The 114,844-nt window shown below is 73.8% G+C and carries 103 protein-coding genes and 1 tRNA gene (2 of these 104 running past the window's edge); 33 read left to right on the plus strand and 71 right to left on the minus strand.

Features of this window, described 5'->3' with window-relative positions; all coding sequences use genetic code 11:
* The 3 genes from ACZ5HG_RS13715 to ACZ5HG_RS13725 form a co-directional block, all read right to left on the minus strand.
* On the minus strand, positions 1–487 hold the 5' portion of the coding sequence (locus ACZ5HG_RS13715) for a carbohydrate ABC transporter permease (protein WP_464177189.1). 461 nt of this gene lie to the left of the window's left edge; only the first 487 of its 948 coding nucleotides appear in the window; the start codon lies at positions 485–487; the stop codon falls past the left edge of the window.
* Positions 488–569: 82 nt separating this feature from the next.
* Positions 570–1,883 carry an ABC transporter substrate-binding protein gene (locus ACZ5HG_RS13720; protein WP_464177191.1) on the minus strand — a complete coding sequence of 438 codons (1,314 nt, stop codon included), beginning with the start codon at positions 1,881–1,883 and terminating at the stop codon, positions 570–572.
* A gap of 83 nt (positions 1,884–1,966) precedes the next feature.
* Positions 1,967–3,001 carry a LacI family DNA-binding transcriptional regulator gene (locus tag ACZ5HG_RS13725; RefSeq protein WP_464182162.1) on the minus strand — a complete coding sequence of 345 codons (1,035 nt, stop codon included), beginning with the start codon at positions 2,999–3,001 and terminating at the stop codon, positions 1,967–1,969.
* Positions 3,002–3,336: 335 nt separating this feature from the next.
* On the opposite strand from ACZ5HG_RS13725, the gene ACZ5HG_RS13730 reads away from it, so the two are divergent.
* A complete protein-coding gene (locus ACZ5HG_RS13730) occupies positions 3,337–4,344 on the plus strand; it encodes a LacI family DNA-binding transcriptional regulator (protein WP_464177193.1) in 1,008 nt (335 codons plus the stop codon).
* 104 nt (positions 4,345–4,448) lie between these two features.
* Here the strand turns inward: ACZ5HG_RS13730 and ACZ5HG_RS13735 are convergent, their stop codons facing one another.
* The 27 genes from ACZ5HG_RS13735 to rpmE all read right to left on the minus strand — a co-directional run bounded on the left by ACZ5HG_RS13735 (position 4,449) and on the right by rpmE (position 34,911).
* Positions 4,449–6,386, minus strand: coding sequence for a hypothetical protein (locus ACZ5HG_RS13735; protein WP_464177196.1), 1,938 nt, complete (start codon positions 6,384–6,386; stop codon positions 4,449–4,451).
* Between the two features lie 32 nt (positions 6,387–6,418).
* Entirely contained in the window at positions 6,419–7,345 is a 927-nt protein-coding gene (locus ACZ5HG_RS13740) for a hypothetical protein (protein WP_464177198.1), read from the minus strand.
* Positions 7,346–7,596: 251 nt separating this feature from the next.
* Positions 7,597–9,570, minus strand: coding sequence for an SA1320 family protein (locus tag ACZ5HG_RS13745; RefSeq protein WP_464177201.1), 1,974 nt, complete (start codon positions 9,568–9,570; stop codon positions 7,597–7,599).
* Positions 9,567–10,628 carry a hypothetical protein gene (locus ACZ5HG_RS13750; RefSeq protein WP_464177203.1) on the minus strand — a complete coding sequence of 354 codons (1,062 nt, stop codon included), beginning with the start codon at positions 10,626–10,628 and terminating at the stop codon, positions 9,567–9,569. The genes ACZ5HG_RS13745 and ACZ5HG_RS13750 overlap by 4 nt, the downstream gene beginning before the upstream one ends.
* A gap of 62 nt (positions 10,629–10,690) precedes the next feature.
* Positions 10,691–10,984: a WXG100 family type VII secretion target gene (locus ACZ5HG_RS13755; protein ID WP_464177206.1), complete on the minus strand. Its 294-nt coding sequence runs from the start codon at positions 10,982–10,984 to the stop codon at positions 10,691–10,693.
* A 72-nt stretch (positions 10,985–11,056) separates the two neighbouring features.
* Positions 11,057–15,553, minus strand: a complete 4,497-nt coding sequence (gene essC, locus ACZ5HG_RS13760) for a type VII secretion protein EssC (RefSeq protein ID WP_464177208.1) — start codon at positions 15,551–15,553, stop codon at positions 11,057–11,059.
* Positions 15,550–16,782, minus strand: a complete 1,233-nt coding sequence (gene essB, locus ACZ5HG_RS13765) for a type VII secretion protein EssB (protein WP_464177210.1) — start codon at positions 16,780–16,782, stop codon at positions 15,550–15,552. The genes essC and essB overlap by 4 nt, the downstream gene beginning before the upstream one ends.
* The gene (locus tag ACZ5HG_RS13770; protein ID WP_464177213.1) at positions 16,779–17,033 is read right to left on the minus strand and encodes an EsaB/YukD family protein; all 255 of its coding nucleotides are present in this window, start codon (positions 17,031–17,033) and stop codon (positions 16,779–16,781) included. Before ACZ5HG_RS13770 ends, essB begins: the two co-directional genes overlap by 4 nt.
* Entirely contained in the window at positions 17,026–17,526 is a 501-nt protein-coding gene (locus ACZ5HG_RS13775) for a hypothetical protein (RefSeq protein ID WP_464177215.1), read from the minus strand. Before ACZ5HG_RS13775 ends, ACZ5HG_RS13770 begins: the two co-directional genes overlap by 8 nt.
* Positions 17,523–20,231, minus strand: a complete 2,709-nt coding sequence (esaA, locus tag ACZ5HG_RS13780) for a type VII secretion protein EsaA (protein ID WP_464177217.1) — start codon at positions 20,229–20,231, stop codon at positions 17,523–17,525. Before esaA ends, ACZ5HG_RS13775 begins: the two co-directional genes overlap by 4 nt.
* Positions 20,232–20,484: 253 nt before the next feature.
* On the minus strand, positions 20,485–21,768 hold the full coding sequence (locus ACZ5HG_RS13785; protein ID WP_464177219.1) for an N-acetylglucosamine-6-phosphate deacetylase: 1,284 nt from the start codon (positions 21,766–21,768) through the stop codon (positions 20,485–20,487).
* Positions 21,769–21,817: 49 nt separating this feature from the next.
* Positions 21,818–22,513, minus strand: a complete 696-nt coding sequence (gene nucS / locus ACZ5HG_RS13790; RefSeq protein ID WP_464177221.1) for an endonuclease NucS — start codon at positions 22,511–22,513, stop codon at positions 21,818–21,820.
* Positions 22,514–22,530: 17 nt separating this feature from the next.
* Positions 22,531–22,947: a DUF2550 domain-containing protein gene (locus ACZ5HG_RS13795; RefSeq protein WP_464177222.1), complete on the minus strand. Its 417-nt coding sequence runs from the start codon at positions 22,945–22,947 to the stop codon at positions 22,531–22,533.
* A gap of 12 nt (positions 22,948–22,959) precedes the next feature.
* On the minus strand, positions 22,960–23,241 hold the full coding sequence (locus ACZ5HG_RS13800; protein ID WP_464177224.1) for a F0F1 ATP synthase subunit epsilon: 282 nt from the start codon (positions 23,239–23,241) through the stop codon (positions 22,960–22,962).
* A gap of 48 nt (positions 23,242–23,289) precedes the next feature.
* Positions 23,290–24,771, minus strand: coding sequence for a F0F1 ATP synthase subunit beta (gene atpD, locus ACZ5HG_RS13805; RefSeq protein ID WP_464177226.1), 1,482 nt, complete (start codon positions 24,769–24,771; stop codon positions 23,290–23,292).
* A gap of 83 nt (positions 24,772–24,854) precedes the next feature.
* Positions 24,855–25,748 (minus strand): F0F1 ATP synthase subunit gamma, encoded by an 894-nt coding sequence (locus ACZ5HG_RS13810; RefSeq protein ID WP_464177229.1) that lies wholly within the window; start codon positions 25,746–25,748, stop codon positions 24,855–24,857.
* Between the two features lie 2 nt (positions 25,749–25,750).
* Complete coding sequence (gene atpA / locus ACZ5HG_RS13815; protein WP_464177231.1) at positions 25,751–27,379, minus strand: F0F1 ATP synthase subunit alpha; 1,629 nt, start codon at positions 27,377–27,379, stop codon at positions 25,751–25,753.
* A 71-nt stretch (positions 27,380–27,450) separates the two neighbouring features.
* Positions 27,451–28,263, minus strand: coding sequence for a F0F1 ATP synthase subunit delta (locus ACZ5HG_RS13820; RefSeq protein WP_464177233.1), 813 nt, complete (start codon positions 28,261–28,263; stop codon positions 27,451–27,453).
* The gene (locus tag ACZ5HG_RS13825; RefSeq protein WP_464177235.1) at positions 28,263–28,844 is read right to left on the minus strand and encodes a F0F1 ATP synthase subunit B; all 582 of its coding nucleotides are present in this window, start codon (positions 28,842–28,844) and stop codon (positions 28,263–28,265) included. The genes ACZ5HG_RS13820 and ACZ5HG_RS13825 overlap by 1 nt, the downstream gene beginning before the upstream one ends.
* Positions 28,841–29,086 (minus strand): ATP synthase F0 subunit C, encoded by a 246-nt coding sequence (atpE, locus tag ACZ5HG_RS13830; RefSeq protein WP_464182163.1) that lies wholly within the window; start codon positions 29,084–29,086, stop codon positions 28,841–28,843. Before atpE ends, ACZ5HG_RS13825 begins: the two co-directional genes overlap by 4 nt.
* A 109-nt stretch (positions 29,087–29,195) precedes the next feature.
* Complete coding sequence (gene atpB, locus ACZ5HG_RS13835) at positions 29,196–30,014, minus strand: F0F1 ATP synthase subunit A (protein ID WP_464182164.1); 819 nt, start codon at positions 30,012–30,014, stop codon at positions 29,196–29,198.
* A 95-nt stretch (positions 30,015–30,109) separates the two neighbouring features.
* A complete protein-coding gene (locus ACZ5HG_RS13840) occupies positions 30,110–30,640 on the minus strand; it encodes a hypothetical protein (RefSeq protein ID WP_464177237.1) in 531 nt (176 codons plus the stop codon).
* Positions 30,637–31,869 (minus strand): MraY family glycosyltransferase, encoded by a 1,233-nt coding sequence (locus tag ACZ5HG_RS13845; RefSeq protein ID WP_464177239.1) that lies wholly within the window; start codon positions 31,867–31,869, stop codon positions 30,637–30,639. Before ACZ5HG_RS13845 ends, ACZ5HG_RS13840 begins: the two co-directional genes overlap by 4 nt.
* Positions 31,866–32,546: an L-threonylcarbamoyladenylate synthase gene (locus ACZ5HG_RS13850; protein WP_464177241.1), complete on the minus strand. Its 681-nt coding sequence runs from the start codon at positions 32,544–32,546 to the stop codon at positions 31,866–31,868. Before ACZ5HG_RS13850 ends, ACZ5HG_RS13845 begins: the two co-directional genes overlap by 4 nt.
* A complete protein-coding gene (gene prmC, locus ACZ5HG_RS13855) occupies positions 32,543–33,433 on the minus strand; it encodes a peptide chain release factor N(5)-glutamine methyltransferase (protein WP_464182166.1) in 891 nt (296 codons plus the stop codon). Before prmC ends, ACZ5HG_RS13850 begins: the two co-directional genes overlap by 4 nt.
* Before the next feature lie 35 nt (positions 33,434–33,468).
* Positions 33,469–34,560, minus strand: coding sequence for a peptide chain release factor 1 (gene prfA, locus ACZ5HG_RS13860; RefSeq protein ID WP_464177243.1), 1,092 nt, complete (start codon positions 34,558–34,560; stop codon positions 33,469–33,471).
* 135 nt (positions 34,561–34,695) lie between these two features.
* Positions 34,696–34,911, minus strand: coding sequence for a 50S ribosomal protein L31 (rpmE, locus tag ACZ5HG_RS13865; RefSeq protein ID WP_464177246.1), 216 nt, complete (start codon positions 34,909–34,911; stop codon positions 34,696–34,698).
* Positions 34,912–35,083: 172 nt separating this feature from the next.
* On the opposite strand from rpmE, the gene ACZ5HG_RS13870 reads away from it, so the two are divergent.
* Both ACZ5HG_RS13870 and ACZ5HG_RS13875 read left to right on the plus strand, forming a co-directional pair.
* Positions 35,084–35,842 carry a hypothetical protein gene (locus ACZ5HG_RS13870; protein WP_464177249.1) on the plus strand — a complete coding sequence of 253 codons (759 nt, stop codon included), beginning with the start codon at positions 35,084–35,086 and terminating at the stop codon, positions 35,840–35,842.
* Positions 35,843–35,873: 31 nt separating this feature from the next.
* Entirely contained in the window at positions 35,874–37,022 is a 1,149-nt protein-coding gene (locus ACZ5HG_RS13875) for a glycosyltransferase family 4 protein (protein ID WP_464177251.1), read from the plus strand.
* Between the two features lie 156 nt (positions 37,023–37,178).
* On the opposite strand, the gene rho is transcribed toward ACZ5HG_RS13875, so the two are convergent.
* The 9 genes from rho to ACZ5HG_RS13920 all read right to left on the minus strand — a co-directional run bounded on the left by rho (position 37,179) and on the right by ACZ5HG_RS13920 (position 48,777).
* A complete protein-coding gene (gene rho, locus ACZ5HG_RS13880; RefSeq protein ID WP_464177253.1) occupies positions 37,179–39,326 on the minus strand; it encodes a transcription termination factor Rho in 2,148 nt (715 codons plus the stop codon).
* A 268-nt stretch (positions 39,327–39,594) separates the two neighbouring features.
* Entirely contained in the window at positions 39,595–40,566 is a 972-nt protein-coding gene (gene thrB, locus ACZ5HG_RS13885; protein WP_464177255.1) for a homoserine kinase, read from the minus strand.
* Positions 40,567–40,573: 7 nt separating this feature from the next.
* On the minus strand, positions 40,574–41,665 hold the full coding sequence (gene thrC / locus ACZ5HG_RS13890; protein ID WP_464177257.1) for a threonine synthase: 1,092 nt from the start codon (positions 41,663–41,665) through the stop codon (positions 40,574–40,576).
* Positions 41,665–43,023, minus strand: a complete 1,359-nt coding sequence (locus tag ACZ5HG_RS13895; protein ID WP_464177260.1) for a homoserine dehydrogenase — start codon at positions 43,021–43,023, stop codon at positions 41,665–41,667. Before ACZ5HG_RS13895 ends, thrC begins: the two co-directional genes overlap by 1 nt.
* Positions 43,024–43,166: 143 nt before the next feature.
* Positions 43,167–43,505 (minus strand): HepT-like ribonuclease domain-containing protein, encoded by a 339-nt coding sequence (locus ACZ5HG_RS13900; protein WP_464177262.1) that lies wholly within the window; start codon positions 43,503–43,505, stop codon positions 43,167–43,169.
* Positions 43,502–44,239, minus strand: a complete 738-nt coding sequence (locus tag ACZ5HG_RS13905; protein ID WP_464177264.1) for a nucleotidyltransferase family protein — start codon at positions 44,237–44,239, stop codon at positions 43,502–43,504. Before ACZ5HG_RS13905 ends, ACZ5HG_RS13900 begins: the two co-directional genes overlap by 4 nt.
* Before the next feature lie 137 nt (positions 44,240–44,376).
* Positions 44,377–45,741 (minus strand): diaminopimelate decarboxylase, encoded by a 1,365-nt coding sequence (gene lysA / locus ACZ5HG_RS13910; RefSeq protein ID WP_464177266.1) that lies wholly within the window; start codon positions 45,739–45,741, stop codon positions 44,377–44,379.
* On the minus strand, positions 45,738–47,420 hold the full coding sequence (gene argS, locus ACZ5HG_RS13915) for an arginine--tRNA ligase (RefSeq protein WP_464177269.1): 1,683 nt from the start codon (positions 47,418–47,420) through the stop codon (positions 45,738–45,740). Before argS ends, lysA begins: the two co-directional genes overlap by 4 nt.
* A gap of 64 nt (positions 47,421–47,484) precedes the next feature.
* Positions 47,485–48,777: a CynX/NimT family MFS transporter gene (locus ACZ5HG_RS13920; protein WP_464177271.1), complete on the minus strand. Its 1,293-nt coding sequence runs from the start codon at positions 48,775–48,777 to the stop codon at positions 47,485–47,487.
* Positions 48,778–48,872: 95 nt separating this feature from the next.
* On the opposite strand from ACZ5HG_RS13920, the gene ACZ5HG_RS13925 reads away from it, so the two are divergent.
* The 3 genes from ACZ5HG_RS13925 to ACZ5HG_RS13935 all read left to right on the plus strand — a co-directional run bounded on the left by ACZ5HG_RS13925 (position 48,873) and on the right by ACZ5HG_RS13935 (position 53,649).
* A complete protein-coding gene (locus ACZ5HG_RS13925; RefSeq protein ID WP_464177273.1) occupies positions 48,873–49,526 on the plus strand; it encodes a FadR/GntR family transcriptional regulator in 654 nt (217 codons plus the stop codon).
* Positions 49,527–49,577: 51 nt separating this feature from the next.
* Positions 49,578–49,650 (plus strand) — tRNA-Arg (locus tag ACZ5HG_RS13930).
* Positions 49,651–49,941: 291 nt separating this feature from the next.
* Entirely contained in the window at positions 49,942–53,649 is a 3,708-nt protein-coding gene (locus ACZ5HG_RS13935; RefSeq protein WP_464177275.1) for a YobI family P-loop NTPase, read from the plus strand.
* A gap of 241 nt (positions 53,650–53,890) precedes the next feature.
* Here ACZ5HG_RS13935 and ACZ5HG_RS13940 read toward each other — a convergent pair whose 3' ends face one another.
* The 7 genes from ACZ5HG_RS13940 to ACZ5HG_RS13970 are packed head-to-tail and all read right to left on the minus strand — an operon-like array spanning position 53,891 to position 60,057.
* Positions 53,891–54,781 (minus strand): sulfurtransferase, encoded by an 891-nt coding sequence (locus tag ACZ5HG_RS13940; RefSeq protein WP_464177278.1) that lies wholly within the window; start codon positions 54,779–54,781, stop codon positions 53,891–53,893.
* The gene (locus ACZ5HG_RS13945; RefSeq protein ID WP_464177280.1) at positions 54,778–55,791 is read right to left on the minus strand and encodes an LLM class flavin-dependent oxidoreductase; all 1,014 of its coding nucleotides are present in this window, start codon (positions 55,789–55,791) and stop codon (positions 54,778–54,780) included. Before ACZ5HG_RS13945 ends, ACZ5HG_RS13940 begins: the two co-directional genes overlap by 4 nt.
* Positions 55,788–56,705: an ABC transporter substrate-binding protein gene (locus ACZ5HG_RS13950; protein ID WP_464177282.1), complete on the minus strand. Its 918-nt coding sequence runs from the start codon at positions 56,703–56,705 to the stop codon at positions 55,788–55,790. Before ACZ5HG_RS13950 ends, ACZ5HG_RS13945 begins: the two co-directional genes overlap by 4 nt.
* Positions 56,702–57,523: an ABC transporter ATP-binding protein gene (locus ACZ5HG_RS13955; RefSeq protein WP_464177284.1), complete on the minus strand. Its 822-nt coding sequence runs from the start codon at positions 57,521–57,523 to the stop codon at positions 56,702–56,704. Before ACZ5HG_RS13955 ends, ACZ5HG_RS13950 begins: the two co-directional genes overlap by 4 nt.
* Entirely contained in the window at positions 57,513–58,331 is an 819-nt protein-coding gene (locus ACZ5HG_RS13960; protein WP_464177286.1) for an ABC transporter permease, read from the minus strand. Before ACZ5HG_RS13960 ends, ACZ5HG_RS13955 begins: the two co-directional genes overlap by 11 nt.
* Positions 58,328–59,347, minus strand: a complete 1,020-nt coding sequence (locus ACZ5HG_RS13965) for an ABC transporter substrate-binding protein (RefSeq protein WP_464177288.1) — start codon at positions 59,345–59,347, stop codon at positions 58,328–58,330. Before ACZ5HG_RS13965 ends, ACZ5HG_RS13960 begins: the two co-directional genes overlap by 4 nt.
* An 11-nt stretch (positions 59,348–59,358) precedes the next feature.
* Positions 59,359–60,057: a nucleoside/nucleotide kinase family protein gene (locus tag ACZ5HG_RS13970; protein ID WP_464177290.1), complete on the minus strand. Its 699-nt coding sequence runs from the start codon at positions 60,055–60,057 to the stop codon at positions 59,359–59,361.
* A gap of 272 nt (positions 60,058–60,329) precedes the next feature.
* Between ACZ5HG_RS13970 and ACZ5HG_RS13975 the strand changes: the two genes are divergently transcribed.
* On the plus strand, positions 60,330–60,986 hold the full coding sequence (locus ACZ5HG_RS13975) for a GntR family transcriptional regulator (protein WP_464177292.1): 657 nt from the start codon (positions 60,330–60,332) through the stop codon (positions 60,984–60,986).
* Positions 60,987–61,062: 76 nt separating this feature from the next.
* On the opposite strand, the gene ACZ5HG_RS13980 is transcribed toward ACZ5HG_RS13975, so the two are convergent.
* A complete protein-coding gene (locus ACZ5HG_RS13980) occupies positions 61,063–62,427 on the minus strand; it encodes a glycoside hydrolase family 30 protein (RefSeq protein ID WP_464177294.1) in 1,365 nt (454 codons plus the stop codon).
* A 110-nt stretch (positions 62,428–62,537) separates the two neighbouring features.
* Entirely contained in the window at positions 62,538–63,434 is an 897-nt protein-coding gene (locus ACZ5HG_RS13985) for a sulfurtransferase (protein ID WP_464177296.1), read from the minus strand.
* A gap of 142 nt (positions 63,435–63,576) precedes the next feature.
* On the opposite strand from ACZ5HG_RS13985, the gene ACZ5HG_RS13990 reads away from it, so the two are divergent.
* Positions 63,577–63,993, plus strand: coding sequence for a pyridoxamine 5'-phosphate oxidase family protein (locus ACZ5HG_RS13990; RefSeq protein ID WP_464177298.1), 417 nt, complete (start codon positions 63,577–63,579; stop codon positions 63,991–63,993).
* 28 nt (positions 63,994–64,021) lie between these two features.
* Here the strand turns inward: ACZ5HG_RS13990 and ACZ5HG_RS13995 are convergent, their stop codons facing one another.
* Complete coding sequence (locus tag ACZ5HG_RS13995; protein WP_464177300.1) at positions 64,022–64,432, minus strand: hypothetical protein; 411 nt, start codon at positions 64,430–64,432, stop codon at positions 64,022–64,024.
* Between the two features lie 177 nt (positions 64,433–64,609).
* Positions 64,610–64,807: a hypothetical protein gene (locus tag ACZ5HG_RS14000; RefSeq protein ID WP_464177302.1), complete on the minus strand. Its 198-nt coding sequence runs from the start codon at positions 64,805–64,807 to the stop codon at positions 64,610–64,612.
* A 105-nt stretch (positions 64,808–64,912) separates the two neighbouring features.
* Between ACZ5HG_RS14000 and ACZ5HG_RS14005 the strand changes: the two genes are divergently transcribed.
* Complete coding sequence (locus tag ACZ5HG_RS14005; protein ID WP_464177304.1) at positions 64,913–65,776, plus strand: CPBP family glutamic-type intramembrane protease; 864 nt, start codon at positions 64,913–64,915, stop codon at positions 65,774–65,776.
* Between the two features lie 9 nt (positions 65,777–65,785).
* Here the strand turns inward: ACZ5HG_RS14005 and ACZ5HG_RS14010 are convergent, their stop codons facing one another.
* Complete coding sequence (locus tag ACZ5HG_RS14010; protein ID WP_464177306.1) at positions 65,786–66,085, minus strand: hypothetical protein; 300 nt, start codon at positions 66,083–66,085, stop codon at positions 65,786–65,788.
* A gap of 153 nt (positions 66,086–66,238) precedes the next feature.
* Here ACZ5HG_RS14010 and ACZ5HG_RS14015 point away from each other — a divergent pair, with 153 nt between their 5' ends.
* On the plus strand, positions 66,239–66,640 hold the full coding sequence (locus ACZ5HG_RS14015) for a hypothetical protein (protein WP_464177308.1): 402 nt from the start codon (positions 66,239–66,241) through the stop codon (positions 66,638–66,640).
* A 13-nt stretch (positions 66,641–66,653) separates the two neighbouring features.
* Here the strand turns inward: ACZ5HG_RS14015 and ACZ5HG_RS14020 are convergent, their stop codons facing one another.
* Positions 66,654–67,268: a TetR/AcrR family transcriptional regulator gene (locus tag ACZ5HG_RS14020; RefSeq protein WP_464177310.1), complete on the minus strand. Its 615-nt coding sequence runs from the start codon at positions 67,266–67,268 to the stop codon at positions 66,654–66,656.
* 100 nt (positions 67,269–67,368) lie between these two features.
* Here ACZ5HG_RS14020 and ACZ5HG_RS14025 point away from each other — a divergent pair, with 100 nt between their 5' ends.
* Both ACZ5HG_RS14025 and ACZ5HG_RS14030 read left to right on the plus strand, forming a co-directional pair.
* Entirely contained in the window at positions 67,369–67,674 is a 306-nt protein-coding gene (locus ACZ5HG_RS14025) for a Gfo/Idh/MocA family oxidoreductase (RefSeq protein ID WP_464177312.1), read from the plus strand.
* Positions 67,671–68,579, plus strand: a complete 909-nt coding sequence (locus ACZ5HG_RS14030) for a TolB family protein (RefSeq protein WP_464177314.1) — start codon at positions 67,671–67,673, stop codon at positions 68,577–68,579. Before ACZ5HG_RS14025 ends, ACZ5HG_RS14030 begins: the two co-directional genes overlap by 4 nt.
* 50 nt (positions 68,580–68,629) lie before the next feature.
* On the opposite strand, the gene ACZ5HG_RS14035 is transcribed toward ACZ5HG_RS14030, so the two are convergent.
* Positions 68,630–69,376: an SDR family NAD(P)-dependent oxidoreductase gene (locus tag ACZ5HG_RS14035; protein ID WP_464177316.1), complete on the minus strand. Its 747-nt coding sequence runs from the start codon at positions 69,374–69,376 to the stop codon at positions 68,630–68,632.
* A 191-nt stretch (positions 69,377–69,567) separates the two neighbouring features.
* On the opposite strand from ACZ5HG_RS14035, the gene ACZ5HG_RS14040 reads away from it, so the two are divergent.
* The 4 genes from ACZ5HG_RS14040 to ACZ5HG_RS14055 all read left to right on the plus strand — a co-directional run bounded on the left by ACZ5HG_RS14040 (position 69,568) and on the right by ACZ5HG_RS14055 (position 74,873).
* A complete protein-coding gene (locus ACZ5HG_RS14040; RefSeq protein ID WP_464177318.1) occupies positions 69,568–70,170 on the plus strand; it encodes a TetR/AcrR family transcriptional regulator in 603 nt (200 codons plus the stop codon).
* A gap of 148 nt (positions 70,171–70,318) precedes the next feature.
* Positions 70,319–71,962 carry an FAD-binding protein gene (locus tag ACZ5HG_RS14045; RefSeq protein ID WP_464177320.1) on the plus strand — a complete coding sequence of 548 codons (1,644 nt, stop codon included), beginning with the start codon at positions 70,319–70,321 and terminating at the stop codon, positions 71,960–71,962.
* Positions 71,963–72,118: 156 nt separating this feature from the next.
* Positions 72,119–73,048: a helix-turn-helix transcriptional regulator gene (locus ACZ5HG_RS14050; RefSeq protein ID WP_464177322.1), complete on the plus strand. Its 930-nt coding sequence runs from the start codon at positions 72,119–72,121 to the stop codon at positions 73,046–73,048.
* A gap of 193 nt (positions 73,049–73,241) precedes the next feature.
* Complete coding sequence (locus ACZ5HG_RS14055) at positions 73,242–74,873, plus strand: methyl-accepting chemotaxis protein (protein ID WP_464177324.1); 1,632 nt, start codon at positions 73,242–73,244, stop codon at positions 74,871–74,873.
* A gap of 114 nt (positions 74,874–74,987) precedes the next feature.
* On the opposite strand, the gene ACZ5HG_RS14060 is transcribed toward ACZ5HG_RS14055, so the two are convergent.
* On the minus strand, positions 74,988–75,914 hold the full coding sequence (locus ACZ5HG_RS14060) for an SDR family oxidoreductase (protein WP_464177326.1): 927 nt from the start codon (positions 75,912–75,914) through the stop codon (positions 74,988–74,990).
* Positions 75,915–75,966: 52 nt separating this feature from the next.
* Between ACZ5HG_RS14060 and ACZ5HG_RS14065 the strand changes: the two genes are divergently transcribed.
* The 3 genes from ACZ5HG_RS14065 (at position 75,967) to ACZ5HG_RS14075 (ending at position 78,415) form a co-directional block, all read left to right on the plus strand.
* Positions 75,967–76,536, plus strand: a complete 570-nt coding sequence (locus tag ACZ5HG_RS14065) for a helix-turn-helix domain-containing protein (protein ID WP_464177328.1) — start codon at positions 75,967–75,969, stop codon at positions 76,534–76,536.
* Between the two features lie 228 nt (positions 76,537–76,764).
* Positions 76,765–77,394 (plus strand): TetR/AcrR family transcriptional regulator, encoded by a 630-nt coding sequence (locus ACZ5HG_RS14070; protein ID WP_464177330.1) that lies wholly within the window; start codon positions 76,765–76,767, stop codon positions 77,392–77,394.
* Between the two features lie 55 nt (positions 77,395–77,449).
* Complete coding sequence (locus ACZ5HG_RS14075; RefSeq protein ID WP_464177332.1) at positions 77,450–78,415, plus strand: DUF5692 family protein; 966 nt, start codon at positions 77,450–77,452, stop codon at positions 78,413–78,415.
* A 119-nt stretch (positions 78,416–78,534) separates the two neighbouring features.
* Here the strand turns inward: ACZ5HG_RS14075 and ACZ5HG_RS14080 are convergent, their stop codons facing one another.
* Entirely contained in the window at positions 78,535–78,987 is a 453-nt protein-coding gene (locus ACZ5HG_RS14080) for a hypothetical protein (RefSeq protein WP_464177334.1), read from the minus strand.
* Positions 78,984–79,478 (minus strand): MarR family winged helix-turn-helix transcriptional regulator, encoded by a 495-nt coding sequence (locus ACZ5HG_RS14085; RefSeq protein WP_464177335.1) that lies wholly within the window; start codon positions 79,476–79,478, stop codon positions 78,984–78,986. Before ACZ5HG_RS14085 ends, ACZ5HG_RS14080 begins: the two co-directional genes overlap by 4 nt.
* 49 nt (positions 79,479–79,527) lie before the next feature.
* Between ACZ5HG_RS14085 and ACZ5HG_RS14090 the strand changes: the two genes are divergently transcribed.
* Positions 79,528–79,764 carry a hypothetical protein gene (locus ACZ5HG_RS14090; protein WP_464177337.1) on the plus strand — a complete coding sequence of 79 codons (237 nt, stop codon included), beginning with the start codon at positions 79,528–79,530 and terminating at the stop codon, positions 79,762–79,764.
* Here the strand turns inward: ACZ5HG_RS14090 and ACZ5HG_RS14095 are convergent, their stop codons facing one another.
* From ACZ5HG_RS14095 to ACZ5HG_RS14135, 9 genes are all read right to left on the minus strand, one after another.
* Positions 79,765–81,000 (minus strand): LVIVD repeat-containing protein, encoded by a 1,236-nt coding sequence (locus ACZ5HG_RS14095; RefSeq protein ID WP_464177339.1) that lies wholly within the window; start codon positions 80,998–81,000, stop codon positions 79,765–79,767.
* A gap of 1 nt (position 81,001) precedes the next feature.
* Positions 81,002–82,042, minus strand: coding sequence for an ABC transporter permease (locus ACZ5HG_RS14100; protein WP_464177341.1), 1,041 nt, complete (start codon positions 82,040–82,042; stop codon positions 81,002–81,004).
* Entirely contained in the window at positions 82,039–83,595 is a 1,557-nt protein-coding gene (locus ACZ5HG_RS14105) for a sugar ABC transporter ATP-binding protein (RefSeq protein WP_464177344.1), read from the minus strand. Before ACZ5HG_RS14105 ends, ACZ5HG_RS14100 begins: the two co-directional genes overlap by 4 nt.
* Before the next feature lies 1 nt (position 83,596).
* Entirely contained in the window at positions 83,597–84,694 is a 1,098-nt protein-coding gene (locus ACZ5HG_RS14110) for a sugar ABC transporter substrate-binding protein (RefSeq protein WP_464177346.1), read from the minus strand.
* A gap of 603 nt (positions 84,695–85,297) precedes the next feature.
* Positions 85,298–85,744 (minus strand): GNAT family N-acetyltransferase, encoded by a 447-nt coding sequence (locus ACZ5HG_RS14115; protein WP_464177349.1) that lies wholly within the window; start codon positions 85,742–85,744, stop codon positions 85,298–85,300.
* A 114-nt stretch (positions 85,745–85,858) separates the two neighbouring features.
* Positions 85,859–87,547 carry an ABC transporter ATP-binding protein gene (locus ACZ5HG_RS14120; protein WP_464177351.1) on the minus strand — a complete coding sequence of 563 codons (1,689 nt, stop codon included), beginning with the start codon at positions 87,545–87,547 and terminating at the stop codon, positions 85,859–85,861.
* Entirely contained in the window at positions 87,544–88,401 is an 858-nt protein-coding gene (locus ACZ5HG_RS14125) for an ABC transporter permease (RefSeq protein WP_464177353.1), read from the minus strand. Before ACZ5HG_RS14125 ends, ACZ5HG_RS14120 begins: the two co-directional genes overlap by 4 nt.
* Positions 88,398–89,408, minus strand: coding sequence for an ABC transporter permease (locus tag ACZ5HG_RS14130; RefSeq protein ID WP_464182167.1), 1,011 nt, complete (start codon positions 89,406–89,408; stop codon positions 88,398–88,400). Before ACZ5HG_RS14130 ends, ACZ5HG_RS14125 begins: the two co-directional genes overlap by 4 nt.
* Before the next feature lie 56 nt (positions 89,409–89,464).
* A complete protein-coding gene (locus tag ACZ5HG_RS14135; RefSeq protein ID WP_464177355.1) occupies positions 89,465–91,108 on the minus strand; it encodes an ABC transporter substrate-binding protein in 1,644 nt (547 codons plus the stop codon).
* A gap of 150 nt (positions 91,109–91,258) precedes the next feature.
* Between ACZ5HG_RS14135 and ACZ5HG_RS14140 the strand changes: the two genes are divergently transcribed.
* Entirely contained in the window at positions 91,259–91,876 is a 618-nt protein-coding gene (locus ACZ5HG_RS14140; RefSeq protein WP_464177357.1) for a TetR family transcriptional regulator, read from the plus strand.
* Positions 91,877–91,914: 38 nt separating this feature from the next.
* Here ACZ5HG_RS14140 and ACZ5HG_RS14145 read toward each other — a convergent pair whose 3' ends face one another.
* Positions 91,915–94,017 (minus strand): SpoIIE family protein phosphatase, encoded by a 2,103-nt coding sequence (locus ACZ5HG_RS14145; RefSeq protein WP_464177360.1) that lies wholly within the window; start codon positions 94,015–94,017, stop codon positions 91,915–91,917.
* A 200-nt stretch (positions 94,018–94,217) separates the two neighbouring features.
* On the opposite strand from ACZ5HG_RS14145, the gene ACZ5HG_RS14150 reads away from it, so the two are divergent.
* Genes ACZ5HG_RS14150 through ACZ5HG_RS14160 form a run of 3 tightly spaced genes read left to right on the plus strand, consistent with a single transcriptional unit; the run spans position 94,218 to position 96,888 of the window.
* A complete protein-coding gene (locus tag ACZ5HG_RS14150; RefSeq protein ID WP_464177362.1) occupies positions 94,218–96,140 on the plus strand; it encodes a glycosyltransferase in 1,923 nt (640 codons plus the stop codon).
* Positions 96,141–96,479, plus strand: coding sequence for an STAS domain-containing protein (locus tag ACZ5HG_RS14155; RefSeq protein ID WP_464177364.1), 339 nt, complete (start codon positions 96,141–96,143; stop codon positions 96,477–96,479).
* Positions 96,466–96,888 (plus strand): ATP-binding protein, encoded by a 423-nt coding sequence (locus tag ACZ5HG_RS14160; protein ID WP_464177366.1) that lies wholly within the window; start codon positions 96,466–96,468, stop codon positions 96,886–96,888. The genes ACZ5HG_RS14155 and ACZ5HG_RS14160 overlap by 14 nt, the downstream gene beginning before the upstream one ends.
* An 18-nt stretch (positions 96,889–96,906) precedes the next feature.
* On the opposite strand, the gene ACZ5HG_RS14165 is transcribed toward ACZ5HG_RS14160, so the two are convergent.
* The gene (locus ACZ5HG_RS14165) at positions 96,907–98,091 is read right to left on the minus strand and encodes a PP2C family protein-serine/threonine phosphatase (RefSeq protein ID WP_464177368.1); all 1,185 of its coding nucleotides are present in this window, start codon (positions 98,089–98,091) and stop codon (positions 96,907–96,909) included.
* A 148-nt stretch (positions 98,092–98,239) separates the two neighbouring features.
* Between ACZ5HG_RS14165 and ACZ5HG_RS14170 the strand changes: the two genes are divergently transcribed.
* Positions 98,240–98,881 carry a DUF3105 domain-containing protein gene (locus tag ACZ5HG_RS14170; protein WP_464177370.1) on the plus strand — a complete coding sequence of 214 codons (642 nt, stop codon included), beginning with the start codon at positions 98,240–98,242 and terminating at the stop codon, positions 98,879–98,881.
* The gene (locus ACZ5HG_RS14175) at positions 98,878–99,642 is read left to right on the plus strand and encodes a DUF305 domain-containing protein (protein WP_464177372.1); all 765 of its coding nucleotides are present in this window, start codon (positions 98,878–98,880) and stop codon (positions 99,640–99,642) included. The genes ACZ5HG_RS14170 and ACZ5HG_RS14175 overlap by 4 nt, the downstream gene beginning before the upstream one ends.
* An 85-nt stretch (positions 99,643–99,727) precedes the next feature.
* Here ACZ5HG_RS14175 and ACZ5HG_RS14180 read toward each other — a convergent pair whose 3' ends face one another.
* A complete protein-coding gene (locus tag ACZ5HG_RS14180; protein WP_464177374.1) occupies positions 99,728–101,674 on the minus strand; it encodes a cation:proton antiporter in 1,947 nt (648 codons plus the stop codon).
* Between the two features lie 223 nt (positions 101,675–101,897).
* Between ACZ5HG_RS14180 and aztD the strand changes: the two genes are divergently transcribed.
* Positions 101,898–103,268, plus strand: a complete 1,371-nt coding sequence (gene aztD / locus ACZ5HG_RS14185; protein ID WP_464177376.1) for a zinc metallochaperone AztD — start codon at positions 101,898–101,900, stop codon at positions 103,266–103,268.
* A 109-nt stretch (positions 103,269–103,377) separates the two neighbouring features.
* Positions 103,378–104,304 carry a metal ABC transporter substrate-binding protein gene (locus tag ACZ5HG_RS14190; RefSeq protein ID WP_464177378.1) on the plus strand — a complete coding sequence of 309 codons (927 nt, stop codon included), beginning with the start codon at positions 103,378–103,380 and terminating at the stop codon, positions 104,302–104,304.
* Positions 104,305–104,341: 37 nt separating this feature from the next.
* On the opposite strand, the gene ACZ5HG_RS14195 is transcribed toward ACZ5HG_RS14190, so the two are convergent.
* From ACZ5HG_RS14195 to ACZ5HG_RS14205, 3 genes are all read right to left on the minus strand, one after another.
* On the minus strand, positions 104,342–104,818 hold the full coding sequence (locus ACZ5HG_RS14195; protein WP_464177380.1) for a heme-degrading domain-containing protein: 477 nt from the start codon (positions 104,816–104,818) through the stop codon (positions 104,342–104,344).
* A gap of 57 nt (positions 104,819–104,875) precedes the next feature.
* On the minus strand, positions 104,876–106,063 hold the full coding sequence (locus tag ACZ5HG_RS14200) for an SLC13 family permease (protein ID WP_464177382.1): 1,188 nt from the start codon (positions 106,061–106,063) through the stop codon (positions 104,876–104,878).
* A gap of 137 nt (positions 106,064–106,200) precedes the next feature.
* Positions 106,201–107,433: an AGE family epimerase/isomerase gene (locus ACZ5HG_RS14205; RefSeq protein WP_464177384.1), complete on the minus strand. Its 1,233-nt coding sequence runs from the start codon at positions 107,431–107,433 to the stop codon at positions 106,201–106,203.
* A gap of 212 nt (positions 107,434–107,645) precedes the next feature.
* On the opposite strand from ACZ5HG_RS14205, the gene ACZ5HG_RS14210 reads away from it, so the two are divergent.
* The 5 genes from ACZ5HG_RS14210 to adhE form a co-directional block, all read left to right on the plus strand.
* Complete coding sequence (locus ACZ5HG_RS14210) at positions 107,646–108,788, plus strand: LacI family DNA-binding transcriptional regulator (RefSeq protein ID WP_464177387.1); 1,143 nt, start codon at positions 107,646–107,648, stop codon at positions 108,786–108,788.
* A complete protein-coding gene (locus ACZ5HG_RS14215; protein WP_464177389.1) occupies positions 108,785–109,570 on the plus strand; it encodes an HAD family hydrolase in 786 nt (261 codons plus the stop codon). The genes ACZ5HG_RS14210 and ACZ5HG_RS14215 overlap by 4 nt, the downstream gene beginning before the upstream one ends.
* Positions 109,567–112,083 carry a glycoside hydrolase family 65 protein gene (locus ACZ5HG_RS14220; protein ID WP_464177391.1) on the plus strand — a complete coding sequence of 839 codons (2,517 nt, stop codon included), beginning with the start codon at positions 109,567–109,569 and terminating at the stop codon, positions 112,081–112,083. The genes ACZ5HG_RS14215 and ACZ5HG_RS14220 overlap by 4 nt, the downstream gene beginning before the upstream one ends.
* Positions 112,084–112,186: 103 nt before the next feature.
* Positions 112,187–113,827 (plus strand): Na+/H+ antiporter, encoded by a 1,641-nt coding sequence (locus tag ACZ5HG_RS14225; RefSeq protein WP_464177394.1) that lies wholly within the window; start codon positions 112,187–112,189, stop codon positions 113,825–113,827.
* A 219-nt stretch (positions 113,828–114,046) separates the two neighbouring features.
* Positions 114,047–114,844, plus strand: partial view of a bifunctional acetaldehyde-CoA/alcohol dehydrogenase gene (gene adhE, locus ACZ5HG_RS14230; protein WP_464182168.1) — the 5' end (the start) only. Its footprint extends 1,926 nt past the window's final position; 798 of the gene's 2,724 nt are visible here — the first part of the coding sequence; its start codon is at positions 114,047–114,049; its stop codon lies beyond the right edge, outside the window.

A 114,844-nucleotide genomic window follows, 5' to 3' on the forward strand; every position in this document is an offset into this window, starting at 1 on the left:
TCGTGACGCCCAGCTCGCGCAGGATCACGTTGATCGCGCCGGTCTGGGAGTTGAGGATCCAGTTCCACAGCACGCCGGCGACGGCGACCGGGAGGATCTGCGGCAGGTAGTACGTGGCGCGCAGCACGGAGGCCACGCGGGGGCCGAACCGCTTGCCCAGCACGTCGAACAGCACCGTGGCGAGGAGCAGGCCGAGCAGGGTCGGGACGACCACCATCGCGACGATCATCGACAGCGAGTTCTGGAACGAGGTCCAGAACTGCTCGTCCTTCATCAGGTCCGCGTAGTTGCCGAAGCCGTACCACCGCATCGGGGCGTTGCCGCCCTTCCACTTGTGCAGGCTGTAGTAGATGTTCATCCCGAACGGCACCAGGATGACGACGGTGAACGCGATCAGGCCGGGTGCCAGGTAGGGCAGGTACCCGAGCTTGTCGCGCGACCGGCGGCTCTTGCGCACCGGTTGCTGCGCTCGATCGACGGTGGTCATGCGGGGCTCTCCTCGTGGCTGGTGGGGGCGCCCGCCCGGCGGCCGCGAGTCGTCGCGACCGCCGGGCGGACCGGGGTGAGGGTCAGCCCTCGAGCAGGTCCTTCTTGCCGTCCACGTAGGCGGAGGACAGGCCGTCCAGCACCTCGGACGGGGTCTTGGACTGGTTGATCAGCGACTGGAGCTCGGACACGATCACGTCGTAGTAGCCCGGGACCGGCCAGTCGGGGTAGAACGCCAGACCGTCCTCGTCGAGGATCGTCTCGAAGTTCTCGGTCATCTCCTTGACCTTCGGGTCGGTGATCGCGGAGGAGTCACCGGCGACCGGCAGACCACCGGTCTGGCCGAGGATCTCCTGCACCTCGGGGCGCAGGGTGATGTCGATGAAGTCGTACGCGAGGTCCTTGTTCTTCGCGTTCTCCGGGACGACCCACAGGTTGCCGGAGGAGCCCGGGTGCATGTCGTTGCCCGGGAACAGGCCCTGGCCCCAGGTGAAGGGGATCTCCTCGGTCAGACGACCGAACCACCAGGAGCCCGAGACCATCAGGGGGTAGGTCCCGGCGATGAAGGAGGTGCCCATGTCCTCGGCGGTCAGCGCGGCGGAGTCCGAGGCGATGTAGCCGGCCTTGATCCACTCGTCGAGCTTCTCGGTGGCCTGGGTGAACGCGTCGTTGTGGAAGTCGACGTCGTTCGCGAACAGCTGGTAGTCGTCCACCAGGTCACGGTCGCCGTAGTGCAGGACGAGCTCGTACCAGAGCTGGCCCATCGGGTACTCGGAGCCGGCCTCGGCCAGCGGGGTGATCCCGGCGGCCTTGAAGGACGCCAGCGCCGCCTCGAACTCGTCGAAGGTGGTCGGGATCGCGATGCCCGCCGCGTCGAACATGTCCTGGTTGTAGTAGACGCCGACGAACTCGCCGTAGTTCGGCACCCCGTACCAGTCGCCGGAGCCCATCAGGCCCTGCTCGTCGTACTTCGCGGTGGTCTGGATCGACGCCGGCAGGGTGGTGTCCCAGCCGCGCGACTCCGCCTCGTCGGTGAGCGAGGAGATCAGGCCCTGCGCCGCGAGCTGGCCCGCGGTGGCGTTGCCCTTGTTGTACTCCATGACGTCCGGCACGTCGTCGCCGGTCAGGAAGATCTTCGCGTTCTTCTGGATCTGCTCGAACGTCTGGTCCTCGGTCTTGACCGTGACGTCCGGGTGCTCGTCCTCGAAGATCTCGATGGCCTTGGCCCACGCCTGGCCCATCGCCGACTCGTCGTTCTCGTAGTCCCAGATCGTCAGGGTCTGGCCGTCACCGCTGTCGTCCGAGCCGCCGCTGTCGCCCCCGCACGCCGCCAGGGCGAGCGGCAGGGCGAGGACCATGGCGCCGGCCATGATCCGGTTCCTGCGCTGATGTGCCATCACACGTCCTCCTCATCGAGCTACTGCTGTGTGGTCGCGGGGCGACGGTCGCCGTCCCGCGGGTCGGGTGGTTCTGGGTGGTGCTACGCGGTCAGGGCCATCGGGACCGGACCGGTGCTCCCGCTGTCGACCAGCCCGCAGGGCACGATCTCCCGTGGGGGGACCGTGGCCGTGCCGAGCAGGGCGAGCAGGGCGTCGACCCCGGCGGCACCGAGCCGTGCGCCGGGGGCGTGCATGGTGGACAGCGGCGGGACGGTCTGCTCGCACACCGCCGGGGTGGACACCACGGCGAGCACGGAGAGGTCGTCCGGCACGGCGATCCGGCGGGCGGCGAGCTCGGCCATCACGCCGAAGGTCGCGTCCTCGTTCATCACCATCACGGCGGTGGGGCGCGCGGCCCCGGCCGGCAGGTCCGCGCCGTCCAGCAGGTCCGCCGCGGCGCGACGGCCACCGGCCACCGACTCCTCGGCGAACACCTCGACCGGCACCAGCCCGCGCTCACGCATGGACAGCCCGTAGCCGGCGGAGGCCCGGACCGTGGGTCCGTGCCCCTCGGCCACGCGGTGCGCGGCGTGGTTGACGAAGGCGATGTCCCGGTGGCCGAGGCCGACCAGGTGCTCCACCGCCGACTCCAGGGTGGCGGCGAAGTCGATGTCGACCGCCGGGACGTCGAGGTCGCCGTCGGTGCGGCCGATCAGGGCCATCGGCACGCCGGCGGCGCGCAGCTCGCGCACCCGCGGGTCGGCCAGGTGGACCTCCATCAGCAGCACGCCGTCGGCCAGGCCGGTGCGCGCGACCTCGACGACGCCCGCGGCGTCCTCGATCGGCCCGGGGCAGAGCACGATGCGGTAGCCCCGGTCCTGCGCGACCTCGGCGGCGGCGAGCACGAACTCGGCGGAGGTGCGGCTCAGGCCCGCGGTGCCGATCGGGAAGGTCAGCGCGAGCACGTGGCTGCGCCGGCTGGCCAGGCCCCGGGCCATCGCGTTGGGGCGGTAGCCGAGCTCGTCCATGGCCGCCTCGACCCGGGCACGGGTGGCGGCGGAGACCGGGCGGGCACCGGTGAGGGTGGCCGAGACGGTGGAGAGGGCGACACCGGCGCGCTGCGCCACGTCCTGCATGGTGACCACCAGCAGCCCTCCTCATCGACGGCGGCTCATCGGTTCGTCCCGGTGAGTCGAAGCGCTTCGCGCCGTCGTTACTGTAACCGTCGAACTAATTCCGGTCCAGTCCCCGGACTCGAAATCTTCCGAGGTGATGGTCGAAGCGATTCGATCGTAGATCGGCGGGCCGCTCCGCAGGAAATCGGGGGTGCGCTGCGCTCATTACCGACCGTCTGGTCGGTATGTGATCGGATCGAGACATCCGATGAATCGAAGCGTTTGCACACGGTTTCGCCCCGCGCACGGGCCCTGCTGGCCCAGGACGCTCCCCCGGCGCCACTACGCTGTCCCGCATGGCGACGATCGGTGACGTGGCCCGCGCGGCGGGGGTGTCCGTGTCGACCGTCAGCTACGTGCTCAGCGGCAAGCGGACCATCTCCGCAGCCACCCAGGAACGGGTGCAGCAGGCCATCGCCGCGCTCGGCTACCGCCCGCACGCCGGAGCACGCGCGCTCGCCTCCAGCCGGTCCAACGTGATCGCCCTGATGGTGCCGTTCCGGCCCGGGATCAACGTGCAGATCATCATGCAGTTCGTCGGCGGGGTGGTCACCACCGCGCGCGAGCACGACCACGACGTGCTGATCCTCACCCAGGACGACCCCTCCGGCATGAGCCGGATCGCCGCCTCCTCCACCGCCGACGCGCTGATCGTGATGGACATCGAGGCCGACGACGCCCGGCTGCCCGCCCTGCGCGCGCTCTCGCTGCCCAGCATCCTGATCGGCGTGCCGGACGACACCAGCGGTCTGTCCTGCGTGGACCTCGACTTCGCCGCCGCCGGCCGCCTCGCCGTCCGCGAGCTCGCCCGGCACGGCCACCAGCACCTCGTGCTCGTCGGCGCCTCCCAGGACCGGATCGACCACCGCGCCAACTACGCGCTGCGCATGCGGCACGGCGTGCTCGACCAGGCCGCCACCAGCGGCGTCGAGGCGCACGTGGTCCCCGCCGAACCCACCTTCGCCGGCGGCGCGCACGCCCTGGACGAGGCGCTGGCCGCCCACCCCGGCACCACCGGGCTGGTCGTGCACAACGAGGCCGCCCTCGGCGGTCTGCTCGCCCGGGTGCGCGAGCGCGGGCTGCGCGTGCCGGAGGACCTGTCGGTGGTCGCCGTCAGCCCGCCGGACATCGCGGCCGCCGTGCCCGTGCCCGTGTCCACGATCGACGTGCCGGGGCACCGCATCGGGCGGATCGCGGTGGAGATGGTGATGGCGCGGCTCGCCGGGGACGACCTCGCCGAGACCCGCCTGGTCGCCCCGGCGTTCACCGACAACGGCAGCGTGGGCCCCGCCGCGCAGGGGTGAGCGCACACGTCCCCCGACGAGGTCGGTGGTTCGTGCACGACACGCCTGCGCGACACGCCGCGTTGGCCGCGGAACCACCGACCTCGTGGGGGTCGGTGGTGTGCTCACGCGACCATCGAGGTCAGCGAGTCGTCGAGCACCTCGAGGTCCGCCCGCACCTGCACCGCGCGGTCGGCCAGCGCGTCGATCGCACGAGCGGCGTGACCGCCGAGCTGGTGATCCACCTCGGCGAACGTGAGGCTGGACCGCTCCACCAACCGCTGACACTTGATCAGCGAGTCGTAGGCGGTCTCGATCGTGAGATCGGTGAAGAACGTCTCCTCCAGCTGCGGCCGGAACCGGGCGACCGCGTCCGGCAGCGCCGCCAACGCCCGTTCTGCCGCCGCGATGTCGTCCAGCCATCGCTCGGACCGCCGAGCGAAGTCGGCATCGATCTCCTCGACCTTCGCCACGAACCGCTCGATGTCGTCATCCACACCGAGCAGGTCGTCCAGCGGAGTCGCCGACAGCCAGCTCGCCCCCGCGTGCATGCTCGACGCCGCCGTGTGCACCAGCGCCGAGGTCGCCACCACGACACCGCCCAGGGCGCTGAGCAGCATGGTGAACTCCTGCAGCTCGAAGGAGAGGGTGGTCCCGATCCCCGACACCAGCGCGCCTGCCGCGGTCTGCCGCGCCTCGGTGAGCCACTGCACCATCTGCTTGCCGACGATGTCGTCGATCTCCTCCACCGTGCCGCCCGGCCACGGCTGCACCCGGACGTCGACCGCATCCGGCAGGCACGACCGGGAGGCGATGGCCGCAGCCGTCGCGTCGTCCGCCTCCTGCACGGCATCCGCCACCGCCGTGGTCGAGCTCGCGAGCACCTTCCATCTCGCCTGCACGACGTCCAGCCCGGACCCCAGCCGTGCGCACTGATCCGACAGCGCGAACGACACCGTCTGCGCCTCCTCGACGAAGGGCGCGCTGAGCACCCACCAGATCCCCTCGACCAGCGCGTGCGTCGCGACCTCGTCGACCTGCAACGCCGCCCTGCGCAGCTCCGCGAGGCCATCGGCGACCCCGTCGACCATCTCCGAGGCCACCCAGCGCACCGGTCCCGGGATCGGCAGACGCTCCACAGCGTCGTGCACGTGGTCCGCGTACTCCCGGTGCACCCGCTCCGTCACGTCCCGGATCTCCTCCCACACCTGCCGGACGAGCAGATGCAGCTCGCCCCGGACCAGCTCGGCACGCAGCCCTGCCTCGTCCCCGTGCCGCCGCAGCTCGTCCACCAACGGGGTGATCAGCTCCGTGCGCACCTCCGACAGGTCCTCGTTCTGCCGGCGCATCCCCTCGGCCACCCCCCGCAGCACCTCAGGTTCCAGATCGACACGCGACCCGAGCCCGCCCTCGCTCACGACGCGATTCGGTGCGAACAGCGAGAACGGGACACCCATGCTCGCGTCGAACGAGGATGTCTCCCGGTCGCTCCCCACGTGGTTCGCGCCCTGGAACCCGATGAACTCGCTCGTCCCGGCGAAGCCCACCGTGCGACCCGGGACCCGGTTCAGCATCCCGGCGGCAGCGAGCGCCCGGTTCAGCGGGTCGTTGGACGTCACGTAGTTCGTGATGTTCTTCGACATCGCACCCTGCATCGAGGCAGGGACAGGTGCCGGATTGACCGTCACCGACTCGATCCCGGGCCGGAGCAGGGCGACGTAGTTCGCGAGTCCACCACCGAGCGAGTTCCCGCACACCGACGACACCCGGCCGCGTCGTGCCTCGACGTCACGGACATAGCCCACCGCGACCTCGTACTGCGCGGGGGTCCGCGACGTGATCAGCTCGGCATCCGCCAGGACGTCGAGCCCGTCCGCCGTGCCCTGGAACGCGACGGTCAGCTCGTCGGTGTCCGGGTTCTGGAACACGTACGCGTCGAGGCCGGTCACCGGATCCTGATGGTGCTCGACCACGATGAACGCAGTTCCGTTGACGTCGACGATCGTCTCCTTGCCGGGGACCAGCACGATCGACTCGTACGCCCACCGCGAGGACAGGTCCATCAGATCGTCATGGTTCGTCGCCCCGGGCCGGGTCACGAGGTGGCTCCGCCCGTCGGCACCAAGATCGGAAAGCCCACGTTGCCGCCGTTCTCGAGGTAGGCCACGTTCCAGTCCTCCCGCTTGCGATCTGAGTCGACGAGGTACATCTGGCGGAAGCCGTAGCCGGAGCTGTCGTCCCGCCCCATGAGGGCCGAGACCGTGCTCACCCCCCAAGAGCCGAACCCGGAGAACAGCGGGTTCGTCCGCAGGTCCTCGGCGATCCGCACCGACATCTCCGAGGTGAGGTCCACCTGCGGGTCGGCCAGCTGGAGCGTCACCCCGATCGCCCGCTCACGGTCCCCGGTGACCTCCTCGAACAGCGCACGCCACTGCTCGTCCGACCGCACCGGCTGCTCCCGGTACGCGGCGTAGATCGCATCCAGCTCGGCCCGGATCGCCCGGTAGTCCTCCCCGAAGTGCGGGTTGTAGATCGAGGTCGAGACGACCGGGTCCACCAGGGCGTAGGCGCGGATGTACCCATCGGACATCGGGACGAACTGCGGGTAGGTCGCGGCCAGGTACTCCTTCCACGCCGTGACCCGGTCGCGGTAGGCCATCTGGTAGAGCCCCTCCACCGTGAGAGCCACGACATCAGTGTTGTCCTGGACACGCTCCACGCGGCTCGGCGACCCGTCCGCTCGCAGCCCGACGAACACCGCATGAGTCACGATCGGCTCGTCCGCCGTGACGAACTTGACCGTGACCGTGGACCCGGGGATGTGCGACATGATCGCCCCCATCTCGACGTCCCGACCGATATCCGCCTCCACCGACGGCTCGGCAGCCGCATAGATCTCCTCGCGGTGCGCCAGCGCCAGCTCCTGCAGATCCGAGTTCAGCATCCCCGACGGCACCTCGTACCCGATCGCGTCCTTCTCCGCCGCCGTCACCAGCACCACCGGCGCATTCTCATCACGCACGTTCAGCACGTCCCGCACCACCCCGCACCCACCCGTCCCCGCCATCAGCACCAACAACCCCGCGACCACCACCGCACCACGACGCCACCGCACCCGACCGCCCATCCGCCTGCCTCCTGTCTCCTGTCTCACCGATCTGTCTCACCGCCTGCCGCGGCGGGCAGGCGCGTACGTACGACACGCCTGCCCGACACACCGTGGGCGGCGCGGAATCACCGATCGCGTCTCGGGGTCGACGACCCGAGGGACGCTCAAGCGGTCACCGTGGCGAACGCGTCGGACACGGTGCTCAGGTCACGGCGAAGATCGTCGGCTCGCCCGCCGAGGGCATCGATCGCCCGAGCGGCGTGCTCGTCGAGCTGGTACCTGACCTCGCCGAACGTGACCTGCGAGCGATCGGCCAGGTTCCGGCACTTCAGGAGCGAGTCGTACGCCTCCTCGATCGTCGCGTCGGAGAAGAAGCTCTGCTCCAGGTAGTCGGACGCCGACCGGACCGCCTGGGGCGCACTCGACAGCGCACGACCGATCCTCATCAGCGCGATCTGCCACGAGTCACAGGACGATCGGAACGCGTCGCACAGCTCACCCACCCGCCGCTGGAACCGCGCGAGATCGTCAGAGGTGCCGGTGAGCAATGCTGCCGGGCTCAGGGAGGCCAGTGTGACCGCCGTGCGCAGGGCGCCCACCACGCCACCGAAAGCGCGCTCGATCACCTCCAGACGGAGCGTGCACGATGTCGCCGCCGCACCCGGGTCGCCCATCGCGGACGTCAGCCCGGCGATGACAGCACCGAGCACCTCGCCGACGATCTGCTGCCGCCGGTCGATCGCGGCCTGGCGGATCTGCATCGCCGTGTCGTCCACCAGCGGTGCCACGCTCCGGGCGGGCCATGGCAGCACGCCGACCGAGACGGCCCCCGGGGCACAGGTGCGGGCGGCGATCGCCGTGGCCGCCGCCTGATCCGCCGACCGGATGGCTCTGATCACCGCCTTGGTCCCCTGCCCGAACGCGATCCACTTGGAGTCGATCACCACGAGGTCCTCCTGCAGGACCTCGCACTGATCCGCCAACATCCGAGTGAACGCTGCCGACTCGGCGCTGAACAACCCGCCGATCCCGCTCCACGCCACCTCGACCGCGCTGCGGATCACGACGTCGGCGATCTCGTCCAGCGCGGCGAGCAGCTCATCGACCGCCCGCTCCACCTGATCCTGGACGGGGTTCCAGGCCAGACGGAGCGGCGGGGGCGCGCTCGGGAACGAGACCAGCGGCGACCGCAGGACTTGTTCCACCTCGTCCCGCAGGGAGTCGACGAGCCGGCGCACCGTCGCGTAGGCGGCCTCCAGCACCTCGGTGAGCCGTTCGACCACTGCATCCTCGCGGGCCTGCACCCGCGCGGCGTACCGCCGCAGGTCCTCTTCCAGGACCACGAGCTCGCTCGCCGTGACGTCGGCCAGGTCCTCCCGTTGCTGCGCGAGACCGTGCAGCATGATGCGCAGGTTCTCGACCGAGACGTCGACCAGACCACCGAACGAGCCGTCTGCGACCACGCGAGTGGCGTCGAACAGCGAGAACGCCACCGCCATGCTGCCGTCGTACGGGGTCGTGGCCGGGTCACCGCGATCGCTCCCGACGTGGTTCGCACCGATGAACGCCACGTTCATGCTGGTCCCGCGGAACATCACCTGGTGGCCGATGATCCGGTTCGCGAGCCCGCCGGCGAGCACCATCCGGTGCAGGACGTCGGCGTCCGAGATGTAGTTGTGCACGTTCGGCGCAGCCACGCCTGCGAGCGACTCCGGGACCGGTGCCGGGTTGACCGTGACCGCCGTGATCGCCGGGTTGCGCGCCGCGACATACGCCGCCAGGCCACCGCCGAGCGAGTTGCCGCACACCGACCCGACCGGACCGACATCACGCTCGACCTGCTGGACGTAGGCCTCCGCGGCCGCGTACTGCGCCGGGTCCCACTGCGTGATCAGCGTGGCGTCGGCGAGCCAGTCCTTGATGTCCACCGTGCCCTGGAAACCGATCGTGAGCTCGCCGGTGCTGGGGTTCTGAAAGGTGAAGGCGTCCAGCCCGGTGGCAGAGTCGTGGTGCTCGTGGACCACGGTGAACGTCGTGCCGTTGACTTCCACCGCCTGGTCGACGACCAAGACCTCATAGGACCATCGGCTGCCCAGGTCCATCAGGTCGTCGTGGCTGGTCGCCCCCGGGTGGCTCACGACACGCCCGCGCCGGTCGGGCTGGAGGTCGGCGCCGGGTCGGCCTCCTCGCTGCAAAAGCGGGGCGGGTTCCCGCCGTCCCGCCAGCAGTCCACGAGCCAGTCCGATCGCCCCGGCAGCAAGCGGAAGTCATAGCTCCGATGGAACAGATCGGAAATGTTCGAGTCGCGGAGCATCAGGTTGCTGTGCAAGCTGAACCTCAGCTGGCCGTAGCCCTCGAACAGGGGGTTCGACCGCAGATCGTCGGCGACCCGCCGTGACAGCTCCTGGGTCAGATCCTGCTCCGGGTCCGCCAGCATCAGGTCGACGATGAGTCCGACCCGGCGATCACCGAGCACCGCGTCGAACACCTCGCGCCACTCCGCGTCCGTCCGATCCGGGTCCCGCAGGTACTCCGTATAGATGGCGTTCACCTGCGAGCTGATCACCGACTGGGGGGTCGGCTCGTCGATCTGCCTATGCAGGTAGACGTCGACGATCGGATCGGCCCGGAGGGCGAGGGTCGAGTACCCCGACGGCAGCGCGGTGAACTCCGGGTAGGTCTCGGCCAGGTACTCCCGCATCCGATCGATCCGCTCCCGATACGCCATCAGATACAGACCGTCCGCCGTCATCGAGGCCACCGTGCTCCGGGTGATCTCCTCCACCGACCCCACCGAACCGTCCGAGCCCAGCCCGACATACGCCCGTCCCGTCACCACCGGCTCCTCCACCGTCCGGTAGACCACATCGATCGCCCCATAGGGGAACGGAGCACTGATCGGCCCGAGCTCTACTTCACGCCCCAGCTGCTCCTCCACGAACGGCTTGACCACGGCATAGATCTCCCGCCGATGCCCGATCGCCACCGCCTGAAGATCCGAGTTCCGCACCCCGACCGGATCCTCGTACCCCAGTTCCTCCTTCTCCGCCGCCGTCACCAGCACCGCATCACCCCCCGTCACCGCGTCCGCCACCTCCCCCGGCGTGCACCCACCCAGCACCATCACCGCCATCACCGCCAGCGCCACCCGCCGCCACGCGCTACCGACCCGACCCGATCCGTCGCTCACCCGCATGACCTCTCCCTCCCGTCTGCCGACGGCCGCCGGCGACCCGCGCACGGGTCGCCGGCGGCCGCTCACCGACGCAGCTGCGACGCGATGTCCGCGTCGGTCTGCTCGACGATCCCGGCGATGCTGCGCAGCTGCTCCCGGATGTCGTCCAGCAGATCGGCGAACTGCTGGATCTTGGGCGACAGCTCGGTGAACTGCTCGTCGAAGCTGTCGAACGCCGAGCCCTCCCAGTTGTCGCGGATGACGCCCTGCTCCCGGGTGAGGGTGCTCAGCACGTCCCGGACCTCGTCCGCCCCGGTGCCGTACTTCTCGGCGGACGTCCGCAGCTCCTCGGGGCTGAGGGTGATGCGACCACTCATGACCTTCTCCTTCGTGTTGTTCTCCTCGGTCCGCTCCCGGTCCGGGAACGCGTTCCATGGGCAGGCGCCGCGCTAACCGACGTCGGCTTCCTCCGGCAGCAGGACGCGCACCGCCGAGCCGTCCACGACGACGTAGGCCTCGAACGCCTGGAGCGGCGGTGCCTTGTAGGGCACGTTGCGCGCGGTGAGGATGCTCTGCTCGGGGATCGCGCCGCGCACGATGCCGGAGGTGCAGCGCTTGACCACCCTGGCGACGGCGTCGTGGCCCTTGCCCGCGAGCGCGAGCGGCACACCGATCACGACGGGCATGCCGTACTCGGGGCCGTCGGCGATCAGCCGGCCGAGATCGCCCACCCGGTCGTCGCCGATGAGTGAGCTGATCCTCGAGGCATCGGCGATCAGCACGAGCGCGGGCCGACTCGTGTTCGACCCGGCACCCAGGCCGCTCCGGGCGACCATCTGGCGTGCGGTGAGCTCCGCGAGCGCCACCTCCAGGGTCTCCGTCAGGCTCCTCGGTCCACCGGCGGCACCGTCTCCATCCGCGGCCGAGCCGAGCGTCCCGGCGGAGTCGTCGAAGACGAAGTGCTCGCCGTGCGCCGCGGCGGCCGACCGCACAGCACGCAGCGTCCGGCCCGCGGTCGCGATGTCGGGTGCCATGACCAGCACCCGGCGCAGCCGAACCAGGTCGAGTCCGACGCTCGTGACGGTCTCGACGTCGAGGCCCACGGGCACCGCTCCGGCCTCGACCAACCCACCGGCATCGGCGCGGCCCAGCAGGTCGGCGAGTGCGAGATGGTCCGGGACGACGGGGATCGGCTCCGGTCGGGCACCGGTCCACCGCACGTCCAGCTCGGACGACTCACGACGGACGGCCTCGATCACGTCGAGCATGTCGTCGCCGTCGGCGGGCAGGGCCGTCTGGAACACCTCGGCCCGGTCCAGCCGCACGAGACCGCGGCCGGGGAGGTCGTCTGCGAGGAAGTCCGAGCGGCCGACGACGGCTCGGGCGTCCCCGTCGCCATGGAGCCGCAGGGCGAGCTGGATCTTGACGTTCCCCGAGAGCGCCGGGCGCAGGCTCCCCGGCCGACCCGCCGACATCGCGAGGTGGAGGCCCAACGCCGCGCCCTCGCGCGCGATCGTGAGAAGGAGGTCGGAGACGATCACCTCGGCAGCGGTTCCCCGGAGCCCGTCGTAGCCGTCCAGCACGACCAGCGTGCTCGGGAGCGTCCGCCCCGAGGCACGCTCGTACATGTCGATCGTCGGAACGGATCGCTCGGCGAGGAGTCGCTTACGGCGATGCAGCTCGTGGTCCAGGCGCGCGACGAACTTGCGCGCCTTCGCCTCGTCCTCCGCCGTGATCGTGTCCGCGACGTGCGGCAGCCCGCGCAGGGGAAGCAGACCGTTGGTCCCGAAGTCGAGGAGGTACACGTGCAGGTGCTCCGGGCTGTGGGTCCGTGCGAGCCCCATCACCAGGGTCTGCAAGAAGGTCGACTTGCCGTAGCCCGGGCTGCCGAAGACCAGCAGGCGGCCGTCGGCGGCGAGGTCCAGCCGCAGGGTCTCCTGGCTCTGCCTGCTCGGGACGTCGACCTGGCCGATCACCGGGCGCAGCGGCTGCTTCGGACCCGACCAGCAGGTCGCGGGGTCCGCGTCGTCGAGGTCGCCGAGGTAGAGGCGTTCGGGCAGAGGCGGGAGCCAGGGTCGCGGGAGCGGCCGGATGCCGGCATGCCTGGCGACCCGGGCGATCTCGGCGATCACCACCTCGAGCTCGGTCGGCACCTGGGCGACCTGCTCGGCAGCGTCGAGGCCGGACAGATCGGGGTTGAGCACCCGGTACTGGCCCAGATCGGTGATGGCGTAGATCGTGCGGTCGTCCTGGTTCTGCTCCTCGGCGTCGGGCCGGTGGTCGGCGCCGCTCCAGGCGCTCTGGAACAGCTCGTAGACCTCGTTGTTCCCGACCTGGAGGTAGGCGCGGCCGGGCAGGGTGATCTCTGCCGCGTCAGGAGTCTTGATGATCTCCATCGAGTCGGAGCGGTCCGCGACCTTGAGCGCCAGCTTGAACCGCGAGTTCGACCAGATCTGGTCGTTGACCACGCCCGACGGCTTCTGGGTCGCCAGGATCAGGTGGATGCCGAGCGAGCGGCCGATGCGCGCCGTCGAGACCAGCTCGTCCATGAACTCGGGCTGCTCAGCCTTGAGCTCGGCGAACTCGTCGGAGATCAGGAACAGGTGCGGCATCGGCTCGGTGGCACCGCCGGCGGCGACCAGCTTCTGGTACTGGTTGATGTGGTTGACGTCAGATGCGGCGAACACCCGTTGGCGGCGCGTGAGCTCGGCGTTGATCGAGACCAGCGCGCGCATGCTCTGCGCGCCGTCGAGGTTGGTGATCGTGCCGAGCAGGTGCGGCAGGTCCGCGAAGAGGTTCGCCATGCCGCCGCCCTTGTAGTCGATCAGCAGGAACGCGACCTCGTGCGGGTGGAAGCAGACCGCCAGACTGAGGATGTAGCTCTGGATGATCTCGGACTTGCCGGAGCCGGTGGTCCCTGCGACGAGCCCGTGCGGGCCGTGCGCGCGCTCGTGCAGGTCGAGGAGCACCACGTCGCCCGGCCCGCGCAGACCGAGCGGGACGGCCAGGCTGCGGTGCGGTGCGTGGGACGCCCACCGGGCGGCGATGTCGAGCTCGGCCACATCCCGGACGCCGTACATCTCGAGGAAGGTCACCGCGTCCGGGATGCTGCTGGTGAGGTCCTGGCGGTGCTCGAGCGCACCGATCGTGCGCGGCAGCACCTCGAGGTCGAGGTCCGCGGGCAGGTGGTCCGGGACGAACCGGGCGTCGCGCAGCTCGCCCTGCTGGATGACCAGGACCCCGGTCTCCCGGTCCCGGATGTCCACCACGGTCGTCACGGACTCGTGCAACGAGGACATCGTCTCCTGCACGACGACGACGCTGCACCCGAGCGAGGCGGGATCGTCGCGGAGCAGCTCCATGATCACGTGGTCCGCGACGAGGACCTCGTCCAGCAGGACCACGACATAGTGCGGTCCGAAGGCGGGGGTCTGCCCACCGCGGGCCTCGTCCCGTGCGAGACGACGGGAGCGGAGCACCTGGTTGAGGTGCGCGAGCACCTGGTCCCGGGACCGCTGGTCGTGCACGAATCCCCGCAGGTTCACCTCCTGGAGAGCGGCGTGCCGGAACCAGCGCAGCCAGGACCAGTCGGCCTGCTCGCTCTCGGGGAACACGACGACCATCTGGACGTCGTGGTAGCTGTGGAAGACGGCGATCTGGTCGAGCAGCAGCTGGAGCTGCTCGACCACGAGCCGGCGCGGCCCCACGTAGCCGAGGGACCCGCCCCGCAGGTCGACCGTGACGGGCATCGCGTCGAGGTGCGCCGACCGCTCACGCAGCGCGCGGGCCTGGGTCGCGAGATCACCCTCCTGTCCGATCCGGTCGTCATCCGCGGTGGTCACCCGGAACGAGGCCGGAACGGTGCCCAGCCCGATCCGGCAGCGTAGGAAGTCCGTCTGCTGCGGCGTCTTCTCGAAGACGCGCGGGCTCCACGCACGGGCGAGCCGAGCCAGGTCCGCGACGGCGGGGTAGTGGTAGAGCGCACCACGGCGCTGCGCCGTCAGGGCGGCGTGGATCTCCCGCGCCCGCAGCGCGAGGTGCTCGCGGTACGCGGCCTCGATGGCGTCGCGACGGGCCGCGGCGACCCGTCGGTCACGGACGTAGCCGGTCACGGAGAAGACGACGGTCACGACGGTCGTCACCCCGGAGCCCAGGACGAACAGCAGGTTCTGCCGCAGCAGCGCCATCACGACGGTGACGGCCAGCATGGCCAGCGGCGGGATCAGGAGCTTGGCCAGCTGGCCGCGCGGCGTCTGCTCGGGGACCGGCGCCGCGGCGAGGCGGATCTCGTCCTCGGGCGGCCGGTGCACCAGCCGCGGCGAGCGGTGGTGGACGGGGTGCCCGGGCGGTGGGGTCGCGCGGGACCGGATCGCGCGCGGCACGCTCGCCGACTCCACGGCGGTCTCGTCCACGTGCAGCTCGTCCTCGAGGAGCACGGCGGTGCACGCACCCCAGCCGAGGTGGTCGCCGTGCTCGACCAGGTGCCTGCCGGGCGGGCGGCGCCGGCTGTTGACGAACAGGTCCGCACCGGTGGACGACACCTCCCAGCGGCCGTCTGCCCGGCGCATCCCCGTCAGGACCAGCCCGCCGGCGACCCGGACCGACGCCCCGGGCCACGGGCCGACCGTGAGGGTGTCCTGGCCCCGGAGGTCGAACACCGCACGCTCGCCGCTCGGCGCGAGCAGCACCCGCACCCGTGCGCCCTCGACCTCGAGATCGAGCGGCTCCGCCAGGTCGCGGCTGCTGACGGTGCAGTCCCCGGCGGTGACGCTCAGGACGTCTCCCGCCAGACGCACCGCGAGCGCGGGCGCCGTCACGGACGCGGGCAGGTGCACGGAGCAGTCGCCGGCTGTCCCGAGGGTCACGGTCTGCCCCTCACCGATGTGCGTGGTGAACCGTGCGTCGTCGACGACGACGGCGACCACGTGCTGCGTCCGGTCGCTCATCCCGCGTCCGCCGGGCCGGACGAGGCGGCGGTGGGCTGGTCCCCGAGCGCACCGGCGCGCTCCTCGAGGAAGCCGTCGTACTCCTCCTCCAGCTCCCGGAGTCGCGCCTGCCGCTGGGTGCCGGACAGCGTGGGGTCGGCGGAGACCTGCTCCTGGAGCAGGGTGAGCGCGTAGAGGACGAGATCGACGTCGCCGATCCCCTTCGCCGCGTCGAGTGCCTCGGACAGCTCGCCCCGGCCGGCCTGGATCCAGTACGCGAGCACGTCGGGATCGGCGCTCACCGACAGCGTGTTCGCGATCACTGTGCGCTGCTCGTGACTGAGGTCGGTCCGGTGCAGATAGCTGGTGGCGAGCTCGTAGCGCTGAGTCGCCGGCAGGTCGTCGACCGCGGTCGGACGCAGCGCCTCGATCACGCCGTCGTAGTCCCCCTGCACGAAGTGCGTGTCGGCGTCGAGCAGCCGCTCGGTGGCGGGTGCGCGCAGGAGCACCTGGTAGCCGCAGACCGCGCCGAGGGCGAGGACGAGCACGCCCAGCCAGACGGTCGCCTGCCGGAACAGCCGGGACGACCGTCGGCCCACCCGGACGGTGCGCGCGTCCTCCTCCTGCGCGGCTGCCTCGTCCATCTCGGTGAGGCGGGCGAGCAGGTCGTCGACGGTCCGGGCCTCGTGCACCGCACGCTCGAGGTCGCTCGACCGCCGAAGCTCCACGGCACCGTCGACCAGGTCGTCGAAGGACGCGGTGCGGTCGAAGGTGCACAGCACCAGCGCACGCAGCTGTCGCAGGAGCATGCCGTCCTCGTCCTGGGGCGGCATCGCCCCGGCCAGCCCCCGGTACGCGAGCGCTGGTCGCAGGTTGCGGTCGACCACGAGGTTCTCCGGGTGGAGCACGAGCGCGATCCCCTGGTCCGCCAGCGGGACGAGCACACCGAGGTTCGCCAGCGCGCGGAGGCGCTCGGTCCGGGGCAGGCGCACGACCTCGCCCCACGTCCGCAGCCGTTCAACCACCGTGACGTGCAGGGTGACCGCGTCCTCGCGCACGGTGACGGTGCAGGGCAGGAGCCCGTCGCGCGGGTGCGTCAGCAGGTCGAGCTCCGCGTCGTGCTGCACCCGGACCAGCGACCGGCCGAGCGTGACCGACCATGCGGTGCCGTCCCGTTCGACGGCGATGGGCACCCCGTCGAGCACGAGGGTGCCCGATGTCGGTGCCGGTGCGGAGACCTCGTCGTTCATGGTGCGTCCCTCCCGTCGTCGAGGACCAGGACGTCCCCGGTGACCACCGGGCCGTCGGCCAGGTGGTCCTCTTCCGTCAGCAGCAGCCCCGTGCCGCGGACCCGCAGCTGGTACCGGGCCAGCCCGGCACCGAGGCCGGGAACGATCGCAGCGAGCTCGGTCACGAGCCGGTGCACGGCGACCCGGGTGGGCACCCGGAGGTCGAGCCATCCCCCGGCGTGCACCAGCGTCACGTCGATGTGGTCAGTCATCGTCCGGCCCTCCTGCCCGGGCGAGACGCCGGGACGCGGCCGCACCAGCCCCGCCGAGCAGGACGAGCCCTGCGGCGACCGTCGCGAGGCCGGTGCCACCGCCGCCCTGGGCGGGCTCGGCGACGGCACCACCCGTGCGGGCGTCCTCGCTCGCGCGGTGCTCCGGGCCGAACAGTCCTGCCGTCGAGGGCGCCTGGGGCAGCACCGGTCCGGCGGACGAGAACAGGTCGGCGGTCATGTCCCGGGCCTGTCCGTCGCGTGCCGCGGCGAGCCGTGTGGTGTCCTGCGGGTCGAAGAGCATCGCGCTCGCGTCGTGGCCGACAGCCTGCGCGTCGGCCTGCTCGAGCCGGTCCACCCGCAGCTCGAGGTCGTTGGCGCCGGGTCCGGGTCGTCCCGCGTCATCGTCACCGCCTCCCGCGGCGGCGGACCACGGGATACCGAGGACGAGGACCCCGGTGAGGAAGCCGAGCACAGCGACCCGCCGCGCGCTCATGCGGGTACCGCCGCACGCGCGGAGCGCCGCCGCTCGGGCTGGGGGAGGTCGGTGCGCACGACGAGGCCGAGCGTCACGACGACGACCGTGCCGGCGGCGAGGGGCCACCACGTCGCGCCGGCCTGCCCCGCACCGAGCACAGCGGCCATCGCCGTCTCCAGGTGGCAGAGCGGGTCGACCCGGGCGACGGCGCTCTCGAACCCCGATCGCGCCCCGGCCCCGACGGCGTCGGAGACCAGCACGTAGCCGACCAGGAGCACGACGCAGAGCGCTGCGCCGACCGCCCTCCACCGACGGACCACCGTGGACGTGAGGAGGGTCAGCTCCACGCACCCGAGCACGACGCACAGCACCCAGTGCGGCAGCGAGCCCGGTGGGAGGTCCAACCCGACCGCGGTCGCCCAGGACGCACCGGCTCCGACGAGGAGCCCCGCCCCCGCCGCCCGCCCGAGGGCCCGGGACCCGATGCCGAGACGCGCGGCCCGATCGCTCGTCAGGACCGAGCCGCGGGTCTCCCAGCGGGTCGACGAGCCGAGCAGGTGACCGGCGACGAGGCAGAGCGCGAAGATGATCACCACCCACCCGAAGGGGCGGGTGACATCGGCGGTGGGGACGGGCTCCCGCGGCGTCGCGGTGACCGGCGAAGCCAGGAAGTCGACCAGCGTCTCGTTGAGGACACCGGCGACGTAGGCGTGCGGCAGGACCGCCGAGAACGAGTCGGCGAACACCTGGGCGGACTCGGTCTCGCCGGCGAGGATCGCGGCCATCGAGCCGGCGTCACCGTCGAGCGCGACCGACTGCGCGAGAAGCTCCTGGACGTCGCTCCGGACGTCCCCTGTCAGCGCGAGACCGGCGTCCGCCCGGTCCACCGCCGAGCGGCCGGCGGCGGCCAGGGCGTCGCTGGAGGCGAGCAGCCCGGCGCCCTCGACGGTGATCCGGTCGAGGTGGGTGCTGCGTTCCGCCTCGGAGGCCACGACCCGGTCTTGGACCGTGTGCAGGTCCGTCAGCGCCTCGCGCCGAGCGCGGAGCTGGTCGAGGTGGGCGGCGATCATCGTGCTCAGGTGCCGCGAGGTCGCCAGGAGCGCGTCAGAGGAGGCCCGGACTTCGGACGTCGCCGCATCGAGGCTGTCGAGGCCCACGCCGACGGCGCCGAGCGCGGCGCGTTCGGACGCCACCTGCTCCGCCACCGCCGCGAGGATCACCGCGTCGATCGCCGCGGAGGCATCCACATGCACCAGTTCGACCAGGAGCCTGGCGTGCCGGTAGGCCTGGGCCACCTGAGCGACCTGGCCGCCGTACCGTGTCGCGGCGGGCACCGCGAGATCCCCGGACGCCGCGGCGAGCGTAGCGGCAGCCTGCTCGAGGTCCGCACGTGTGGTGCCGTCGGGGTCCACCTCGACGTCGGCGTACCCGGTCCAGCCCTGGAGCACGCCGAGATCGACGGCGATCTGCGCGACGGCACCTCCGAGGGCGTCGTCCGCCGATGCGAAGACGCCCGCCCGGACCGCGGCGTCCAGCTCGGCCTCCGTGCGGTACGGCAGCAGTGCGATCTCGGCCTCGGCAGCACGCAGGAGGTCACCGCCAGCAGCCGGGGTGTCACCGCTCGGCGCGGTCACCTCGGCGACGCTGACCGTGCCGTCACCGTCCGTGTCGAGCACCGCGTAGACGGCAGCCCGATACGCCGCCAGCACCTGCTCATCGCCCTGGGCGCTCAGTGCGTCCTCGCGCCCCCGGGCCGCCGCCCTCGTGCCGTCCAGGACCGCCCCCAGCGTCACCAGCCGGTCTCCGAGGCTCGCGCCGCCGGCATCGGGCTCGAGCTGGGCGGCCAGGGTCGCGCCGATGTCGACCAGCGCGTCGTCGAGCTGCTGGACCTGCTCCCCCAGCACCTCGTGGTCCAGCGCCATCAGTGCCTCGACGAGCTCGGCCTGGGTCAGCGCACCGCGGTCACGCGCGGCGAGGAGCCCGGCCAGTGAGGCACCGTGCACCGCGCTCGCTGTCGCCTGGTCCGCCGTGGCGAGCGCGAGACCGCCGAGCGCGTCGACGCCGACCTCGTCGTCCACGACGGCGGCGCTCGCACGATCGACGAGGGTGGCCAACCCCGTGCTCAGCTCGGACTGCGCGGGCCGGAGCGTCGTCGTGAACGCGTCCCCGGTCGTGGCACGGGCGTCGACCAGCAGGCGTGCGTTGCTCTGCGCCTGGTGCAGGTTGCCGAGGACCGACGCCACGTACATGTCGACGAGCTGCGCGTCCAGACGGGCGACCAGCTCCTCGCCCTTGCCCGTCGCGAGCGCCTCGACCCGCGAGTTGCCCGCCCCGTTGACCTGGTACGTGATACCGACGGGGGCCGGGTCGGGGGTGTCGAGGTCGGCCAGCGCGCCGGAGAACCCGGTCGGGACGACCAGCATCAGGTCGTAGGCACCGCCGGCGAGGCCGTGCTCCGCCACGCTCCGACTGACCACCCACCAGCGCGCCGACGGGTCGCTCTCCAGCTGGGTCACGTACGACCGGCCGAGATTCACGTCGTCGCCGTCGATGACCGCGCCGGCATCCTCGTTCACGAGGGCGACGTCGAGCACCACGCGCTCAGCCGACTCCGCGCGTTCACCGAGGAGCCCGCGCTGGTGCGCCGACCCCAGCGGGAGCAGCACGAGCGCGGTCGCCGCGATCAGCAGCGCGCCACGGATCCGTGCTCTCGTCCCCCGCATGCGCCGTCCCCCGCCGGCTCGAGGATGCGACCGGGACGGGCAGGCGCCCGCGGGTCACACCCGTGGAGTCCCGGACCGTCGTCGCAGGCCACAGGGACACCGGAGAACGTATCCACGCGAATGCGGGCGGCTGTGGGCCGCGTGTGTGTTTCTACCTACGCGTGGGCGAATTGCGGTGATTCACTCCGGAGACACGCCGGCGCGACACGCCGTGCCGGGGCGAAACCACCGACCTCGTGGGGTGAGCGGCCCCTCAGACCACCAGCAGGCGGCCCGCGCGGTAGACGGCCACGCAGGACAGGTCGCCGTCGGTCACCACGACGTCGCCGCGACGGCCGGGCAGCAGGGCGCCGAGGTCGGCGCGGCCGAGCACCTCGGCGGGGGTGGTGGCGGCGGCGCGCACGGCGGGCACCAGGCCGATGCCGGCGTGCACCACGGCGCGCACCACGTCGAGCAGGTGGGCGGTGCCCCCGGCGATGGCACCGGCGGTGCCGTCCTCGGCGAGCAGCCGGGCCACGCCCTCGCCGACGCGGACCGCCATCGGACCGAGGCGGTAGTCGCCGTCGGCCATGCCCGCAGCGGCCATCGCGTCGGTGACCAGGGCGATCGAGCCGGGGCCGACCAGGTCGAAGACGGAGCGCACGGTGCCGTCGGCCAGGTGGGTGCCGTCGGCGACCAGCTCGACGACGAGCTCGCCGCGGGCGGCGGCGGCCAGGCAGGCGGCGATCGGGCCGGGGTCGCGGTGGTGCAGCGGGCGCATGCCGTTGAACAGGTGGGTGGCGGTGGGGCGCGGGGAGCGGCCGGCGCCGGGGCGGCCGCCGACGGCGGTGGCACGGGGTCCGCCGGCGAGCAGGGTGCGGGTGCGGTGCACGGCGGCGTCGACCTGCTCGGCGGCGGCGTCGGTGTGCCCGATCGACGGGACCGCCCCGGCGCGCACCAGGGCGGCCAGCACGTCGTCGGTGCCGGGCCCGCCGTCCGCGACGCCCGGCACCTCGGGGGCGACGGTCATGGTGACCAGGTGCCCGCGGGCGGCCCGGGCCAGCTCGGCGACCAGCCGGGGGTCGCCGGTGAGCATGTCGGCGGGGTTCTGCGCGCCGCAGCGGTGCTCGGACAGGAACGGCCCCTCGGCGTGGATGCCGGCCAGGTCGCCGGACTCCACCAGGTCGGCGAGCAGGGCGGCGCGCTCGAGCAGGACCTCGCGCGGAGCGGTCACCAGGGAGGCGACCAGGCTGGTGGTCCCGTGCTCCAGGTGCTCGCGGACGGCGACCAGCGCCTCCTCGCGGGTGGTCGCGTCCGGGAAGCTCGCGCCGCCGCCGCCGTGGTCGTGCAGGTCCACCAGGCCGGGCAGCAGCGTCGTGCCGGGGGCGGGCGCCGGCGGCAGGTCGTCCGCCCAGGCGCCGGGCAGCCGGTCCACCGGGCCGACCCAGGCGATCCGCCCCTCGGCCAGCGCGACGGCGCCGTCCGGGACGAGCTCGGTGGGGGTGACGACCTCCCCGCGCAGGACGACGGGATCGGGGCTGCGGTGCGCGCTGGTCACCGGACCATCATGGCGCACCGCGGCCGCTGCACGGCCCCGACCGTGCGTCTCAGAACAGCCGGGAGTCGACGTCGTCCACGCCGCGCATGGCGTCGTAGTCGAGCACCAGGCAGCCGATCCCCCGGTCGGTGGCCAGCACACGCGCCTGCGGCTTGATCTCCTGGGCGGCGAACACCCCGCGCACCGGCGCGAGCAGCGGGTCGCGGTTGAGCAGCTCGAGGTAGCGGGTGAGCTGCTCGACGCCGTCGATGTCGCCACGCCGCTTGATCTCCACGGCGACGGTGGCCCCCGCGGCGTCCCGGGCGAGGATGTCCACCGGGCCGATCGCGGTCGGGTACTCGCGGCGCACCAGGGTGTGCCCGGCGCCCAGCACCTCGATCTGCGCGGCCATCAGCTCCTGCAGGTGCGCCTCGACGCCGTCCTTGATCAGGCCGGGGTCCACGCCGAGCTCGTGCTCGGAGTCGTGCAGCACCTCGTGCACCTCGATCACCAGGCGGTCGTCGCTCTTGGTGTGCTGCACGGTCCACACCTGGGCCACGCCGCGCTCGGCGGCCTCGCCCTCGGCCGGGGAGGTGTGCAGGGTGCACGGCGGGCTCATCCAGTTCAGCGGCTTGTACGAGCCGCCGTCGGAGTGCAGCAGCACGCTGCCGTCGGCCTTCACCACGACGAGGCGGGTGGCGAGGGGCAGGTGGGCGTTGAGCCGTCCGCTGTACCGGGCGGAGCAGCGCGCGACGAGCAGGCGCATCAGGGTCCTTCGGGTGGTCAGATCACGGAGCGGGCCACCGGCGGGGCGGCCTCGAGCCAGGATGTCAGACCCGCGTAGGCCTCCGGCGACATGACGAGCTCCACGACGTCACCCGTCCCCACCCGGCAGCGGACCAGCAGCGGCCCGGTGAGCCCCTCGGAGCCGTCGGCGGCGTGCCGCTCCAGCACCTCGATCTCGCCGCGCGGCCACACGTGCTCCGGGCGCGGCGCCAGCGACCACAGCCGCCACCAGTAGAGGCTGCGCGCCCCGTAGTGCGCCACACCCTGCACCCAGCGCGAACGCAGGTGCAGGGTGCAGGAGAACGAGCCGACCCGCCGGGTCAGGGAGTGCCAGCGGGACAGGCCGAGACCGACCGGGACGAGCAGCAGGAGGACGACGAGCACCACGACCAGCGTGACGTGCAGCCCGTTCATCTCCAGCCGTCGTCAGCGGGTCGGGGCGTCCGAGGCGGCGGGCTCCACCGCGTCGACGACGACCGTGACCTGGTCCTCGTCGACGGACAGGAAGCCGCCCTCCACGGTCCAGCGGTGCACGGCACCGCCGTCCTCGATCACCCGCACCTCGCCGCGCCGCAGCACGGACAGCACCGGCGTGTGCCCGGCGAGGATGCCGATCTCACCGTCGGACGCCGGGGCGCTGACCTGACGGGCGCTGCCCGACCAGATGGTGCCGTCGGTGTCGACGAGGTCGACCTCGAGCTGGGCCATGGCACGTACCTTTCGAGGAGTTGCGGGGGAAGCGAGGATACAGCGACGTCAGACGCCGTACTCCTTCTGGAGGCGGGCCCAGTTGCGCTCGAGGTCCTCGAGGCCACCGATGTTGAAGAAGGCCTGCTCCGCGATGTGGTCGAACTCGCCGGCGGCGATCCGCTTGAACGCCTCGACGGTCTCGGAGACCGGCACGGTGGAGCCGACGACGCCGGTGAACTTCTCCGCCATGTAGGTGTTCTGCGAGAGGAACTGCTGGATGCGGCGCGCCCGCGCCACGACCGTCTTGTCCTCCTCCGACAGCTCGTCGACACCGAGGATCGCGATGATGTCCTGGAGCTCCTTGTTGCGCTGCAGGATCGACTTCACCTGCGTCGCGACGTCGTAGTGCTCCTGGCCCACGTAGCGCGGGTCGAGGATGCGGCTGGTCGACGACAACGGGTCCACCGCGGGGTACAGACCGCGCGAGGCGATCTCACGGCTGAGCTCGGTGGTCGCGTCGAGGTGCGCGAACGTCGTGGCCGGCGCCGGGTCGGTGTAGTCGTCCGCCGGCACGTAGATCGCCTGCAGCGAGGTGATCGAGTGGCCGCGGGTCGAGGTGATCCGCTCCTGGAGCTGACCCATCTCGTCGGCGAGGTTCGGCTGGTAGCCCACCGCGGACGGCATGCGGCCGAGCAGCGTCGACACCTCGGAGCCGGCCTGGGTGAACCGGAAGATGTTGTCGATGAACAGCAGCACGTCCTGCTTCTGCACGTCGCGGAAGTACTCCGCCATCGTGAGCGCGGACAGGGCCACGCGCAGACGCGTGCCCGGCGGCTCGTCCATCTGGCCGAAGACGAGGGCGGTCTTGTCGAAGACGCCCGCCTCCTCCATCTCGACGATCAGGTCGTTGCCCTCACGGGTGCGCTCGCCGACGCCGGCGAACACGGACACACCGCCGTGGTCCTGGGCGACGCGCTGGATCATCTCCTGGATCAGCACCGTCTTGCCGACGCCCGCACCGCCGAACAGGCCGATCTTCCCACCCTGGACGTACGGGGTGAGCAGGTCGATGACCTTGATGCCGGTCTCGAACATCTGGGTCTTCGACTCGAGCTGGTCGAAGGCCGGCGGCTTGCGGTGGATCGGCCAGCGCTCGGTGATCTCCAGGGACTCGCCCTCGCCGAGGTTGAGCACCTCGCCGGTCACGTTGAACACGTGGCCCTTGGTCACGTCGCCGACCGGCACCGAGATCGGCGAGCCGGTGTCGGTGACCTGCGCGCCACGGACCAGGCCGTCGGTGGGCTTCAGGGCGATGGCGCGCACGAGCGAGTCGCCGAGGTGCTGCGCGACCTCGAGGGTCATGGTGAAGGAGCTCTCGCCCTCCCCCTGGCCCGCCATGTCGATGTCGACGGTGAGCGCGTTGTAGATCTCCGGGATCTGGTCCGCGGGGAACTCGATGTCCACGACGGGCCCGATCACGCGGGCGACGCGGCCCACGCCGGGCTGGTCGGCCGTGGAGTCCTTCGCGTCGACGGTGGTCGCGGTCATGTCTGCCTCGCTTCGCTCGTCCGCCGGGGTCCGGCGGCGTGGTCCTGTGTCGTGCTGTCTGATGGTGCGCGGTGCGCCGGTCACTAGGAGGCGAGCGCGTCGGCGCCCGACACGATCTCGCTGATCTCCTGGGTGATCTCGGACTGACGCGCCTGGTTCGCGAGACGCGTGTACATGCGGATGAGGTCCTCGGCGTTCTCCGTGGCCGTGTGCATCGCGCGCTGGCGCGAGGCGAGCTCGGAGGCCGCGGCCTGCAGCAGGCAGGAGTAGATGCGGCTGCGCACGTAGCGCGGCAGCAGCGCGTCCAGCACCTGCTCGGCGTCGGGCTCGAACTCGTACAGCGGCAGCGCCTCGCCGGTCTCGTGGGAGGCGACGCCCTCGACGACCTCGAGCGGCAGCATCCGGATCACCTGCGGGCGCTGGCTCACCATGTTGACGAACTGCGTCGACACGATGTGCAGCTGCCCCACGCCGCCCTCGTCGGCCGGGGCCGCGAACGCGGTGAGCAGGGTGGAGGCGATCTCCTCGGCCAGGTCGGCGGTCGGGGCGTCGGACTGCCCGGTCCAGGACGCCGCGATCTCGCGGTGCCGGAACGTGTAGTACGCGACGGCCCGGCGCCCGCTGATGAACAGGGCGACCTGCTTGCCCTGCCCCTCCAGCCGCTCGATCAGCCGCTCGGTCTCCCGGATGACGCTCGCCGAGTAGGCGCCCGCCATGCCGCGGTCCGAGGCGATCAGCAGCACGGCCACCCGCGTCGTGTCGGTGCGCTCCGCGAGGAGCGGGTGCGACACGTCGGAGTGCGTGGCCACGGCCGAGACCGCGCGGGTGATCGCCCGGGCGTACGGGGACGCGGCCGCCATGCGGTCACGTGCCCGGCCGATCCGGCTGGCGGCGATCAGCTCCTGGGCGCGGAACATCTTCTTCAGCGCCTGGGTCGACCTGATCCGCTGCCGGTAGACCCGCTGCTGTCCTGCCACGGTCAGGCCTTCTTCTGGCGGACGATCTGCTCCTGCTCGACCGGCGTCTCCTGCTCGGGCTCCTCGGCGCCGACCAGCGGCGAGCCGTCACCGGTGAGGAAGCCGGAGCGGAACGCGTCGATCGCGTCGGAGAGCGCCTGCTCGGTCGCGTCCTCGAGCTTGCCGCTCGTGGCGATCGTCGTCAGGACGTCGGTGTTGCGGCGCAGGTGGTCGAGCAGCTCGGCCTCGAACCGGCGGACGTCGGGCAGCGGCACGTCGTCCAGGCGGCCCTTGGTGCCGGCCCACACCGACGCGACCTGCTCCTCCACCGGGTACGGGGAGTACTGGGGCTGCTTGAGCAGCTCCATCAGGCGGGCGCCACGGGTGAGCTGGGCGCGCGAGGTGGCGTCCAGGTCGGAGGCGAACATCGCGAAGGCCTCGAGCGAGCGGTACTGCGCGAGGTCCAGCTTCAGCGTGCCGGAGACCTGCTTCATCGCCTTGACCTGCGCGGCACCACCGACGCGGGACACCGAGATGCCGACGTCCACGGCGGGACGCTGGTCCGCGTTGAACAGGTCCGACTGCAGGAAGATCTGCCCGTCGGTGATGGAGATGACGTTGGTCGGGATGTACGCCGAGACGTCGTTCGCCTTGGTCTCGATGATCGGCAGACCGGTCATCGAGCCGGCGCCGAGCTCGTCGGACAGCTTCGCGCAACGCTCCAGCAGGCGGGAGTGCAGGTAGAAGACGTCACCGGGGTACGCCTCGCGGCCCGGCGGGCGGCGCAGCAGCAGGGACACGGCACGGTAGGCCTCGGCCTGCTTCGACAGGTCGTCGAACACGATCAGGACGTGCTTGCCGTCGTACATCCAGTGCTGGCCGATGGCCGAGCCGGTGTACGGGGCCAGGTACTTGAAGCCCGCCGGGTCGGACGCCGGGGCCGCGACGATCGTCGTGTACTCCAGGGCGCCGGCCTCCTCGAGGGCGCCACGCACGGAGGCGATCGTCGAGCCCTTCTGGCCGATGGCGACGTAGATGCAGCGGACCTGCTTCTCCGGGTCGCCGGACTCCCAGTTGGCCTTCTGGTTGAGGATCGTGTCGATCGCGATGGCCGTCTTGCCGGTCTGGCGGTCGCCGATGATCAGCTGCCGCTGCCCGCGGCCGACCGGGATCATCGTGTCGATCGCCTTGAGGCCGGTCTGCAGCGGCTCGTGCACGCTCTTGCGGGCCATGACGCCGGGCGCCTGGAGCTCGAGGGCGCGGCGCGCGTCCGGGACGATCTCGCCCAGGCCGTCGATCGGCTGACCCAGCGGGTCGACCACGCGGCCGAGGAAGTTGTCGCCCACGGGGACCGAGAGCACCTCGCCGGTGCGGCGGACCTCCTGGCCCTCCTCGATGCCGGTGAACTCGCCCAGGACGATCACGCCGATCTCGCGGACGTCCAGGTTGGAGGCCAGGCCCAGGGTGCCGTCGGCGAACCGCAGCAGCTCGTTGGCCATGCAGCCGGGCAGGCCCTCGACCTGCGCGATGCCGTCGCCGGCCAGCGTCACGCGACCGACCTCCTCGGTGGCGGCACCGGTCGGCTCGTACGTCGTGACGAAGCTGTCCAGAGCGGCGCGGATGTCCTCCGGCCGGATCGTCAGCTCGGGCATGTGTCTCTCCTGTCGTTCCGCACGCGTCTCGCGCGGGTCCCCAACGTGGTTCGGGTCGGGCTGGCGGTGCGTCAGCTCGCCAGTCTCCGGCGGACGTCCGCCAGTCGTGCCAGTACGGTCGCGTCGATCACCTCGGGGCCGACCTGCACGCGCAGGCCTCCGAGGACGTGCGGGTCGACGGTGACCTGGACCTGCATCGGGCGGCCGTAGACCCGCTCGAGGATCCCGGCCAGCCGCTCGCGCTGGGCCGCACCGAGCTCGCCGGCGCTGGTGACCGTGGCCACCTGCCGGTTGCGCCGCTCGGCGATCAGGTCGCCGACGTGGCCCAGGGTGGTGACGTAGCGCCGGCCGCGCGGGGCGACCGTGGCACGTCGGGCCACCAGCCGGGTCACCGGTGCGCCGCCGTCGCCGATCAGCTGGTCGACCAGCCGGCCGCGCGCCTCGGCGTGCACCCGGTCGTCGAACAGCAGCCGGCGGACCTCGCGCTGGCCCGCCAGGGCTCGGGCGATCCGGAACAGCTCCTCGGCCACCTCGTCGATCGTGCCGTCCGCCTCGGCGGAGGACAGCACGGCCGCGAAGGCCAGCCGCTCGGTGGCGTCGGCGAGGTCGCCCTCGTCGGACCAGCGGGCACGCACCAGGCCCTGGGCGGCCTCGACCACCCGCGGGTCCGCATCGGCCAGCAGCCGGGCGGCCAGGGCCGCCTTGGTGTCGCCGGCGGTCGACGGGTCGGTGAGCGCCCGGCGCAGCGAGCCGGAGGAGTCCAGGGCGTCGACCAGCGCGAAGAGCTGCTCGCCGAGCAGCGTCCCCTCACCGGCCGCCGCGCGGAGCACCGGCTCGAAGCGACCCTCGGCGGCGGTCAGCGACGCCTGGCTCGTGCCGCGCATCAACGCCCCTGACCGGCCGTGGACGCGGTGGAGGCGTCCAGCTCGTCCAGGAACCGGTCGACCACCGCGGTACGACGCACCTCGTCGGCGAGCGACTCGCCCACGATCCGCGAGGCGAGCTCGGTGGCGAGCGAGCCGACGTCGGCGCGCAGCGAGACGGCCGCCTGCTGGCGCTCCGCCTCGATCTGGCGCTGGGCCGTCTCGACCACCCGGGCCTGCTCGGTCGTGGCCTTCTCCCGGGCCTCGGCGACGATCTGCGTGGCCTCGGTGCGGGCGTCGTCCCGGATGCGACCGGCCTCGGCGCGGGCGTCCTGGAGCTGCTGCTCGTACTCGGCCTTCGCCGCGGCGGCCTCCTGCTGGGCGGTCTCGGCCTGGGCCAGCCCGCCCTCGATCTTGGCCGTCCGCTCGTCGAGCACCGCCTGGAACTTCGGCAGCACGACCCGGTAGAAGACGACCGCGATCACCACGAGGACGACGGTGGACCACAGGATGTCGTAGCTCGCCGGGACGAGCAGACGCCAGCCCTCGACGGTCTCCTCTGCGGCCAGGGTGCTCGCCGCAGGAATCGCGGCGGTGATCACGAGAACAGGAAGCCCGTGATGAGGCCGAGGAGGCCGAGGACCTCGACGAAGCCGATGCCGATGAACATCGTGGTCCGGAGCTGGCCGGCGACCTCGGGCTGGCGCGCCATGCCCTCGACGGTCTTGCCGATCAGGATGCCGAGGCCGATGCCCGGGCCGAGCACCGCGAGGCCGTAGCCGACGGTCGCGATGTTGCCGGAGATGGCGTTCTCGGCGGCGAGGATGACGCTGGGATCCGTCAGAAGAGACACGCTTGCTCGTTCCTTCCGTCTGGCCATCGACCGGTCGGCCGGTGGCACGTTCTGGGGCGGGTGACCGGTGCGGCCCCCCGCGGGGTGGGTGAGGCGGGGCTCAGTGCTCCGACTCGATGGACTGGCTGAGGTACACCGCGGTGAGGATCACGAAGATGTACGCCTGGAGCGCGGCGACGAAGACCTCGAAGAGGGTGATCGCGAAACCGCCCAGCAGGGTCAGGGCACCGAAGGGCTTGAGACCGCCGCTGGCCTCGAACAGCAGGAACTGGGTGGCCGAGAAGCAGAGCACCAGCATGAGGTGCCCGGCGACCATGTTGGCCATGAGCCGGATCGCCAGGGTGACGGGCCGGAGCACGAACACCTGGAGGAACTCCACCGGGGTCAGCAGCACGTACAGCGGCCACGGGACGCCCGGGGGGAACAGGCTGTTCTTGAGGAAGCCGCCGGCGCCGTGCGCCTTGATCCCCGCGCCCAGGTACATCACGTAGACCCAGAGGGCCAGCATGATCGGCAGGCCGATCAGGGCGGTGCCCGCGACGTTGAGCAGCGGGACCACACCGGTGATGTTGAACGCCAGCACCGCGAAGAAGATCGTGGTGAGGAGGGCGACGTACTTGCGCGCCTTCTCCTTGCCCAGGATGTCCTCGGCGACGTTGACCCGGACGAAGTCGAGCAGCATCTCCATCACGTTCTGGCCGCGGCTCGGGACGAGCTTGGCGCGGCGGGCCGCGATGATCACCAGGGTCAGCAGGACCGCGACGGCGACGAAGCGGACCAGCTGGATGCGGTTGATCTCGAAGACGGTCCCCTCGAAGAGGAACGGTCCCGGGAAGAACTCGGCGATCGACGGCTTGTGGAACCCGGACTCGCCCTCGGCGGCGAGCGGCAGGATCGTCGCAAGGCTGGACAGAGCAATCTCCTACAGGTCGAAGGCTCCGGCGGTCGTCCCTGTGCTCAGGTGCGCTCATCCGGGGGCCCGGCCGTCGTGGGGGTGTTCGGTGGGAGCCTAACCTACGGCGCGTCGTGCGTGTCCGAGTTGTCCCGTTCCGGGACCTTCGGGCTCGCTCCGACGGGCTGGACGTAGGGCACCCTTCCGCGTGACACCGCACGGTAGTCGAGCAGAGCCGATCCGACCACCGCAACGGCGACCACGGCGGCCAGCACGTAACGGTCGTAGAAGTCCATCCCGCGCAGCACCGCGAGCACGGCGATCACCACGACCACCTTGCCCAGCCAGGTGCCCATCACCACGCCCATCATCGCGCCCGGCGCGGCGTCCGCCGTGCGCAGCATGGAGAGCGTCGTGGCGCCGGAGAACAGCAGGGCGATGGCCGCGCCGATCAGCGCGCCCCACACCCCGGGCAGGCCCGCGACCAGGGCGCCGACGCCGACGCCGAGCACGGTGACCGCGCCGACGAACACCGCCATGTCGCGCAGGGCGGTGCGGAACACCGCGGCGACCTCGGGTGAATCGCCGGGACGCTGCGCGTCGGGCGTGTCGGCGCCCTCGGGCGCGGCGTCGGGCGTGGGCTCGGTGGTCACGGGTCCGTCCTCGGGTCGGGGTCGGTCAGGGCGGTCATCGGGTGCACGCCGGGGCCCTTGGCGTGGCGCGCGGGTCCCGAGGGACCGGCGGGGCCGGCAGGCGTGCCGGGGGCGGGGCCGACCGGGGCCGGCGGGGTCGCGGGGCCTCCCCGCAGCGGGCCGAGGGTGAGCGCCAGCGCCACGGCGACGCCGAGCCCGAGGCCGATCAGCACGGTCTGCGTGGAGAACCACACCAGGGCGGTGGCGGCACCGGCGAACACGGCGGTCCACACGTAGAGGATGATCACCGCGCGCCGGTGGGAGTGGCCCAGCGCCAGCATGCGGTGGTGCAGGTGCATGCGGTCGGGGTGGAACGGCGACTTCCCGGAGCCGATCCGCCGGATCACCGCGAGCCCCATGTCGAGCAGGGGCAGCAGCAGCACCGCCACCGGGAGCAGGATCGGCAGGAACGCCGGGAAGGACTGCCGGGTGCTCATCGCGATGGCCGGGTCGATCTGCCCGGTGACCCGGATGCCGGCGGCGGCGATCACCAGGCCGATCAGCATCGATCCGGAGTCGCCCATGAAGATGCGCGCCGGGTGGAAGTTGTGCGGCAGGAAGCCGAGGCAGGCGCCGACCAGCAGCGCCACGATCAGCGTCGCCAGGCTGGAGTAGTCGCCCGGGGTGGCCTCGCGGGTGAGCTGGTAGGAGTAGAGGAAGAACCCCGCGCCGCCGATCGCGATCATCCCGGCGGCCAGGCCGTCCAGCCCGTCGACGAAGTTCACCGCGTTCATCGCGACCACGACCGTCAGGACGGTCAGCCCGAGCCACACCCGGTCCGAGCCGAGCACCACCCCGTCGATCGGCAGCTGGTAGAGCTGCACGCCCTGGGAGGCCATCACGAAGGCCGCGAGCACCTGGCCCGCGAGCTTGGTCATCCAGTCCAGGTCCCAGATGTCGTCGGCGACGCCCAGGGCGCAGACCATCACCGCCGCGACGGCGATCCCGATCACCGGCCGGGGGTTGTCGAAGACGTCCTCGAGGAACTGCAACCGGCTGGCCATGACCAGGCCGACCAGGATGCCGGCCAGCATGGCCAGGCCGCCGAGGCGCGGCGTGGGGATCGAGTGCACGTCGCGGGCGCGCACGGCGGTGATCGCGCCCCAGCGCAGCGCGCACCAGCGCGCCAGCGGCGTCAGCAGGTAGGTGGCCGCGGCCGCGACGAGCAGGAGGAGGAGGTAGACCCTCACCGGGCGGCGTCACCTGCCACGGGGGCGACGGCGTTCAGCTCGTCCAGGGTGAGCGCGCCCAGGCGCACCACCCGCAGACCGTCGCCGGTCGCGTCCACGATCGTGGAGGCCACCCCGCCGGGGGTGCGGCCGCCGTCCAGGTAGACCTGCACGCTGTCGCCGAGCTGCTCGTGCGCCTCGGCCGCCTCCAGCGCGGAGGGCTGCCCGGTCTTGTTGGCGGAGGACACCGCCAGCGGTCCGGTGCGTCGCAGCAGGGCGAGCGCGACCGGGTGGTCCGGCACCCGCAGCGCCACGGTGCCGTGCGTCTCGCCCAGGTCCCAGGCGAGGGAGGGCTGCGCGCGCACGATGATCGTCAGGCCGCCGGGCCAGAACGCGGCGGCGAGGTCGCGGACGGCGTCCGGCACCTCGGTCGCCAGGCCGTCCAGGGTGCGCACGTCCGGCATGAGCACCGGCGGCGGCATCTGCCGGCCCCGACCCTTGGCGGCCAGCAGCGCGGCGACCGCCGGCGCGGTGAAGGCGTCGGCGCCGATGCCGTAGACGGTGTCGGTCGGCAGCACCACGAGCCCGCCGCGGGACACCGTGTGCACCGCGGAGTCGATCGCCGGTCCCCAGGTGGCGGGGTCGGTGGCGTCCAGCACGGGTCCGGTCGGGCGGCCGTCAGGCTCGGAGGCACTCACGCGGGCGAGTCTCCCACGTCGACCTGGGCGCGCGGGGACGGCTCGCCCCGGCGACGTGCGACCAGCATCCGCGGGCGGCCGGTCAGGTCGGGTCGCGACTCGACGGCCTCGAACAGACCGGTGGCCTCCGCGGCGGCGCGGGCGGCGGCATCCTGCACCTCGGCGTGCTCCATCACCAGCAGCCCGCCGGGCACCAGCAGGCGGCCGGCGGCGGCGATCACCGCGCGCGGCACGTCCAGCCCGTCGGCCCCGCCGCCGTACAGCGCGAGGTCCGGGTCGTGGTCGCGCACCTCGGGGTCGACCGGCACGGCGTCCGGCGGGATGTACGGCGGGTTGGAGACCAGCACGTGCACCCGGCCGTCCAGGTCGGCGAGCAGCGCGGCGTCGCGGACGTCGCCCTGCTCGACGCGCAGCGCCGTGCCGGCGGGGGTGTTGCGGCGGGTGAGCGCCACGGCCTCCGGCGAGGCGTCGACCGCGGCGACCTCGGCGGCGGGCACCTCCGTGGCGACGGACAGCGCGATGCCGCCCGCGCCGCAGCACAGGTCGACGACGCGCGGGACGGTGCCGGCGGCGACCAGCCGGGCGGCCTCGTCCACGGCGACCTGCGCGACGACCTCGGTCTCCGGGCGCGGGACGAAGACGCCGGGCTCGACGTGCATGCTCAGGTAGCGGAACACCGTCGAGCCCACGATGTGCTGGAGCGGCTCGCGCAGCCGACGCCGCTCCACCAGGGCGGCGAACCGCTCGGCGAAGCCCGGCGGCACCGGCGGGGCCAGCACCAGCTCGAGGCGGGGCAGGCCGAGGGCGTGCGCGGCCAGCGCCACCGCGTCCGGGCGCGGCGAGGGCACCCCGGCGTCGGCGAGCAGCCGGGTGGCGGCCTCCACCATCTGCCGCAGGGTCGGCACGGGGGTCTCGCTCACGCTCACTGCTCCGCGGCGGCGGCCAGCCGGGCGGCCTCGTCGGCGTCGATCGCGGACTGCACCACCGGGCCGAGGTCGCCGTCCAGCACCGCGTCCAGGTTGTACGCCTTGTAGCCGGTGCGGTGGTCGGCGATCCGGTTCTCCGGGAAGTTGTACGTGCGGATCCGCTCCGAGCGGTCGACCGTGCGCACCTGCGAGCGGCGGGCGGCGTTCGCCGCGGCGGCGGCCTCCTCCTGCTTCGCGGCGAGCAGCCGGGCCCGCAGCACGCGCATCGCCTGCTCGCGGTTCTGCAGCTGGGACTTCTCGTTCTGCATCGACACGACGATGCCGGTGGGCACGTGGGTGATCCGCACCGCGGAGTCCGTGGTGTTCACCGACTGCCCGCCGGGGCCGGAGGAGCGGTAGACGTCGATCCGCAGGTCGTTCGGGTCGATCTCGACCTCGCCCTCGTCCTCCACCTCGGGGAAGACCAGCACGCCGGCCGCGGAGGTGTGGATCCGGCCCTGCGACTCGGTGACCGGCACGCGCTGCACGCGGTGCACGCCGCCCTCGTACTTCAGGCTGGCCCAGACGCCCTCGCCCGGGTCGGTGACCGCGCCGCGCGCCTTCACCGCGACCTGCACGTCCTTGTAGCCGCCGAGGTCGGACTCGGTGGACTCCAGGGTCTCCGTGCGCCAGCCCCGGCGCTCGGCGTAGCGCAGGTACATCCGCAGCAGGTCGCCGGCGAACAGCGCGGACTCCTCGCCGCCCTCCCCCGCCTTGATCTCCAGGATCACGTCGCGCGCGTCGTCCGGGTCGCGCGGGACCAGCACCCGGCGCAGCCGCTCGGCGGCCTCCGCCTCGGCGTCGGTCAGCGCGGGGATCTCGGCGGCGAAGTCCGGGTCGACCTCGGCGAGCTCGGTGGCGTCGGCCAGGTCGGCGCGGGCGGCGTCCCAGGCGCGGTGCGCGGCGGCCACCCGGCCCAGCTCGGCGTACCGGCGGCCCAGCGTGCGGGCGCGCGCGGCGTCCGCGTGCACCGCGGGGTCTGCGAGCTGCTGCTCGATCTCGGCGTGCTCGTCCAGCAGCGGTCGTGCCGCCGCGAACCGGTCGCTCATCGGTCCCTCTGATCCCCGCGTGCGGAGCGGCCGGCGGGGATCGACGGCCGCGGTGCCGGGCGTACGGGCCCGGACATGGCGAACGCCGGTGCCCGACGACCCTCGAGGGGCCGCCGGGCACCGGCGTCGGAGTCGCTAGTTGGCCGACTTCTTGCCGTAGCGCGCCTCGAACCGGGCCACACGGCCACCGGTGTCGAGGATCTTCTGCTTGCCCGTGTAGAACGGGTGGCAGGCGGAGCAGACGTCGGCGCGGATCTCGCCGGAGGTCTCGGTCGAACGCGTGGTGAACGTGTTGCCACAGGTGCAGGTCACCTGGGTCACCACGTACTCGGGGTGGATGTCAGTCTTCACGGGTGTTCTTCTCCTCGGGGAAGGGCCTCCGGGTCGTGCGACGCGAACCGTGCACGTGAACCGCAGGCCGACGGAACATTGTGCCAGAACGCCGGCGGTGCAGGAAATCATCCCGGCGGGCCGGAACGGCGCCGAGGTGCGGTGCGGCGGGACGCGACCTAACGTCGCGACGGTGAGCACGTCGCCCGTCCGTCGCACCCGGTCCCTCCTGCCCGTCCTGGCCCTGGCCACCGCCGCCGCCCTCGCCCTCGCGGGCTGCACCGGCGACGAGCCCGCCGCACCGGTGACCGTCGGACCACCGGCGACCACCACCCCCGCCACGCCCACGCCCGCCCCGCCGGCCTCCGCCGCGGGCTGCGCGCCGACCGGCACCGGGGTCCCCGCCGGGGCGTCGGCCGCCGAGACGATCGACCTGGACGGCGACGACCTGCCGGACACCCTGTGGATCTCCGGCACCGACGGCACCCGCACCCTCGGCGTCACCACCGCCACCGGCGCCACCTTCACGCACCCGATCGACCTGGCCGGGCCCGCCGGCGCCTCCGCGCTGGCCGTGCACCCCGACCCCGCGACCCTGCCCGGCGTGCTGCTGACCGACGGCCGGCTCGCCGACCTGCTGCTGGTGGACGACTGCGCGCTGGTCGACGCCACCGACGCCGCCGGGGCGCCCTGGCAGTTCGACCTCGGGTTCACCGGCTACGGCACCGGCGTCGGCTGCCTCGACCTGACCGGTGACGGCACCACGACGCTGGTCGGGCTGAACGCCACCGGCGACGGGACCACGGTCACCCGCACCGCGATCGACCTCACCGGCACGGTGGCGGCCGCCGGGGTCTCCGACACGGTCACCCTCGACCCGGGCTCCGCGCACCAGATCACCTGCGGGGACCGCACGCTCGCCGCCGACGGGGTGCACGAGCCGCAGGGCTGAGGCGCCCCGCACGCCGCCTACGATGGCGTCCATGCTGCGCATCGGCCTGGTCATCGACGACGGACTCGACCGGCCGGACGGGGTGCAGCAGATCGTGCTCGCCCTCGGGCGCCGGCTGACCGGCCTCGGCCACGAGGTGCACTACCTGACCTCCACCACCGAGCGCACCGACCTGTCGAACCTGCACGTGCTGGCGCCGAGCGTGAGCGTGAAGTTCAACGGCAACCGGCTGTCGACGCCGCGCCCCGCCTCACGCCGCGCGCTGCGCCGGTTGATGGCCGAGGTGCCCTTCGACGTGCTGCACGTCTGCATGCCGTACTCGCCGGTGCTCGCCGGACGGGTGGTGTCCGCGGCCCCCGCCCGCACCGCGGTGGTCGGCTCGTTCATGATCTACCCGCAGGACGCGCTGACACGGTGGGGCATCCGCGGGCTGGGGCTGCTGGAGCGCCGACGGCTGCGGCGGTTCGTCGCGATCACCGCCAACTCCGAGTCCTCGCAGGAGTCCGCCACCGAGGCGTTCCACCGCCCGGTGCCGATCATCGGTCCGCCGGTGGAGCTGCCCGAGGCGGGGAGCCTGCCGGAGGCCGAGGCGGCGGATGCCGAGCGCCCGCGACGGATCGTGTTCCTCGGCCGCCTCGTCGAGCGCAAGGGCCCCCGCGAGCTGCTGGAGGCCGTCACCGCCCTGGACCGGATGCCCGGCACCCCGCCGTGGACGCTCACCCTGGCCGGGCGCGGACCGCTGATGGACGAGCTGCGCACCCGGGCCGCCGCCGCGGGGCTGGCCGACCGGGTCGACCTGCCCGGCTTCGTCGCCGAGGAGGACAAGATGGCGCTGCTCGCCGAGGCCGACCTCGTGGTGCTGCCGTCCACCGGCGGCGAGTGCTTCGGCATCTCCGTGGTCGAGGCGCTGGCGGCCGCGAACGGCGTGGTGCTCGCCGGCGACAACCCCGGCTACCGCACGCCGATGGCCGGGCTGGAGGACCAGCTGGTCGACCCCGCCGACACAGTGGGCTTCGCCCGCACCCTGGCGCGCTGGCTCGCCGACGACGAGGGCCGCACCGCCGCCCCCGCGCGGCAGCGCCCCGCCGCGCGACGCTACGAGGCCGGCGCGATCACCGACGAGACGGTCGGCTGGTACACCGCGGCGATCGAGGCGCACCGGGCGGGCCGTCGGCTCTGAGGCGCGCGCCCGGCGGTCACGAGCCCGGCGGTCACGGGCCGGACGTTCGCGCGCCGGACGTTCGCGCGCCGGACGGTCACGAGCCCGGACGCAGCGCGGCCCCGCACCCGTCGGCCGGAGCCGAGGCGGACGGGGCCGCGAGCGACCGGCAGGGCGTCAGTCGTCGTTCTTGCCGCCCGTGCCCGGCGTGGTCTTCTGCACCTGGAGCAGGAACTCCACGTTGCTCTTGGTCTCGCGCAGCTTGCCGAGCAGCAGCTCGATCGCCTGCTGCTGGTCCAGGGCGCCCATCACACGGCGCAGCTTCCACACGATCTTCAGCTCGTCCGGGGAGATCAGGATCTCCTCGCGGCGGGTGCCGGACGCGTTGACGTCCACCGCCGGGAAGATCCGCTTGTCCGCGAGCGAGCGGGACAGCCGGAGCTCCATGTTCCCGGTGCCCTTGAACTCCTCGAAGATGACCTCGTCCATCTTGGAGCCGGTCTCGACCAGCGCCGAGGCGAGGATCGTCAGCGAGCCGCCGTGCTCGATGTTGCGCGCGGCGCCGAAGAAGCGCTTCGGCGGGTAGAGCGCCGAGGCGTCGACACCACCGGACAGGATGCGCCCGGACGCCGGGGCGGCCAGGTTGTACGCCCGCGACAGGCGGGTCAGCGAGTCGAGCAGCACCACGACGTCCTGGCCCAGCTCGACCAGCCGCTTCGCGCGCTCGATGGCGAGCTCGGCGACCATCGTGTGGTCCGAGGCGGGGCGGTCGAAGGTCGAGGCGATGACCTCGCCCTTCACGGTCCGCTCCATGTCGGTGACCTCCTCGGGGCGCTCGTCGACGAGCACGACCATGAGGTGGACCTCGGGGTTGTTCGCGGTGATCGCGTTGGCGATCTGCTGCATGATGATCGTCTTGCCGGCCTTCGGGGGCGCGACGATCAGGCCGCGCTGGCCCTTGCCGATCGGGGCGACGATGTCGATCACCCGCGGGGTCAGCAGGTTCGACTCGCTCTCCAGGCGCAGGCGGTCCTGCGGGTAGAGCGGTGTGAGCTTGCTGAACTCCGGCCGCTGACGCGCCTGCTCCGGCGACATGCCGTTCACGGTGTCCAGACGGACCAGGGCGTTGGCCTTGTTCGGCCGGTTGCCCTGCGCCTGCGGCTGCGGCTCGCCCTCACGGGGGGCACGCACCGCGCCGGTGATCGCGTCGCCGCGGCGCAGCCCGGCCTTGCGGACCTGGCCGAGCGGCAGGTAGACGTCGTTCGCGCCGGGCAGGTAGCCGGAGGTGCGGACGAAGGCGTAGGAGTCCAGCACGTCGAGCACACCGGCGATCGGGACGAGCACGTCGTCCTCGGACAGCTCGACCTCCTCGTAGGGGAGGTCGCCGGTGCCGCCCTGACCGCGGGTGCGGCCCTTGCGGTCCCGGTCGCGGTAGCGGTCGCGCGAGCGACGACGACGACCGCCGCGCTCGTCCTCCTCCGGGCCGGCGCCGACGCCGGTGCCGGTGCCGGCACCGTTGGCCGTGCTCGCGCCGCGCTGCTGCTGGTCACGCTGCTGACGCGGCTGCTGCTCGCCGCCCTGGCGGCCCTGGCGCTGCTGGTCGCGCTGCTCGCCCTGGCGCTCGCCGCGCTGCTGCTCGCCGCCGCCCTGCTGACCGCCGGTCGGGCCCTCGGGGAGGGTCACGTCGACGGTCGGGGCACCGGCGCCCCGGCCGGCACGGCGGGAACGGCGCTCGCCGGTCACGGAGCCGACGGCGTCGGCGGCGCGGGCCGCGCGGTCGCCCCGGGTCTCGCCGCGGTCCGCGGCGGCGGGCTGCCCGGAGGCACGGCCGTCGAGCGAACGCTCCACGGCCTCCAGGCCGGCGAGCACGTCCACGCTGCGGGACCGGGCCGGGGCCGCGTCGTCGCGGGCGGGCTGCTCGGTCTCGGCGGCGCGGGCCGGCTGCTCGGTGCCGGCGGCGCGGGTCGGCTGCTCGGTGTCGGCGGCCCGGACCGGGCGGCGACGCTCACGGGCCGGGGCGGCGGCCTCGGCGGCCGGCGCGGTGACGGCCGGCGCGTCGGCAGCAGCGGGCGCAGTGCTCGCAGACCCGGTGCTGGTGGCCGGGGTGCCCGCGGGCGCCTCGGCACGGCGGGTCCGGCGCGGACCGCCGGAGGTCTTGGCCGCGATGGCGTCGACCAGATCGCTCTTGCGCATCCGGGAGGTGCCCGTCACCCCCAGCTGGGCCGCCATGGCCTGGAGCTCGGGCATGCGCAGCGAGGAGATCGCCGCGCCACGGGCGGAGCCGCCGGAGCCGGTGCTCACGATGGGCTCGATGGTGTCTGTCACGAAGGACCCTTCCCCCTCGTCAGGGACCGCCGCCGCACTCGCAGGGACGGTCCGCGCCCGATCACCCTCGTGGGACCGGGACGTCGATGGAGCCGCACGCGTCACGCAGGTGTCGCTGACTGGCGTGGGCTGGATCGTTCCCGGACGCGGTGTCCGTCCACGCTCCCCCGCGCTGCGTGCCGCCGCGGTGCGGGGCACCGCACGAGACAAGGCAGGGAGTGGTGGACGAGGTCCGGGGAACGAGCCGAGCATACACCGGCCCTTCCGCTCAAGGGAGCCGATTCACCCGCGCCCCGGCGTCGTCGATCGCGAGCCGGAGCACCCGCCAACCACCCATCGCGCCGCCGAACACCTCGGCGACGACCGCGTCGGCATCGGTGGCCTGCTCGCCACCGTCGCCCGTCGCGCCCGGGACCGCCCGGGCCAGCGCGAGCACCGTCGGACCGGCGCCGGAGACGACCGCCGCGACACCGCGCGCACGCAGCGCGTCGACCAGCGCGAGGCTCTCCGGCATGACCCCGCGACGGTAGCCCTGGTGCAGGCGGTCCTCGGTGGCGGGCAGCAGCAGGTCGGGCCGTCGGCCCAGCGCCTCGACCAGCAGCGCGGAGCGGCCCGCCTGGAAAGCGGCGTCGGCGTGCGGGACCTGCGCGGGCAGCACCCCGCGGGCGCGCTTGGTGGACAGGCTGCCCGGCGGCACGATCACCACCGGGGCGACCGCGGCGTGCACCGGCAGGCGGGCGGCGCGCACGCGAGGGCGCCCCTGCCCGGGGGCGGGCTCCTCCCAGGCCACCGTGGCACCGCCGAGCAGCGCCGGGGCGGCGTTGTCGGGGTGGCCCTCCAGCTCGGTGGCGAGGGCGAGCGCGACGTCGTCGTACAGCGACTCCGGCTCGGCGACCAGCGCCCGCGCCGCGAGGATCCCCGCGACCACCGCCCCGGCGGAGGAGCCGAGGCCCCGGCCGTGCGGGATGCGGTTGCGGCAGGTCAGGTGCAGGCCGGTCTGCGGGGCGCCGACGTGGTCCAGGGCGTGCCGCAGCGCGGTCACGACCAGGTGGTCCTCCCCGGTGGGCACGTCCTGCGCGCCCTCCCCCACCACGTCGACCACGACGTCCGCGGAGCCCAGCGCCCGCACCTCGACGTCGTCGTGCAGCGCGAGGGCGAGGCCGAGGGCGTCGAAGCCCGGGCCGAGGTTGGCGCTCGTCGCCGGGACGCGCACCCGCGCCCGGTCGGCTCCCAGTCGCACGGCGCGCTCAGTCGAGACCGAGGGCGGCCGCGATCTCGACCACGTCGGGCCGCACGCGGACCGGGTCGACCTCGCCGCCGTCGGACGTGCGCAGCGCCCACTGCGGGTCCTTGAGGCCGTGGCCGGTGACCGTGACGACGATCCGCGCGCCGGCGGGCACCCGGCCCTGCTCGGCGAGCATGAGCAGGCCGGCGACGCCGGCCGCCGACGCGGGCTCGACGAACACGCCGACCTGCGCGGACAGCACGCGGTGCGCGTGCAGGATCTGCTCGTCCGTGACAGCCTCGATCAGCCCGCCGGACAGGTCGCGCGCGGCCTCCGCCTGCGTCCAGGACGCCGGGTTGCCGATCCGGATCGCGGTGGCGATCGTCTCCGGCTCGGTGATCGGGTGGCCCGCGACGATCGGGGCGGCGCCCGCGGCCTGGAAGCCCCACATCACCGGGGTGTGCGTGGCGACGGCGCCGTGCTCGGCGCCCGCGTCCAGGCCTGCGTACTCGCGGTAGCCCTTCCAGTACGCGGTGATGTTGCCGGCGTTGCCGACCGGCAGCGCGTGGATGTCCGGGGCGTCGCCCAGGGCGTCGACCACCTCGAAGGCGCCGGTCTTCTGGCCCTCGATCCGGTCCGGGTTCACCGAGTTCACCAGCTCGACCGGGTACGCCTCGGCGAGCTTGCGCGCGGCGACCAGGCAGTCGTCGAAGTTGCCGTCGACCTGGAGCAGCGTGGCGCCGTGCGCGACGGCCTGGCTGAGCTTGCCCATCGCGATCTTGCCGTCCGGCACCAGCACCGCGCAGACCATGCCCGCCGCGGTGGCGTAGGCCGCCGCCGAGGCCGAGGTGTTGCCGGTGGAGGCGCAGACCACGGCCTTCGCCCCGCGACCGGCGGCGGCGGAGATCGCCGTCGTCATGCCGCGGTCCTTGAAGGAGCCGGTCGGGTTCATGCCCTCGACCTTGACGAACACCTCCGCACCGGTGAGCGCGGACAGCGCCGGGGCGGCGACGAGCGGGGTGCCGCCCTCGCCCAGCGTGACGACGCGCTCGCGCACGTGCGCGGGCAGGCGGTCGGCGTACTCGGCGATGACGCCGCGCCACTGGTGTGCCATCAGGCTCCTTCGACTCGCAGGACGGAGACGACCTCGCGGACCGAGCCGAGGTCGCCGATCGCGGCCACCGTCGCCGCGAGCGCGGACTCCGGGGCCTCGTGGGTGGAGATGACCAGGCGCGCGACGGCGGGGTCGTCCCCCGTGCTCACGCCGGCCGGGGTCTGGCGCACGGCCTCGATCGAGACGCCGTGCTCGGCGAGCACCGCGGACACCTGCGCGAGCACGCCCGGGCGGTCGTCCACCTCGAGGCGCACCTGGTAGCGGGTGCGGGCGGCCTGCGCGGGCAGCACCGGCAGGTCGGCGTACCAGGACTCCGCCGGGCCGCGCCCGCCGTGCACCCGGTGCCGGGCCGCGGACACCACGTCGCCCAGCACCGCCGAGGCGGTGGGCGCACCACCGGCGCCGCGACCGTAGAACATGAGCTCGCCGGCGGCCTCGGCCTCGACGAAGACGGCGTTGAACGCCCCGCGCACCCCGGCCAGCGGGTGGTCCAGCGGCACCAGCGACGGGTGCACCCGCACCTGCACGCCCTCCGGCTCGCCGTCGGCGGTGGCGGTGCGGCGCTCGGCGATGGCGAGCAGCTTGATCACGTGCCCGGTGCGCCCGGCCCACGCGACGTCGTCGGCGGTGACCCCGGTGATGCCGGTGCGGTCCACGTCGTCCAGCGAGACCCGGGTGTGGAAGGCCAGCGAGGCGAGGATCGCGGCCTTCGCCGCCGCGTCGAAGCCCTCGACGTCAGCGGTCGGGTCGGCCTCGGCGTAGCCCAGCGCCTGCGCCTCGGCCACCGCGGCGTCCAGGTCGAGACCCTCGGTGGCCATCCGGTCCAGCACGTAGTTGGTGGTGCCGTTGACGATCCCGAGCACCCGGTGCACCCGGTCGCCGACCAGCGACTCGCGCACCGGCCGCACCAGCGGGATCGCCCCGGCGACGGCGGCCTCGAAGTAGAGGTCCACCTCCGCGGCGTCCGCGGCGGCGTAGAGCGTCGGGCCGTCCTGCGCGAGCAGGGCCTTGTTGGCGGTGACCACGGCGGCGCCGTGCTCGACGGCGCGCAGCAGCAGGCTGCGCGCGGGCTCGATGCCGCCGACCACCTCGACCACGACGTCGGCCTTCGTCACCAGGCTCTGCGCGTCGGAGGTCAGCAGCGCGCGGTCCACCACCGGGTCGCGCTCGGCGTCCACGTCGCGCACGGCGACGCCCACCAGCTCCAGCGGGGCACCCACCCGGGCGGCCAGGTCGGCCGCCTGCGTCGTGAGCAGGCGCACGACCTCGGTGCCGACCACGCCGCAGCCGAGCAGCGCGACGCGCACGGGCGTGGACGTGGGCGTGGTGACCGGACGGGTCTCGTCGTGCGCTTCCACCGGGCGTGCCTCCGATCGTGGGCCGTCGGTCCGACGGTCCGGGTCGTCCCCTGGGCTCGGCCGGGTCGGTGCCTGGCCGAGCCTCAGGATAGGGGGCGGGATGGGTGCGCCAGCGGGGTATCCACCCCGTGGGCGTCGTGTCGTCAGTGCAGGCCGGTGAGCCCGGCGTGCATCTCTCGGAGCGCCTGCTCGAGCGGTCCCAGGTCGTGCATCACCGTGTCCCGCACCGCACCGGGGTCCACCGTGAGGTAGCCGTGGGCGATCCGGTTCCGCATCGCCCTGATGGCCGGCCAGTCGTCACCGCACACCGCATCCCGCAGCGGCGGTGGCAGGTGGGTCAGACGCTCCACCGCGGACGCGAGTCGCGGCGAGGCCGCGTCCATGCCCACCTGGGTGTCCATCGCCCCGCGGGCGACGTGCTTCTTGAGCACCTCCAGGTGCTCCAGCGCATCCTCGATGAGGTCGACCGAGGACGGCTTCACAGCGCGATCGCCTGCACGGTCGCCGCCACGCGAGGCTTCAGCATGCGCTCCGGGACGACGTCGACCGGGCGCCCGAGGATCCGTTCCAGCTCGACCTCCATCCTGCCGAGCGAGAGCAGACCGGTGCCGGGCTCCAGGTCGATCAGCAGGTCGACGTCCGACTCCGGACCGTCTTCGCCCCGCGCCACCGAACCGAACACCCGGACGTTCAGGCCGCCGTGCCGTCCCGCGGCCGCCACGATCGCGTCCCGCCGGGTGCCCAGCACGCGGCCGAGCATCGACTCCGGCTCGTCGGCCGGCGCCGGGAACGGGATCACGGTCGCCTCGCGCTCCACATCCGTCGACCCGCCGACACCGGCGCCGCCGGCACCCTCCTGCGCACCGCGGCCCGCGTCGCGATCCTCCGGCGGGCGGTGGCCGATCCCCTCGCCGACCTCCACCGCCTCCCCCGCCGGTGCGTGCACGAGGTCGACGCGGCGCAGCAGCCGCGCCACCTCGGGCTGGCTCCGGCCGAGCGCGCCGGCGATCCGCCGCTGGCTCCACCCGAGCGCCGCCGCCTGCCGGGCCGCCGACGTCAGCGACCGCGACGCCTCTGCGCGCAGCCGCTCGGCGCGTGCCGTCATCTCCGCCAGGTAGGCCGCGAACGCAGCCTCCAGCGCCGACCCGTCCTCGGGGACCACGCGGTCCCGCTCCCCTACCCTGTTCTCGCCTGCCCTGCTGTCGTCGTCCGTCACCGTGGACCACCTCCTGATAGCACATGCTATCAGGGCAGAGATGCGCGTCGGTGACAACCGCGCACGGCCGCGCGCAGGCGCGCGGAAGTGCCGTGCCGCGCGGTCACGGAGGGACGAGAGGCGAACGCGCGCGGCGGTCAGCCGAGGTCGAGGGCGAGCAGGTCGTCCTCGGTCTCGCGGCGGACGAGCACGCGGGTGCCGCCGTCGTGCACCGCGACCACGGGCGGGCGCGGCACGTGGTTGTAGTTGGAGGCCATCGACCGCCCGTAGGCGCCGGTGGCGGGCACGGCGAGCAGGTCGCCGGGGACGATGTCACCGGGCAGGTCGACCTCGTGCACGACGATGTCGCCGCTCTCGCAGTGCTTGCCGACCACGCGGGCCAGCACCGGGGCGACCGTGGACGTCCGGGAGACGATCTCGGCGTGGTAGCGCGCGCCGTACAGGGCGGGGCGCAGGTTGTCGCTCATGCCGCCGTCGACGGAGACGTAGGTGCGCACCCGCCCGTCGTCCAGGGTGACCGGCTTGACGGTGCCGACGGTGTAGAGGGTGAGCGTGGTGGGGCCGACGATCGCGCGGCCGGGCTCGAAGGACAGCCGGGGCAGCGGCGTGCCGAGGTCGGCGCAGGCGGCGTCCACCGCGGCGGCGACGTCCTTGGCGATCCGCGCCGGGTCGAGCGGCACCTCGCCGGGCAGGTAGGCGATGCCGAATCCGCCGCCGAGGTCGACCTCGGGCACCAGGTACCCGGTACGCGCGGCGAGGTCGGCGCGCAGCGCGAGCACGGTGCGAGCGGCCACCGCGAACCCGGCGGGGTCGAGGATCTGCGAGCCGATGTGCGAGTGAATGCCGAGCAGCCGCAGCTCCGGGGCGGCGTGCACCCGCTCCAGCGCGGTCGTCGCGGGGCTGGTCCCGCCCGCGGGCGCCACCACGGAGAGGCCGAACTTCTGGTCCTCGTGCGCGGTGGAGATGTACTCGTGCCCGCCGGCGTGCACGCCGGTGGTGACCCGGACCATCACGGGTGCCGGTGCCCCGCCCTGAGCGCGCACGGCGGCGGCGATCCGGTCGATCTCGCCGAGGGAGTCCACGATGATCCGGCCGACCCCGGCGTCCAGGGCGCGGGCGATCTCGGCGTCGGACTTGTTGTTGCCGTGCAGACCGATCTCGGCGCCGGGCACCCCGGCGCGCAGGGCGACCGCGAGCTCCCCGCCGGTGGCGGTGTCGACGCGCAGCCCCTCCTCGCGGGCCCAGCGGGCGACCGCGACGGACAGGAACGCCTTGCCGGCGTAGTACACGTCGACCTCGGCGCCCAGCGGGGCGAACGCGGCCTCGAAGGCGGTGCGCAGCGTGCGGGCGCGCGCCCGGAAGTCCGCCTCGTCCAGCACGTACGCCGGGGTGCCCTGCTCGCGGGCGAGCGTGCGCAGGTCGACCCCGGCGACGGTCACGGCTCCGTCGGCGCCGCGGGCGGCTCCGGCGGGCCAGGGCAGGCCGAGCGGACCGGTGGTCACATCCGCTCCGGCGCCGAGACCCCCAGCAGACCGAGGCCGTTGGCGAGCACCTGGCGGGTGGCGTCGTTCAGCCACAGGCGGGTGCGGTGCACGTCGCCGACCTGCTCGTCGCCGAAGGGCAGCACCTTGCGCTGCTGGTCGTACCACTTGTGGTACGCGCCGGCGACCTCCTCGAGGTAGCGGGCGACGCGGTGCGGCTCGCGCAGCTCGGCGGCCTGGGCCACCACCCGCGGCATCTCGGCGAGCCGGCCGAGCAGCGCGGCCTCCGAGGGGTGGTCCAGCAGCGCGGCGTCGAAGCCGTCCTCGCGACGCACCCCGGCCTCGGCGGCGTTCCGGGCGATCGAGGCGGTGCGCGAGTGCGCGTACTGCACGTAGTAGACCGGGTTCTCGTTCGTGGCCTTGCTCAGCAGGTCGAGGTCCAGGTCGATCGAGGAGTCCACCGAGGACCGGGCCAGCGAGTAGCGCGCGGCGTCCACGCCCACGGCGTCCACCAGGTCGTCGATCGTCACGACGGTGCCCGCGCGCTTGCTCATCCGCATCGGCTGGCCGTCGCGCACCAGGTTGACCATCTGGCCGATCAGGATCTCGAGGTTGACGTGCGGGGTGTCGCCGAAGGCCGCGCACATCGCCATCATCCGGCCGATGTACCCGTGGTGGTCGGCGCCGAGCATGATGATCACCCGGTCGAAGCCGCGCTCGCGCTTGTCCAGGTAGTACGCCAGGTCGCCCGCGATGTACGCGGCGTCCCCGTCGGACTTGATGATCACCCGGTCCTTGTCGTCACCGAAGTCGGTGGTACGCAGCCAGGTCGCACCGTCCGCCTCGAAGATGTGCCCGAGCTCGCGCAGCCGCGCCACCGCGCGGTCGACGGCGCCGTTCTCGTGCAGCGTGTCCTCGTGGAAGTAGACGTCGAAGTCGACGCCGAAGTCGTGCAGCGACTTCTTGATCTCGGCGAACATCAGGTCGACGCCGCGGGCGCGGAACGCCTCCTGGGCCTCGGCCTCCGGCAGGGTGCGCGGGTCCGGCTCGCCGGCGGCGGCCGCGTCCGCGATCACCTGGTCGGCGATGTCGGCGATGTACTGGCCGCCGTAGCCGTCTTCCGGGGCCTCCTGGCCGAGGGCGCGCGCCAGCAGCGAGCGGGCGAAGCGGTCGATCTGCCCGCCGTGGTCGTTGAAGTAGTACTCGCGGCCCACGGTCGCGCCGGAGGCCTCCAGCACCCGGGCCAGGCTGTCGCCGACCGCCGCCCAGCGCACGCCGCCGATGTGGATCGGGCCGGTGGGGTTGGCGGAGACGAACTCGAGGTTGATGCTCTGGCCGGCCAGCGCGGTGCCGCGCCCGTAGGCCGCGCCCTGCGCGACGATGCCGCGGGCGAGCTCACCGGCGGCGGCCGCGTCCAGCGTGATGTTGAGGAAGCCGGGGCCGGCCACGTCGACCTTCGCGACGCCCTCGACGTCGGACAGGCGGCGGGCGAGCTCCTCGGCGAAGGCGCGCGGGTTGGTGCCGGCCTTCTTCGCCAGCTGCATCGCCACGTTGGTGGCCCAGTCGCCGTGCTCGCGCTGCCGGGGTCGCTCCACGTGCACGGTGGCGGGCAGGTCGGCGGCGTCGAGGGCGAAGGTGCCGTCGGCGACCGCACCGGCGAGGGCGGCGTGGAGGTGCTCGGAGAGCTCTGCGGGGGTCACGGGGACCAGGGTAGCGAGCGTCGGCGCAGGCTCCGACCGCGATGCTGCGGTGCGGGAGGCGGGCTCAGGCGGCCGGGGCGCGGCGCGGTCCCCAGGTGTCCTCCAGCATCACCGGGCGGCAGGCGACGGTGGCCGCGAGCGCCAGCACCACCAGCGTGCCGATCAGGAACAGCAGCGCCGCCGTCCAGGTGCCGGTCGCGTCGTAGAGCACGCCGACCAGCAGCGGCCCGACCGCCGCCACCGCGTAGCCGATCCCCTGGGTGAAGCCGGACAGCGAGGCGGCGCCCGCCGACGTGCGGGTGCGCAGGTTGATCAGCGCCAGCAGCACCGGGAACGCTCCGGGGCCGAACCCGCCGAGCAGGATCCACAGCCACACCGGGCCGCCGGGCGCGACCAGCAGGCCCACGTAGGAGACGACGAAGCAGGCGACGAAGCCGATCACCAGGCCGATCGGGTTGCGCATCCGCGCGGCCAGCACCGGGGCGACCAGGGCAGGCGGCAGGCCGAGGATCGCGAACACCGACAGCCAGACACCGGCCGCGTGCGCCGAGGTGCCGCCGTCGATCAGGATCTGCGGCAGCCAGGCGAACATCGCGTAGGAGTCGAGGGAGTTCATCGCGAAGGTGATCGCCATGCCCCAGGCCAGCGGGCTGCGCCAGACCCGTCCGCCGGAACGGTGCCGGGAGGTGAGCGCCGGGGTGCTGGCCGGGGCCCGCCGGAGCAGCGTCGACAGCTCGGCCCGGGCCACCGCGGAGCGGATCACCACCACCAGCCACGGCACCGCGGCGAGCACGCCGACCACGGCCCACAGCGACAGGGAGGTCCGCCAGCCCATCCGCTCGGCCACCGGCACCGCCAGCAGCGCGGGGGTCGCGGTGCTGAACGTCATCGTCACCGAGTAGGCGGCGGTCACCGGGCCGATCCGGTCCGGGAAGTACCGCTTGACCAGGGGCGGCAGCAGCACGTTGCCCATGCCCATCCCGGCCAGCGCGATCAGCGTCCACCCGAGGAACCCGGTGGCCGAGGTGGTGCTGGAGCGCACGACCTCCCCCGCCGCCGACAGCAGCATCGCCGCGACCAGCAGCGGCTCCAGGCCCACCCGGCGGGCCAGCACCGGCGTCAGCGAGCCGAAGACCGCGAAGGAGACCACCGGGATCGTGCCGAGCAGCCCGGCCTGGGTCGCCGACAGCGCGACGTCGGCGCGCACCAGGTCGAGGATCGGCGACACCGAGGCCACGGCGATCCGCAGGTTGAGCGCCACCAGCAGCACGCCGAGCAGCACCACGCCGCGGCCGCGCCACGGGGCGGGACCGCCGGTCAGGGGCTCGGCGGGCAGCATCGGACCTCGGATCGTCATCGGGAGCGCGGCTGGTCCGATCGGGAGAGCCGGTAGCGTGAGGTGCCCCGGTTCGTGTTGAATCTCGGCACACCTGACCAGGGAGACTACCCCGCATGACGCGACGCACCGGACTCATCGACGCGACGGTGGCCGAGCTCAGGCACCGGATCACGTCCGGCGACTGGCCGATCGGCTCGCGCATCCCCGCCGAACCCGCGCTGGTGGAGCTGCTGGGCGTGGGCCGCAACACCGTGCGCGAGGCGGTGCAGTCCCTGGTCCACGCGGGTCTGGTGGAGCGGCGGCAGGGATCGGGCACCTACGTGCTGTCCGCCTCCGAGCTCGCGGTGAGCATGAGCCGGCAGATCGCCGACGCCCGGCAGCGCGACGTGGTCGAGGTGCGCCGCAGCCTGGAGGTCGAGGCCGCCCGCCTCGCCGCCCGCCGCCGCACCACCGCCGACGTCGAGGTGATCACCGCCCTGCGCGACGAGCGCGCCGACGCCTACGCCTCCGGGGCGCTGGACCGGATGGTCGCCGCCGACCTGGCCCTGCACCGCGCCATCGCCCGCGCCGCCCGCAACCCCGTGCTGCTGTCGCTCTACGAGAACCTGATCGACGCGATCACCGACAACATCCGGTTCAACTTCGCGCAGGTGCTCCAGGACGGCGACAACCACGACGGCCTGGTGGACGCGATCGTCCGCGGGGACTCCGGCGGGGCCGTCGACGAGACCAGCACGTACCTGTCCGGGTTGCTCGGAGAGGACTGACGACCTGGTAATGTCATGCCTCGCATCGGCTCGCCCGATGATGCGGTGCACGCCCTCGTAGCTCAGTGGATAGAGCGTCTGCCTCCGGAGCAGAAGGTCGTAGGTTCGAATCCTATCGAGGGCACAGATCGACTGCCCGGTCCCCCACACAGGGGGCCGGGCAGTCGTCGTCCCTGGGGACCGGCAAGTCAGAAGCGCAGGTCGGGCGATCAAGTACTCCGCCGCCCCAGACGGGGCGGCCTCGGCGGTCTCGGCGACCGCCTGATCGTCTGCGACCAGGCCGAACTCGCGCTGGGCGAGCTTGAGGAACTCGTTCGAGGTCATCTGCACGTATGGCTTCCGCAGTGACTCCATCCGTGCCGTACCGGAGTCGGAACTTGGTCCGGGAGTCGGTACCCCTCGCTACGCTCCGCAGGTGCCGACCACACCCGAAGACTGGTCCCAGCTCGAACCGGCGCGAACGGCTCCCCTTCTTCGGAGTCTCGCGCCTCGGTTCGACCCCTCTCAGCATGCCCTGTATCGCGACCTGATCATTCGCGCTTTGAGCGGCACCGGTGCTCGGGTACGCAACCTGGCCTTGACGGGGGCGTACGGCGCGGGCAAGAGCAGCATCCTGCGCGCGGTGACCGAGCACTTCGGGGAGGAAAAGGTCGTCGAGCTGTCGTTGTCCTCGTTGGAGGCCGCGTCCGACGACAAGCGCCCGGAAGCCAGCGAGCACCCGGCTGCGACGACGAAGACGAACCGCATCCAGAAGGAGATCGTCAAGCAGCTTCTCTACCGGTTGCCGCCCGCTCAGACACCTCGTTCACGGTTCCCGCGAGCGACCGAACCGTCCACGAACCGCGAGCGGAGGTTGGCCGTGATCTGGGGCCTGGGCACTTACGTCGCCCTGATGGCGGTCGGCGCGCTCCCCCTGGTTGTCGAGGCACTCGTCGAGCCGACGTGGCACCGTGTGATCGCTTATCTAGCTCTGGCGGGCGCCGCGGTGGTAGTGGCCTGGTACACACGGCGGCTGGTGCGCGGCCGGATGACTATCGACTCCTTGAGCGCCGGCCCTGCGAAGGTGACGCTGTCCAAGGCTGCGACGAGCTACTTCGACGAGTACCTCGACGAGATTGTGTACTTCTTCGAGGTCAGCCGGTGCGGCATCGTCCTGATCGAGGACATCGACCGATTCGAGGACGTGCACATCTTCGAGACGCTGCGGGCGCTCAACGGACTACTGAACAGCGCACGCCAGGTCGCTCAGCCGGTCACGTTTATCTACGCGATCCGGGACAGCGTGTTCGAGCAGATCGGGCGTGGCGACGAGCTATTCCCCGACGACCAGGGCCGGGAGGTGACCGACGTCGTCGAGCGCACCGACGACGCCCAGGCGCAGCTCACCCGGGTAAACCGCACCAAGTACTTCGACCTGGTCATCCCCGTCGTGCCGTTCATCACGCACGACAACGCGCGGGACCTGCTGACGACCACCATGACCAGCGCCGAGTACGAGATCTCACCGCGGCTGATCCGGCTCGCAGCCCGACACGTCGCGGACATGCGGCTGATCACGAACATTCGCAACGAGTTCGAGGTGTTCCGCAGCCGGCTACTGCTGACCGCGCGTCCGATGCCCGGCCTGAGCGGGGACCTGCTGTTTTCGATCATCTTGTTCAAGAACACCAGCGTGGCCGAGTTCGAGAAGATCCGGCTGCGCCGCAGCACCCTTGACGCGCTGCATCGGCATTGGCGTGCGCTCGTCGCCAGGAATCTCGAGGTCCAGACCCGCAAGCTGACCGAGCTCCGCGACCTGCTGCACACACAGGCGACCGCCGACGCACGCAGTCGTGACCTCGGCGCGAAGCTGTGGACCGTGTTTGAGGCCCTGATGAACACAGCGAGTTCGACCCGCACATGGGGCGCCGCCCAACTGATGCTGGACGGGCGCGCCGTGGACCAGTCGGAAGTGCAATCGCGGGCCTTCTGGCAGGCCATGGCGTCTGGCAGCACAGTAAAGGCAGGCCCGTTCGCCCAGAACGATTTCAGCTTCGACGCCGAAGAGCTCGGGCGCCTGCTTCGGGTGCCGTTCGTCAAGGCCGACTGGGACGAGGTCGACATCCAGCAACTCAACAGCCAGATCGCAGCCGTCGAGGAGCGCATCTGGTTCCTCCGCCATCACGAATGGGACGCGTTGTACGCGCGAGAGGAGTTCACACTTCACGAGGACGCCGCTCAAGAGCCTACCTCGAGCTTCCGCAACCTGGTCGAGGCGACTCTCGGGTCGCGACTAGCGCGCGACCTCGTCCGCGACGGCTATCTCAACCAGCACTTCGCACTATACGTGTCGACGTACTACGGCGAGCATCTGCGCCCGAGTGCAATGGACTATGTCATGCGGTGCATAGAGCCCGGAGCACCGGACCCGACTTTCCCGCTGGACGCTGAAGACGTCGAGGCAATTCTCACCGACCGAGGTATCGAATCACTGTCCGACCACAGCGCGCTCAACGTCTCGATCTTGGACCACATCCTCGCCCAGCGGCCGGAGCACGCGAGCCTGATCGTCGACCAGCTCGTCGCGTGGGGCAAGACCGAGCGAGATTTCGTCGACACCTATCTGAACCTGGGAGCAGCCCCGCTCGACCTGGTCAGGCGCATGACACCGATTTTCCCCGCGATGTTCTCCTATCTGGTCTCCCGGGCGCCGGTGGACGACTACATGCGGCTGCTGCTCGTCGACGTCGCACTGGACGCTTGCGCACCCGACGTCTCTTACGCATGGGATGAACCTGTGCGCCCGTTCCTCGAGGACCACTTCCTCGAGCTCGAGAACGTTGTCGCACCCGCCGAAGATGAGTCCGCGGACCGTGTCTTCGATCTCCTCCGTCAGGCAGAGGTGCTCCTGCCAACGGTTCGGGGCCTGGGGGCCAGGGCGCAGCGGGCGGCAGTCGACCACGCCTTGTACGCGGTCACCCTCGAGAATCTCGTCACTCTCAGCGGAGGTGCTGACGTCGCACTGGACGTCCTGCGCAAGGTGCGCGGCGGCAGAATCTACGCGCACGCGCTCGACCATCAGGTTGCGTATGTGGCAGCGGTCCAGGAGTCAACCGCGACCAAGCACACAGTCAAGAACCCCGGCGAGTTCGAAATCGTACTTCGGGACGTCGGTGAGCACGGTGGCGACGCCATGAATGAAATCATCCGGCTCGCTTCTCCACCTTGCTCGGTTCGTGACCTCACGACGGTCCCGTCCGCGGCATGGCCTGCCTTGGTCGCCGGCGACGACCGCACCATCGCCTCGCTGGGAAACGTCCGTGAGTACATCGACGGGTTCGGCGGCCTGGACGCCCCCATGGCCTCGCTCCTACGCACCGCAGGAGTAATCACGTGGCCGTCCAACGCACCGCAGGGAGTGCGTCGTGAACTGGCCGCAGTAGTCGTGAACGCGCGCACCCTCCTGCCGGAGCCCGAGCTTCGGGTACGGATCGCGCAGAGCCTGGACGCCGCCCCGCTTCCCGCGTCGGTCGTCGAGCCGGAGAGCGGCCCGCTGGTTTCGCTGCTGCTTGAGAAAGGGCTGCTAGCCGACGATGCTTCAACATTCACCGAGCGACTGATGGTTGATTGGCGCACACGCGAGCTGGCGATCAGCAAGGCCGCACGCTTCGGGTCATATCTCTCCCCAAGCCTCGTACCCGCGACCCAGCTACGCGCCCTCTTGCTCAGTCCACGGGTCAAGGTCTCAATCCAGGAGGCCGTTGTCGAGTCTTTGGACGACTACCTCGCAGGTGCGAGCAGCGCAACAGTCCAGGGGGTCGCGGACGCTCTCGCCGATGAGGGCTGGGACCTGGACCACGCCCTGGTCGAGACGTTGCGGCAACAGGGCGCATCAGACGCGACTGTGGTGCAGCTCCTGGCCGGTTCGCGGAGCGTGACCGACGACGAGATACGTGCGACCTTGCGCGCGCTGGGCGGGCGGTACGCGCAAGTCGCCGACCGGGGGTTCGCCCGACCGGAACTACCAGACGATGAACAGCACGAGGCGATCCTGGACCGACTGCAGGCTGCGGGAGTGGTCAAGCAGCACCGCGTACGCGACGGCCGTCACGGGTGGCGTTACGTGACCCTGCGCCAGCCATAGACGTTGACGGACCGATCAGCCATCACTCGCTGGTGCGGGCACGGACCCACATTGGACGGGCCTGGCGACCACCCCTTGACAGTGTCGCGACCGATGCCGATGGCGATGCGCTGGAGGCCCCGTGGTCTCGGGGCGTTCTTACCGCAGCGTCAAGTGTGTGGAGGTGCCGCCGCGGCGAGTGATGACGTTCGGGGGTTGCAGGTGGGCGCCATGGGCTCGCTTTCAGGTCACATCGCGACCGTCAGCCGGCCGCGTCGGCCGTCTCGGGCACCGCGGTGAGCAGCGGCAGGTCGGGGCGGGCCGCCCACTCCTCGAGCGAGCCGTCGTACAGCGCGACGTGCTCGGCGCCCGCCGTGACCAGGGCGAGGGCGAGCCGGCTCGCCGAGATGCCGCCGCCGCAGTAGACGACGAGGCGCCCGGGGCCGCGGGCCGGCGCCAGCCGCTGGTGCAGCATGCCGGCGGGGAGCAGGAATCCGCGCTCGTCGCTGACCCCGCGGGCGGGCAGGTTGGTCGATCCGGGGATGTGGCCCCGTCGGGCGTAGCGGGTCGGGGCCGTCCCGGCGAACTGCTCGGCGCCGAGCGCGCAGACCAGGCGGCCCGGTGCGGTGCCGTCCATGATCGCGCGCACGTCGTCCAGGTCGGCCCACGCGTCGGCCCGCGGGCGCAGGGTCAGGTCGCCCCCGTCGCCGCGGGCGGCCGCCGACCGGGTGTCGCGGGGTCCGGCGACCGGTCCGCCCGCGGCGCGCCAGGCGGCGAACCCGCCGTCGAGGACCCGGGACGGGACGCCGAGCGCCCGCAGCGACCACCAGCCGCGGGCGGCCCAGAACCCGTCGGACCGGTCGTAGAGCACCACCCGCCGGCTGTCGCGCGCGCCGAGCCTGGTCAGGACCCGGTGGGCGTGCTCCGGCGTGGGTTGCGCGAAGTGGTAGCCGGCGGCCGGGTCGGTGAACTCGGCGAGCAGGTCGAGGTGCGCGGACCCGGGCACGTGCTCGGCGCGCCAGCCGTCGGCACCGCTGCTCGCCCGGTGGTCGCCGTCGGCGCGGGGCCGGGGCAGCACGACGGTCGCGTCGAGGACCAGCGTGTCCTGGTCGTCCGCGAGCAGCTCGTGCGCGTCGATCAGCGGCCAGGTCATGACGCCGCACCGGCGGTGACGGGTGCGTCCAGGAGCGGCAGCAGCGCGGCGGACGCGAGCTCGACCTGCCCGCGCAGGTCGTCCCCCAGCGGGTGCAGCAGGACGTGCGTGGCGCCGGCGGCGTGCAGGGACGCGAGGAAGACCGCGCACTGCTCGGGCGTGCCGATCGCGGACACGGCGCGCAGGTCGTCGAAGTCGATCCCGCGGGTGTTCTGCACCGCCCAGGCGCTGCGGGCGTTCGCGACCGCCTCGTCCTCGGTGGTGGCGATCGACAGGTTGACCTGAACGGCGACCGGGAAGTCCGCCGCCGGGTCGCGGTGGTGCTCCGCGCGCAGGTCGGTCAGCAGGTCGAGGCGCTGCCGCAGGGTGCCGGGGGCGACGTTGTAGGTCAGCCAGCCGTCGCCGTGCGCCGCGACGCGTCCGAGGACCCGGCGCAGCCCCTCGGGCGTCGCCGCGGGCGACGGGTTGGCGACCATCCAGATCGGCAGGGGCCGCTGCACGAACGCGGGCGTCAGCTCGATGTCGCGCAGGTCGAGGTGCTCCGAGCGGTAGGTCTGGTGCGGGTCGCGGGAGACCGCGCGCAGGAACGCCAGGGCGTCGAGCATCCGCGCGGACTTCTCCTCGTAGGTCAGGCCGAAGGCGGCACGCTCGCGCTCGTGCTTCTGGCCGGTGCGGTTGCCCGGGCACAGCACCATCGTGACCCGGCCGCCGGACAGGGCGTCCAGGTTCGCCCACTGCTGGGCCGTGACCAGCGGCTGGCGCAGCCCCAGGGTGGACAGGCAGGCCACGCCGAGGCGCAGCCGACGGGTGCGGGCGGCGAGGGCCGCGAGCAGCACCGTCGAGTCGAAGAACCGCAGGGCGAGGATCGAGTCCGGCACCCACACCCCGTACCAGCCGGGCACCCGGTCGAGGTGCTCGGCGACCTCGATCAGCTCGGCGAGCCGGGCCGTCGCCGATCCCTCGTCGGGGACCCGGCCGGGCAGCACGATCGAGGCGAGCGGCCCGCTCATGCGGGCACCGGCGTGCCGAGCGGTCCGGCGGTCGCCCCGGCCAGCCCCGCCAGGTCGGGCAGCGCGTCGTTCGCGTGCAGCCAGTGCGCGTACGGCACGAGCAGGTCGGGGCGCAGCACGCCCCACCGGTCCGCGTGGAACCACGTGGGCGCGACCAGCCGGACGGAGCGTTCCAGGATCGCGGCCGGGAAGTACGGGGTGACGTGCGCGAAGTGCGCGGCGGCAGCCGCGGGGTCGGCCGCCGCGGCGCGGTACCCGTCCTCGGTGGCGGTCAGCAGCGGGTCCAGCGCGCCGGGGTGCTGGTCGAGCCACGCCTCGCGCGCGACCAGCAGGTAGGAGTGGAACGCCGGTGCGCCGTGGTCCTTGACCGGCCAGGACAGCCGGTCCGCGCCGGGGTGGGTGTCGAACAGCTCGTCCCAGGCCCAGTACGCGCCGAAGTACGCCTCGGCCGTGCCGGCGAGCAGGTCCGCGGACTGCAGCTCGCGGGGCCCGGAGTCGACGATCTCGAGGCTGCCCGGATCGCCTCCGTCGGCGGCGACCAGGTGGCGCACCATGGCCAGGCCGCGCGGCGTGGGGTTGAGCGCGACACGGCGACCGGCGAGGTCCCGGGGGCGGGTGATGCCGAGCGAACGCAGCGAGTGCAGCGTCTCCAGACCGGTCTGGTTGATCGCGGCGACCGCGGTGACCCGCTGCCCGCGGGACCGGGAGGCCAGCAGCCGGTTGGACGGCACGACCCCCAGGTCGGCCTCGTCACGGGCCAGGTGCGCGAGGGTGTCGCCCCGCCCCGGGTCGGCCGTCGCGACGTGCAGGTCGATGCCGGCCTCCGCGTAGCGACCGAGGTGGCGGGCGAGGGTGAACCCGAGGTCGTTGGGCCACGGGTGGTAGTAGCCGAGCATCACGCGGGCGGTGGTCATGCGAGCTCCGTGAGGGTCAGGGGACGTGCGGGCGGTACGGCGTCCGGGCCGGGGGCGGGTGCGCGCAGCAGGTCGGTGATCTCCCGGCGCAGACGGATGAACTCCGGGGAGTCGGTGATCTGCTCGTCGCGGGGCCGGTCGAACGGCACCTCGACGCGACGGATCACGTGCGCGGGCCGGGCGGACAGCACGTAGACGGTGTCGGACAGCAGCAGCGCCTCGTCGATGTTGTGGGTGATGAACAGCACCGAGCGGCGGGTCTGCTCCCACAGGTGCAGCAGCCAGCGCTGCATGTCGGCGCGGGTGAGGGCGTCCAGGGCGCTGAACGGCTCGTCGAGGCACATGAACGGGCGCGGGGCGAGCAGCGCCCGCAGGAAGGCGACGCGCTGCTGCATCCCGCCGGACAGGGCGTGCGGCAGCGACGCGGTGAAGTCGCCCAGGCCGATCCGGTGCAGCCAGTCGGTGGCCTCGGCGGCGGAGGCGGCGGTGCGGGTGCCGGCGATCTCCTGCGGCAGCAGCACGTTGGCGAGCACGCTGCGCCACGGCAGCAGCGCGGGCTGCTGGGGCATGTGGCTGAGGTGCCCGCGCGACCCAGTGATGTCCTGCTCGTCGAGCAGCACCCGCCCGCTGTCCGGGGTCAGCAGCCCGCCGACCAGGTGCAGCAGCGTGCTCTTGCCCGAGCCGGACGGCCCGACGATCGAGACGAACTCCCCGGGCTCGACGCTCAGCGACAGGCCGTCCAGGACGGGCAGCGGTCCGGAAGCCGTGGGATAGCTGACGTGCACGTCCGCCACGTGCAGGCGCGGGTCAGCGCTCACGGGTCCTCCAGCGGGTCGTGCGGCGCTCCAGCGCCGCGATCAGGGCGAACAGGGCGAGGCTGAGCGCGACGATCGCGAGGATCGCGACGAACACCCGGTCGGCGCGGAACGCGGAGCGCTGCAGCAGCATGTAGTGGCCCAGGCCCCGGTCGGAGCCGACCCACTCGGCCACGACGGCGCCCATCACCGCGTAGGTGGCGGCGATCTTCAGCCCGGAGAACACCGACGGCAGCGCCGAGGGCACCTCGACCGTGCGGAACAGCTGCCAGCGCGTCGCCCCCGACATGCGCAGGTAGTCCAGGACGACGCGATCCGCGCCGCGCAGCCCGTCCATCGCCGCCACCGCGACCGGGAAGAAGCAGACCAGCACGATCACGACGATCTTGGGCGTGAGGCCGAAGCCGAACCAGATGACCAGCAGCGGCGCCAGGGCGATCGAGGGGATGTTCTGGCTGACGATCAGCAGCGGGTAGACCGCGGCACGCACCGGGTCGACCAGGTGCAGCACTGCGGCCAGGGCCAGGCCGATCGCCACGCCCAGGACGCCGCCGACCGCGGTCAGCCGGACCGTCGCCACGACGTCCTCCACGAGGGTGGGGGCGACCGCGACGGCCTCCTGCGCGATCCGGACCGGCCCGGGGAGCATCCACGCGGGGACGGCGAGCACCCGGGTCGCCACCTCCCACAGCACCAGGACGGCGAGGGCGGTCGCCACCGCGGGCGCGGCTGCGCGCAGCCGCGTGCCACCGGCCGGGCTGGCCGGGCGCTGACGGGCGGGTGCCGGGCGCGGCCGGGCGAGCGTCGTCACGACGCGGCCTCGACGAACTCGTTGGTGTAGGCGGCCTCGTGGTCGAAGCCGGGCTCGATGATGTCGTGCTCCTCGAGCCAGGCGCTGAAGCCCGCCCAGACCTCGGGCCGCTGGTAGCCCCACCGGGGCGAGTCGGACCGGTACTCGGCGGCCAGGTACTGCTGGCTCGCGACGACCTGCTGCTCGTCGAGGTCGGGCACCGCGTCCAGCAGGATCTGCGCGGCGTCGTCGGGGTGCTCGATCGCGTACTCGTACCCCTGGGTGGTGGCGTCGACGAACGCCTGCACCAGGTCGGGGTCCTCGGCGATGACGTCCTCGCTCGAGATCAGCACCGGCGTGTACCAGTCCAGGGCGTCGTCGTAGTCGCGCACGAGCTGGACGTTCAGGTCGACGCCCTGCTCCTCGGCCAGCGGCACGTCCCAGCCCTCGAACACCCAGCCCAGGTCGATGTCGCGCTGGAACGACTGGATGACGCTGCTGGTGCCGATGTCGATGTTCGTCACGGCGTCGGGGTCGCCGCCGTCCTGCTCGACCAGGGCCGACAGGATCGCCCCCTCGATCGGGCTGCCCCACCCGCCGTAGACGTGGCCGGCGTAGTCCGCGGGACGCTCGATGCCGCGATCGACCGGCGAGGCGAACCCCGAGGTGTTGTGCGCGATCACGGCGGCGATCGACACCACGGGCACGTCCTGGCCGCGCGCCTGGGTGACGTTCTCCTGGTACGACACCCCGAACTGCGCCGAGCCGGACGCGACCAGCGCCTCGGCGCCGTCCTCCGGGGGCTGCACGATCTGCAGGTCGATGCCGTGCTCGGCGTACCAGCCCTTCTCCTGCGCGACGTAGACGCCGGTGTGGTTGGTGTTCGGCGTCCAGTCCAGCACGAACGTCACCGGGGTGAGGTCGTCGTCGGACGCGGAGGAGGACGCGGCCGAGCCGCTGGTCGAGCCGCAGGCCGCCAGGGCTGTCACGGCGGCGACGGTGGTGGTCAGCAGGAGCAGACGGGGTGCGGAGCGCATGGGTGGGCCTTTCAGGCGGGGTCGGGGCTCGAGGACGTGCGGGTGGACGTGCGGGAGGGCGTGCGGGAGGGCGGTGGGAGGGCGCCGAGGTGGGCACCGGTGGCGTCGGCGCGGACCACGCGGAGGTCGGCGCGGCGCCGGGTCGCGTGCCGGCCCGCCAGGTCCTCCTCCTGCCGGGACCAGACGGCCCGGAACGGGAGGTACTCGACGCGGTCCGCGCGGGCGTCGAGGCGGCGGGCGCGCACCGCCGGCGCGGCGTGCACCCAGATCCGCACCGAGACGCCGGACCCGGACGCGAGCGAGGCGATGCCGCTGCCCTCGAGGACCGCCACCTCCGGGGCCGGGAGGTCCAGCCGGGGGCCGGCCGACCCGGTGCCCCAGTCGTAGGTCAGCGGGGTCCCGGTCCGACCGTGCGACCAGGGCGTGACGAGGTCGCGGCCGAGGGCGGCGATCCCCTCGTCCAGGCCGTGCCAGCCGGGGACGAAGTCGTCGACGTGCAGCACCGGGGCGTCCAGCGCACGGCCCAGCCGCTCGGCGAACCAGGTCTTCCCCGATCCGGAGAACCCGTCGACGGCGACGACCCGGGTCCCCGCTGCGCCGACCGTCGCCGACGCGCGGGCGGCGAGCCGGTGCACCCGGTCAGCGAGCTCGACCCAGCTGGTCGGCCGGCCCCCGGCGGACGGGGCGAGGGGGGCGAGGATCTGGTGCACGAGATGTCTCCGGGGGCGTGCCCGATCGCGGCGTGCGAGCGGGGAGCGGACGAGGCCGGGTGCGCCGGCTCGCCGGAGGGAGACGAGGGCGCGTCAGGGACAGCGGCGACACGGACACGACCGCGTGGCGGTCGTGGTGCGCGGCATGCTCGGCACGGGTGCTCCTCGGATCGGGGGATCGTCGGCGACGGTAGACCGGGGATCGCGCACGCCACAACGGCCGTTCGCCATTCGGGATACTGTTGTATACGAACGCACACGAAAGGATCGGGATGACCCAGGCCGAGGTGTCCGAGACGCTGCGCAGCGACATCGGCGTGCAGCACTACACGCGGCTGCGCGCCGACCTGCTGACCGGGGCGTTCGCACCGCACGACGTGCTCCAGGAGTCCGGGCTCGCCACCCGGTACGGCGTGTCACGCACGCCGGTGCGCGAGGCGCTCGCCCGGCTGGAGCAGGACGGCCTGCTCGAACGCGTCGCACGGGGCTACCGGATCCGGTCGGCGACGCCCGAGGACGTGCTCGACATCTACGAGGCCCGCACCGCGCTCGAGTCGCTCGCCGCGGCCGGCGCCGCCGACCGACGCTCGGCCCTGGAGCTCGCCCGGCTGGAGAGCCTGGGCGAGGACGCGGCCGACGCCTCCCCCGAGGAGCAGCGACGGCTGAACACCCTGTGGCACGAGGCCCTGTGGGACGCGGCGCACAACCCCACGGTGACCGGCCTGCTCACCCGCCTGACGGCCCAGCTGCGGATCCACGACCGGGCCCGCACCGAGCTCGCCGACGACCTGGCCGCCACCCGGGTCGAGCACGCGCGGGTCCTCGACGGCCTGCGGAGCCGCGACCCCGTCGCCGCCCGCGAGGCGATGGCCGCGCACCTGGACCGGTCGCGGCAGGTGCGTCTGGAAGGCTTCGCCCGCCAGCGTTGAGCACGACCCCCGCACAGACCGACGGCCCGGTCCCCCACGCGGGGCCGGGCCGTCGTCGTCCGCGGGAGCGCCCGGGTCAGACCTCGATCACGAAGGTGCTGAGCGAGTCGGCGGGCAGCACCGGCTCGATCACCTCGTCGCCGACCAGGATCTGCACCGGGGTGTCCTCGCGGGTGTCGTTCTGCATGACGATCACCAGCGAGCCGTCCGGGTTGCGGAAGGCGACCTGGTTGTCGAAGCCGGTGTAGGACAGCGTCGGGACCAGGCGGGCGCCCGGGCGCACGTAGTGGCTGACGTGCTTGAGCACCTGGTACTCGTGGGTGTACTCGAAGGTGGCGGTCTCCGGGTCGACGACCACCAGGGAGTTCTGCGACCAGCCCCAGCGGCTGACGCCGCCGCGGTCCAGCGAGAGGTTCCAGTACTGGTAGGCGCTGGCGCCGTCGTTGAGGAAGTCGCGCATGAGGCGCCAGGAGTAGCGGGCGTAGCGCCAGTCGTTCTTGCCGTCGCCGCACTCCTGCTCGGTCTGGTAGACGGGCAGGTCGGGGTAGTCGCGCACCAGGAAGGGCACGATCGACTTGCCGTGCCACTGCACGCCGATCCCGGAGATCTCGGCGGCGGCCTCGGGGTCGTCCAGCACACCGGCGACCAGCGCGGTGTTCGGGCGCTCCACGGTGCCGAGGAAGACCTGCACGTCGCGGGCGCGCATCTGCGGGCCGAGGTGCTTGACGAAGGCCGCGAGGCCGGCGGGGGTCCAGGTGCAGCTCGGGTAGGGCTGCGCGGAGTTGAACTCGTTCTGCGGCATCACCATGCCGATGTCGATGCCGCGGTCGCGGTAGGCGTCGACGAACTTGCCGAAGTACGCGGCATAGGCGGCGAGGTGCGCCTCGTCCTGGATGAAGGAGTCGGTGCCCTCGGCCTGCACCTGGTCCTCGCGCAGGCCGGTCTCGACGCCGTCGGCCCAGGGCAGCGAGGAGGCGTAGTGGCCGTTGGTCTTCATCCACTGCGGCGGGCACCACGGGGACGCCCAGATCCGCAGGTCGTCGGCCTCGGCCTGCGCGGCACGGATGAACGGGACCAGGGTCTCCTCGTCGTGCGCGATGCTGAAGTGCTCCAGGGCGAGGTCGCCCGGCACCTCGGCGTAGGAGTAGTAGTCGCGGGAGAAGTCGTTGGCGCCGATCGGCATGCGGCCGGTGGTGAAGGAGCCGCCGACGCCGGGGGCGTACATCTCGCGGAAGATCTCGGCGCGCTGCTCCGCGCTCAGCCGGCTCAGCGAGGTCCAGCCGAGCTCGTTGAAGCAGGCGCCGAAGCCCTCGATCTCCTGGCGCTCGTCGTCGAGCTGCACCAGCACGTCGGGGATCCGGGTCATCGGGCCGGGATCGACGGTGCCGAGGTCGCGGAAGCGCTCGTGCTCGGTCGTGCTGGTCCAGGTGGTGATCTTCATGGAGCTGCTCCCACGTCGTCGTCGGGCCGAGGTCGGTCTACCTACTACATAGTAGGTAGACCGAGAGTACCCCCGACCCGACCGGCGACGCCGCGACCCCCGGCGCGTCGCTACCCCACCGCCACCGGCAGCCGCTCCTCGGCGGTCCACTCGGACAGCGAGCCGTCGTAGACCGCGACCTCCGCCCCGGCGACGTGGAAGGCCGCGAACGCGGGCAGGGTCGCCGCGATGCCGCCGCCGCAGTAGGTCACGGCCCCCTCGGCGTCGAGCAGGCCGCCGGCCTGGAGCTTCTCGCGCAGCACGTCCACCGGCAGGAAGCGACCGGTCTGCGGGTCGAGCAGGGTGAACAGCGGGAGGTTGACGCTGCCGGGGATCCGGCCGCGCCGGGCGTAGGTGCTGGTCTCCTGCTCGCCCCGGAAGGTCGCGGGGTCCAGGGCGTTCACCAGCAGCCGGTGGACCGCCCCGGAGGAGATCTGCTCGACCTGCGGCAGCGTGGCCAGCAGCGCGGGGCGCTCGTGCGGCGTCAGCACCGCGACCGCGGACCGGGCGGCCTCGTCGTCGGCAGCGCCCGCGGCGGTCGGGAGGTCGGACGCCTGCCAGGCGGCGAGCCCGCCGTCCAGCACCGAGACGCCGTCGTGCCCGAGCCAGCGCAGCAGCCACCACACCCGGGTCGCCCAGGCGGAGCCGACCGTGTCGTAGACGACGACATGGGTGGTGTCACCGATCCCGAGCGCGCCGAAGGCCCGGGCCAGCGCCTCGGCCGCAGGCAGGGTGAAGGGATAGGGGCCGTCCGGGTCGGACAGCTCGCCGGTGACGTCGACGAAGGCCGCCCCCGGCACGTGCGCGGCGAGGTACTGCTCGCGGAGCGGTCCGGCGGTGTAGGGCTCGCCCTCGCCGTGAGTGACCAGCGACGTGGACGCGTCGAGCACGACGACGTCGGCGGCCGGGTCGGCGAGCGCCGCGCGCAGGGCCGAGGGATCGATCAGGGCGGGGAGCGTGGGGGCCACGGGAGTCCTCCTGGGTGGGCCGGTGCGGTCCCGGTCGACGCTAGGTCGCGCGCTCGCGCGCCGGGAGCCCGGACCCAGGTGCCGGACGCGTGTGACCGTCCGGTGACGGGCGGTCCCGGCGGACGGCTGCTGTGATGGGGTCATGAGCGACCTGACCCCCGAGGACCTGGCCCTGCTGCGCCGCCCGCTGCACGGGTTCCTCACCGTCGCCGCCGGCCCGGTCCCGCCCCAGCCGCGCCCGGTGTGGTTCGAGGCGGCCGACGACGGCACGGTGCAGCTGTTCACCGGCCCCGGCACGCTGAAGGTGCGGCGGCTGCGGCAGGACCCCCGCGCGTCGATCGTCGTCGCGGCGCCGGCCGGCGAGCCCGAGCACTGGGTCGCAGTCTCCGGCGCCGTCACGCTGACCACCGAGGGCGCGCACGACCTCGCCGCCCGTCTGGCCGCGCGCTACTGGGACCTGGACGATCCGGTGCACGCCGCCGGACTCGCGACGATGCTCGCCGAGGACCAGGTCCGGCTGGTGCTGCACCCGGACCGGGTCCAGCGGTTCCAGGGCTGAGCCGACCCGCACCCGGCGTCCCGCCGGATCAGCCGCGCAGGCGTGCCGTCCCGGTGCGGTCCGGACGCCGGCCGAGCACCTCGACCAGCCGCCCCCGCAGGCGCGCGTTCTCCGCGTCCAGCCGCGCCACCCGGCCCGACAGCTCGACCACCGCGCGCTCCGCCTCGCCGAGCCGACGGGTCAGGTCGTCACGCACCGGGTCCTGCGGATCCCCCGGCACCGTCGCCTGGAGCGCCCGGATGCGGGTGGCGAACTCCCGGTGCTTGCGCAGGTAGGCCACCGAGCAGTGCGCGGCGATGGCCAGCGACGTGAAGTCGAACGGCCCGCCCTGCTCCTCGGCCAGGTCGAGCGCCTGCTCGACGTGCTCCCGCACGAGCGCCGCGTGGCGTCGTGCCTGCTGGATGACGTCGTCCTGCGGCGCCTGCTCGTCGGTCTGCACCCCTTCACCCTGCTCCCGCGACGGCACCGATGCGTAGCGCGCAGCCGCGTGCTGGACGTCGTGGGGCCCGGTGGAGACCCTGCTTGACGGGCCCTACGGGGCAGATCGCGTGACCTTGGGCCCAGCCGCGCTGTGATCCTCGCCTCGGTGGCGACGCCCGCGGCTGAGCACCCGCGCTCAGGCCGCGCCGGCTCCCGGACCGCCGGGTCCGCCGAGCCCGAGCCAGGCGAGGGACGTGCCGTCGCTCGGCTCGAAGACCGCCCGGTCCTCGCCGCAGCGCGTGCAGACCTCGTACTGGGCGCCCGCGCCGCCCTTCTCCGGGTTCCGCTCCACCACCCAGTCGTGCCGACCGACCAGACATCGCAGCGCTCGCATCAGGGCCCCCTCGCCTCGGACGGATACCGCCGAGGATCCTCCGAGGTCGCGGCCGCGTCAACGGGTCGCCGCGCGACCCCGCGCCCGCTGCGGCACGCTGGGGCGGTGACGTCCGCCGCCCCACCGGCGCTCGCCGGCCACCCGCGTGACGACGTCCGCGCGCCGTGGGACGTCGGCTCCCCGGTGCGGCTGCTCGCGGCGGCGCTGGTGTGCGGGTCGGCGGTGCTGCTGTTCGGGGTGCACCTGCGGCCGCTGGGGTACCTGCCCCTGGTCGCAGGGGTGCTGCTCGGGCTGGCGGTGGACCGCGGGCTGGGGCGCGACCTGGCGCTGATCGGCGTCGGCATGACGATCGTGTCGTCGATCTCGCTGGTGGCGGACCTGTCGGACGCGGGGATGGCGCGGTTCACCGTGGCGCTGTCGCTGGCGGTGCTGGTGCCGTGGGCGCTGTCCCGGTGGGCGTTCGGCCAACGGACCATCCGGTTCCCGGTGGCGACCGGGCGGCGCTGGGAGCGCTGGCAGTGGGTCTACCTGCTGGTGGTGGTGGCCGTGGGGTACCTGGTGCTGCCGTTCTACCTGATCGGGTCCGGGGCGTACCGGAACTGGCCGGCGCTGGACGGCGGGCAGGACGTGGCGCGGCTGTTCCTCGGCGTGAACGCGGTGGGGATCTGGGACGAGCTGTTCTTCGTGTGCACGGTGTTCGCGCTGCTGCGCCGGCACTACGGGCTGTGGACGGCGAACCTGCTCCAGGCGACAGTGTTCGTGTCGTTCCTCTGGGAGCTCGGCTACCGGGAGTGGGGGCCGGTGCTGACGATCCCGTTCGCGCTGGTGCAGGGGTGGATCTTCGCCCGCAGCACCTCGTTGCCCTACGTGGTGGCGGTGCACCTGCTGTTCGACCTGGTGGTGTTCGGCGCCCTGGTGCAGGCGCACCTGCCGGGGACGCTGGACGTCTTCCTCACCGCGCCGGGCTGAGGCCGGACCTCAGCGCGTGCGCGGCAGCGGTCGCGCGGCGACGTCGGAGAACTCGAGCGTGATCCGCAGGTAGCGCAGCTCGCGGGAGTCGAGGATCCGCCCGGCGCCGGTGTAGTGGATCGACTCGCCGTCGATCAGCTCCAGGTGGGCCATCGGGGCGTCGACCAGCAGGCTGTCGGCGGTGGCGTCCTCCACCCGGAGGCTGGCGGCGGTGCCCTCGATCGTCACGGTGTGGCCGCGCAGGTCGATCGCGCGCAGCAGGGCACGGGTCTCGCCGTCGCGCAGCAGGATCCGGGTCGGTCGCAGCACAGGGTTCCCTTTCGAGGCGGGTGGAGCCTGACGGGCACCCCCTATGTCGCCCGTCAGATGATCGGCAAGCGGTTCCCGATCGTTCTGGGACGATCGTCCCAGGTCAGCGGCCTGTGTCGACCGACCGACGCGCGGGCGCGTAGCGTCGTCGTCGTGCCCCGATCCACCCGCCCGTCCGCGCCCGGGCCGGTCCCGGGCCTGGTCGAGCACCACGAGCCGCTGGCACAGGGCGAGCGGCACGTCGACCCGGACGCCCCGCACGGACGGGTCCGCCGCGATCCCGGGCACGAGCCCTGGTACCAGTGGCGTGCGCAGATGTTCGGCTGGCTGATGCCGGTGATGGCCGTGGTCGCCGTGTGGGCCGCGGTCGACCGGGGCTCGGCGTGGCCGGCGCTGGCAGCGGTGCCGTGGACGGCGTCCTCGCTGGTCGCGCTGCGCGGCTCCGCCCGGCTGCGGCGGTCCGCGGGCGGTCGGCGCGACTCGCTGCGGTTCTCCGGGGCGATGCTGCTGGCGCTGCTGCTGCTGTTCGCGGGGATCCCGCTGCTCGGGCTCTGACGCCGCGCCGTGCTCACCGCTCGCGGGCGAGCCCGAGGACCCAGCGCTCGAGGTGCCGGGAGAACGCGGCGGCCATGTCGACCTCCGGGTCGAGCAGCCACTGCTGCTGGATCCCGTCCATGATCGCCATCAGCACCCGGGCCTCCTCGGCGGCCTCGGCCGGGCTCAGCGGGGCGATCTCCCCGTCCGCACCGGCGCGCAGGATCTCGACCGCGAACAGGTCCCCGACGGCGCGGAAGCGCTGGACGATCTGCTCGTGCGCGGGGTGCTCCGGCTCGGCGGCCTCGACCAGCAGGCGGGCCTGCATCTCCAGCAGCGGACGGTGCTCGGCGTGCGCGCGCAGCAGCAGGGGCATGGCGCGCAGGAAGGCGAGCCCGTGGTCGCCGGCCTCGCGGGCGATCCGGTTGGACTCGAGGTCCCAGTGGTCGACGACGGCGCGCATCAGCTGCTCCTTGGAGCCGAACAGCCGGATCACCCCGGCCGGCGACATGCCGGCGGCCTCGGCGATCACCTGGACGGTGGCGCCGCGGTACCCGTACCGGCCGAAGGCCTCCATCGCGGCCTCGACCACGCGGGCCCGGGTGCGCACGCCGGTGCGGTAGGGGCCGCGCGTGCCGGTGGTCGTCATCCCGGCAGCCTAGGCCCCGTTGCCCGAAACGCGAACACTCGTTTACGGTTCAGGTCTGAGCAGCGAGGGCGCGAGGGCGCGCCGGACGGGAGGACGGGCCGTGGAGCACAGGCCGCTGGGTGTGGGCGTGGTCGGCGCGGGCGTGATCGGCGAGGAGCACCTGAGGACGCTCACCGTCGCACCGGACGTGGTGGTGCGGTTCGTCGCCGACCACGACCCGGAGCGCGCGCACCTGCGGGCCGCGCAGTTCGGGGTGCCCGGCTGGGGCACCGTCGAGCAGCTGCTCGCCGACCCGACGGTCGAGCTGGTGGTGGACCTGACCGCGCCGCAGGCGCACCGCGCGATCAGCCGTGCCGCGCTGGAGCAGGGCTCCGCCGCCGTGCCGACCGCTACGGTCGACGCATGACCGCCGACGACGCCGCCCCGGCCCCGCACGGACGCACGCTCGCCCCCGGCCAGCGCTGCCGGGTGTGGGTCGCCGGCCTGGACGGCAGCCGCCGGCTGGTGCACGAGACCGCCGACCTGCTGCTGGAGGCGCCGAACTGGGACGCCGACGGCACGCTGCTGCTCAACGGCGCGGGCCTGCTGTGGGACCTGCCCGCCGACGGCAGCGGCACGCCGACCCCGCTGGACTGCCCCGACCTGCCGCCGGTGAACAACGACCACGTGCTCTCCCCCGACGGCCGGTGGGTCTACGCCTCCGCCGACGACCGGCACGTGCACGCGGTGCCCCGCGCGGGCGGGCCGGCGCGCCGGATCACCGCCGACGACGGCCGGCTGCACTTCCTGCACGGGGTCAGCCCGGACGGCGGCACCCTGGCCTACGTCGCGCTGGAGCCCGCCGGCGACGACTGGTGGGCGGCGGCGAACGTGCGGCTGATCGGCACCGACGGCACGGACGACCGGCCGCTGACCGACAGCCCGCGCCCCGACGACGGCCCGGAGTTCAGCCCCGACGGCACCTGGGTGCTGTTCAGCACCGAGATGTTCACCGAGGCACCGGGCCACGCGCAGATCGCCCGGGTGCGCGCCGACGGCACCGGCACCCCGGAACGGCTGACCCACGGCGCGGACGTGCACTGGTTCCCGCACGTCGACCCCACCGGCACCCGCGCGACCTACCTGGTGTACCCCACCGGCACCGAGGGGCACCCGGCCGACCTGCCGGTGGAGATCCGGGTGGTCGCCACCGACGACTGGGACGCTCCCCTGCTGCGGATCGCGCTGCACGGCGGCCAGGGCACGATCAACGTGCCGAGCTGGTCGCCGGACGGGACGGCGTTCGCCTACGTGGACTACCCGCTCGACTGAGCGGTCGTGCGCCCGGCCCCGAGGATGCGCCCCGGGGCCGGGTGACCGCCTCAGACCACCGACCAGCCGCCGTCGCTGGGCAGCACCGCGCCGTTCACGTTGGACGACTCGTCGGACAGCAGCCACACGATCGCGGCCGCCAGCTGCTCGGGCTGCGCCACCTGGAGGCCGACCACCTGGAGCAGCGGGCCGACCCGCCCGGCGGCCAGCGGCGAGAGCATCGGCGCCTCGATGCCGGTGGCGACCGGCCCGGGGGCGACGGCGTTGGTCCGCACGCCCTGCGGGCCGTAGAGGAAGGCGGTCGACCGGGTCAGGCCGAGCAGCCCGTGCTTCGAGGCGGTGTACGCGGCGCCCGCGGCGGACCCGCGCAGGGCCGCCTCCGAGGCGACGTTGACGATCGACCCGCCGCCGTCGAGCAGCAGCGGCAGGGTGGCGCGGATCAGCCGCAGCGGGGCGGTGAGGTTGACCCGGAGCACCCGGTCCCAGGTCTCGTCGTCCACCTCGCCGGCGGGCAGGAACCCGTCCATGATCCCGGCGACGTTCGCCAGCCCGTCCAGCCGGCCCGCGCAGGTGTCGACCAGGGTGCCGATCACCGCCTGGTCGGCCACGTCGCCGACGACGGTGCGCAGCCGGTCGGCGGGCGAGGCGGCGGCGAGGTCGTCCAGCCGCTCGGCCACCACGTCGGTGGCGACGACGGTGGCGCCCTCGTCGAGCAGGCGGACGGCGGTGGCGCGGCCGATGCCGGAGCCGGCTCCGGTGACGAGGACGGTGCGGCCGGTGAAGCGCTCGGTGGTCATGGGGGTCTCCTTGGGCGAGCGAGGTCCCGTCCGGCGGGTGGCCCGACGGGTCGTGCGGGCGGACGCGGCGGCCTCGCGGCCCGGGGGGACCGTGCCGGGGATGCGGCGAAGAGGACATCGGTGTCCGCTTCTGCCGACACTAGGCGCACGACAGGCCGCGCACCAGGCGTTCCGCCGCTACTGTCACTGCGATGAGCCAGCGTCGGGACGTGGTCCGCAACCGCGCGAGGATCGTCGCGGCGGCCGAGGCGGTGTTCCGCGAGTCGGGCGCCGCCGTGCCGCTGGACCGGGTCGCCGATCGGGCGGGCGTCGGACGCGGCACCCTCTACCGGCACTTCACCGATCGAGCCGCGCTGATCGCCGCGATGTACGAGACCCGGGTGGACGCCCTGGAGCAGCACGTGGCGGGGCTGCCGCGCGGCCGGCTGCTGGAGCACCTGCTGGTCGAGATCAGCGCGCTCCAGGTCGGCGCCCCGGGCATGTTCCCGGCGGTGCGGGCCGCGCACGGCACCACCCCGGGGATCGTCGAGGTCGAGCACCGCACGAGCACGCTGCTCGCCGCCGCCCTGGACGAGGCCCGCGCCGACGGCCGTGCCCGCCCGGACGTCACCGTGGACGACGTGCGGCTGGTGTTCGCGATGGTGGAGGGGGTGCTCACCGGCGAGACCCCGGACCGGGTGCCCGCCTCGGTGCGACGCACGCTGCTGCTGGCGCTGCGCGGGCTGCTGCACGAGGCGCCGGACGCCCCGGAGGACCTGCCGGCACCCACGCTGGTGCTGCCCGCCGCGGACTGACGCGGCGCGGGCGGGCCGGGCGCTCGGGCCGACACGCGCGCCGGGCACGCGGGCCGGGACCTCCGACCCCTTGCGACCGCGCGGCGCAGCGCGCATGCTGGCGGCACCAAGGAAACGGACACTGATGTCCGCATCGATGGAGGCCGCGATGCCCGTTGCACAGACCGCGCCCGCAGACCAGACCGTCGACGTCGTCGTGGTCGGCACCGGAGGGGCGGCGTTCGCCACCGCCCTGGGTGCCGCCGACGCCGGCCTGCGCGTCCTCATGCTGGAGAGCACCGAGAAGTGGGGCGGCAGCACCGCCATGTCCGGCGGAGGCATGTGGCTGCCGGACAACCCGCTGATGCGCGCCGACGGCGTCGGCGACTCCCGCGCGGAGGCGCTGGACTACCTGGACGCCTGCGTCGGCGAGGTCGGCCGCGCGTCCTCCCGCGAGCGCAAGGAGGCCTTCGTCGACGGGGTGGCCGACTTCGTCACCACCGCGCAGCGGCACGGCATCGTGTTCAGCCGCGCCACCGACTACCCCGACTACTACCCCGAGCTGCCGGGCGGGAAGATCGGCCGCGCGATCGAGGCGAAGCCGCTGGGCACCGGCACGATCGGTGAGTGGTGGCGCACCTGCCGCGCACCCGCGGCGCTGCCGATCAAGACCGACGACATGTGGCTGATCGAGCGCGCGTGGTCCACCCCCGGCGGCTTCGTGCGCGGGGCCGGGCTGGTGGCGCGCACCCTCGGCGGCGCGGTGCGCGGGCAGCGGCTCGCGGGGATCGGCGCGGCGCTGGCCATCTCGTTCCTCAAGGCCGTGGTGCTCGACCAGGGCGTGCCGCTCTGGCTGGACGCACCGGTGGAGGGGCTGGTGGTCGAGGACGGGCGCGTGGTCGGCGTGCGCACCCGGCGGGACGGGCAGCCGTGCACCGTGCGGGCGACCCGCGGCGTGATGATCGCCTCGGGCGGGTTCGACCACAACACCGCCTGGCGCAAGGAGCACCACGGGATCGACGGGGCGTCCTCCGGCAACCCGGGCAACCTCGGCGACGGCATCACCCTCGCGCAGCAGGTCGGAGCCGCCGTCGAGCTGATGGACGACGCGTGGTGGGGCGCCTCGGTGGCGGCCCCGCCCGGCGGCGAGCCCGCGTTCATCGTCGGCGAGCGCTCGCTGCCCTACTCGATCATGGTCGACGCCCACGGCCGGCGGTTCGCCAACGAGTCGGAGTCCTACGTGGACCTCGGGCACCACATGCTCGAGCACGACGCCGAGGGCGCCTACTGGCTGATCGGCGACGCCCGGCACGCCCGACGCTACCTGCGCTCCTTCGTGCTCGACCCCCGCGCGACGAAGGCGATGACCGAGGCCGGGATCATGGTCAAGGCCCCCAGCCTGGCCGAGCTCGCCTCGCGCACCGGGATCGACGCCGCCGGGCTGCGCGCCACGATCGAGCGGTTCAACGGCTTCGCGCGCTCCGGCGTCGACGGCGACTTCGGGCGCGGCAACTCCGCCTACGACCGCTACTACGGCGATCCCACCGTGCACCCCAACCCCTGCCTCGGGCCGATCGAGCGCGGACCGTTCACGGCGTTCCGCGTGGTGATCGGCGACCTCGGCACCAAGGGCGGCGTGCTGACCGACGTGGACGGGCGGGCGCTGCGCGAGGACGGCTCGGTGATCCCGGGGCTGTTCGCGGCGGGCAACGCCTCGGCGTCGGTGATGGGCCGCACCTACCCGGGGCCGGGGTCGACCATCGGACCGGCCGCGGTGTTCGGGATGCGCGCAGCGCGGGCGATGGCGCGCTGACCCACCCCGCGACTCGTCGGGGCCGCGCCGCCCGGGGTGGGCGCGACGCGGCCCCGACGACCCCTCCCCCGGGCGCATGGCCGGGCGCGCGCAGGGCCGGGGCGGGGGTACTCGCAGGACCTCCCTGCGCGGCCGGCGCGGACGTACCGTCGTGCCATGGACAACCGCGACGAGATCCGCGACTTCCTGCGGTCGCGCCGGGCACGGCTCACCCCGGAGCAGGCCGGGCTGACCGCCTACGGGCGTCAGCGCCGCGTCGCCGGGCTGCGCCGCGAGGAGGTCGCCATGCTGGCCGGGGTCAGCAGCGACTACTACGTGCGCCTGGAGCGGGGACATCTCGCGGGGGTGTCCGAGAGCGTGCTCGACTCCCTCGCGCGGGCGTTGCAGCTCGACGACGCCGAGCGGATCCACCTCCAGGACCTCGCCCGCGCCGCCACCCCGCGACCGGCCCGCGCCCGCCGCCGTCCCACCGGCGCCGGGCTGCCGACGGTGCCGCTCAGCGTGGTCGCCATGCTCGACGCGATGACCGGGGCCCCTGCCGTGGTCCGGGACGACCGGCTGACGATCCTCGCCACCAACCGGCTGGGCCGCGCCCTGTACTCCGAGCTGTTCCGCGATCCCGTCGCCCCGGCCAACCACGCGCGCTTCGCCTTCCTCGACCCGCGCTCGAAGGACTTCTGGGTGGACTGGGAGCGCGCCGCCGACGACACCGTGGGCGTGCTGCGCTCCGCCGCCGGGCGCGACCCCTACGACAAGGCCCTCACCGCGCTGGTCGGCGAGCTGTCCACCCGCTCCGAGGAGTTCCGCACCCGGTGGGCCGCGCACCACGTGCACCTGCACCGCGGCGGGCGCAAGCACATCCGGCACCCGGTGGTCGGGCAGCTCGAGCTCATGTACGACTCGATGTCGATCGCCGCGGCGCCCGATCTGACGCTGCTGGTCTACACCGCCGAGCCCGGCAGCCCCTCGGCGGACGCGCTGCGCCTGCTGGCGAGCTGGGCGGCGACGGCCGACGCGGAGGCCGCCGCGGACGCCGCGGGCGCTGCGTCGGAGGCGGGTGTCGGAGAGGTCGCCGAGCAGGGCTGAGGCCACGCGATTTCACCCGGCGGGAGGTCCGGAGGTCCCTTGCCTCCGGCCCGCACCCCCGGTGACGTGCCGATTCGCGCGCTCGGACGGGTGAACGACGAGTGCGCGACCCTCAGGGCGAGCGCGTGCGACGCGATGGGAGCGGGTGAACGCACGGCGGCCGCACGGTCGCCGCCCGCTGAACGGAGATCGCATGAGCACGCCCAGCACCACCCCGTCGACCGGCGCACCGACCCGCGCCCGCGGCCTGCGGGACTGGTCGATCCGCACCAAGATCCTCGCGGTGGTCGGGCTGCTCGGGGTGGTCGCGATCGGCACCGGTGTGATCGCGGTGTCCTCGCTGCGGCACGTCGCGGACACCACCGCCGAGCTGGCCGCGATCCAGGAGGGCCCGGTCTACCTGCGCTCGCAGATCCACATCAAGCAGCAGGCCGCACGCATGACGATCGCGAACCTCGCCGCCGTGCAGTCGCCCGAGGCCAAGCAGGACTGGCTGGGCCGGCAGGAGGACAACGACGCGGGCCAGCAGGAGAAGATCGACGAGTTCGCCGCCACCGACGCCGCCGACCTCGACTCGTGGCTGGCATTCCGCGAGCACTACCAGGAGTGGCTGGACGTCCGCGACGAGCAGCTGACCCCCGCCGCGCTGGCCGCCCCCGAGGACGACTCCTACGAGACGCTGCTCGCCGACGTGTCCCTGCCGCTGACCACGGTGTTCGCCGGTGACCTCGACCAGCTCGACCAGGACCTGATCGCCCGGTCCAACACCCTGGCCGACGCCGCCGAGACCGAGGCCACCCGCTCGATCTGGCTGCTGGTCGTCTCGCTGGCGTCCGCGCTGGCCGTGGTGCTCACGCTGGCCTTCGTGATGGCCGGGTCGATCCGCCGCTCGGTGGAGCGGGTGCGCGGTGCGCTCTCCGCCATGGCCCGGGGCGACCTCACCGTGGCCGCCGACGTGCGCAGCCGGGACGAGATCGGCGCGATGGCGCAGGACCTCGCGACCGCCCAGCACGCGCTGCGCTCCACCCTGTCCGGCGTGGTGAACCGCTCCGAGACGCTGGCCGCCGCCGCGCAGCAGATGTCCGCCGCGAACGAGCAGGTCGCCGGTGGCGCCCGCGAGGCCTCCGCGCAGGCCGGGGTGGTCGCCTCCGCCGCCGAGCAGGTCTCGCGCAACGTGCAGGCGGTCGCCGCCGGCGCCGAGGAGATGGGCGCCTCGATCCAGGAGATCGCCCGCAACTCCACCGAGGCCGCCAAGGTCGCCTCCCGCGCGACCGCCGTCGCCACCGAGACCAACGAGCAGGTCGCCCGGCTCGGCGAGTCGTCGCAGGAGATCGGGAACGTCGTCAAGGTGATCACGAGCATCGCCGAGCAGACGAACCTGCTCGCCCTGAACGCCACCATCGAGGCCGCCCGCGCCGGGGAGGCCGGCAAGGGCTTCGCGGTGGTGGCCGGCGAGGTCAAGGAGCTCGCGCAGGAGACCGCCAAGGCCACCGAGGACATCGCGCACCGGGTCGAGGCGATCCAGGCCGACACCACCGCCGCCGTCGAGGCGATCGGGCAGATCAGCAGCATCGTGGCGTCGATCAACGACTACCAGCTGACGATCGCCTCCGCCGTCGAGGAGCAGACCGCCACCACCGACGAGATGTCGCGCGGGGTGGTCGAGGCGGCGACCGGGTCGAGCGAGATCGCGCAGACCATCACCGGCGTGGCGTCGAATGCCGAGACGTCGGCCTCGGTGATGACCGAGCTCAGCACCTCGGTCGCGGAGCTGGCGCAGTTCGCCGACGACCTGCACGGCAGCGTCCGCACGTTCACCTTCTGACCGCTGCGCGGCGCGCAGGTGCGCGGGCCGCGCAGCTCCGAGAGGGCACAGATGCAGGCTTCCCGAGCGCTGAAGCCTGCATCTGTGCCCACTCGATGAGGATCGAGCCCGGGGTCAGCGGGTGTAGTGGCCGGCGGCGAGGTCCTCGAGCAGGGTCGGGCCGGTGGGCTGCCACCCCAGCGCGTCACGGGTGCGGGCGCTGGACGCCGGGGCGTCGACACCGAAGAAGCCGCCGATCCAGCCGAAGTGCGCCGCCGCGTCGGCCGGGTCGACCGAGCGCACCGGCAGCCCGAGCGCGTCGCCGATCGCCGCGGCGATGTCCCGGGTCGGCACCCCCTCCTCCGCGACGGCGTGCACCACCGGCAGCACCTCCGGGTTCTCGACGGCCAGCCGGACCAGGTGGGCGGCGTCGGAGCGGTGCACGGCGGGCCAGCGCCCGGAGCCGTCGCCGACGTAGCCGGACACCCCGCGCTCGCGGGCGACCCGGACCAGCTCGGCGACGAAGCCGTGATCGCCGACGCCGTGCACGCTGGGTGCGAACCGCAGGCCCACGGCGGGGAAGCCGCGCGCGGACTGCTCGCGGGCCAGCGCCTCGCTGCCCCCGCGCGGAGAGCCGAGACCGCTCGGAGCGGGGACCGAGTCCTCGGTGGCGACCTGCCCGGGGGCGAGCATGGCGACGCCCGAGGCGAGCAGCAGCGGCCGGCCCGATCCCGCCAGCGCGTCGGCGAGCGTGCTGACCGCCGCGAACTCGGTGCGGCCGGCCCCGGCGAAGTCGCCGAAGTCGTGCTTGAACGCCAGGTGGATCACGGCGTCGGCGTCCTGCGTCGCGCGCCGCAGCGAGTCGAGGTCGTCCAGGTCGCCCGGGACGGGTCGCACGCCGGCGGCGCGCAGGGAGTCGACGGCCCGGTCGGAGCGGGCGAGGCCGGCGACCTCGTGCCCGGCGCCCAGCAGCTCCTGGGCGGTCGCGGAGCCGATCCATCCGGTGGCCCCGGTGATGACGATGCGCATCTGCGCCTCCTTGGTGATGTCAGTTGCTGACATCGATCACGGTACACCCCTCATGTCAGCGCCTGACATGACTACACTCGCCCCCATGGCCCGCTGGACGCCGGGCGCCGCCGCGCGCCTCACCGACGCCGCCCTGGACCTGTACGCCGAGCAGGGCTTCGAGCGCACCACCGTCGCCGACATCGCCGAGCGCGCGGGCGTCACCGAGCGGACGTTCTTCCGGCACTTCGTCGACAAGCGCGAGGTGCTGTTCGCCGGGTCCGGGGCGCTGCGGCAGGGGCTCGTCGACGCACTGGCCGCGCACCCCGACCCCTCGGTCGCCCCGGTGGCCGCCGCCGTCGACGCCGTGGTCGCCGCCACCACCGACCTCGCCGGACGCCGACCCTTCGCCCGTCGCCGCGCCGCCGTCCTCGCCGCCGACGCCCCGCTGATGGAGCGCGAGCTGCTCAAGATGGCCGACCTCACCGCCGCCACCGCCGACGCCCTGCGCGCCCGCGGCATCGCCGACCGCACCGCCGCCCTCGCCGCCGAGACCGCGATCACCGCGTTCCGCCTCGGCTTCGAGGCATGGATCGCACCGGGCGAGGATCGCGCGCTGGGCGCATGCATCCGTGCCGCCCTCGCCGACCTCCGCGCCACGCTCGCCCAGGGCTGAGCGCCGCGCGCTCGCTCACCGCCGAGGTTGCACGAAAGCACCCTTCGCGGCCGCTGAAGCCTGCATTCGTGCAACCTCGGCGCAGGCACAAGCGCGCACGCGCGCGCAGGCACAAGCGCGCACGCGCGCGCGGGCACGAGCGCGCACAGCGCGGGCACAGGGTCACCCGGGCGAGGGACGGACGATCGTCCCATTGACGATGTGTCAATCGCCCCTAGCGTGGTCCCCATGAGCGAGACCACCGGCAGGACCCCGCGCACGGTGCTCGACCCCGCCGAGCGCCGCGAGGCCCTGGTCGACGCGGCCGAGCGCGCCTACGCCGAGCGCGGGATCAGCAAGACGACGGTCAGCGACGTCGCTCGCGCCGCCGGGGTCACCCGCGGGCTCGTCTACCACTACTTCCCCACCACGCAGGACCTGGTCGACGCGGTGCTCGACCGCCGGGTCGAGGCCTTCGCGGACTCGGTGCGCGCGTGGGACGAGCAGCGGACCGTGGGCGACATCGACCAGGCGCTGCGCGACGTGATCGCCCTGCTCCGCGCGCAGATCGGCAGCGAGGACCCGCTGCGCGTCGACCTGCACCGGGTCGAGAACGCCGCCCTCTACCAGCGCTTCCTCGACCGCGCCGTCGCCGCCGTGGTCGACACGCTCCAGATCACCACCGTCGAGGCGTACTCCGCCCGGCACGGGCTGGCGATCGAGCACGTGCGGGAGACCTTCGTGGTGCTCGTGCACGGGCTGGTCGGCCTGGTCCGCACCCAGCCGGGGGTGCCGGACACCGTGCTCGCCGCGCTGGTCCGCCAGACGCTCCGGCTCGACATGGTCGGCCGCACCCGCGCCGACGCCCCCACCGACTGATCCACCCATCCATCCCCGTCGCCGCGACCCGGCGACGTCCTGCGAGGAGGCAGCAGTGTTCCTGTTCGAGTCGATCCCGTGGTACTCCGCGCTCATGTGGTGCGCGGTGCTCGCTGCGCTGGTGGGCCTCAACGAGGTGACCCGTCGGTGGCGTGCCGCCGGGCTCGCGTTCTTCGTGGCCCTGCCGATCGTGCTGACGATCTTCGTCTGGCCGCACACCGCCGGCGCCGGCTCGTCCACCGGCACCTGGTTCCACTGGGTCAAGGTGTACTCGGCGCTCGCCGGGTGCCTCGGCTTCATGGCCCTGCGGTACCACCCCAACCTGACGGCGAAGCGGTGGGCGCTGGTGTTCCCGCCGCTGATCCTCGCGATCAACATCGCCGAGGCGGTCAGCCGTGACTTCCAGGTCGCCGGCATGACCGAGGGCATCCACGACGGCGTCTACATGATCGGCGGCGCCTGGAACTACATGAACGGCATCGCCGGCATCCTCAACCTGGTCACGATCTGCGGCTGGGCCGGCATCACGATCAGCCGCTCCACGAGCCGCGACATGGTCTGGCCGGACATGCTGTGGTTCTGGATCATCCCGTACGACCTGTGGAACTTCGCCTACGTGTACAACTGCGTCGGCGACCACGCGTTCTACGCCGGCGCGGCCCTGCTGATCTCCTGCACGATCCCCGCGTTCGTGATGAAGCGCGGCGCGTGGCTGCAGCACCGGGCGCACACCCTGGCGCTCTGGATGATGTTCACGATGGCCGTCCCGGCGTTCGTCACCGACTCGAGGTTCGCCGTCGACTCCTCGCACAACACCACGGCGCTGTTCCTGGTGAGCGCGATCTCGCTGGCCTCGAACGTGGCGCTGGCCGTCTACCAGGTGCGCACGATCGTGCAGACCCGGCGCAACCCGCTCACCGGCGCCGAGCTCTACACGGATCTCGCCGCGTACAAGAAGGTCGCCGACGCCGAGAAGGCGCTGGCCGCCGCGGCCCCGACCCGGGAGCCCGTCCCGGCCTGAGCCACCCGACCCGCACCCCACCCCCGGTGCGACACACCCGGCCCGTCGGCGGAGCGACCTGCTCCCGCCGGCGGGCCGCGGTGCTGCTCGGCGCGACCCGATCACCGGGACTGCCGGGATCACGCCCCCGGCAGCGCCCCCGCCGCGCGCAGCCGCCGCAGGTGCCACCAGGCGCCGAGCGCCACCGGCACCCCGAGCGCCAGCGGCCCGAGCACCGCCTCGACCGCGTGCTCCCCCGCCGCGCCGACCCCGCCGAGCCACGCGCCCACGCTCGTCACCGCGCCGACGGCCAGCACCACGGCGGCCATCCGCACAGCGCGCCGGTCCTCGCGCCCCGGACGCGCCAGGCGCACCGCGCCGACGGCCACACCCGCCAGCACCAGCCCGATCAGCAGCGCGGGCACCACGAACACCAGCAGGCCGAGCAGCACCGAGCCGATCACGGTGGGCAGCGTCTGCGGATCGGCGATCCCGGAGAGCAGCCCCGCCCCGCCGAGCCAGAGCACCACCAGCACGAGGGCCGCCGGGGGCCAGCAGAGCAGCAGCTGGGCGCGCCAGCCCAGGTCGTTCACGCGGCACCCCGGTCGGCGCGCTCGCAGGCGGCGAGCAGCACGGCGGCGGCCTCGCGGATCGCGGTGACCTCGTCGGCGTCCAGCCGCAGCCCGTCCAGCATCGCGCCCGGGATGCCGACCGCGCGCTCGCGCAGCGCCCGGCCCTGCGCGGTCACCGCGATCACCAGCGTGCGCTCGTCCCCGGCGGCGCGGGTGCGGGTGACCAGGCCGTGCGCCTCCAGCCGGCGGACCAGCGGCGAGGCGGTGGCGGGCTCCAGGTGCAGCAGGTCGGCGAGCCGGGCGAGCGAGAGGTCGCCGTGCTGCCAGAGCGCGAGCATCGCGAGGTACTGCGGGTGGGTCAGCCCGAGGGGTTCCAGCAGCGGCCGGTAGAACGCCACCAGCGCGCGGGACGCCGCCGAGACGGTCAGGCACACCTGCGCCTCCAGCGCGAGCGGGTCGGACGCGGGCGCGGCGGGATCGGCGGGCGCGGCGGTCACGGCGGGATCGGGCATGCCGGGAGCGTAGCGTGCGATACTTCGTGAGCAGATCGTGAGTGCCCTCATGATCGAGTCGACCGAGGAGGAGCAGCACATGGGAGCGATCGGCGATCCCGAGGACCGGCGCACCGCCGCGCTGCTCAGCGTGCTCGGCCCCGCGCAGATCGGCGACCCCCTCGCCCCCGACCGCGCGATCAGCGCCGACGAGCGCGAGCGCGACCGGGTGCTGCGCACCGAGTTCGTCCGGGTGGTCGGCGCCGACGGCCGCGCCTACCTGGTGGAGCGGGCCGTCGAGGGCTGATCAGGCCCCGTCGTACTGCAGGATGTACAGCCCTGCGTTGTAGTCGGTCACGTAGGCCACCGCCCGCTCGTCCACGAAGACGTCGAAGCTCTGGATCACCCGCGGGCGGTCCGGACGGGTGTCGACCATCCGCTCCGGGGCCGGCGGCACCCAGGACGCGACCAGCTCGGGCCGGTAGGGATCGGTGAGGTCGAAGGCACGCAGCCCGGCGTTCTGGTAGGTCGCGAACACCAGGGTCTCGCTGACGAACGACCCCGGCCGGTTCTCGTGCAGGTTGTGCGGGCCGAAGTGGCCGCCCTTGGCGACGAAGTCGTCCTCCGCGGGCTGCGGGAACGTCGCGATGCTCACCGGGTTCGCCGGGTTGCGGACGTCGAACACCCAGGTGTGCTTGATCCCGTCGGCGGCGTTGTCCGCGACGCCCTCGTCCGCCACCAGCAGCAGGTCCCGCCCGGGCAGCGGGAGGGCCGTGTGCGTGCCGCCGCCGAACGGGTCCGACCAGCTGCGCGCGGCGACCAGGCGCGGGGCGGTGCGATCGGCCACGTCGAGGATCGTCAGGCCGCCGTCCCGCCAGGACGCGTAGGCGGTGTCCCCGTGCACGATCGCGTGGTGCAGGGCGTAGCGCCAGCGTCCCGCGTCCCAGTCCGGGGTCTCGCCGCCGGCCTCGTGCATCCCCGGCAGCCACCAGCGCCCGGCGATCTGCGGGCGGGTCGGGTCGGCCAGGTCGATCGTGACCAGGATGTAGTCGGTGAACCCGTCGAGCAGCGCGGAGGCGTAGGCCCAGCGCCCGCCGGTGTACCAGAGCCGGTGCAGGCCGACCCCCTCCACCGGCAGGAACGCGATCTCCCGCGGCCGACCGGGGGTCGCGATGTCGAACACCCGCAGCCCGGCGGCGTAGCCGCGCTCCGCGCCGAGGGCCGGCTGACCGATCGACCGGGTGTAGTAGTCGGCCTCGCGCTGGAACTCGGTGTCCGCGAACAGGTCCTTGGCGTTGACCACCAGCAGCAGCCCCTCGGCGGCCTGGAGGTGCACGCTCCACGTACCGGGCGGTGCGGCGACGAAGCCGGCGTCGCGCGGCTCGCGCGGGTCCCGCACGTCGATCACCGAGAAGCCGCCGGAGAAGGCATGCGCCACGTACGCGTAGCCGTCGGCCACCATCACCTGGCAGCCGTCCGGCCGCCCGCCCTGGTCGCTGTGCCCGAGGAAGGTGAAGCCGTCCGCGAAGTCCGGGGTGGTCATGTCAGCGCTCCTTGCGCAGGAAGGCGAAGGCCAGCGCCACGACGAACACGCCGCCCTTGACGATGTCCTGCGCGTAGTACGGCACGTTCATCATGGTCAGGCCGTTGAGCAGGATGCCGATCAGCAGCGCGCCGAGCAGGGTGCCGACCACGCTGGGCCGCTTCTGCCCGAAGATCGCGTAGCCGACGTAGGCCGCCGCCACCGCGTCCATCAGCATCGGCGCACCCGCCGACACCTGGCCGGAGCCGATCCGCGCGGTGAGCACGATGCCGCCCACCGCCGCCAGCACGCCGCTGAGCACGTAGGCGTAGGTCTTCAGCCGCCCGACCGGCAGGCCGAAGTGCCGCGCCGCCTCCGCGTTGCCGCCGACCATCGCCATGTGCCGGCCGGTGGTGGTGCGGGTGAGGAACAGGTGCGCCACCAGCACCACGGCCAGCAGCAGGACCACCGCGAACGGCACGCCCAGCACGTCGCCCTGCCCGATGAACAGGAACGACGGCACCACGATCCCCTGCGCGGGGCCGTTGGCGGTGCTGACGCCGGGGTAGATCGAGAAGCCGTTCGTGTACGTCAGCTGCACGCCGTTCACCACGAAGAGCATCGCCAGCGTCGCCAGCAGGTCGGGCAGCCGCAGCTTGACGATCAGGAACGCGTTGACCAGGCCGACCAGCGCGCCGAGCGCCAGCGGCACCAGCAGCGCGACCAGCAGCTCCTGCCGGTGGTAGACCATCGCGGAGGCGGCCCCGATCGTCGCCAGGCTCGCGATCGAGCCGATCGACACGTCGAAGCCGTCGACCACCAGCGAGAACGTCACGCCGAGGGCCAGGAACGCGCTCACCGACACCGAGCGGACGATGTCCACCAGGTTCTTGTAGGTGAGGAAGTTGTCGTTCACGATCGAGAAGAACACGACGACCAGCACGATCACCAGCACCGCGGCGTAGCGGTAGGCCAGCGCGCGGGCGGTCGGACCGGTGATCCAGGCGCGGGCGCGGTCCAGGGCGCCGGCCGCGCGGGTGTCGGGGGTGGCGGTGGCGGTCACGGGATCTCGACCTTCTCGGGGGTGCTGTCGGGGGTGGCTGGCTGGGGCTCGGTCGGCTCGGCGGCGAGCATGAGGTCGACGGGCTCCAGGCCCGCGGCGGGACGGTCGAGGACGACGCCGGTGCGGTCCAGCACGACCACGCGATCGGCGATCCGCAGCGCGTCCTCCGGCTCGGCGGTCAGGTAGACCACGCCCGCCCCGGCGTCGGCGGCGCGCTCCACCGCGCGGAACAGCGCCTCCTTGGCGGCCACGTCCACGCCCTTCATCGGCTCGTCCAGCACCAGCAGCCGGCTCGCCGCGCCGTCCCACTTGGCGACCGCGACCTTCTGCTGGTTGCCGCCGGACAGCCGGCGGACCAGCTGCGCGGGCGTCGGGGGCTGCACGTCGTACGCGGCGACCAGCGTGCGGGCCCGGGCGTCCTCGGCGCGTCGGCGCACCAGCCCGCGGCGGCTCAGCGCCAGGTGGGTGCGCACCGACTCGTCCAGCCACAGGCCGTCCCGGCGGCGCTCTTCCGGCACCAGGCCGATCCCGAGGCGGGCGGCGTGCTCCGGACGGGCGACCCGGACCGTGCGCCCGTCGACCCGTGCGCGGTACGGGCGGGCCAGGCCGAACAGCGTGCGGGCCAGCGTGGACTTGCCGGTGCCGAGCGGGCCGAAGACGACGACCACCTCGCCGGCGGCCACGGTCAGGTCCAGCGGTCGGCGGCCACGCCCGAGGTCCAGGCCGGTGGCCGCGATCACCGGGGCCGGGCGCGCGGGGGCCGGGCGCGCGGGGGCCGGGTCGAGCGGGCGCGGGTCGGCCACGCGCTCGCTGCGCCGGGTGGCGTGCTCGACGGCGCCGGTCATCGCCCGGACCACCTCCGCGGGCTCGAGGTCGGCCGCCGCACCGGTCAGCACGGTCCGCCCGTCGCGGAGCACCGTGATCTCGTCCGCCAGCGCGAACACCTCGGCCATCCGGTGCGAGATGAACACGATGCCGATCCCCGCCGCACGCAGCGACGCGACCACGCCGTAGAACCGCTCGGTCTCCCGGGTGTCGAAGGACGAGGTCGGCTCGTCCAGCACCACGTACCGCGCGTCGGCGGCCACCGCGCGGACCAGCGAGAGCACCTGCTTCTCGAACAGCCCGAGCGTGCGGACCGGCCGGTCCACGTCGATCTCCACCCCGGCGGCCACCAGCAGCGCCCGGGCCTCGCGCCGGTTCGCCCGCGGGTGGAACAGCCGGGTCCTGCGCGAGCGCAGCAGCCCGACCGTGAGGTTCTCGTGCACGGTCAGCGAGCCGACCAGCGCGCGGTCCACCTCCTGCGAGAGCAGGGTGACCCCGGCACGCGTCGCGTCCCCCGGGCCGGCGAACCGCACCGCCGACCCGTCCAGCTCCACGTGGCCACCGGTCGGCGCGACGACGCCGGTGGCCACGTGGACGAGCGTGCTCTTGCCCGCACCGTTCACCCCGAGCAGCGCGTGCACGCGCCCGGGCTCCACGGCGAAGGTCACGTCGTGCAGCACGGGACCGTCGCCGTAGTCGTGGGTGATCCCCGCGAGCAGGAGCGTCATGTCAGCGGTTCTCCAGCGCGGTGATCCACTCCGGCCACTCGGCGGCGTTCGCGGACCACGCGGGCACCACGTCGGCGAGCTGGTCGAAGGTGATCGCCTCGGCCGGCAGGTCGGCCTTCGTCACCAGCGCCGGGGAGACCTGCACGTCGGCGTCCACGTCCTCGCCGGCGACCTTCTCGTACGCCAGGCGGACCTGCGACTGGCCGATCGTCGCCGGGTTGGTCGCCGACGCGGCCTCGAAGTCCACCGACGGGTTCCAGAAGTACGGCAGCTCCTGGTCGGTCAGGTCCACCGAGTAGACCGCGATGTCGGTGCGGCCCGCGGCCTCCAGCGCGGCGAACGCCCCGCGGGTGAACTCGTTCCAGTGCGACCAGATCGCGTCGATCTGCCCCGGGTCCGGGTACTGCTTGAGCAGCGCCTCCACCTGCGCCTGGGTGTCCAGCGCCGAGTTGCCGGAGACGACACCCGCGGTGGCGACCTCGTGGCTGTCCGGGTGGGCGGCCAGGAACGCGTCCACGGCCTCCGAGCGACGGTCCAGCGGCGGGTAGCCCGCGACGGTCAGCACCACGAAGTCCGCGGCCCCGTCGAAGTCGGCCTCGATCTGGTCCAGGCCGTTGTTCGCCAGCGCGGCGTCGTCCTGGTTGATCGCGGTGATCCCGTCCAGCGTCAGGTCGGAGTCGTAGGTGACCACGGTGATCCCGGCGTCCAGCGCGTCCTGCACCGGGCCGTCCAGCGCCTCGGCGGTGCCGTTGTTGATCAGCAGCACGTCCACCCCGGAGTTCACCGCGGTGTCCACGTTCGACGCCATCTTCGCGAGGTCGTTCTGCGAGTCGTACACCTGGAGGCTGCCGCCGAAGGCGTCCACCTGGGACTGCACGGCGCGGGCGTAGGTCTCGTACCAGGAGCCGGTGGTGATCCGGGTGACCAGGGCGACGTCCAGCGGGTCGACCACGGCGTCCGGGATCGCGGCCTCGGAGCCGGCGGCGACGGTCGAGCCACCGGCGGTCGGGGCGGTGGCGGCGGGCTGCTCGGAGGAGCACGCGGTCAGGGCCAGCACCGGCAGGGCGGCGGCCAGGACGGCGATCTTCTTCCAGGACATGCGGGTTCTCCTCGGGGGCGGGCGGCGCGGGGGCGTCGCACGGCGGGGCTGCGGGGTGCGGGGGTGCGGCACGGCGGGGCCGTGCGCGGGCGGTGCTGCCCGGGCGCAGAGGCGCGGGCAGCGGGTGCGTGGGCCGGTGGTGCGCGGGATCTCGGGCGTCGCGGGCCGTACGGCGGAGGGCCGGGGTCCGGGGTCGAGGTCCGCGGGCCGCAGGCTCAGGGCGTGCGGCGGGGCCGGGGTGAGGCGGCGAGGTCGGTCCTGCGGCGCCGGCGCGGTGGGCCGGTCGGTGCGGCAGGGGGGTCGGAGGCGTCGGTCCGGGGTCAGCGCGTCGGCTGCCGGGCGGAGGACGCGCTCAGCGACATCGCCGCGAGCGCATGACCATCATCACCGGGGCGGCGTCGCAGCGGCGGTGGCCGGTGGCGGTGCTCGTCATGGTGCGGTCCGTCTCGCGCGGGGCCGGGCTTGACGCCGGCCGATGCCGACCATGGTGACGGGAAACTCGCCTGATGAGACAGGCGTTCCGCATGCTGGACGCGATCGCGTGACCAGCGCGGACGCGGGGCGCGCCGGGCGGTTGGTGCGGCCCGGATCAGCAGGGCGGGGTCAGGCCGGGATCGTGCGGGACATCGGCACGTGCGGGATGCCGTCCTCGTCGTAGGGCGCGCCGTCGCGCACGAACCCGAACCGCCCGTACCACTGCTCCAGGTGCGCCTGCGCGTGCAGGTCGATCGTGACCCCCGAGCCGCACAGCGTGATCCCGTGCTCGATCAGCGCGGCCGCCACCCCGCGCCCGCGCGCCGCCGCCGACGTCACGACCCGCCCGATCGCCGGGCGGGGCGATCCCGCGCGCAGCACCCGGATCCCGCCCAGCAGCACCCCGTCCTCGTGCGCCCACACCTGCACGGTGCCCGGCAGCAGGTCCTGACCGTCCAGGTCCGGGTACGGGCACTCCTGCTCGACCACGAACACGTCCACGCGCAGCCGCAGCAGCGGGTACAGCTCCGCCGCGGTGATCTGGTCGGCGGTCCGGGTCTCGATCGTGAACGTCACCCGCCCGACCCTACGGTCCCGCGTGCCCCGCGCCCGCACGGCCCGCAGCCACCGAGAGTGCACGAATGCCTGCTTCACGCGCCGCGAAGGCTGCTTTCGTGCACTCTCGGCGCGTCAGGCGGGGTCGAGGGTGCGGGCGGCGAGGAGGTCCCGGGTGACCGGGTGCGCGGGGGCGGCGAACACCTCGGCCACCGGACCGCGCTCGACCACGCGGCCGGCGCTCATCACGAGCACCGTGTCGCACACCCGGCGGATCACCCCCAGGTCGTGCGAGACGAGCACGAGGGTCAGCCCGCGGGTGCGGCGCAGCTCCACGAGCAGGTCGAGCACGGCCGCCTGCACCTGCACGTCCAGGGCGGACACCGGCTCGTCCAGCACGAGCACCCGGGGTCGCCCGGCGAGCGCCCGTGCGATGGCGACGCGCTGCCGCTGACCGCCGGACAGCGTGCGGGGCCGCCGGTCCAGCAGGTCCAGCGGCAGGTGCACCGGCGCGAGCAGGTCCTCCGGAGCCGACCCGCCACCCACGCCGCCGCTCGCGCCCGACCCACCGCCCACGCCGTCGCCCCGCGCACCCGCACCCCGGCCCGCGGTGCGCAGCGCCTGCCGGAGCAGGTCGCGCACGCTCGCCCGGGGGTCGAAGGAGCCCAGCGGGTCCTGCGGCACGAACCTCACGGCGGGACGCAGCGGTCGGCGCGCGCGCTCGGGCAGGTCGCTCCACGGGGCCCCGTCCAGGGTGACCGTGCCGGCGTCCGGGGTGTCGGCGGCGAGCAGCAGGCGGGACAGCGTGGTCTTGCCCGAGCCGGACTCCCCCACGATCCCGACGGCCTCCCCGGCGCGCACCTCGACGTCCACCTCGTCCACCGCGACGACCCGCCCCGCGCCGGGCAGCGGGAACGTCCGGCGCAGCCCGCGCGCGGCCAGCACCGGCTCCCCCGGCGGCGGCACCTCACCGGGACCGTCGGCGAGCCGGGCGGCGTCGACCAGCGCGCGGGTGACCGGGTGCGCCGGATCGCGCAGCACCCGGGCGGTGGCGCCCTGCTCCACCACGAGCCCGTCGTCGATCACCACCACCCGGTCCGCCACCCGGGCCACCGCGGCGAGGTCGTGGGAGATCAGCACCAGCGCGGTGCCGCGGTCGCGCAGGCCGGCGAGCAGGTCGAGCACCCGCGCGGCGACAGTGGCGTCCAGGGCGGTGGTGGGCTCGTCGGCGACCAGCAGCGGCGGCTCCGCGGCCAGGGCGGCGGCGATCAGCGCGCGCTGGCGCATCCCGCCGGACAGCGCGCCGGAGCGCTGCCGGGCGTGCACCGCGGGGTCGGGCAGCCCGGCGTCGGCCAGCGCGGCGAGCACCCGGGCGTGCCGCTCGGCACGGCTCAGCGGGGCGACGCCCGGACGTCGGACGGCCAGCGCCTCGCCGACCTCCGCGCCGACGGTGCGCAGCGGGTCGAGCGACTGCAGAGCGTCCTGGAGCACCAGCCCGACGTCCCGGCCGCGCATCGCCCGCCAGCCGCGCTCGCCGAGGGTCCGCACGTCCCGCCCGAGCAGGTCGTGCCGTTCGGCGTGCACCCGTACGCGCCCGCTCTCCCCCGCGAGGCCGACCAGCGCCCGTGCCAGCACCGACTTGCCCGCGCCGGAGCCGCCGACCACCGCCACGCACTCCCCGGCGTCGACGCGCAGGTCGATGCCGCGCAGCACCTCGCGCTCGCCGCGCCGCCCCGCCCCGCCGCCACGTGCCGCGCCACCGCCGGGGAACGCCACGCGCAACCCGACGACGTCCAGCACCGGCCCCGCACCCGACCCGCTCATCCGCGCACCTGCCCGATCCGCCGACCGAGCACGGTGAGCGCCGCCGCGGTGGCGGTGATCGCGAGCCCGGGGAACACCGTGATCCACCACGCCGTGCCGAGGTACACCCGACCGGCGTTGAGCATGGCCCCCCACTCCGGCGAGGGCGGCAGCGCGCCGAGGCCGAGGAAGCTCAGCGCGCACACCCAGACCACCGCCTGACCGATGCCGAGGGTGGCGACCGAGACCAGCGGCCACAGCGTGTTCGGCAGCACGTGCCGCAGCAGCACCTCGGCGGGACCGCGCCCCTCCAGCCGGGCGGCCTCGACGTAGCCGGAGGCGGCCACCGAGCGCACCCGGGCGCGCAGGATCCGCGCGTAGCCCGGGGCGGTGGCCAGCCCGACGGCGAGCACCGAGGGCCCGATGCCGGGGCCACGCACGGCGACCAGCAGCAGGGCGAGCACCAGGGTGGGCAGCGCGAACAGCACCTCGACCACCCGGCTCAGGGCGGCGTCCAGCCAGCGCGGGCCGAGACCGGCGGCCAGCCCGAGCACCAGCCCGATCCCGACGCCGATGCCGGTGGCGGCCGCACCGATGCCGAGCGAGCGTGCCGCACCGTGCACCACCCGGGTCAGCACGTCGCGACCGGACTCGTCGGTGCCGAACCAGTGCGCGGCGCCGGGGCCGGTGAACGCGGCGCGCGGGTCGATCGCGGTGGGATCACCGGGAGCCAGCAGCCCGGGGCGGATCACGGCGACGGCCATCAGCGCGACGAAGGCGGCGGCGAGCACCCCGCCGACGCCGAGACCGCGCGCCGCGTCGAGCGCCCGGCGCGTGCGGCGCGCGAGCGGGTGGTCCAGCACGGCTGCGGTCATGCCACCACCTCGACCGTCCGGGCGTCCGCGCCCGACCCGGCACCCGGCGCATCCCTGCCGACCCGCGGGTCCAGCACCCGCTCGGCCACGTCCGCCAGCAGCACGACCAGCACGTACGCCAGCGCGACCACGACGACCGAGCCGACCACCACCGGCACGTCCCGCGAGGTGGTCGCGTCGAGCAGCAGCCGCCCCAGGCCCGGCCGCCCGAACAGCGTCTCGACCACCACCGCCCCGCTGAGCAGCGATCCGAACGCCCACCCGGACAGCTGCACCGCCGGCAGCACCGCGTGCCGCAGGGTGTGCCGCCACAGCACGCGCACCGGTCCGGCACCCCGGGCGCGGGCACTGGTGGCGAAGGGCGCCGCCGTGGCCTCCTCCAGGGAGTCGCGCATGAGCTGGCCGAGGAACCCGGCGACCGGCACGGCCAGCGTGATCGTCGGCAGCACCAGCCCCGCCGGGTCGGTGCCCGAGGAGGTCGCGGGCAGCCAGCCGAGCCCGGTGGAGAACACCACGATCAGCAGCGCGCCCAGCCAGAAGTGCGGCACGACCGCGGCCACCACCTCGACACCGCGCAGCGCCGCCGCGCACGCCCGGCCGACCGGTCCGCGTGCCCGTACGGCGAGGGTCGCGACGACCAGCGCGAGCACCCACGCCAGGGCGAGGGCGAGCACGGCGAGCAGCAACGTGCCGGGCAGCTGCTCGGCGAGCAGCTCGGCCACCGGCGTGCGCCGGGCGTAGGAGTCGCCGAGGTCGAGGGTGATCACCCGCCAGATCTGCACCAGGTACTGCACGACCAGCGGCCGGTCCAGGCCGTACTGCGCCCGCGCCGCCGCGACCGCCTCCGGTCCGGCCTGCGAGCCGGGTCCGCCGAGGATCGCCTCGGTCGGGTCGCCACCGGCGGCACGCAGCGCGAAGAACACCACCGTCGCCACGATCCACGCGACCAGCGCCGCCGCCCCGATCCGCCCGAGCAGCCACCGCGGCCACCGCGGCCAGCCGCGCAGCCTGCGTCGCGGCCAGCCCCGCAGCGCAGGCCGCCCCGGCCGCCCTGCCGCCACCGTCAGGAGGCCAGGCGCGCGTCGAGGAAGGTCGGCGTCGACACGGTGTGCAGGGTCCGCACGCCCTCGACCCCGCTGGTCAGGAAGTGGTTCTGCTGGTCGTACAGCGGAAGGATGTAGTACCCCTCCAGCACGATCTGCTGCGCCTGCCGGTACAGGTCGGCGCGCTCGGTCTCGTCGCTGCTGGCGGAGGCCTGGTCGAGCAGCGCGTCCAGCGCGGGGTCCACCGCACCGGCGTGGTTGGCGAAGTAGCCGCTGGGCGCCGGGATCGTGCCGTCGGAGTGGTAGAGGATCCGCAGCACGTCCGGGCCGACCTTCGTGTAGGGCGCGGAGACGGCCTCGTACTCGTGGGCGCCGAGGGCCGCGTACCAGGCGCTGAGGTCGGTCGGCGTGAGCACCAGGTCGAAGCCGACGGCCTTCGTGTTGGCCTGGATCTGCTCGAAGAGCGACTGCTCGGCGGCGACGGACTGGTTGGTGCTCACCGGCATCCGCACGGTCAGGCGCTGCCCGTCCTGGGTGCGGTAGCCCGCGGAGTCCCGCCCGGTCCAGCCGGCCTCGTCCAGCAGCGCGTTCGCCGCGTCGACGTCGGTGCCGAACAGGTCGGGGTCGGAGTACGCGGTGGGCTCGACGCTGGACAGCGGGGAGTACGAGCGGGTGGCGGTGCCGGCGAACAGCGTCTCGATGCCGGGCTCCGGGTCCGCCGACCGCACGAAGGCCTCGCGCACCCGCACGTCGTCGAAGGGCGGCTGGCTCGCGTTGAGCTCGATCCGGTTGACCGAGCCGGGGCGCGGGGCGTCGATCGCGACGATCTCGGTGCCGTCCGCCGACGCGATGGTGTCCGGCTGCGGGTTGTCGATCATCTGCACCTCGCCGGAGCGCAGCGCGGCGTACCGGGTGGCGGCGTCCGGCACGAACCGCCAGACGATCCGCTCCAGGTGCGCCGGCCCGGCGTGCTCGGCCTCGGGGGCCTCGGTGGCGTAGTCCTCGTTGCGCACCAGCTCGACCTGCTGCTGCGGCACCCACTCCTGCACCACGAACGGGCCGGTGCCGATCGGCGCGGCGCAGTTCTCGTCGGTGCCGCGCTCGATGCCGGCGGGCGACTCCATCGCGACCCACTGCTGGCTCAGCGACTCGAGCAGCGCGGAGTCCGGCGCGCTGAGGTGGAACCGGGCGTGCGTGGCGTCCACGACCTCGACGGAGGCGACCTTGGCCAGCGCGAGGTAGCCGGTGGAGGAGCCGGTGTCGGGGTCCTGCACGTGGGCCACGTTGGCGGCCACCGCGGCGGCGTCGAAGGGGGTGCCGTCGGTGAAGGTGATGCCGTCGGCCAGGGTGAAGTCCCAGGTCAGACCGTCGTCGCTCACGGTCCACGCGGTCGCGAGCCAGGGCAGGATCGTCCCGTCGGCGTCCCGGCCGACCAGCGGCTCCAGGTACTGCGTGCTGATCAGCGCCTGCGGGTAGTTGCCGCCGACGTGCGGGTCCAGGCAGGTCGGCTCGGCGTCACCGGTGGCATAGACCAGCGTGCCGCCCTCGGCCGACGTGGCGGCTCCGTCGCCGGAGCCGTCGGAGCCGCCGGAGCAGGCCGCGAGCGCCAGGACGGCGAGCAGGGCCGGGGCCGCGACCAGCGCGCGGGCGGTGGGGAGTCGCACGGGACCACCTTCGTCGATCGGTTGTTGAACTGCGTCCAACAATAGAGCGAGTGCTGACCGGCCACGGCATCCGGAGGACGTGAGGTCCACCACGCCGGCCCGCGCCCGGACCCGGCGCCCGGCCCGCCCCCGCCGCCTACGATGACCACCGTGCCCACCCCCCGCCGCGCCGGACGCCCGCCCGCGTCCTCCCGCGCCGTGCTGGAGGAGGCCGCCGGCGAGCTGTTCCTGGAGCGCGGCTTCGCCGCCACCTCGGTCGCCGATGTGACCCAGCGCGCCGGGGTCAGCCGCTCGACGTTCTTCAACTACTTCGAGACCAAGAGCGACCTGCTCTGGGCGGCCTTCGACGAGGGCGTCCGCACCCTGCGCACCGACCTCGCCGCCGTGCGCGCCGCCGCCCCCGCCGACCCGACCGCACCCGGCCACCCGACCACGCCCGCCGCCGAGGTCCACCACGCCCTGCGCGCCCTGGCCGCCGCGCTGCCGCCGGAGCACGTGGCCCTCGCCTTCACCCAGGCCGACGCCATGGGTCTGGCCGCGGAGCTGCGGCTGGCCGCCGCCCGGCGCACCGCCGACGTCGGCGAGGTGATCGCCGAGCACGCCCGCGCCCGCGGGGCCCTGCCGCTCACCGCCCGGGTGGCCGGCACCGCGTGGGCCGGTGCGCTGATCGCGGCGGTCGAGGCGTGGTCCCGGGCCGGCGCCGGCCGTACCGCGCTGCCCGCCCTGCTGGACGAGGCCCTGGTCCCCGTGCGCGACGCGCTGGGCTGAGCCCGCGCCACGCCCGCCCGCCGCACCCCGCCCGCGCATCACCCCGCGCGCAGCACCGCCACCACCGTCAGGTCGTCCGGCGCCGCCCCGGCGTCCTCCACCAGCTCGAGCACCGAGTCGACCGCGCTCTCCGCGGACCGCGACGCCCCGGCGGCGTGCACCACCCGGCTCAGGTCGTCCACCGACCCGCCCACCGCGTCGAGCACCCCGTCGCTGAACGTGAGCAGCAGGTCGCCCGGCGCCAGGTGCTCGGCGGAGGCCCGACGCTCGGGGCCCAGGGCGATCCCCAGCGGCAGACCGTTCGCGCTGAGCCGCAGGCTGCTGCCGTCGGCGCGCAGGATCATGGTCAGCCCGTGGCCGGCGTCGGCGTAGGTCAGCGCCCCGCTGCCGGCGTCCAGGTGCGCGCGGAACATGGTGACGAAGGCCCCGGCGTTCTCCAGGTCCTGCTCCATGGCCCGCTCGGTGGCGGCCAGCGTCGCGACGACGTCGGGGCCGGGCTCGCGGGCGTGCAGCACCGAGCGCGTGGTGGCGGCCAGGATCGCGGCGCCCGGACCCTTGCCCATCACGTCCGCCAGGGTGACGACCACCCCGCCGGGCACCGGCTCCCAGTCGTAGAAGTCGCCGCTGACCGATCCCGCCGGCACGAACCGCGCGGCGAGCTGGTAGCCCGGCACCCGCGGGACCGCCGTCGGCAGCAGGCTCGCCTGGATCTGCGCGGCCCGGCGCAGCTCCTCGCGCTCGGCGGTCACGTCGCGCAGCACGGTCACCGCGCCGCCGCCGGAGGCGTCCGGCAGCCGCGCCGAGGAGAAGGACACGATCCGCGGGCCCGGCGATCCGGGTGTGCGGACCAGCAGGTCGACGTCCCGCACCTCGCGCCCGGCGAGCGCCTGGCGGAACGGCAGCTCGTGCTCGGCGAGCGGGGTCCCGTCCAGCCGGGCGATCCCGATCAGGTCGGCGCCGTCCGCCCCACCCGCCGGCAATCCGGGCGTGGCCAGGCCGTCCAGCCGGGGCACCCCGACCAGCAGCTGGGTCGCCGCGGGGTTGCGCACCAGCACGTGCCCGTCCCGGTCCACCACCCGCACCCCCTCGGACATCGTGTCGACGATCGTGGTGAGCAGGGCGGCCTGCGCCTGCGCCCGGTCCCGCGCGGCACGCAGCTCGCGGTCGAGCACCGCCCGCTCGTCCCGGGCCAGCGCCAGCGCCATGCCGAGGAAGGACACCAGCCCGACGTACAGCTGCGCGATGGCCACCTGCGCCTCCGGGTCGCCGAGCGAGTGGAACGGGCCGATGCCCTGGAGGGTCAGCGTCAGGGTGGCGGTGCCCATGGCGGTGTTGTGCAGCACGACGAAGGGCGTGGCCAGCCGCGACCCGGCCCAGACGGTCAGCGCGATCAGCGGGAACACCAGCGCGAGCTCGCCGAAGCCGAGGAACCACGCCACGTAGACCACCGGGGCCAGCACCAGCGCCGCGGTGTACTCGGCCGCCCGGGCGCGCCGGCCCGCACGGTCCAGCGGATCCGCGGGCGGGTCCTCGCGGCGGCGGCGCCACCAGTCCCCCACCGTGAAGCCGAGCAGGCAGATCGTCAGCACCGAGACGGTGTTGCGCGCGCACCACAGCAGCACCACGTCGAGCGCCCAGGTGCCCCAGAACCACCGCAGCACGATCGCGAGCACCGGGGCCGAGGCCACCGCGCCGGCCACCCCGGCCAGCAGCACCCACCACAGCTCCTCGACGCGGGTGATCTGCCGGCGTCCGCGCGCCACCCACACCCGGGGGCACCGGCGGGCGATCACCACGGTCGCCACCACGGCCTGCACCAGCGCGGGCACCGCGCCGATCGTCACCAGCCCCCAGGAGGTCCCGGTGAGCCCGGCGACGACGGCCACCACGGCGGCGATCAGCACCAGGTCGAGCCAGGGCCACGGCCGACGCGCCCGGGCGATCAGCCACAGCACCGAGACCCCGGCGGCCGGCCAGACCAGGCTCACGTCGCCGCCGTCGAGGATGGTGGCGCGGCCCGCCACCGCGGCGAGCGCCAGCAGGGGCACGAGGCCGGCGAGGACCAGCAGGTCGTGGCGCCCGGGACGCCTGCTCCGTCGCACGCCCCCGGTCCCGGCCGTGCCCTGCTCCACGCCGCTCACGCCACCTCCCCGACCTGTTCTCCTGTGCAGGCTACGGGGCCGGACGACCCGGGGCGCGACCGACGCGACCCCCCACCCGTCCGGACCTGCTCATCGGGACAACGTCTGCGGCGCCCGCTACCGTCACCGGGTGGGGGCAGCATGTCGCGCACCCGCTGCGGAACCGGTCCGGCAGATCCGAAGGGCGGCACGAGGCAGGCATGAGACAGCAGGTGCTCCGGGTGCTCGCCGTGCTCACCGTCGTGGCGGGCGCCGTCTACCTGGTCTGGCGCTGGTCGGCCACGATCCCGTGGGACCGGTGGTGGATCGGCGTGCCGCTGGCGCTGGCGGAGACGAGCACGCTGATCGCCCTCGGGCTGCTCGGGCTGACGATGTCCCGGCTGCGGCGGAGCACCGACGCCCCCGCCCCGGTGCCGGGCACCACCGTGGACGTCTTCGTGACCACCCACGACGAGCCGCTCGACCTGGTGATGGGCACCGTGGCCGCCGCCCGCGACATCCGCTACCCGCACCGCACCTGGGTGCTGGACGACGGCGCCCGGCCCGAGCTCGCCGCCGCGGTGGCCGCCGCCGGGGTCGAGTACGTGCAGCGCTCCGCCGACTGGTCCGACCGTCCCCGGCACGCGAAGGCCGGCAACCTCAACAACGCGCTGTTCCGGACCGAGGGCGAGGTGCTGCTGGTCCTGGAGGCGGACCGCGTGCCCGACCCGGCGATCCTGGACCGCACCCTCGGTCACCTCGCCGACGACCGGGTGGCCCTGGTGCAGCTGCCGCGCTCGGGCTCCGGCGCGGCCGCCGCCGACCCGCTCGACGTGCTCTCCCCGCTGCTGCCCGGGCCGGTGCAGGAGGGCAAGGCCGGCTGGGGCGCCGCCTTCGCGAACGGCGCCGACGTGCTGCTGCGCCGGGACGCCCTGATGCAGCTCGGCCTGGTCGGCTACGTCCGGGAGACCGAGCGGGGCGTGCACGACGCGCTGGCCGCGTCCCGCCGGCTGCTGGAGAACGCCCGCCGGAGCACCCCCGACCCGGCGCAGGCCGCGGTGCTGGGCACGGTCGAGCAGGCCGCCGCCACCGCGCAGTCCTCGCTCGCCGCCGGCGGCTCGGTGACCGAGGTGACCTTCGCCTTCCAGCGCGAGGTCGACCGGATCTCCGCCACCGTGGTGGCCGACGACGTCGCCCGGATGCAGGAGGACCTGCGCGCGCTCGGTGCCCTGCCGATCCAGCGCGACGAGCAGCTGGACGCGATCGTCGTCGACGAGGCCGCGCTGACCCGGCTGGCCGACCGCGAGTGGTCCCCGCTGGGGGCGATCGAGTCGGTGCAGGCCCTGGTGCGCGCGGTCGACGTGGGCCGCTCCGACGAGGCGCAGGCGCTGCTGCCGGTGCCCACCAGCCCGGTCACCGAGGACGCCGCGACCGCGATGCAGCTGCACGCGCTCGGCTGGCGCACGGTCTACCACGACGAGCAGCTGACCCGGCCGGCGGCGCCGGTGGACGGCGGCGCGGCGATGGCCGACCGGCTGCGCTGGGCGCAGGGCACCGCGCAGGCGCTGCTCGAGCGCGCCGGCACGGGCCTGTCCGCCGGGCAGCGGCTGATGTACCTCGCCACCGGCTGGGCGTACCTGGCCGGCTTCGCCGCGCTGGTGTACCTGCTGGTCCCGGCGGTGTTCCTGCTGACCGGCGTGTCCGCCGTCGACCCCGACGTGCTCGACGCCGACCTCGGCTGGCGGTTCGCCGGCTACGCCGTGCTGGCGCAGGCGCTGCTCGCGGTCTCCGCGCGGGGACTGCGGCACTGGCGGGGCCAGCAGCTGTCGATCGCCGTGTTCCCGACCTGGCTGCACGCGGCCGTCACCGGCACCGCGAGCGCCTGGTCGGACCGCCCGATCCGCTCCACCGCCGGACGGCCCGCCCGCGAGGGTCTGCGCGCGGTCTGGCCGCAGGTGACCGCGATGGTGCTGCTGGTGCTCGCCGCGCTGGTGGGCGTGGTCCGAGCCGCCGCCGACGGCGGGTCCTGGACGCCGACCGTCGTGCACCTGTGCTGGGCGGGCTACCTGATCGTGGTGCTCAGCGCCGCCACCAGTGCGGTCCGCCCGCGGGCCGACGGCACCCTGATCCCGAAGGAGGCGTGAATGGACGTCGAGACCGAGAACCACGGCGAGTCGGCCGTGGTGCTCCGGCCGCAGGGGCGGCTGACGATGTCGGCCGCCGGCGAGCTCAAGGCCCTGCTGGACGGCACGATCGCGGCCGGACGGACCCTGGTGGTCGTCGACCTGGCCGGGGTGGAGTTCATGGACTCCAGCGGGCTCGGCGCCCTGGTGGGCGGGCTGCGGGCCACCCGCGCCGTCGGCGGCGACCTGCGGATCGCGCAGGCGGGCCCGCAGATCCGCACCGTGCTCGAGCTGACGACGATGGACCGGGTGCTCCAGCCGCACGCCACCGTCGAGGACGCGTTCGGTGCCGCCGGCTGAGGTGCGCGCCGAGCAGCGCGTGACCGGCTCGGCCGAGCCCGGGCTGCTCGACGCCCTGCACGAGGCCGTGGAACGGCTGTGGGCCGCCGTGCCCGAGGTGCCGGACGTGGACCGGATGCGCTTCGAGACCGCCGTGGTGGAGATCGCGACGAACATCGTGCGGCACACCCGCGGTCCGGACGGCGGGCCGGTGCGCGCCGTCGCCGAGCTGCGCGCGGTCGATCACGAGCTGGAGGCGACCTTCGAGGACGACGGGGTGGCGGTGGACGTCGACCTCGCACCGCCGGAGCCGGACGACTACGCGGTGTCCGGGCGCGGTCTGCTGCTGATCCAGCGCGCCGTCGACTCGCTCAGCTTCGCCCGGGAGGGCGACCACAACGTCTGGCGGATCGCCCGGCACTACGCCTGAGCGCGCCCCGCCGGGACGTCAGCCGTCCCGGCGCACCGCGACCACGGTGAGGTCGTCCGGACGGTCGGCGGCGCCGAGCGACAGCCGCAGCACCCCGTCCACGACCTCCTGCGCGGAGCCCGCGGCCCGGGTGATCTCCTCCACCCGCTCCACCGCACGCTCGGAGGTGCCGCCGGTCAGGTCGAGCACCCCGTCGCTGAAGGTGACCAGCACGTCGCCGGGGGCCAGCGTCACCGATCCCTGCGCCCGCTCCGGCTCGTCCAGCACGCCCAGCGGCAGGCCGAGCGCGGGCAGCCGTGCGGCGGTGCCGTCCGCCCGCACCACGACCGTCAGCCCGTGCCCCGCGTCGGCGTAGGTGACCACGCCGGTGGCGGGGTCGAGCGCGGCGTGGAACGCGGTGGCGAACACCCCGGCGCCGGACAGGTCCGCGTGCAGGATCGCCCCCGCGTACAGCAGCGAGCGCGCCACGTCCTGCCCCTGCGCCGACCCGCGCAGCACGGCACGCACCGAGGCGGCCATGATCGCGGCGCCGGCACCCTTGCCCATCACGTCGACCAGGCTGAGCACCAGCCCGCCGTCCCGGGTGACCGCCCAGTCGTAGAAGTCGCCGCCGACCGACCTGCTGGGCAGGCAGGCGCCGACCACCTGGTAGCCCGGCACGTCCGGCACGCCGTGCGGCAGCAGGCCGGCCTGCACCTGCGCGGCACGCTCCATCTCGGAGTCGATCACCAGCTCCTTCTGCACCCACTGCGCGAGGTCGCGCAGCAGCGCGGCCTGCTCGTCGGTGAAGTGCCGGGGGCGGGTGTCGGCGATGCACAGCGTGCCCACCCGGTGCCCGCCGGGGGCGATCAGCGGCTGCCCGGCGTAGAACCGCACGCCGTTCGGCTGCATGACGTAGGGGTTGTCGACGAAGCGGGCGTCGAGCGTCGCGTCCTCGACGACGAAGGTGCCGTCCTGCTGCACGGCGTGCGAGCAGAACGACTCGTCGGCGCGCACCACCCGCTCGTCGAAGCCCTCGCGGGCCAGATGCACCACCCGGTCGCGGTCCACCAGCGAGACCAGCGCGGTCGGCACGTCGAACAGCTGGCGGGCGAGCCGCACCACCCGGTCGAACCGCTCCTCGGCGGGCGCGTCGAGCACCCCCAGCCGGTGCAGCGCCTCGATCCGGCGGTCCTCGTCCAGCGCGCTCATACCCGTTCCCATCGGCACATCCTCGCCGATCTTCACCCGTTCGTGGCGCACCGGCGTACAGATCGGGGAACTCTCCGTCCTGGCTGATAGTTGATCTTTCACATACTCTCGACCTCCCGATGCCCGGCGGGCTGCCGGCACGATCGACAGGAGACCCGCCATGAGCAACCGCCGGAACCCGGCGGCCGAGCGCCAGGCCCGCCTCGCCGCCGTCCGCGCCGCCCAGCAGAAGAAGGAGCGCCGCCGCACCCTCGTCATCTCCGGCGTCGCCGGCACCCTCGTCGTCGCCCTGATCGCGGTGGCCGCCGTCGTCATCGCGGGCGCCGGCCGGGACAAGGCCGCCCTGGAGGCGCAGGCCGGCGCGGAGATCTCCGGCGTGCAGCAGATCGACGGGCTGTCCTTCAACCACGTCAGCACCACGGTCGAGTACCCGCAGACCCCGCCCGCCGGCGGCGAGCACAACCCGGCGTGGCTGAACTGCGGCGTGTACACCGAGCCCGTGCCGAACGAGAACGCGGTGCACTCCCTGGAGCACGGCGCGATCTGGATCACCTACGACCCGAGCCTGCCCGCCGACCAGATCGCGACGCTCACCGCGCTCGCCGACCGGAACTCCTACGTGCTGGTCAGCCCGTACGAGGGCATGGACTCCCCGATCACCGTCACCGCCTGGGGCTACCAGCTCGCGCTCGACTCCGCCGACGACGAGCGCCTGCCGATCTTCGTGCAGAAGTACCTGCTGAACGACGAGCTCGCCGAGGCCGGGGCGCCCTGCTCCAACGGCGTCGGCGTGCCGGCGTGACCGAGCCGACGACCGCGCCGACCGACCCGGCGGGCGACCCGACGACCGACCCGGCGGACGGCCTGCCCGAGCCGATCGACCCCGGGGCCCGCCCGGCCGGCGCTCGCCGCGTCGTGGTGGCCCTCGGGATCGTCGCCGCGGTGGTCGTCGGCGCACTGGTCGGCGCGGTGCTGGTCCGGCAGCCGCCGCAGACCGTCGCCGCCGAGGGCTCGGTGGACGCCGGCTTCGCCCGCGACATGCAGGCGCACCACGCCCAGGCCGTCGAGCTCGCCGTGCTCGTGCGCGACCGCAGCACCGACGAGGAGGTGCGGACCGTCGCGCTGGACATCCTGCTCACGCAGCAGAACCAGATCGGGCAGATGGCCGGCTGGCTGTCCACGTGGGGGCTGCCCGCCGCCACCACCGCCGAGCCGATGGCGTGGATGCGCACCGGTGAGCACGGGCACGGCTCGGGGTCCGCGACGACGGGAACCACCGGCGACGCCGCTGCCCGTGCCAGCGGCTACGCCGCCATGCCCGGCTGGGTGACCCGGGAGGACATGGCCCGCCTGCGCGACGCCACGGGGTCGGACGCCGACCGGCTGTTCCTCGAGCTGATGATCCCGCACCACGTCGGCGGGGTGGAGATGGCCGAGCACGCCGTCGACAACGCCCGCCAACCGCAGGTGCGCGCGCTGGCCCGGGGCATCGTCACCGCCCAGGAGCGCGAGCTCGTCGCCCTGCGCGACATGCTCGACGCCCGCGGCGGCCCTCTGCCCTAGCGATCCCTGCCCTAGCGATCCCTGCCCTCGCGAGCCGGGCCCTCGCTCGCCCGACCCTCGTGCGCCCGGCCCTGCGCCGCCGCGCTCAGGGCCGGGCGCGCATCTCCAGGCTGATCTGGTCGGCGTCGAGGGCGGCGAGCACCGCGGTCAGCGCCGCGGAGGACGCCGTGCCGAGGTCGCGGATCCGCAGCAGCTCGGCCCGCTGGGCGTCCAGCATGGCGAGCCGCAGGTCGAAGAACTGCGCCTGGGTGCTCACCGGGTCGACGTCCGGCGCGACCCCGGCGGGGCCGTCCTGGTCCTGCTGCTCGCGGCTGCGCTGCTCGGTCACCTTGCGCACCCGGGCGAGCACCTGCGGGTCGTAGGGCTGGCCGTCGGGGCGGCGCAGCTCGTCCGACAGCATCGCCTCCTTCGCGACCGTGACCAGCTGCGCGGTGAGCCGGTCGATCTCCTCGTGGCCGTCCTGCGGGTCGCGCCCGAGGCCGAGCCGGCGCACCAGCCAGCCGAGGGTCCCGCCCTGCACGAGCAGCGTCCCGGCGGCGACGAAGAACGCGATCAGCACCAGCAGCGCCCGCTGCGGGGTGTCGGCCGGCAGCGACTGCGCGGCGGCGAGCGTGACGACGCCGCGCATCCCCGCCCAGACCAGCACCGCCCCCTCGCGCGGGCCCATCGCCTCGGCCTGGAGGTAGTCGATGTCGGCCACCCGGCGGGTGATCCGCGCCCGGAGCTGCTGCATGCGGGTGGTGGGGTCGCCCGGCGGCCGGCCGCCCCGCCCCGTCCGCCCCGCGCCGCGCGCCCCGGGGTCGCGGACCGGCAGCCCCTGGCGGGCGGCGTCACGCGCGGCCGGACCGACGTCGGCGCTCACGATCTCGACCCCGCCGGCCGTCGGCCCCTGCGCCGGCACCGCCTCGGTGCCGAGCACCCGGTCCGCGGAAGGCGGTCGCCCGGGCAGCCGCAGCGCGGCGAGGTCCTCGCGAGTCAGCGAGGCGATGCCGTCCGCCCGCTCCCCCATGGCCGTGAGGAACCCGCGCGCGGTCAGTCCGCGCCGCGCGCGACGACGCAGGGTGGTCAGCAGGAACGCGACGTAGCCGGTGCGCACCGCGAGCACCACCAGCGCGGACAGCGCGGCGAGCCCGACGGCCAGCAGCAGGCTGCCGCCCTCGTCCTGCACCTCGACCACCAGGCCGTACAGCTCGAGGCCCATCACCAGGAAGACCGCACCCTCGAGCAGCAGCTCCAGGGTGCGCCAGTTGGCGGCCTCGGCGATCCGGTCCTGCGGGCGCAGCCGGGCGCTGCCGGAGCCGGCGACCAGCCCCGCCGCCACCGTCGCCACCAGCCCGGACGCCCCGAGGTGCTCGGTGGGCAGGTACGCGACGAAGGGCACGATGAACGACACGGCCGTGGTCAGGTGCGGGTCGCGCAGCCGCGAGCGCACGACCAGGCTGGTCTTGCCGACCACCGCGCCGATCGCGACGGCCACCACCACCGCGTAGACGAAGTCCCCGGCGACCTCCCAGAGCGACACCGAGGCGGCGGTGGCGGCGATGGCAGAGCGCAGCAGCACCAGCGCGGAGGCGTCGTTCAGCAGGCTCTCGCCCTCCAGCACCGTGACCAGGCGCGGGCTCACGCCGGAGCGGCGCACGATGGAGGTCGCGACCGCGTCGGTGGGGCTGAGGATCGCGCCGAGGGCGATGCCGGTGGCCAGGCCGATGTCCGGGATCAGCCAGGACAGCAGCGCGCCGAGCGCCACCGACGTGCCGGCCACCAGGAACACCGACAGCCCGCTGATCGCGGTGAGGTCCCGTCGGAAGTCCATCGTCGGCATCGACACCGAGGTCGCGTACAGCAGCGGTGGCAGCACCCCGGCCAGGATCCACTCCGGCTCGATCTCCACCGCCGGCACCGCCGGGACCAGGCTGACCAGCACGCCCAGGGCGACCAGCAGCAGGGGTGCGGCGACCCCCACCTTCGGCGCCAGGGCGGTGACCAGCACGACCGCGAGCGCCCCGAGGACCCCGATCATGAGGATCTCCACGCGCGACCTCCGCTCCGCCGTCCCGCGTGGACGGCCCGGGCACGACCCTACGTCGGCCCCGGCGGCGATCCCGGTCGACCCTGCGCCCGCGCCGTTCCTCGGCGCGCACTGTGCCGAAAATGAGAACGAGTGTCGTTACGTGCTAGCGTGCGGACCGCCGATCATCCCCAGCACGGAGAGGAGACGGCGCCCGGGGCACCCCTGCGCCCGGACGCCCGCCACCATGACCGCCACCCGCACCACCCGCCCCGCCCTCGCGGCACCCGCATGGGCCGGCCTCGGCCTGACCCTGACCCTGCTCGCCGCCTGCGGCAGCACCGACGACGCCGGCACCGCGAGCAGCACCCCGACCGAGACCACCGCCGCGCCGGTCGCCACCGAGGTCGCCACCGCCACCCCGCGCCTCGTGCTCACCTATGACGGCGGCATCCAGGTGCTCGACGCCACCACCCTCGAGGTCGTCGAGGACATCGAGCTCGCCGGCTTCAACCGGCTGAACGCCGCCGGCGACGGCCGGCACGTGATGGTCTCCACCACCGGCGGCTTCCAGGTGCTCGACGTCGGCACCTGGTCCGAGCCGCACGGCGACCACTCCCACGCGTACACCGCCGACCCGGTGCTCACCGACCTGCTCTACCCGGCGGAGAAGCCCGGCCACGTCGTCGTGCACGAGGGCCGCACCGCGCTCTTCGACGACGGCACCGGCGAGATCACCGTGGTCGACTCCGCCGAGATCGCCGAGCCCGACGCCGAGGCCCGGTCGCTCACCACCCCCGAGGCGCACCACGGCGTCGCGGTCGAGCTGACCGACGGCACCCTGGTCGTCTCCGAGGGCACCCAGGACGCCCGCACCGGCATCCGCGTGCTCGACGAGCACGGCGACGAGATCGCCTCCTCCGACGTGTGCCCCGGCGTGCACGGCGAGGCCGTGGCCGCCGACGAGGCCGTCGTGATCGGCTGCGAGGACGGCGCCCTGGTCTACACGGGCGGCGTCATCACCAAGGTCACCAGCCCGGACGCCTACGGGCGGATCGGGAACCAGGCCGGCAGCGAGGCCTCCCCGATCGTGCTCGGCGACTACAAGTCCGACCCCGACGCCGACCTGGAGCGCCCGACCCGCGTCTCGCTGATCGACACCACCACCGGCACCCTGCGCCTGGTCGACCTGCCGTCGTCCTACACCTTCCGCTCCCTCGGGCGCGGCGAGGACGGCGAGGCCCTGGTGCTCGGCACCGACGGCTCCCTGCACGTGATCGACCCGGTCGCCGGCACCGTCACCCGATCGATCCCGGTGATCGACGCGTGGGAGGAGTCCGAGGTCTGGCAGGAGCCCCGCCCGACGCTGCACGTGCTGGACGGCACCGCCTACGTGACCGACCCGGCCACCCAGCAGATCCACGCCGTCGACATCCTCACCGGCGAGGTCTGGAAGTCGGCCACGCTCACCGTCACCCCGAACGAGCTGACCAGCGCGTCCGGCGCCGTCGTGGAGCACGCCGCCCTGGCGCACGACCACGCGGACGACGACGAGCACGCGGACGACGAGCACGGGCACGACGAGCACGCCCACGAGGACGACGCCCACCAGGGCTGACACCCCGCGCAGAGAACCGCGCAGTCGACCCGCGCAGACGACCGAGCGCGTCCGGCTCCCCCGGGCGCGCTCGGTCCTGCCCCGCCGCCCCACCCCGAGGACCGATCCCGTGCACCCCGCCCCCGCGCCCCACCGCCGCACCCGCCGCGCCCGCCGCGCCCGCCGCACCGCCCACCCGGCGCTCGCCGTCGCGGCCGTCGCCCTCGCCGGTCTGCCGCTGCTCGCCGCCTGCTCCGCCACCTCCGCGGACGCCGACCGCCCGCAGGTCGTCGTGGCGTTCTACCCCCTGCAGTTCGTCGCCGAGCGCGTCGGCGGCGACCGGGTCGACGTCACGAACCTCACCCCGCCCGGTGGCGAGCCGCACGCCCTGGAGCTGTCGCCGCACGCGGTCACCCAGATCACCGAGTCCGACGTGGTGGTCTACGCCGCGGGGATGCAGGCCGCCACGGACGACGCCGTCGCGAGCGGCGACCCCGCCCGTCCGGTGGACGCCGCCGCGGCCGCCGGGCTGCCGGACGACGCCCTCGACCCGCACTTCTGGCTGGACCCGACCCTGCTCGCCCCGGTCGCCGAGGCCACCGCCGACGCCCTGGCCGACGCCGACCCCGCGCACGCCGACGACTACCGCGAGCGCGCCGAGGCCCTGGCCGCCGACCTGGCGGCCCTGGACGGCGAGCTCGCCGAGGGGCTGGCCGCCTGCCGGGGCGCGACCCTGGTCACCTCGCACGAGGCCTTCGGCTACCTGGCCGACCGCTACGGGCTGGAGCAGGTCGGCATCACCGGCATCGACCCCGAGGTCGAGCCCTCCCCGGCGCGGCTGCGCGAGGTGGCCGAGACCGTCCGCGCCACCGGTGTGCGCACCCTGTTCTTCGGCGCGCTGACCAGCCCCGGCGTCACGGCGACGCTGGCGGAGGACCTCGGCGTCGCCACCGCCGTGCTCGACCCGCTGGAGGGCCACGACGGCGACGAGGACTACCTCGCCCTCATGCGCGCCAACCTCGCCGCGCTCACCGCCGGCCTGACCTGCGGGTCCTGATCCCCGGCGTGCGGCTGCCCGCGCGCGTCAGCCCCGCTCAGCCGGCGAGGAACCGCCGCACCGCCTCGACGACCAGCGCGTGGTCCTCCGCCTGCGGCAGCCCGGACACCGTCACCGTGCCCACCACGCCGACCTGCTCCACGTGCACCGGGAACGCCCCGCCGTGCGCGGCGTACTCCTGCAACGGCAGCTCGTGGATCTGCGCGAACGTGCGCCCGGAGGCCTTCGCCCGCAGGCCCTGCAGGTAGGAGGAGGTGCCGAACCGGCGCACCACGCGGACCTTGCGCTCGATCCACGAGTCGTTGTCCGCCGTCGTGCCCGGCCGGGCGGCGTGGAACAGCTGCTGGTCGCCGCGCCGCACGTCGATCGTCACCGCGAGGTCCCGCTCGGCGGCCAGGCGCACCAGCAGGCTGCCCAGCTCCCACGCGTCGTCGTTCGTGAAGGTCGCGAACCGGAGCTCGCGCTCCTGCCGCTCGACCTCGGCCACCAGCACCCGCACGTCCTGCTCGCTCATCCCCCGATCGTGCCCCACCCGGCGCCGGATCTGCACGACACGCCGCCTCGCCCGTCCTCAGCCCAGCGCGAGCACGGCCGCGACCACGCACAGCGGCGCCAGCCAGGCGCCCTGCGCGAGGAGCGCGCGCCCGGGCACGTGCACCATCGCCTGCCGGCACCGCTGCCACCACAGCAGCGTCGCGAGCGACGCCCACGGGGTGAGCAGCGGGCCGACACCGGTGCCGATCAGCACCGCAGCGAGCCGCCGCACGTCCTCACCGGCCACCGGCTCCAGCACCAGGTACGCGGGCAGGTTGTTGATCAGGTTCGCCGTCCCGGCCGCGATCCCGGCGACCCCGAGCAGCGCGCCCGTGCCGTCGCCCGACGGCGCCGCCGCGACCAGCAGGTCGCCGAGCCCGCGCACGTGCAGCGTCTCGACCACCACGAACAGCCCGGCCACCACCAGCAGCATCTGCCACGGCACCAGCCCCACCGCCCGCTCGCGCAGCGGTGCGCCCGTCCGCCCCGGCAGCGCCCGGCGTCGCAGGCCGAACGCGAGCAGCAGCACCGCCGCCGCGCCGAGGGCCACCGCCCACACCGGCAGGCCCGCCACGAACCCCGCCGCCATCACCGCGACCGTCACCCCGGTGACCAGCACCAGCGTCCGGTCCGGCGGCACGTACCGCGAGGGCGCCGTGAACCGCCCGCGCAGCCCGGTCCGCCCGCGCACCGCCAGCACCACCACGGTCACCACGACCGCCGCGAGCGCCGGCGCCCACATCAGGCCCAGGTAGTCGGCGTCCTGCGCGGCGAACCGGTGGTCGGCCAGCAGGTTGGTCAGGTTGGACACCGGCAGCAGCAGCGAGGCGGTGTTCGCCAGCGCCACCACGGTCAGCGCGAACAGCAGCGGGGACGACCCGGTCCGCCGGGCCAGCGTGATCGCCAGCGGGGTGAGCAGCACCGCCGTGGTGTCCAGCGACAGCAGCACCGTGCACACCACCGCGATCGCCACCAGCAGCAGCCACACCGCCCACCGGTGGCCGCCCGCCGCCCGCGCCGCCGCGTCCGTGGCCACGTCGAACAGCCCCGCCGAGGCGCACAGCTCGGCCACCACGGTCAGCGCCGCGACGAACACCAGCACCGGCCCCACCCGCGCCGCCAGCGCCCCCGCGTCCGCCCAGGGCAGCGCCCCGGACAGCACCAGGCCGGCGGACACCAGCACGGCGACCGCCCACAGCGGCAGGAGCTTCCGGAGCCGGGACACGGCCGGAACTCTAGGGTCCCTCGCCCGGAAGTGCCGCACGAGGTCGGTGGTTCACGCGTGATCACGCGGTGCGGAACCACCGACCTGGTGCGCAACCACCGACCTCGTGGGGATCGGGCTCGCGGGGAGGGTTCTGCTCAGTCCAGCAGGCCCTGCGCCAGGGCGGGGGCGAGGGCGGGCCAGAGGGGGAGCCTCGGGATCAGGGTGGTCTGGACGGCGTGGTACAGGTCGGCCTTGCCCTGCCAGACGGTGCGGGACACCCGGTTGTCGGTGCCGAGCTCGTGCCACCACGAGCCGCCGGCGCGGTCGATCAGGAACTCGGCGGTGTAGTCCCACCACACCCGGTACCAGTCGTCGAAGCGCTGCTCCCCGGTGGCGGCGTGCAGGGCGGCGGCCGCGGCGGTGGCCTCGGCGGCCACCCAGTGCATCCGCTCGCGCACCACCGGCGCGCCGGACCAGTCGACGGTGTAGACGAACCCGGGGGCGCCGTCCACCGCCCAGCCCTCGCGCACCGAGGCGTCGAACAGCGCGGTCGCGTCCTCCAGCATCCACGCCGGGGCGACGTCGCCGACGGCGGTCAGCGCGGCGCGGGCGTGCAGGGTCAGGCGCGCCCACTCCAGCCAGTGCCCGATCGTGGCGCCGTAGGGGCGGAACGGGTGCGCCGGGGTGTCGGCGTTGTACTCCAGGTCGGCCTGCCAGTCCGCGTCGAAGTGCTCCGGGATCCGCCAGGAGTTCTCCCGCGCGTACCCGTGCACCACCCGCGTGATGACCCGCACCGCGCGGTCCAGCCAGACCCGCTCCCCCGTCACCCCGGCGGCGGCCAGGTACGCCTCGACGGTGTGCATGTTGGCGTTGACGCCGCGGTAGCCGTCCAGGGTGGTGAAGGTGCGGTCCCACTCCTCCACGGCCATCCCGGCCTCGTCGTCCCAGAACCGCTGCTCGGACACGGTCAGCGCCTCGCGCAGCAGGGCGGCGGCGCCGGGGCGGCCGGCGGCGGTGGCGCTCGCGGTGGCCAGCACCACGAAGGCGTGCGGGTACGCGGCCTTGGTGGCGTCGCGCGGGGTGCCGTCGGCCTCGACCTCGGCGAACCAGCCGCCGTGCTCGCGGTCCCGGAACAGCCCGTCGATCGCGGCGAGCCCGTGGTCCACCAGCGGCGCGGAGCCGGGGCGGCCCATCAGGTCGGCCAGGGCGTACACGTGGGTCATCCGGCAGGTGATCCACAGCTCGGTGGGGCCGGCCATCGGGCGACCGACGTCGTCCAGCCGGGCGAAGCCGCCCGCGGGGTCCGCCGCGGCCTTCCCGAAGTCGAGCAGCCGGTCGGTCTCGCTCTCCAGCCAGCGGGCGTGCGCGGGCGTCGTCAACCACGTCATGCGACTCACCCTAACGACGCCGCCGCGCCCCGCACAGCACCCCTGCACCCCCGGTCACGGGCGGTCTGCCCGGCTCGTGCACATTCGTTCTGGGCCTTTGACACGAGTGCCAGCACGGCCCGAGGATTGTCCTGAGGTTTTGACCGGTCACAGTGGCTCCGTCGACCTGCGCCCCCCTGCCCCCGCTGCCAGCCCGGATGCCACGAGGTCCCATGCGCTCCACCACGCCGCCGTCCCGGCGCGTCACGATCCGTGACGTCGCCGCGCACGCGGGCGTGTCCCGGCAGACGGTGTCCAACGCGCTGAACGCCCCCGACCGGCTGTCCGCCGGCACGCTGGACCGGGTGCGCCGTGCGGTCGACGACCTCGGCTACCGCCCGGACCAGGCCGCCCGCGCGCTGTCCTCGCGCCGGTCGGGCCTGATCGGCGTCCGGGTCGGCGCCACCGCGCACCGCACCGCCTCGCACCCGGACCGGCTGCTGCACGAGCTGGTCCGCGCCGCGCAGCCGCACGGCTACCGGTTCCTCGCCTTCGACGCGCCCTACGGCGACGACGACGCGGAGATCGCCGTCTACGCCGACCTGCTGGCCGGCCGCACCGTGGACGCCCTGGTGGTGGCGGACACCCACCCCGGCGACCGGCGGCCCGGCTGGCTCACCGCCCACGACGTGCCCTTCGTCGCGCACGGCCGCCCCTGGGGCGACGAGGACGCCCGGCACCCCTGGGTGGACATGGACGGCGCCGCCGGCACCGCGCTGGCCGTCGACCACCTGGTCGCCCTGGGACACGGCCGGATCGCCTTCCTCGGCTGGCCCGCCGACGGCGCGGGCGGCGACGAGCGCCGGACCGGCTGGCGTGCGGCGCTGACCCGGCTCGGTCTGCCCGCGGCGCCCGACGTCACCGCCGCTGCCGACGACCCCGACGCCGCCGAGGCCGCGCTGGCCCCGCTCCTCGCCGACGCGGCCCACGCGCCCACCGCCGTGGTCTGCGCCTCCGACACCCTCGCCGTGGGCGCGCTGGCGGCGGTCACCGACGCCGGCGCCACCCCCGGCCGCGACGTCGCGGTCACCGGCTTCGACGACTCCGACCTGGCGCGTCTCACCCGCCCCGGGCTGGCGAGCCTGCGCCAGCCGGTCAGACTGGTGGCGCAGACCCTGGTCGACCAGGTGCTCGACCGGCTCGGGGTGCTCACCCGCGGCCCCCGCCCCGCCGGCGCGCTGGCACCGGAGCTCGTGATCCGCCCGTCCGCGGCGGCCCGCGGCACCGAGCACGGCATGACCGCCGCGCACCCCCCGACCCCCGCACAGCCCCCGACCGCCGCACACCCGCCGACCCCGGCACCCGCCCGAGGATGAGGAGCAGCCCCGTGGACCGCACGACCGACCGCCCCGCCGCCACCCTCGACGGCCTGGACGCCGTCCTGTTCGACCTGGACGGCGTGCTGACGCCGACCGCCGTGGTGCACATGCACGCGTGGTCCCGGCTGTTCACCCCCGTGCTGGAGGCGGCCGGCGCCGTGCCGTACACCGACGCCGACTACTTCGCCCACGTCGACGGCAAGCCGCGCTACGACGGCGTGCGCTCGCTGCTCGCCTCCCGCGGCATCGAGCTGCCGTGGGGCGACCCGACCGACCCGCCCGAGGCCGAGACGGTCTGCGGGCTCGGCAACCGCAAGAACGCCGTGTTCACCCAGGTGCTCGAGACCGAGGGCGTGCAGCCCTACCCGGGCTCGGTGCGCCTGGTGGACGCGCTGATCGCCGCCGGCCGGCAGGTCGCCGTCGTGTCCTCCTCCCGCAACGCCGTGCCGGTGCTCGCCGCCGCCGGGCTGAGCGACCGCTTCGGCCTGGTGGTCGACGGCCTGGTCGCCGCCGAGCACGGGCTCGCGGGCAAGCCGGACCCGGCCACGTACCTGTACGCCGCGGACCGTCTCGGCGTCCCGCGCGAGCGCGCGGCCGTCGTCGAGGACGCCGAGTCCGGCGTCGCCTCCGGCCGTGCCGGGGCGTTCGGGCTCGTCGTGGGGGTGGACCGGGGCGCGGGCGCCGCCGTCCTCCTCGAGCAGGGGGCTGACCTGGTGGTGGACGACCTGATCGAGCTGGTCGCCACCGCTCCCGACGACCGCGAGAGCACCACGCCGTGAACCCGACCTCCCTGTTCACCCCGGACCCGATCGACCGGCACCGGTTCCCGCACGACCCCTGGGCGCTGCGCGAGACCCGGCACGACGCCGGCGACCTCGGCCGCACCGAGACGCTGTTCGCCGTCGGCAACGGCTACCTCGGCATGCGCGGCAACGTCGAGGAGGGCCGGGACAGCCACGCCCACGGCACCTTCGTCAACGGCTTCCACGAGACCTGGCCGATCCGGCACGCCGAGGAGGCCTACGGCTTCGCGCGCGTCGGCCAGACCATCGTCAACGTGCCGGACGCCAAGATCCTGCGGCTGTACGTGGACGACGAGCCCCTGCTGCTCACCGTCGCCGACCTGCACGCCTACGAGCGCACCCTGGACTTCCGCGACGGCGTGCTGCGCCGCGAGCTCGTCTGGCAGACCCCGTCCGGCAAGCGGGTGCAGGTGCGGTCGAGCCGCATGGTGTCCTTCACCGAGCGGCACCTGGCGGTGCTGACCTACGAGGTCACCCTGCTCGACGCCGACGCGCCCGTGGTGGTGTCCAGCCAGATCCTCAACCGGCAGGACGGCCAGGACGAGTACCACGTGCGCTCCGCCGCCATGGGCGAGGGCTTCGACCCCCGCAAGTCCGAGCAGCTGACCGACCGGGTGCTCGAGCCGAGCCTGCACTGGGCCAAGGACGGGCGCTACGTGCTCGGCTACCGGGTGGCCGACTCCGGCATGACCCTGGCGGTGGCCGCCGACCACACGATCGAGACCGAGAACGAGGTCGAGGAGCTGTCCCTGGTCGAGGACGACCTCGCCAAGCACGTCTACCGGGTGCGCGCCCGCCAGGGCCAGCCGATCCGGATCACCAAGGTCGTGACCTACCACACCAGCCGCGGCATCCCCGCGCGCGAGCTGGTGGACCGCTGCCGCCGCACCCTGGACCGGGTGCAGCAGACCGGCGTCGAGCGGCAGCACGCCGACCAGCGCGCCTGGCTGGACGACTTCTGGGCGCGCTCCGACGTGGAGATCCCCGGGCAGCCCGACCTCCAGCAGGCCGTCCGGTGGAACCTCTTCCAGATCGCCCAGGCCACCGCCCGCGCCGAGGGCAACGGCATCGCCGCGAAGGGCCTGACCGGCTCCGGCTACTCGGGCCACTATTTCTGGGACACCGAGATCTACGTCCTGCCGTTCCTGACCTACACCTCGCCGCGGGTGGCCCGGAACGCCCTGCGGTTCCGCTACACGATGCTGGACGCCGCCCGCCGCCGGGCCCGGGAGCTCAACCAGGACGGCGCGCTGTTCCCGTGGCGCACGATCAACGGCGAGGAGGCCTCGGCCTACTACGCCGCCGGCACCGCGCAGTACCACATCGACGCCGACATCGCCCATGCCGTGCGGCAGTACGTGGCCGCCACCGGCGACGACGACTTCCTGGCCCGCGAGGCCGTGGACATCCTGGTCGAGACCGCGCGCATGTGGGCCGACCTGGGCTTCTGGCGCGGCAGCAACGGCGACTCGTCCTTCCACATCCACGGCGTCACCGGCCCGGACGAGTACACCACCGTGGTCAACGACAACCTGTTCACCAACGTGATGGCCCGGGCCAACCTGCGCGGCGCCGTCGAGGCGGTGGACCGGCTCGCGCACGACGACCCGGCCGCGCACGCCGCGCTGACCGACCGGCTGCACCTGACCACCGCCGAGCTGGACGAGTGGGCGCGGGCCGCCGAGCACATGGCGATCCCCTACGACGAGCGCCTGGGCATCCACCCGCAGGACGCGCAGTTCCTCGAGAAGGAGCTGTGGGACCTCGCCAACACGGACCCGTCCAAGCGCCCCCTGCTGCTCTACTACCACCCGCTGGTCATCTACCGGTTCCAGGTGCTCAAGCAGGCCGACGTGGTGCTCGCGCTGTTCCTGCAGGGCGACCAGTTCACGCTCGAGGAGAAGCTCGCCGACTTCGACTACTACGACCCGCTGACCACCGGCGACTCGACGCTGTCCGCGGTGGTGCAGTCGATCATCGCCTCCGAGGTCGGCTACCAGGAGCTCGCGCTGCGGTACTTCACCTCGGCGCTGTACGTCGACCTGGCCGACCTGCACCACAACACCTCCGACGGCGTGCACGTCGCGTCCCTCGGCGGGGTGTGGAGCGCACTGGCCTGCGGCTTCGGCGGCATGCGCGACCACGAGGGCGTCGTGTCGATCGACCCGCGCCTGCCGGAGGTCTGGGACGGGCTCACCTACCGCCTGACCGTGCGCGGGGTCCGGGTGCGCGTCGACGTGCGGCACACCGAGCTGCGGCTCACCGTCGAGGAGGGCGACGCGATCACGCTGGTCGTGCGGGGCGAGCGCGTGGAGGTCGCCGCCGCCGGACCGGTGGTCGTCCCGCTGGCCCCGGCACCGCGCCTGATCGGCACTCCGACGGTGCGCGACATCGAGGGCAACCGCCGCGCCGACGGCACGCTGATGACCGCCTCCGTGCCGGACCACCCGACCGTGCTCACCCCGCCCCCGGCGCTGCCGCAGGGCTGACGCCCCTCGGGCACAGGGCTGACGCCCAGGTCCTCCCCAGGCGGCTCCCGGTCGCGGGGCTAGGGTCGGTCCCGACCCCCAGCCGCCGACCCGGGAGCCGCTCGTGCACCACGTCGAGATCTTCGTCCTGATCGCCGGGGCGGTCGCGGTCACGGCCCTGTGCCGGCGGCGCGGGCTGCCCGCCCCGTTGGTGCTGGTCGCGGTCGGCCTGCTGGTGTCCTTCGTCCCCGGGGTGCCGGAGTACGAGATCGACCCCGAGCTCATCCTGGAGTTCGTGCTGCCGCCGCTGCTGTTCTCGGCGGCGCTGTCCTCCTCCTACCAGGACCTGCGACGCTCGCTCTCCTCGATCACCCGGCTCGGCGTCGGGCTGGTGCTGGTCAGCGCCGCCGCGGTGGCCGTGGTGGCGTGGGCGCTGGTGCCGGATCTGCCGCTGGCGGCGGCGCTGGTGCTCGGCGCCGTGGTGGCCCCGCCGGACGCGGTCGCCGCCGCCGCGGTGGGCCGCCGCCTGGGCCTGCCGCGCCGGGTGATGACCGTGCTCTCCGGCGAGAGCCTGATCAACGACGCCACCTCGCTCACGCTGTACAAGGTGGCGCTGGCCGGGGCCGCCTCCGGCGCGTGGTCGCTGTCCGAGGGGCTGGAGGTCTTCGCCCTCGCGGTGCTGGTCGGCGTGAGCCTGGGCCTGGTGATCGGCTGGCTGGTGCACCGGGTCCGCCTGCTGTTCGACGACTCGGTGGTGTCCTCCGCGGTGGCGCTGCTGACCCCCTTCGCCTGCTACTGGGGCGCCGAGCACCTGGAGGGCTCCGGGGTGCTGGCCGTGGTCGCCGCCGGGCTGTACCTCGGCCACACCGCCCCGACCGCCGGCTACGCCACCCGCCTGGTGCAGGAGCCGATCTGGCACACCCTGGACCTGCTGCTGGAGTCCTTCACCTTCGCGCTGATCGGCGTGCAGCTGCCCTGGCTGGTGCAGGACGTGCAGCAGTCCGACCAGGGCCTCGGCGCCGCCGTCGTGCTGGCGGCGGCCGTGCTCGGGGTGTCGATCCTGGTCCGGCCGGTGTACGTGCTGGCGACCGTGTGGATGGACCGGATCCGCCTGCCCGGGTCGCACCGACCACCGCGGGACTCGCTGACCGTGCGGGAGTCCGCGGTGGTGTCCTGGGCCGGCATGCGCGGCGTGGTGACCCTGGCCGCAGCCGCCGCGATCCCCGCCACCGTCGGCGGCCAGGCGTTCCCGGACCGCGCGACCATCCAGCTCGCCGCCTACGCCACCGCGATCGGCACCCTGCTGCTGCAGGGGCTGTCGCTGCCGTGGGTGATCCGCCGGCTCGGCGTGCGCTCGCAGGACGAGGCCCAGGATCGCAAGCAGGAGGCGCAGGTCCGGATCGCCACCGTGGAGGCCGCGCGACGGGTGATCGCCGAGCACCAGGAACGCTGGACGCAGACCCTCGGGCCGGAGGTCGCCGCGCAGCTCGCGAGCGGCATGGCCACCGCGATCGAGCGCCGGGAGCAGGCCACCGCCGTCATGCTCGACCCGGAGCTCGCGGAGGACGACGGGATGCGCGTCGTGACCCCCGGGCGAGGCCGTGCGCTCCAGGACCTGCGCCGCGACGTGATCGCCGCCCAGCGCGCCACCCTGGTCGCCCGACGGGACGCGGGCGAGGTGGACGAGGCGGTCATGCGGCAGGTGCTGCGCGAGCTCGACCTGGAGGACGAGAGCCTCGACGCGTCACCCCTGGGACGACTCTGATCGGCACGAAAGACCTGGTCACAGCCATGTGAACCGGTTCACTAACCTCTCCGACCGGTTCGCGAGCCTGGCAGACCCGCGCCCGCCCGACCTCGGACCAAGGTCCGGGGGACCTCCGACCCACGGTTTGTGAAACTTTTCTCGATATCGTCTTCTCGTGAGGTCGACGGAGCCCTCTCATCCCCCGCCACCAACGATCCTCGGGAGAACCCCGTGACCATCACGAGCACCGACAACGGCACCGCCGCTGCCATCGACCAGCTGGTCGAGGGCGCCACCAAGGCGCTGGCCGAGTACGCGAGCTTCACCCAGGAGGACGTCGACCGCCTGGTCAAGAAGGCCGCCGTCGCCGCCCTGGACCAGCACGGCCACCTCGCCGAGCTCGCCGTCGAGGAGACCGGCCGAGGCGTCTTCGAGGACAAGGCCGTCAAGAACATCTTCGCCTGCGAGCACGTCACCAACTCGATGGCCTCGCTGAAGACCGTCGGCGTGATCAACCGCGACGAGATCAACGGCATCACCGAGATCGCCGAGCCGGTCGGCGTCATCTGCGCGATGACCCCGGTGACCAACCCGACCTCCACCGCGATCTTCAAGTCGCTCATCGCGCTGAAGACCCGCAACCCGATCATCTTCGCGTTCCACCCGAACGCGCAGAAGTCCTCGGTCGCCGCCGCACAGGTCGTGCGCGACGCCGCGATCGCCGCCGGCGCCCCCGAGCACTGCATCCAGTGGGTCGAGGCCCCCTCGATGGAGGCCACCGGCCTGCTGATGAACCACCCCGGCGTCTCCACCATCCTGGCGACCGGTGGCAACGCGATGGTCCGCGCGGCCTACTCCTGCGGCAAGCCGGCCCTCGGCGTCGGTGCGGGCAACGTCCCGGCCTACATCGAGAAGAGCGCCAAGCTCAAGCGGGCCGTCAACGACGTGGTGCTGTCCAAGTCCTTCGACAACGGCATGATCTGCGCCTCCGAGCAGGCCGTCATCCTGGACGACGAGATCTACGACGCCGCGCTG

Source organism: Cellulomonas sp. GTC20042 (assembly GCF_055389595.1).

Coding starts and splice junctions, on each gene's coding strand:
- ACZ5HG_RS13720 (WP_464177191.1), bottom strand. CDS start 1,883: ATGGCACATCAGCGCAGGAACCGGATCATGGCCGGCGCCATGGTCCTC.
- ACZ5HG_RS13725 (WP_464182162.1), bottom strand. CDS start 3,001: ATGCAGGACGTGGCGCAGCGCGCCGGTGTCGCCCTCTCCACCGTCTCG.
- ACZ5HG_RS13730 (WP_464177193.1), top strand. CDS start 3,337: ATGGCGACGATCGGTGACGTGGCCCGCGCGGCGGGGGTGTCCGTGTCG.
- ACZ5HG_RS13735 (WP_464177196.1), bottom strand. CDS start 6,386: ATGGACCTGTCCTCGCGGTGGGCGTACGAGTCGATCGTGCTGGTCCCC.
- ACZ5HG_RS13750 (WP_464177203.1), bottom strand. CDS start 10,628: ATGCGGGTGAGCGACGGATCGGGTCGGGTCGGTAGCGCGTGGCGGCGG.
- ACZ5HG_RS13755 (WP_464177206.1), bottom strand. CDS start 10,984: ATGAGTGGTCGCATCACCCTCAGCCCCGAGGAGCTGCGGACGTCCGCC.
- essC (WP_464177208.1), bottom strand. CDS start 15,553: ATGAGCGACCGGACGCAGCACGTGGTCGCCGTCGTCGTCGACGACGCA.
- essB (WP_464177210.1), bottom strand. CDS start 16,782: ATGAACGACGAGGTCTCCGCACCGGCACCGACATCGGGCACCCTCGTG.
- ACZ5HG_RS13770 (WP_464177213.1), bottom strand. CDS start 17,033: ATGACTGACCACATCGACGTGACGCTGGTGCACGCCGGGGGATGGCTC.
- ACZ5HG_RS13775 (WP_464177215.1), bottom strand. CDS start 17,526: ATGAGCGCGCGGCGGGTCGCTGTGCTCGGCTTCCTCACCGGGGTCCTC.
- esaA (WP_464177217.1), bottom strand. CDS start 20,231: ATGCGGGGGACGAGAGCACGGATCCGTGGCGCGCTGCTGATCGCGGCG.
- nucS (WP_464177221.1), bottom strand. CDS start 22,513: ATGCGCCTGCTCGTCGCGCGCTGCTCCGCCCGGTACAGCGGACGGCTC.
- ACZ5HG_RS13795 (WP_464177222.1), bottom strand. CDS start 22,947: ATGAACGGGCTGCACGTCACGCTGGTCGTGGTGCTCGTCGTCCTCCTG.
- ACZ5HG_RS13800 (WP_464177224.1), bottom strand. CDS start 23,241: ATGGCCCAGCTCGAGGTCGACCTCGTCGACACCGACGGCACCATCTGG.
- atpD (WP_464177226.1), bottom strand. CDS start 24,771: ATGACCGCGACCACCGTCGACGCGAAGGACTCCACGGCCGACCAGCCC.
- atpA (WP_464177231.1), bottom strand. CDS start 27,379: ATGCCCGAGCTGACGATCCGGCCGGAGGACATCCGCGCCGCTCTGGAC.
- ACZ5HG_RS13820 (WP_464177233.1), bottom strand. CDS start 28,263: ATGCGCGGCACGAGCCAGGCGTCGCTGACCGCCGCCGAGGGTCGCTTC.
- prmC (WP_464182166.1), bottom strand. CDS start 33,433: ATGGTGGAGGCCGCCACCCGGCTGCTCGCCGACGCCGGGGTGCCCTCG.
- prfA (WP_464177243.1), bottom strand. CDS start 34,560: ATGAGCGACCGGTTCGCGGCGGCACGACCGCTGCTGGACGAGCACGCC.
- ACZ5HG_RS13875 (WP_464177251.1), top strand. CDS start 35,874: ATGCTGCGCATCGGCCTGGTCATCGACGACGGACTCGACCGGCCGGAC.
- thrC (WP_464177257.1), bottom strand. CDS start 41,665: ATGGCACACCAGTGGCGCGGCGTCATCGCCGAGTACGCCGACCGCCTG.
- ACZ5HG_RS13920 (WP_464177271.1), bottom strand. CDS start 48,777: ATGACGATCCGAGGTCCGATGCTGCCCGCCGAGCCCCTGACCGGCGGT.
- ACZ5HG_RS13925 (WP_464177273.1), top strand. CDS start 48,873: ATGACGCGACGCACCGGACTCATCGACGCGACGGTGGCCGAGCTCAGG.
- ACZ5HG_RS13940 (WP_464177278.1), bottom strand. CDS start 54,781: ATGACCTGGCCGCTGATCGACGCGCACGAGCTGCTCGCGGACGACCAG.
- ACZ5HG_RS13945 (WP_464177280.1), bottom strand. CDS start 55,791: ATGAGCGGGCCGCTCGCCTCGATCGTGCTGCCCGGCCGGGTCCCCGAC.
- ACZ5HG_RS13950 (WP_464177282.1), bottom strand. CDS start 56,705: ATGACCACCGCCCGCGTGATGCTCGGCTACTACCACCCGTGGCCCAAC.
- ACZ5HG_RS13965 (WP_464177288.1), bottom strand. CDS start 59,347: ATGCGCTCCGCACCCCGTCTGCTCCTGCTGACCACCACCGTCGCCGCC.
- ACZ5HG_RS13975 (WP_464177292.1), top strand. CDS start 60,330: ATGACCCAGGCCGAGGTGTCCGAGACGCTGCGCAGCGACATCGGCGTG.
- ACZ5HG_RS13980 (WP_464177294.1), bottom strand. CDS start 62,427: ATGAAGATCACCACCTGGACCAGCACGACCGAGCACGAGCGCTTCCGC.
- ACZ5HG_RS13990 (WP_464177298.1), top strand. CDS start 63,577: ATGAGCGACCTGACCCCCGAGGACCTGGCCCTGCTGCGCCGCCCGCTG.
- ACZ5HG_RS14000 (WP_464177302.1), bottom strand. CDS start 64,807: ATGCGAGCGCTGCGATGTCTGGTCGGTCGGCACGACTGGGTGGTGGAG.
- ACZ5HG_RS14020 (WP_464177310.1), bottom strand. CDS start 67,268: ATGACGACCACCGGCACGCGCGGCCCCTACCGCACCGGCGTGCGCACC.
- ACZ5HG_RS14030 (WP_464177314.1), top strand. CDS start 67,671: ATGACCGCCGACGACGCCGCCCCGGCCCCGCACGGACGCACGCTCGCC.
- ACZ5HG_RS14035 (WP_464177316.1), bottom strand. CDS start 69,376: ATGACCACCGAGCGCTTCACCGGCCGCACCGTCCTCGTCACCGGAGCC.
- ACZ5HG_RS14040 (WP_464177318.1), top strand. CDS start 69,568: ATGAGCCAGCGTCGGGACGTGGTCCGCAACCGCGCGAGGATCGTCGCG.
- ACZ5HG_RS14045 (WP_464177320.1), top strand. CDS start 70,319: ATGCCCGTTGCACAGACCGCGCCCGCAGACCAGACCGTCGACGTCGTC.
- ACZ5HG_RS14050 (WP_464177322.1), top strand. CDS start 72,119: ATGGACAACCGCGACGAGATCCGCGACTTCCTGCGGTCGCGCCGGGCA.
- ACZ5HG_RS14055 (WP_464177324.1), top strand. CDS start 73,242: ATGAGCACGCCCAGCACCACCCCGTCGACCGGCGCACCGACCCGCGCC.
- ACZ5HG_RS14060 (WP_464177326.1), bottom strand. CDS start 75,914: ATGTCAGCAACTGACATCACCAAGGAGGCGCAGATGCGCATCGTCATC.
- ACZ5HG_RS14065 (WP_464177328.1), top strand. CDS start 75,967: ATGGCCCGCTGGACGCCGGGCGCCGCCGCGCGCCTCACCGACGCCGCC.
- ACZ5HG_RS14070 (WP_464177330.1), top strand. CDS start 76,765: ATGAGCGAGACCACCGGCAGGACCCCGCGCACGGTGCTCGACCCCGCC.
- ACZ5HG_RS14085 (WP_464177335.1), bottom strand. CDS start 79,478: ATGCCCGATCCCGCCGTGACCGCCGCGCCCGCCGATCCCGCCGCGCCC.
- ACZ5HG_RS14090 (WP_464177337.1), top strand. CDS start 79,528: ATGATCGAGTCGACCGAGGAGGAGCAGCACATGGGAGCGATCGGCGAT.
- ACZ5HG_RS14095 (WP_464177339.1), bottom strand. CDS start 81,000: ATGACCACCCCGGACTTCGCGGACGGCTTCACCTTCCTCGGGCACAGC.
- ACZ5HG_RS14105 (WP_464177344.1), bottom strand. CDS start 83,595: ATGACGCTCCTGCTCGCGGGGATCACCCACGACTACGGCGACGGTCCC.
- ACZ5HG_RS14110 (WP_464177346.1), bottom strand. CDS start 84,694: ATGTCCTGGAAGAAGATCGCCGTCCTGGCCGCCGCCCTGCCGGTGCTG.
- ACZ5HG_RS14120 (WP_464177351.1), bottom strand. CDS start 87,547: ATGAGCGGGTCGGGTGCGGGGCCGGTGCTGGACGTCGTCGGGTTGCGC.
- ACZ5HG_RS14125 (WP_464177353.1), bottom strand. CDS start 88,401: ATGACCGCAGCCGTGCTGGACCACCCGCTCGCGCGCCGCACGCGCCGG.
- ACZ5HG_RS14150 (WP_464177362.1), top strand. CDS start 94,218: ATGAGACAGCAGGTGCTCCGGGTGCTCGCCGTGCTCACCGTCGTGGCG.
- ACZ5HG_RS14155 (WP_464177364.1), top strand. CDS start 96,141: ATGGACGTCGAGACCGAGAACCACGGCGAGTCGGCCGTGGTGCTCCGG.
- ACZ5HG_RS14165 (WP_464177368.1), bottom strand. CDS start 98,091: ATGGGAACGGGTATGAGCGCGCTGGACGAGGACCGCCGGATCGAGGCG.
- ACZ5HG_RS14170 (WP_464177370.1), top strand. CDS start 98,240: ATGAGCAACCGCCGGAACCCGGCGGCCGAGCGCCAGGCCCGCCTCGCC.
- aztD (WP_464177376.1), top strand. CDS start 101,898: ATGACCGCCACCCGCACCACCCGCCCCGCCCTCGCGGCACCCGCATGG.
- ACZ5HG_RS14195 (WP_464177380.1), bottom strand. CDS start 104,818: ATGAGCGAGCAGGACGTGCGGGTGCTGGTGGCCGAGGTCGAGCGGCAG.
- ACZ5HG_RS14205 (WP_464177384.1), bottom strand. CDS start 107,433: ATGACGTGGTTGACGACGCCCGCGCACGCCCGCTGGCTGGAGAGCGAG.
- ACZ5HG_RS14210 (WP_464177387.1), top strand. CDS start 107,646: ATGCGCTCCACCACGCCGCCGTCCCGGCGCGTCACGATCCGTGACGTC.
- ACZ5HG_RS14215 (WP_464177389.1), top strand. CDS start 108,785: ATGAGGAGCAGCCCCGTGGACCGCACGACCGACCGCCCCGCCGCCACC.